The organism is Gemmatimonadaceae bacterium (assembly GCA_030647905.1).
Lineage (GTDB): Bacteria > Gemmatimonadota > Gemmatimonadetes > Gemmatimonadales > Gemmatimonadaceae > UBA4720.
In genome coordinates, this window is record JAUSJA010000033.1 from 230,686 (window position 1) to 333,324 (window position 102,639).

104 protein-coding genes and 2 tRNA genes (1 of these 106 only partly in view) are annotated in these 102,639 nt (G+C 63.0%); 32 read left to right on the forward strand and 74 right to left on the reverse strand.

From position 1 onward, the window contains the following. Both Q7S20_12435 and Q7S20_12440 read right to left on the reverse strand, forming a co-directional pair. Positions 1 to 864: the beginning of a cation:proton antiporter gene (locus tag Q7S20_12435; protein MDO8502642.1), read on the reverse strand. It extends 1,416 nt beyond the left edge of the window; 864 of the gene's 2,280 nt are visible here — the first part of the coding sequence; its start codon is at positions 862 to 864; its stop codon lies beyond the left edge, outside the window. Next, positions 768 to 1,832 carry a patatin-like phospholipase family protein gene (locus tag Q7S20_12440; GenBank protein ID MDO8502643.1) on the reverse strand — a complete coding sequence of 355 codons (1,065 nt, stop codon included), beginning with the start codon at positions 1,830 to 1,832 and terminating at the stop codon, positions 768 to 770. The genes Q7S20_12435 and Q7S20_12440 overlap by 97 nt, the downstream gene beginning before the upstream one ends. A 223-nt stretch (positions 1,833 to 2,055) precedes the next feature. On the opposite strand from Q7S20_12440, the gene Q7S20_12445 reads away from it, so the two are divergent. Together Q7S20_12445 and Q7S20_12450 are read left to right on the forward strand one after the other, a co-directional pair. Beyond that, on the forward strand, positions 2,056 to 2,292 hold the full coding sequence (locus tag Q7S20_12445; protein MDO8502644.1) for a hypothetical protein: 237 nt from the start codon (positions 2,056 to 2,058) through the stop codon (positions 2,290 to 2,292). Positions 2,293 to 3,332: 1,040 nt separating this feature from the next. Continuing rightward, complete coding sequence (locus Q7S20_12450; GenBank protein MDO8502645.1) at positions 3,333 to 3,542, forward strand: hypothetical protein; 210 nt, start codon at positions 3,333 to 3,335, stop codon at positions 3,540 to 3,542. A 99-nt stretch (positions 3,543 to 3,641) separates the two neighbouring features. On the opposite strand, the gene Q7S20_12455 is transcribed toward Q7S20_12450, so the two are convergent. Next, positions 3,642 to 3,714 (reverse strand) — tRNA-Gln (locus tag Q7S20_12455). Positions 3,715 to 3,894: 180 nt separating this feature from the next. Here Q7S20_12455 and Q7S20_12460 point away from each other — a divergent pair. Then, entirely contained in the window at positions 3,895 to 5,232 is a 1,338-nt protein-coding gene (locus tag Q7S20_12460; protein ID MDO8502646.1) for a hypothetical protein, read from the forward strand. Between the two features lie 203 nt (positions 5,233 to 5,435). On the opposite strand, the gene Q7S20_12465 is transcribed toward Q7S20_12460, so the two are convergent. Continuing rightward, positions 5,436 to 5,508 (reverse strand) — tRNA-Ala (locus tag Q7S20_12465). A gap of 261 nt (positions 5,509 to 5,769) precedes the next feature. Further along, a complete protein-coding gene (locus Q7S20_12470) occupies positions 5,770 to 6,309 on the reverse strand; it encodes a DinB family protein (protein MDO8502647.1) in 540 nt (179 codons plus the stop codon). 51 nt (positions 6,310 to 6,360) lie between these two features. On the opposite strand from Q7S20_12470, the gene rnz reads away from it, so the two are divergent. Both rnz and Q7S20_12480 read left to right on the forward strand, forming a co-directional pair. Then, complete coding sequence (gene rnz / locus Q7S20_12475; GenBank protein MDO8502648.1) at positions 6,361 to 7,371, forward strand: ribonuclease Z; 1,011 nt, start codon at positions 6,361 to 6,363, stop codon at positions 7,369 to 7,371. Positions 7,372 to 7,491: 120 nt separating this feature from the next. Beyond that, a complete protein-coding gene (locus Q7S20_12480) occupies positions 7,492 to 9,393 on the forward strand; it encodes a gamma-glutamyltransferase (GenBank protein MDO8502649.1) in 1,902 nt (633 codons plus the stop codon). A 38-nt stretch (positions 9,394 to 9,431) separates the two neighbouring features. Here the strand turns inward: Q7S20_12480 and Q7S20_12485 are convergent, their stop codons facing one another. From Q7S20_12485 to Q7S20_12495, 3 genes are all read right to left on the reverse strand, one after another. Beyond that, the gene (locus Q7S20_12485) at positions 9,432 to 9,734 is read right to left on the reverse strand and encodes a hypothetical protein (protein MDO8502650.1); all 303 of its coding nucleotides are present in this window, start codon (positions 9,732 to 9,734) and stop codon (positions 9,432 to 9,434) included. Further along, a complete protein-coding gene (locus Q7S20_12490) occupies positions 9,735 to 10,139 on the reverse strand; it encodes a DUF2203 domain-containing protein (protein ID MDO8502651.1) in 405 nt (134 codons plus the stop codon). Positions 10,140 to 10,235: 96 nt separating this feature from the next. Next, positions 10,236 to 11,159, reverse strand: a complete 924-nt coding sequence (locus tag Q7S20_12495) for a hypothetical protein (GenBank protein MDO8502652.1) — start codon at positions 11,157 to 11,159, stop codon at positions 10,236 to 10,238. A 57-nt stretch (positions 11,160 to 11,216) separates the two neighbouring features. Between Q7S20_12495 and Q7S20_12500 the strand changes: the two genes are divergently transcribed. The 3 genes from Q7S20_12500 to mgtE are packed head-to-tail and all read left to right on the forward strand — an operon-like array spanning position 11,217 to position 14,182. Further along, positions 11,217 to 12,449 (forward strand): putative glycoside hydrolase, encoded by a 1,233-nt coding sequence (locus Q7S20_12500; protein ID MDO8502653.1) that lies wholly within the window; start codon positions 11,217 to 11,219, stop codon positions 12,447 to 12,449. A 54-nt stretch (positions 12,450 to 12,503) separates the two neighbouring features. Further along, the gene (locus Q7S20_12505; GenBank protein ID MDO8502654.1) at positions 12,504 to 12,734 is read left to right on the forward strand and encodes a cation transporter; all 231 of its coding nucleotides are present in this window, start codon (positions 12,504 to 12,506) and stop codon (positions 12,732 to 12,734) included. Further along, positions 12,734 to 14,182 carry a magnesium transporter gene (gene mgtE / locus Q7S20_12510; protein MDO8502655.1) on the forward strand — a complete coding sequence of 483 codons (1,449 nt, stop codon included), beginning with the start codon at positions 12,734 to 12,736 and terminating at the stop codon, positions 14,180 to 14,182. The genes Q7S20_12505 and mgtE overlap by 1 nt, the downstream gene beginning before the upstream one ends. 39 nt (positions 14,183 to 14,221) lie before the next feature. On the opposite strand, the gene Q7S20_12515 is transcribed toward mgtE, so the two are convergent. From Q7S20_12515 to Q7S20_12525, 3 genes are all read right to left on the reverse strand, one after another. Further along, entirely contained in the window at positions 14,222 to 16,162 is a 1,941-nt protein-coding gene (locus Q7S20_12515) for an acyl-CoA dehydrogenase family protein (GenBank protein ID MDO8502656.1), read from the reverse strand. Beyond that, positions 16,159 to 16,848, reverse strand: coding sequence for an SURF1 family protein (locus Q7S20_12520; GenBank protein ID MDO8502657.1), 690 nt, complete (start codon positions 16,846 to 16,848; stop codon positions 16,159 to 16,161). The genes Q7S20_12515 and Q7S20_12520 overlap by 4 nt, the downstream gene beginning before the upstream one ends. Positions 16,849 to 16,986: 138 nt before the next feature. Beyond that, positions 16,987 to 17,805, reverse strand: coding sequence for a DUF72 domain-containing protein (locus Q7S20_12525; GenBank protein ID MDO8502658.1), 819 nt, complete (start codon positions 17,803 to 17,805; stop codon positions 16,987 to 16,989). Positions 17,806 to 17,906: 101 nt separating this feature from the next. Here Q7S20_12525 and Q7S20_12530 point away from each other — a divergent pair, with 101 nt between their 5' ends. Continuing rightward, a complete protein-coding gene (locus tag Q7S20_12530; GenBank protein MDO8502659.1) occupies positions 17,907 to 18,578 on the forward strand; it encodes a hypothetical protein in 672 nt (223 codons plus the stop codon). Between the two features lie 70 nt (positions 18,579 to 18,648). On the opposite strand, the gene Q7S20_12535 is transcribed toward Q7S20_12530, so the two are convergent. From Q7S20_12535 to Q7S20_12585, 11 genes are all read right to left on the reverse strand, one after another. After that, complete coding sequence (locus tag Q7S20_12535) at positions 18,649 to 20,178, reverse strand: hypothetical protein (protein MDO8502660.1); 1,530 nt, start codon at positions 20,176 to 20,178, stop codon at positions 18,649 to 18,651. Next, entirely contained in the window at positions 20,175 to 20,846 is a 672-nt protein-coding gene (locus Q7S20_12540; GenBank protein MDO8502661.1) for an ABC transporter ATP-binding protein, read from the reverse strand. Before Q7S20_12540 ends, Q7S20_12535 begins: the two co-directional genes overlap by 4 nt. After that, the gene (locus Q7S20_12545; protein ID MDO8502662.1) at positions 20,843 to 22,030 is read right to left on the reverse strand and encodes an FtsX-like permease family protein; all 1,188 of its coding nucleotides are present in this window, start codon (positions 22,028 to 22,030) and stop codon (positions 20,843 to 20,845) included. Before Q7S20_12545 ends, Q7S20_12540 begins: the two co-directional genes overlap by 4 nt. After that, a complete protein-coding gene (locus tag Q7S20_12550; protein MDO8502663.1) occupies positions 22,030 to 22,839 on the reverse strand; it encodes an FtsX-like permease family protein in 810 nt (269 codons plus the stop codon). Before Q7S20_12550 ends, Q7S20_12545 begins: the two co-directional genes overlap by 1 nt. A gap of 70 nt (positions 22,840 to 22,909) precedes the next feature. Beyond that, positions 22,910 to 23,644, reverse strand: coding sequence for a metal-dependent transcriptional regulator (locus Q7S20_12555; GenBank protein ID MDO8502664.1), 735 nt, complete (start codon positions 23,642 to 23,644; stop codon positions 22,910 to 22,912). Beyond that, complete coding sequence (locus Q7S20_12560) at positions 23,641 to 24,093, reverse strand: universal stress protein (protein ID MDO8502665.1); 453 nt, start codon at positions 24,091 to 24,093, stop codon at positions 23,641 to 23,643. Before Q7S20_12560 ends, Q7S20_12555 begins: the two co-directional genes overlap by 4 nt. Before the next feature lie 2 nt (positions 24,094 to 24,095). Further along, a complete protein-coding gene (locus Q7S20_12565; GenBank protein MDO8502666.1) occupies positions 24,096 to 25,454 on the reverse strand; it encodes an Nramp family divalent metal transporter in 1,359 nt (452 codons plus the stop codon). Positions 25,455 to 25,564: 110 nt separating this feature from the next. Then, positions 25,565 to 26,173: a CoA pyrophosphatase gene (locus tag Q7S20_12570; GenBank protein ID MDO8502667.1), complete on the reverse strand. Its 609-nt coding sequence runs from the start codon at positions 26,171 to 26,173 to the stop codon at positions 25,565 to 25,567. A 2-nt stretch (positions 26,174 to 26,175) separates the two neighbouring features. Further along, complete coding sequence (locus tag Q7S20_12575; protein MDO8502668.1) at positions 26,176 to 27,009, reverse strand: alpha/beta fold hydrolase; 834 nt, start codon at positions 27,007 to 27,009, stop codon at positions 26,176 to 26,178. Next, positions 27,006 to 27,362: a rhodanese-like domain-containing protein gene (locus Q7S20_12580; protein ID MDO8502669.1), complete on the reverse strand. Its 357-nt coding sequence runs from the start codon at positions 27,360 to 27,362 to the stop codon at positions 27,006 to 27,008. Before Q7S20_12580 ends, Q7S20_12575 begins: the two co-directional genes overlap by 4 nt. Positions 27,363 to 27,437: 75 nt before the next feature. Next, positions 27,438 to 28,352: an LD-carboxypeptidase gene (locus tag Q7S20_12585; protein MDO8502670.1), complete on the reverse strand. Its 915-nt coding sequence runs from the start codon at positions 28,350 to 28,352 to the stop codon at positions 27,438 to 27,440. Between the two features lie 89 nt (positions 28,353 to 28,441). Between Q7S20_12585 and Q7S20_12590 the strand changes: the two genes are divergently transcribed. The 6 genes from Q7S20_12590 (at position 28,442) to Q7S20_12615 (ending at position 36,802) form a co-directional block, all read left to right on the forward strand. Further along, positions 28,442 to 29,602 carry a glycosyltransferase family 2 protein gene (locus tag Q7S20_12590; protein ID MDO8502671.1) on the forward strand — a complete coding sequence of 387 codons (1,161 nt, stop codon included), beginning with the start codon at positions 28,442 to 28,444 and terminating at the stop codon, positions 29,600 to 29,602. A 20-nt stretch (positions 29,603 to 29,622) separates the two neighbouring features. Further along, complete coding sequence (locus Q7S20_12595) at positions 29,623 to 29,841, forward strand: hypothetical protein (protein MDO8502672.1); 219 nt, start codon at positions 29,623 to 29,625, stop codon at positions 29,839 to 29,841. Between the two features lie 144 nt (positions 29,842 to 29,985). Then, positions 29,986 to 33,150 carry an N-6 DNA methylase gene (locus tag Q7S20_12600; protein MDO8502673.1) on the forward strand — a complete coding sequence of 1,055 codons (3,165 nt, stop codon included), beginning with the start codon at positions 29,986 to 29,988 and terminating at the stop codon, positions 33,148 to 33,150. Further along, complete coding sequence (locus Q7S20_12605; protein MDO8502674.1) at positions 33,138 to 35,417, forward strand: SNF2-related protein; 2,280 nt, start codon at positions 33,138 to 33,140, stop codon at positions 35,415 to 35,417. The genes Q7S20_12600 and Q7S20_12605 overlap by 13 nt, the downstream gene beginning before the upstream one ends. A 79-nt stretch (positions 35,418 to 35,496) precedes the next feature. Further along, the gene (locus Q7S20_12610; protein ID MDO8502675.1) at positions 35,497 to 36,420 is read left to right on the forward strand and encodes a hypothetical protein; all 924 of its coding nucleotides are present in this window, start codon (positions 35,497 to 35,499) and stop codon (positions 36,418 to 36,420) included. Between the two features lie 163 nt (positions 36,421 to 36,583). Then, a complete protein-coding gene (locus tag Q7S20_12615; protein MDO8502676.1) occupies positions 36,584 to 36,802 on the forward strand; it encodes a hypothetical protein in 219 nt (72 codons plus the stop codon). Between the two features lie 13 nt (positions 36,803 to 36,815). Here Q7S20_12615 and mgtA read toward each other — a convergent pair whose 3' ends face one another. Both mgtA and Q7S20_12625 read right to left on the reverse strand, forming a co-directional pair. Then, complete coding sequence (gene mgtA, locus Q7S20_12620) at positions 36,816 to 39,332, reverse strand: magnesium-translocating P-type ATPase (GenBank protein ID MDO8502677.1); 2,517 nt, start codon at positions 39,330 to 39,332, stop codon at positions 36,816 to 36,818. Positions 39,333 to 39,390: 58 nt separating this feature from the next. Continuing rightward, entirely contained in the window at positions 39,391 to 40,539 is a 1,149-nt protein-coding gene (locus tag Q7S20_12625; GenBank protein ID MDO8502678.1) for a serine/threonine-protein kinase, read from the reverse strand. Positions 40,540 to 40,738: 199 nt separating this feature from the next. Here Q7S20_12625 and Q7S20_12630 point away from each other — a divergent pair, with 199 nt between their 5' ends. Then, positions 40,739 to 43,198, forward strand: a complete 2,460-nt coding sequence (locus tag Q7S20_12630; protein MDO8502679.1) for a prolyl oligopeptidase family serine peptidase — start codon at positions 40,739 to 40,741, stop codon at positions 43,196 to 43,198. Here Q7S20_12630 and Q7S20_12635 read toward each other — a convergent pair. The 3 genes from Q7S20_12635 to Q7S20_12645 are packed head-to-tail and all read right to left on the reverse strand — an operon-like array spanning position 43,155 to position 46,266. Further along, positions 43,155 to 44,549, reverse strand: a complete 1,395-nt coding sequence (locus Q7S20_12635) for a tryptophanase (GenBank protein MDO8502680.1) — start codon at positions 44,547 to 44,549, stop codon at positions 43,155 to 43,157. The two genes, Q7S20_12630 and Q7S20_12635, sit on opposite strands and share 44 nt — an antisense overlap. After that, positions 44,546 to 44,929 carry a DUF302 domain-containing protein gene (locus tag Q7S20_12640; GenBank protein MDO8502681.1) on the reverse strand — a complete coding sequence of 128 codons (384 nt, stop codon included), beginning with the start codon at positions 44,927 to 44,929 and terminating at the stop codon, positions 44,546 to 44,548. The genes Q7S20_12635 and Q7S20_12640 overlap by 4 nt, the downstream gene beginning before the upstream one ends. A 59-nt stretch (positions 44,930 to 44,988) precedes the next feature. Beyond that, positions 44,989 to 46,266 carry a cysteine desulfurase-like protein gene (locus Q7S20_12645; protein MDO8502682.1) on the reverse strand — a complete coding sequence of 426 codons (1,278 nt, stop codon included), beginning with the start codon at positions 46,264 to 46,266 and terminating at the stop codon, positions 44,989 to 44,991. A gap of 368 nt (positions 46,267 to 46,634) precedes the next feature. Between Q7S20_12645 and Q7S20_12650 the strand changes: the two genes are divergently transcribed. Beyond that, a complete protein-coding gene (locus Q7S20_12650) occupies positions 46,635 to 48,050 on the forward strand; it encodes a NapC/NirT family cytochrome c (GenBank protein MDO8502683.1) in 1,416 nt (471 codons plus the stop codon). A gap of 52 nt (positions 48,051 to 48,102) precedes the next feature. Then, positions 48,103 to 48,570 (forward strand): hypothetical protein, encoded by a 468-nt coding sequence (locus Q7S20_12655; protein MDO8502684.1) that lies wholly within the window; start codon positions 48,103 to 48,105, stop codon positions 48,568 to 48,570. Between the two features lie 123 nt (positions 48,571 to 48,693). Here Q7S20_12655 and Q7S20_12660 read toward each other — a convergent pair whose 3' ends face one another. Both Q7S20_12660 and Q7S20_12665 read right to left on the reverse strand, forming a co-directional pair. Beyond that, positions 48,694 to 51,030: an MtrB/PioB family outer membrane beta-barrel protein gene (locus Q7S20_12660; protein ID MDO8502685.1), complete on the reverse strand. Its 2,337-nt coding sequence runs from the start codon at positions 51,028 to 51,030 to the stop codon at positions 48,694 to 48,696. Positions 51,031 to 51,046: 16 nt separating this feature from the next. After that, a complete protein-coding gene (locus Q7S20_12665) occupies positions 51,047 to 51,892 on the reverse strand; it encodes a DmsE family decaheme c-type cytochrome (GenBank protein MDO8502686.1) in 846 nt (281 codons plus the stop codon). A 395-nt stretch (positions 51,893 to 52,287) separates the two neighbouring features. Between Q7S20_12665 and Q7S20_12670 the strand changes: the two genes are divergently transcribed. The 6 genes from Q7S20_12670 (at position 52,288) to Q7S20_12695 (ending at position 60,482) form a co-directional block, all read left to right on the forward strand. After that, positions 52,288 to 52,827, forward strand: coding sequence for a multiheme c-type cytochrome (locus Q7S20_12670; protein ID MDO8502687.1), 540 nt, complete (start codon positions 52,288 to 52,290; stop codon positions 52,825 to 52,827). A gap of 33 nt (positions 52,828 to 52,860) precedes the next feature. Continuing rightward, positions 52,861 to 55,032 (forward strand): cytochrome b/b6 domain-containing protein, encoded by a 2,172-nt coding sequence (locus Q7S20_12675; protein MDO8502688.1) that lies wholly within the window; start codon positions 52,861 to 52,863, stop codon positions 55,030 to 55,032. Between the two features lie 33 nt (positions 55,033 to 55,065). After that, the gene (locus Q7S20_12680; GenBank protein ID MDO8502689.1) at positions 55,066 to 57,846 is read left to right on the forward strand and encodes a hypothetical protein; all 2,781 of its coding nucleotides are present in this window, start codon (positions 55,066 to 55,068) and stop codon (positions 57,844 to 57,846) included. Positions 57,847 to 58,082: 236 nt separating this feature from the next. Further along, positions 58,083 to 58,652, forward strand: a complete 570-nt coding sequence (locus Q7S20_12685) for a Rieske 2Fe-2S domain-containing protein (GenBank protein ID MDO8502690.1) — start codon at positions 58,083 to 58,085, stop codon at positions 58,650 to 58,652. Between the two features lie 4 nt (positions 58,653 to 58,656). Next, complete coding sequence (locus tag Q7S20_12690) at positions 58,657 to 60,147, forward strand: cytochrome b N-terminal domain-containing protein (protein MDO8502691.1); 1,491 nt, start codon at positions 58,657 to 58,659, stop codon at positions 60,145 to 60,147. After that, on the forward strand, positions 60,147 to 60,482 hold the full coding sequence (locus Q7S20_12695) for a cytochrome c (protein ID MDO8502692.1): 336 nt from the start codon (positions 60,147 to 60,149) through the stop codon (positions 60,480 to 60,482). Before Q7S20_12690 ends, Q7S20_12695 begins: the two co-directional genes overlap by 1 nt. A 233-nt stretch (positions 60,483 to 60,715) precedes the next feature. On the opposite strand, the gene Q7S20_12700 is transcribed toward Q7S20_12695, so the two are convergent. From Q7S20_12700 to Q7S20_12790, 19 genes are all read right to left on the reverse strand, one after another. Beyond that, on the reverse strand, positions 60,716 to 61,510 hold the full coding sequence (locus Q7S20_12700) for a slipin family protein (GenBank protein ID MDO8502693.1): 795 nt from the start codon (positions 61,508 to 61,510) through the stop codon (positions 60,716 to 60,718). A 34-nt stretch (positions 61,511 to 61,544) separates the two neighbouring features. Continuing rightward, complete coding sequence (gene nrfD / locus Q7S20_12705) at positions 61,545 to 62,783, reverse strand: NrfD/PsrC family molybdoenzyme membrane anchor subunit (GenBank protein MDO8502694.1); 1,239 nt, start codon at positions 62,781 to 62,783, stop codon at positions 61,545 to 61,547. Between the two features lie 2 nt (positions 62,784 to 62,785). Next, positions 62,786 to 63,676, reverse strand: a complete 891-nt coding sequence (locus Q7S20_12710) for a 4Fe-4S dicluster domain-containing protein (protein ID MDO8502695.1) — start codon at positions 63,674 to 63,676, stop codon at positions 62,786 to 62,788. Beyond that, positions 63,673 to 64,191: a hypothetical protein gene (locus Q7S20_12715; GenBank protein MDO8502696.1), complete on the reverse strand. Its 519-nt coding sequence runs from the start codon at positions 64,189 to 64,191 to the stop codon at positions 63,673 to 63,675. Before Q7S20_12715 ends, Q7S20_12710 begins: the two co-directional genes overlap by 4 nt. 39 nt (positions 64,192 to 64,230) lie before the next feature. Next, positions 64,231 to 65,595 carry a sigma-54 dependent transcriptional regulator gene (locus Q7S20_12720; protein MDO8502697.1) on the reverse strand — a complete coding sequence of 455 codons (1,365 nt, stop codon included), beginning with the start codon at positions 65,593 to 65,595 and terminating at the stop codon, positions 64,231 to 64,233. Then, positions 65,592 to 67,442 (reverse strand): ATP-binding protein, encoded by a 1,851-nt coding sequence (locus tag Q7S20_12725; protein MDO8502698.1) that lies wholly within the window; start codon positions 67,440 to 67,442, stop codon positions 65,592 to 65,594. Before Q7S20_12725 ends, Q7S20_12720 begins: the two co-directional genes overlap by 4 nt. 350 nt (positions 67,443 to 67,792) lie before the next feature. After that, on the reverse strand, positions 67,793 to 68,236 hold the full coding sequence (locus tag Q7S20_12730; GenBank protein MDO8502699.1) for a cytochrome c-type biogenesis protein CcmH: 444 nt from the start codon (positions 68,234 to 68,236) through the stop codon (positions 67,793 to 67,795). Further along, the gene (locus Q7S20_12735; protein ID MDO8502700.1) at positions 68,233 to 68,829 is read right to left on the reverse strand and encodes a redoxin family protein; all 597 of its coding nucleotides are present in this window, start codon (positions 68,827 to 68,829) and stop codon (positions 68,233 to 68,235) included. The genes Q7S20_12730 and Q7S20_12735 overlap by 4 nt, the downstream gene beginning before the upstream one ends. Beyond that, positions 68,826 to 70,847: a heme lyase CcmF/NrfE family subunit gene (locus Q7S20_12740; protein MDO8502701.1), complete on the reverse strand. Its 2,022-nt coding sequence runs from the start codon at positions 70,845 to 70,847 to the stop codon at positions 68,826 to 68,828. The genes Q7S20_12735 and Q7S20_12740 overlap by 4 nt, the downstream gene beginning before the upstream one ends. Beyond that, positions 70,844 to 71,287, reverse strand: a complete 444-nt coding sequence (locus tag Q7S20_12745) for a cytochrome c maturation protein CcmE (protein ID MDO8502702.1) — start codon at positions 71,285 to 71,287, stop codon at positions 70,844 to 70,846. The genes Q7S20_12740 and Q7S20_12745 overlap by 4 nt, the downstream gene beginning before the upstream one ends. Next, positions 71,284 to 71,439: a hypothetical protein gene (locus Q7S20_12750; protein MDO8502703.1), complete on the reverse strand. Its 156-nt coding sequence runs from the start codon at positions 71,437 to 71,439 to the stop codon at positions 71,284 to 71,286. The genes Q7S20_12745 and Q7S20_12750 overlap by 4 nt, the downstream gene beginning before the upstream one ends. Beyond that, on the reverse strand, positions 71,436 to 72,143 hold the full coding sequence (ccsA, locus tag Q7S20_12755) for a cytochrome c biogenesis protein CcsA (protein ID MDO8502704.1): 708 nt from the start codon (positions 72,141 to 72,143) through the stop codon (positions 71,436 to 71,438). The genes Q7S20_12750 and ccsA overlap by 4 nt, the downstream gene beginning before the upstream one ends. Before the next feature lie 9 nt (positions 72,144 to 72,152). Continuing rightward, complete coding sequence (locus tag Q7S20_12760; GenBank protein MDO8502705.1) at positions 72,153 to 72,821, reverse strand: heme exporter protein CcmB; 669 nt, start codon at positions 72,819 to 72,821, stop codon at positions 72,153 to 72,155. Between the two features lie 17 nt (positions 72,822 to 72,838). Beyond that, positions 72,839 to 73,558, reverse strand: a complete 720-nt coding sequence (gene ccmA, locus Q7S20_12765) for a heme ABC exporter ATP-binding protein CcmA (GenBank protein MDO8502706.1) — start codon at positions 73,556 to 73,558, stop codon at positions 72,839 to 72,841. Between the two features lie 225 nt (positions 73,559 to 73,783). Then, positions 73,784 to 74,248, reverse strand: coding sequence for a hypothetical protein (locus tag Q7S20_12770; protein ID MDO8502707.1), 465 nt, complete (start codon positions 74,246 to 74,248; stop codon positions 73,784 to 73,786). A gap of 332 nt (positions 74,249 to 74,580) precedes the next feature. Beyond that, positions 74,581 to 75,297, reverse strand: a complete 717-nt coding sequence (locus tag Q7S20_12775; protein MDO8502708.1) for an FAD/NAD(P)-binding oxidoreductase — start codon at positions 75,295 to 75,297, stop codon at positions 74,581 to 74,583. Between the two features lie 2 nt (positions 75,298 to 75,299). Continuing rightward, positions 75,300 to 75,734 carry an FAD/NAD(P)-binding oxidoreductase gene (locus Q7S20_12780; protein MDO8502709.1) on the reverse strand — a complete coding sequence of 145 codons (435 nt, stop codon included), beginning with the start codon at positions 75,732 to 75,734 and terminating at the stop codon, positions 75,300 to 75,302. 9 nt (positions 75,735 to 75,743) lie between these two features. Next, positions 75,744 to 76,094: a DsrE family protein gene (locus tag Q7S20_12785; GenBank protein MDO8502710.1), complete on the reverse strand. Its 351-nt coding sequence runs from the start codon at positions 76,092 to 76,094 to the stop codon at positions 75,744 to 75,746. Next, positions 76,091 to 76,771: a metalloregulator ArsR/SmtB family transcription factor gene (locus Q7S20_12790; protein ID MDO8502711.1), complete on the reverse strand. Its 681-nt coding sequence runs from the start codon at positions 76,769 to 76,771 to the stop codon at positions 76,091 to 76,093. The genes Q7S20_12785 and Q7S20_12790 overlap by 4 nt, the downstream gene beginning before the upstream one ends. A 238-nt stretch (positions 76,772 to 77,009) precedes the next feature. Between Q7S20_12790 and Q7S20_12795 the strand changes: the two genes are divergently transcribed. Beyond that, positions 77,010 to 78,725, forward strand: coding sequence for an aldehyde dehydrogenase family protein (locus tag Q7S20_12795; protein MDO8502712.1), 1,716 nt, complete (start codon positions 77,010 to 77,012; stop codon positions 78,723 to 78,725). Positions 78,726 to 78,743: 18 nt separating this feature from the next. Here Q7S20_12795 and Q7S20_12800 read toward each other — a convergent pair whose 3' ends face one another. The 5 genes from Q7S20_12800 to Q7S20_12820 form a co-directional block, all read right to left on the reverse strand. Then, complete coding sequence (locus Q7S20_12800) at positions 78,744 to 78,923, reverse strand: hypothetical protein (GenBank protein MDO8502713.1); 180 nt, start codon at positions 78,921 to 78,923, stop codon at positions 78,744 to 78,746. A 285-nt stretch (positions 78,924 to 79,208) separates the two neighbouring features. Then, complete coding sequence (locus Q7S20_12805; GenBank protein MDO8502714.1) at positions 79,209 to 80,834, reverse strand: cbb3-type cytochrome c oxidase subunit I; 1,626 nt, start codon at positions 80,832 to 80,834, stop codon at positions 79,209 to 79,211. Continuing rightward, on the reverse strand, positions 80,821 to 81,351 hold the full coding sequence (locus Q7S20_12810; GenBank protein ID MDO8502715.1) for a hypothetical protein: 531 nt from the start codon (positions 81,349 to 81,351) through the stop codon (positions 80,821 to 80,823). Before Q7S20_12810 ends, Q7S20_12805 begins: the two co-directional genes overlap by 14 nt. Beyond that, positions 81,348 to 81,488 carry a hypothetical protein gene (locus Q7S20_12815; GenBank protein MDO8502716.1) on the reverse strand — a complete coding sequence of 47 codons (141 nt, stop codon included), beginning with the start codon at positions 81,486 to 81,488 and terminating at the stop codon, positions 81,348 to 81,350. Before Q7S20_12815 ends, Q7S20_12810 begins: the two co-directional genes overlap by 4 nt. 85 nt (positions 81,489 to 81,573) lie before the next feature. Continuing rightward, positions 81,574 to 81,798: a DUF2892 domain-containing protein gene (locus tag Q7S20_12820; protein ID MDO8502717.1), complete on the reverse strand. Its 225-nt coding sequence runs from the start codon at positions 81,796 to 81,798 to the stop codon at positions 81,574 to 81,576. Between the two features lie 560 nt (positions 81,799 to 82,358). Between Q7S20_12820 and Q7S20_12825 the strand changes: the two genes are divergently transcribed. From Q7S20_12825 to Q7S20_12840, 4 genes are all read left to right on the forward strand, one after another. Beyond that, positions 82,359 to 82,853, forward strand: a complete 495-nt coding sequence (locus Q7S20_12825) for a CBS domain-containing protein (GenBank protein ID MDO8502718.1) — start codon at positions 82,359 to 82,361, stop codon at positions 82,851 to 82,853. A 48-nt stretch (positions 82,854 to 82,901) separates the two neighbouring features. After that, the gene (locus Q7S20_12830) at positions 82,902 to 83,264 is read left to right on the forward strand and encodes a four-helix bundle copper-binding protein (GenBank protein MDO8502719.1); all 363 of its coding nucleotides are present in this window, start codon (positions 82,902 to 82,904) and stop codon (positions 83,262 to 83,264) included. Positions 83,265 to 83,480: 216 nt separating this feature from the next. Then, positions 83,481 to 84,047 carry a heparan-alpha-glucosaminide N-acetyltransferase domain-containing protein gene (locus tag Q7S20_12835; GenBank protein MDO8502720.1) on the forward strand — a complete coding sequence of 189 codons (567 nt, stop codon included), beginning with the start codon at positions 83,481 to 83,483 and terminating at the stop codon, positions 84,045 to 84,047. A 16-nt stretch (positions 84,048 to 84,063) separates the two neighbouring features. Next, complete coding sequence (locus Q7S20_12840; protein ID MDO8502721.1) at positions 84,064 to 84,378, forward strand: DUF418 domain-containing protein; 315 nt, start codon at positions 84,064 to 84,066, stop codon at positions 84,376 to 84,378. A 140-nt stretch (positions 84,379 to 84,518) separates the two neighbouring features. On the opposite strand, the gene Q7S20_12845 is transcribed toward Q7S20_12840, so the two are convergent. From Q7S20_12845 to Q7S20_12870, 6 genes are all read right to left on the reverse strand, one after another. Beyond that, positions 84,519 to 84,731 (reverse strand): hypothetical protein, encoded by a 213-nt coding sequence (locus Q7S20_12845; protein ID MDO8502722.1) that lies wholly within the window; start codon positions 84,729 to 84,731, stop codon positions 84,519 to 84,521. Between the two features lie 170 nt (positions 84,732 to 84,901). Then, entirely contained in the window at positions 84,902 to 85,741 is an 840-nt protein-coding gene (locus Q7S20_12850; protein MDO8502723.1) for a prephenate dehydrogenase, read from the reverse strand. After that, positions 85,741 to 86,040, reverse strand: coding sequence for a chorismate mutase (locus Q7S20_12855; GenBank protein MDO8502724.1), 300 nt, complete (start codon positions 86,038 to 86,040; stop codon positions 85,741 to 85,743). Before Q7S20_12855 ends, Q7S20_12850 begins: the two co-directional genes overlap by 1 nt. Continuing rightward, positions 86,040 to 87,074 (reverse strand): 3-deoxy-7-phosphoheptulonate synthase, encoded by a 1,035-nt coding sequence (gene aroF, locus Q7S20_12860; protein MDO8502725.1) that lies wholly within the window; start codon positions 87,072 to 87,074, stop codon positions 86,040 to 86,042. The genes Q7S20_12855 and aroF overlap by 1 nt, the downstream gene beginning before the upstream one ends. Positions 87,075 to 87,416: 342 nt before the next feature. Then, on the reverse strand, positions 87,417 to 87,662 hold the full coding sequence (locus tag Q7S20_12865) for a hypothetical protein (GenBank protein ID MDO8502726.1): 246 nt from the start codon (positions 87,660 to 87,662) through the stop codon (positions 87,417 to 87,419). A gap of 473 nt (positions 87,663 to 88,135) precedes the next feature. Next, entirely contained in the window at positions 88,136 to 88,534 is a 399-nt protein-coding gene (locus Q7S20_12870; GenBank protein MDO8502727.1) for a hypothetical protein, read from the reverse strand. 188 nt (positions 88,535 to 88,722) lie between these two features. Here Q7S20_12870 and Q7S20_12875 point away from each other — a divergent pair, with 188 nt between their 5' ends. Continuing rightward, positions 88,723 to 88,998: a DUF2442 domain-containing protein gene (locus tag Q7S20_12875; protein ID MDO8502728.1), complete on the forward strand. Its 276-nt coding sequence runs from the start codon at positions 88,723 to 88,725 to the stop codon at positions 88,996 to 88,998. Between the two features lie 91 nt (positions 88,999 to 89,089). On the opposite strand, the gene Q7S20_12880 is transcribed toward Q7S20_12875, so the two are convergent. Further along, positions 89,090 to 90,070: an amidohydrolase family protein gene (locus Q7S20_12880; protein ID MDO8502729.1), complete on the reverse strand. Its 981-nt coding sequence runs from the start codon at positions 90,068 to 90,070 to the stop codon at positions 89,090 to 89,092. A gap of 43 nt (positions 90,071 to 90,113) precedes the next feature. Between Q7S20_12880 and Q7S20_12885 the strand changes: the two genes are divergently transcribed. After that, positions 90,114 to 90,407, forward strand: coding sequence for a helix-turn-helix transcriptional regulator (locus Q7S20_12885; GenBank protein MDO8502730.1), 294 nt, complete (start codon positions 90,114 to 90,116; stop codon positions 90,405 to 90,407). Positions 90,408 to 90,414: 7 nt separating this feature from the next. Here Q7S20_12885 and Q7S20_12890 read toward each other — a convergent pair whose 3' ends face one another. From Q7S20_12890 to Q7S20_12925, 8 genes are all read right to left on the reverse strand, one after another. After that, positions 90,415 to 90,681, reverse strand: coding sequence for a hypothetical protein (locus Q7S20_12890; protein ID MDO8502731.1), 267 nt, complete (start codon positions 90,679 to 90,681; stop codon positions 90,415 to 90,417). Positions 90,682 to 90,926: 245 nt separating this feature from the next. Further along, entirely contained in the window at positions 90,927 to 91,910 is a 984-nt protein-coding gene (locus Q7S20_12895; protein MDO8502732.1) for a hypothetical protein, read from the reverse strand. A gap of 361 nt (positions 91,911 to 92,271) precedes the next feature. Continuing rightward, positions 92,272 to 92,658: a type II toxin-antitoxin system VapC family toxin gene (locus tag Q7S20_12900; GenBank protein ID MDO8502733.1), complete on the reverse strand. Its 387-nt coding sequence runs from the start codon at positions 92,656 to 92,658 to the stop codon at positions 92,272 to 92,274. Beyond that, on the reverse strand, positions 92,655 to 92,894 hold the full coding sequence (locus tag Q7S20_12905; GenBank protein ID MDO8502734.1) for a type II toxin-antitoxin system prevent-host-death family antitoxin: 240 nt from the start codon (positions 92,892 to 92,894) through the stop codon (positions 92,655 to 92,657). The genes Q7S20_12900 and Q7S20_12905 overlap by 4 nt, the downstream gene beginning before the upstream one ends. Positions 92,895 to 93,187: 293 nt before the next feature. Further along, a complete protein-coding gene (locus Q7S20_12910; GenBank protein ID MDO8502735.1) occupies positions 93,188 to 93,448 on the reverse strand; it encodes a hypothetical protein in 261 nt (86 codons plus the stop codon). A gap of 300 nt (positions 93,449 to 93,748) precedes the next feature. Further along, the gene (locus Q7S20_12915) at positions 93,749 to 94,264 is read right to left on the reverse strand and encodes a hypothetical protein (protein MDO8502736.1); all 516 of its coding nucleotides are present in this window, start codon (positions 94,262 to 94,264) and stop codon (positions 93,749 to 93,751) included. A 203-nt stretch (positions 94,265 to 94,467) separates the two neighbouring features. Then, positions 94,468 to 94,776 (reverse strand): plasmid pRiA4b ORF-3 family protein, encoded by a 309-nt coding sequence (locus Q7S20_12920; GenBank protein MDO8502737.1) that lies wholly within the window; start codon positions 94,774 to 94,776, stop codon positions 94,468 to 94,470. 132 nt (positions 94,777 to 94,908) lie between these two features. Further along, a complete protein-coding gene (locus tag Q7S20_12925) occupies positions 94,909 to 95,202 on the reverse strand; it encodes a hypothetical protein (protein ID MDO8502738.1) in 294 nt (97 codons plus the stop codon). A 207-nt stretch (positions 95,203 to 95,409) separates the two neighbouring features. On the opposite strand from Q7S20_12925, the gene Q7S20_12930 reads away from it, so the two are divergent. Beyond that, positions 95,410 to 96,600, forward strand: coding sequence for an ATP-dependent 6-phosphofructokinase (locus tag Q7S20_12930; protein MDO8502739.1), 1,191 nt, complete (start codon positions 95,410 to 95,412; stop codon positions 96,598 to 96,600). 148 nt (positions 96,601 to 96,748) lie between these two features. Here the strand turns inward: Q7S20_12930 and nrfD (Q7S20_12935) are convergent, their stop codons facing one another. The 6 genes from nrfD (Q7S20_12935) to Q7S20_12960 all read right to left on the reverse strand — a co-directional run bounded on the left by nrfD (Q7S20_12935) (position 96,749) and on the right by Q7S20_12960 (position 102,477). Further along, positions 96,749 to 97,978, reverse strand: a complete 1,230-nt coding sequence (gene nrfD / locus Q7S20_12935; GenBank protein MDO8502740.1) for an NrfD/PsrC family molybdoenzyme membrane anchor subunit — start codon at positions 97,976 to 97,978, stop codon at positions 96,749 to 96,751. A gap of 10 nt (positions 97,979 to 97,988) precedes the next feature. Further along, positions 97,989 to 98,903 (reverse strand): 4Fe-4S dicluster domain-containing protein, encoded by a 915-nt coding sequence (locus Q7S20_12940; protein ID MDO8502741.1) that lies wholly within the window; start codon positions 98,901 to 98,903, stop codon positions 97,989 to 97,991. 20 nt (positions 98,904 to 98,923) lie between these two features. Further along, on the reverse strand, positions 98,924 to 99,481 hold the full coding sequence (locus tag Q7S20_12945; protein ID MDO8502742.1) for a hypothetical protein: 558 nt from the start codon (positions 99,479 to 99,481) through the stop codon (positions 98,924 to 98,926). A gap of 439 nt (positions 99,482 to 99,920) precedes the next feature. Continuing rightward, positions 99,921 to 100,445 (reverse strand): hypothetical protein, encoded by a 525-nt coding sequence (locus tag Q7S20_12950; GenBank protein MDO8502743.1) that lies wholly within the window; start codon positions 100,443 to 100,445, stop codon positions 99,921 to 99,923. Between the two features lie 282 nt (positions 100,446 to 100,727). Beyond that, positions 100,728 to 101,804 (reverse strand): TerC family protein, encoded by a 1,077-nt coding sequence (locus Q7S20_12955; GenBank protein ID MDO8502744.1) that lies wholly within the window; start codon positions 101,802 to 101,804, stop codon positions 100,728 to 100,730. A gap of 16 nt (positions 101,805 to 101,820) precedes the next feature. Next, the gene (locus tag Q7S20_12960; GenBank protein MDO8502745.1) at positions 101,821 to 102,477 is read right to left on the reverse strand and encodes a carbonic anhydrase; all 657 of its coding nucleotides are present in this window, start codon (positions 102,475 to 102,477) and stop codon (positions 101,821 to 101,823) included. Positions 102,478 to 102,639: the final 162 nt, after the last annotated feature.

Here is a 102,639-nt window from a genome sequence, read left to right on the forward strand (position 1 = left end):
GGCAGCGGCGAAGCAGACCCCGATCGTGCCGACGAGCGTCGTCTCCGCGCGATTCAGTCTCACGATCCCGCGCACGAATCTCGGAACGATCAGAATGCCGATCCCGACCAGCGCCACGAGAAACGTCACCAGTCTTATCACGGTGATGCCGAGACTCCACGCGGAGAGGCCGGCGCCAGTCGCAGTCGCGGTAAGAAGCGCGATCAGAATGATCGCGATGAGATCCTCGACAATGAGGATCCCGAACACGACCTCGCGAAGCTTGCCCTGAACTCCGTTCTCCTCGAACGCGTGGGCGATGATGGTCGTACTGGAGATCGCCACGATCGCACCAGTGAACACGCTCTCGAGTGGCGTGAATCCGAGGAGAATACCGGTGAGATAGCCAAGCCCGACCATCGTGCTCGTCTCGAGAACGGCGGCGAGTCCCGACGTCACCGCGATCTGACCGACTTTCTTGAGCCGGAATTCCAGACCAAGCGAGAACATCAGCAGGATCACGCCGAGCTCGGACAGCGTCTGCAGCACTTTCTCGTCGGCCGCAAGCGGGATCGGCACATACGGCCCGACCAGCATTCCCGCGAGGAGATATCCGAATACGACCGGTTGGCGAAGTCGCTGGAATACGAACGACGTCACCGCCGCGGTGCACAGGACGAGCGCGAGGTTCTCGAGGAAAGTGTGCGCGTTCTCCACCCGCGCATGATACCAGCCGAGGACTGCCGCGGCCAGAAGGTCACGCGGTGTCCGCGCCGCGGCCGCGAAGCCTACCAGGCCGTGATGCGCTCGGCGATGCGGCCAGTTACCATAAGCTCGCGCAGCTCTTCGCCGAGTCGCTCGCTCGCGTCCACCACGCCCTGCCATCTGCGGATGCGCTCGCCCTCGGTCATCGTGTAGAAGTCGCGACGGTCGGGAATCTTGCCGCCCGGCAGTGACGCAACGAATTCGGCCGACGGCGCAATGAGGAGCGCGCGGTCAAAGTTCACTCCGCTTGCCCTCCGCCATGGGATTCCCTTGTCGAACCATCCCGGCACGATGTGATCGTAGAAGTGCGGGTACAACACGAGCCCGTCTCCCGGCCCGAAGTCGAGATCGAGGTGGTAATCCAGCATGCCACCGTCCCAGTGAGTCTCGCCTTCCCTGCCCGGTATCTCGACTCCCTCAAACACGAGCGGGATGGAGCCCGAAGCGATCAGCACCGCGCGAAGATTCTCCCGCGTGAGCGGAAGATGCACGGTGGGTAGATCCGACAGATGCAGGAAAGGCGTGTCGCTCCCCGCCGAGTGGAACACGTATCGCTTCATCTGGAGCGCGAGAGCGCGGCGGCTGACGAGATTGCCAACCGCCGCGATGGCGAGCGACGTGGCGAGAGCAATGCGCCGCGGACTGGCGGCGAGACCGGATCCCATCGTGGTGATCACGTGCACGCGCGCCCACGGATGGGAGAGAATCTCCTCGACACCGTTCGCGCCGAGCAGATCGTCGAGCAGCCGCGCCAGCACGTCCGTCACCTCGCGCGCCGACGGCTTCGGAGTGTATCTCTGCCCGTAGATGTATCCGTGATGCCCTCTCTCGAGCGCCGCGACCGGATCGCGCTGCGCGAGGCACGCAATGCGCCAGCTCCCGACGGACGATCCGATCAGGTGCATCACGCGCTCACGCGGCTGCTGGAGGAACTCGCCGAAGAGAAAGCGGTCGAGACCGGCGATGGACAGCCACTTCGCGCCACCCGATGCGGCGGGCAGGATGTCCACGTCCTCGGCGCGCAGCCCGCGCTCGCGTACGATCGCGAGAGCCCGGGTGCCAGCGCGGAGGGTGAGCGACGAGGCCATCCCTCCATTTAGCGATGCAGGTTTATCGCTGCAATGGCTGACATTCTCGTTCTGGGCGGTACACGCCGCCCGAGGAGTACCTGATTTGGCTGGTGGAAGATTATCATCGAACCCGTTTCGCCTGCAGTCGGCTGTCCGGGTGTTATCTTTAGGCTGCGTCGGCCCTTCTCGAGAACTTCCCACCTGATCTGCCGGCTCCCCACGGCCAATCCCCGAGCTTTCCATGAGCGCCTACAAGAACCAGCAGCATCGCCTCGTCCGCGGCAGCCACCAGTTCCACTTCGTTTCCTACGATGGCCAGCCGTCGAACCCTCGGCGCGGCGAGCCGGCGACCGTCCCGATGTGGTATCTGATGAGAGCTGGCAAGCGCTGGCCGGTGATGCCGCAGGTACTCGGCGTTCCCGATTCGGAGGTCACCCAGGCGCTGACCGCCTGGCTGGATTCGCAGGGAATCGCGTAGCCGAAATAACTGGAAGCGTTGCTGCACCAGTTGAGGCACCTTCTTTCGACCTGCTTCGGCAGGGGCGTACCGCATTCCGGGTAGTGCGCTACGCACGGCAGCAGCGAACAGCGAGACGCACCGCTGCGATGCAGAGAAAACATGCAGCCGCCGCTGTCGCAACGGTGCGAACGCGAGTTCTTCGGGAATGGTACGACGACATTGCGAGAATCCTCCGCTTGAGCTGGGATGCAGATTCACTGAGAGCTGCGGCAAGGAAAGGACGGCTGGACACTCGCGCCCCAACGTCCAGCAAGAGCGAAGCGTACGCGTGTGAATCCGAGGTGTGGCGCAGAACTCGGCGGTCGCAATCGAGCTCGATGCTCGTTCGAAGTCGGCGCATCAGATACCAGAGCGCAAAGTTCCAGGGGAACGCGACCGTAGCGATCGCCGCTAACCATACCAGCACCGGATCAAAGGCTCGTGCGTGTTCCTGCTCGTGCGTTACGATCAGTGCTTGTTGTTCTGACGGAAGATCGATTACCCATCTCGGCAGAACGACGTCGTAGCCGATGATTCCCGCGAGCGCAGGGCCGACCCGATGGGTCAGCCGGATCGACTGTGGGCAGATACCGGTGAGCCCGGCCTTCCTCACGGTGTCTCACGTAGCCTTTCTCTTCGAGAGTACGAAGAACAGTGAGAACGGTGGTGTAGGCGAGCTCGTCGTGCAGCTCCTTGCGGACTTCTGCTACGGTGACCGAATGAAGCTGCCACAAGACAGTCATGACATCCAGCTCACGATCCGTAAACGCTATCTTCATTGCGAGCCTATCTACTAGAGATGTAGTAGAGAGTAGCGGCTCTAAGTTTTTGAGCCAGGTTTTGGGCTGATCAGAGCTCCATGGGGAAGCAGAGGACAGCTCGATGCGAAGGAGCAAATTCACTCCGGAGCAGGTGGCTCTGACGAATGAAATCCCATTCAGTCCGCCGCGGCCACTGGGCTGGCGATCGGCTCTACATTAGATGGTGTAGGGGATACACCACTTTCACCCAGAGGATCTATGACAGGCCGCGTGATGTCACCCCCCGCTTCCGTGCTCGGCGGAACCACCATTGTCCGGGTGGTCGAGAGAGGGGGCTCGGCGGTTCCCGAAGTCTGGGACGGCTCCGAATGGGCTGACGGCGACAAATCGTTACTGGATGAGTACGTTCGGGAAACGACCAGTCGGCTGTCGGAAGAAGAGCTGGAAGAGCGCGGAATCCCCGACTGAGCGCGTAGCCGCTCGACTCTCGCCCGCTCATTCAGTGAGAGCGGGAAGGCTAGTGTGTCTCACCCGCACGAACACGATGCCGGAGCTCCACGCTTTAAGTTGCCCCTCCTAGGCTCGAACTAGGACTCTCCTGATCCAGAGTCAGGCGTGTTGCCAGTTACACCAAGGGGCAGAACAAGCTGCCTCGCAGACAACCGAGGCAGTCAGTCCAACTTAGTCGGTCACTGGCAGTTGTTCAATTGCCGCCAGCCGGGACGCGTTTCCCCTGAAGAATCCAGCCCAGGACGGGTTCCACCGCGAGCCTTTAGGGTAGAACTTTTAGCCCCGAGAAGATCCACGTGAACTCAAGGCCATGCAGCCTCTGTCTACATCGTACAGTAGCAACCGCTTCCCCGCGTTTCGCCGCGTCGCTGCGCGATGGCGCGCCATCACCACCGTTGCGGGAGTCTCGTGTCTCGCGACCGCGTGCCGTGACGTCGGACCCGCATTCGGGCCGACGATCCCCATCGCCCGCGCGAACGCCGAGAATCTCTTCGGCGGAATCGCTCAGCGCTTCACCAACGTCCAGCGCAACCCGAAGTTCAGTGTAGCCCGCGGCAAGCTCGGCAAGAACGCGCTCACGCCATCGGTCATCTACAACGACAGCTCCGTCTGGACGGCAATGGGCCCGGACAGGACACGCACGGTCACCGTCGAAGGCGAGTTCGGCAACAACCGCTACCTCTTCGCCGCAAGGCCGTCCACGACTCCCGCGGACGCGGCTGGCGACTCCCGCCATCTGATGGTGTTGCGAAGGGTAGATGACGATCAGTTCGAGTGGCTCACCAACGTTGACATCGCCGCCGGATACATCGCCGCCAACGACATGCGTAACGTCGTCGGGGCTCTCATGAAATCGGCCGAGCACCGGACGCCCGCCGCCATCCGCGCCGACTACCGCGAAAGCTTTCCGCGCACCGTCGCCGCGCTCGGCAGGCTTCTCACGCTCGACACGCTTCGCGTCACGAACGACGCCGATGGCGCCACCACAATCGTCCTCGGAATCCGTCTCGATCCCGGGCACATCCAGTCGGCGATGCCGGCGTTCGCCGCATACCTCGACAGATACGCTACCGAATCGAAGTACAAGTCAGTCGTGATGGACAAGCGCGGGGGACGATGGATCGAACTCTCCGGCGCCGACAACTTCATGACTCTCAGGCTTCGCTCGATCAACGGACACTTCGCCCCGCTCTCGGGCGCCATCCGTCCGATTCCCAACGAGCTTCAGCTCGTGTCCGAATTCACGACGAAGATCCTCATCTTTCACGTCGGATTCCGCAAGCTTGTCAGCGATGTCAGCGTGATAGACAGCGAGCATGAGACCGGGTGGTTCCTGCGGTTCACGCGCGAGCCCGACTGGAAACTCCCGCCGACTGTCGGATTCCTCATCAAGACACCGCTTCGCCGGCCCTTCCAGGGCGGTGGCGCAATTTTCCGACTCGCTCTCCTCGACGCACCAGGCAGGCAGAGCGTCATCGGCCGGCGCACATCGGCCACAGTGCAGGAAAGCGCGATCCTCCGCTTTCTCAATCGCCTGAGCGGCACCGCGATGGGCGACTTCGTCGGCAAAGCCGAGACGGAGGAGAACCGCTTCAGCGCCGATGCATTCAACGCAATGCGCCTCGACGCCCGGACGCTGATACAATAGCGGGGCTGAGCGCGAGCCACAAAAACAAGAGAGCCGCGGGATCCTCTGGAGGATTCCGCGGCTGTCATCTGCGGCAATGGGCCGCGAATCGTGCCACGCACGCCGTCATTGGAACTCTACGTCCTACCGATCGGCGGCGGGCAGCTACTCCAAAAGACCTTCCAGACCAGCATTCGCAACGAGTTGCGAATCGAACTTCATAATGGAGCTGAGGGGGATCGAACCCCTGACCTCTGCAGTGCGAGTGCAGCGCTCTCCCAGCTGAGCTACAGCCCCGCGCTTGTGCGCGACAAGCTGTAACGGCCTTCAGAAAAGCAATCAACCCGTCGCACCGGGCCCAAACGTCGAAACCCCGCAAAAGCAGGCGGGGCTTCAGACTCCATCTAAACTACCCCCATCAAGAGCCAATGTCAAGAGAAATATTCTGCCAGGATGCCCCTGCCCGGACCACCTAAGTCCTTGCCCGGAAATACGATACGCCTTCAGGCCCACCCTCCTTTTCACTGGCGCCAGTGGCTCGTTACTGGCGCCTGCATATCACTGCCCCTGCGGCCTCGGCTGGCTCGATGGAGGAACCATTCCCTTGACCCTGAGATACGTCACGATGTTCCCGTAATGCTCCCCGTTATGCGTCGCATTGATCATCAGCGCATACATCCTCGGCCGGTCCTGCCCGAAAACCTTGATCATCGCCGCGCTCGCCGCATCCGACTGCTCATAGGCCTTTACGCAGTACGCGGTTGAAGCCTTGATGGCGGCGACGAGCCCCGCCTTGGTCGTCACGCTCTTCTCGATGTCACCCTCAGCCTTTGGCGCCTCGCCCATGGCGGCCGCACAGAACATGTACTGCGCTCCCGCTACATGCCCTATGAGCTGGCCAAACGTGCGGACCGTCGGAACCGGCCTGAACGAGTAATCCGCCTCCGGCATCTGCTCCGCAGCGGTCACGATGTACCCGGTGATGTCGCCCCACAGAGCCTTCGCGCTGGATACGCCCGGGTTCGCTGTCGCCGCCGCGCTTCCTTGCGCCATCGCGGGAGCGGCGACAAGTGACAGTATCAATGCAATTCGCTTCATGCAGGCACCCTTGAAAGGAAGAACGCAAGAAACTATTCCGATCTTCCAAAGTTGCAACAGCGCCCGCGAATCCGCACGGTCGTCACATCGCCGATGGCGTTCCTGACACCGCCGGGATTCCGATATATTCACCGCATGTCGCTCACCGTGCGCTTCCTCGGCACCTCCGCGTCGCGCCCAACAGTCGAGCGCAACGTCACGTCCCTCGCCATCGTTCGCGAAGGCGAGACTCTGCTCATGGACTGCGGCGAAGGAACTCAGCGGCAGATGATGCGCTACGGCACGAGCTTCGCCTTCGCCGACATCTTCTTTACTCACATGCACGCCGACCACATGCTCGGCGTCATCGGATTGTTTCGCACGCTGGCATTGCAGGGCAGAACGGATCCGATGCGACTGTGGGCGCCGCGGGGCTCCGAAGCACTGCTGCGACAGGCGATCGCTCTCGGAAGCGACAAGCAGCCATTTCCCATCGAGATCAACGACGTCGTTCCCGACACCCCGATCGCGCGCAAGGGTTATTCGATCCTGCCGTACGCCGTTGACCACAAGGACAGGCTCGCGCTCGGTTACGCGCTCGTCGAAGACATCCGGCTCGGACGCTTCAATCCCGACCGCGCGAGAGAGCTGCGAATTCCCGAAGGTCCGGCGTGGGGAAAGCTCCACAAGGGCCAGCCGGTGACGCTCGACGACGGAAGAGTCGTCGAGGCGTCGGAGCTCGTCGGTCCATCGAGACCAGGGCGGCGGGTCGTGTTCAGCGGCGACTCGCGTCCGGCCGAGTCCACGATTGCGATCGCCGAGGGAGCGGATCTGTTGATTCACGAAGCGACGTTCGCGGACGACGAGCTGCCGCGCGCGATCGAAACGGGACACGCAACCGCTCGCGAAGCGGCGGACATCGCGGCGAAAGCCGGAGTGAAGGAGCTGGTGCTGACACACCTCTCCGCGCGCTACTCCGTCAATGCCTCCGAGCTGCTCCAGCAGGCGAAGGAGTTGTTTCCGAACACCGTCATCGCTCGCGACGGAATGGAAATCGAGGTTCCCTTCGCTTCCGAGGAGTGATCAGCGCTGGAAGTCTTCGTCCTCTTCGGTGACCGGATCGTCAGCGATGGCGGGCGACGATGCCCGGCTGCACATTGAACGCGCAAACCAGCGTTGCAACCCAGACATGAGCTCGCCCCCATGAGACTTACCCGCCCCGCAACGATCGCCACGGCCGCATTGTGCGTGCTCGCTTCGCCTCTGACCGCGCAGCGTACGCAGAAACCACCCCTCCACGCCAGACACTGGATCGCAATCACCGGCAAGCCGCTGAGCGCCACTGCCGGCTCGATGATGTTCGAGAGGGGCGGTAACGCCATTGACGCGGCATGCGCGATGCTCGCCGCCGGAACGACGATGTGGGACGTCCTCTCGTGGGGAGGCGAGACGCAAGCGCTGATCTACAATCCGAAGCTGAAGAAAGTGATCGGCATCAACGCCCTCGGCGTCGCACCGTCAGGAGCAACGGCGGCATTCTACAAATCGAAGGGATTCCGGTATCCGCCCGAGTACGGCCCCCTCGCCGCGGTCACGCCGGGGACTCCCGGCGGCCTGATAACGATGCTGGCCGAGTACGGGACGATGTCGCTGAAGGAGGTTCTGGGGCCGGCGATCGAGATGGCCGACGGATATCCGATGGAAGCGCAGACGGCGAACTCGATCGAGCGCCAGAAGGGCGAGATAATGAAGTGGAAGTATTCGCGCGCGCTGTATCTCACTCATCCTGGCCAGCCGCGAGAGGCGCCGGAGGCGGGAGAGATCTTCGTGCAGAAGGATCTCGCCGCCACGCTTCGCAAGCTCGTCGAAGCGGAGCAGCAGGCGCTGCGCGCGGGTAAATCGCGCAAGGAAGCGATCTACGCCGCGTACGACAGGTTCTACAAGGGCGATATCGCGCGCGAGATAGTGCGCGGCGTGCGCGAGGAAGGCGGCCTCTTCACGATGGCCGACCTCGCGAACTGGAAGGTGCGCATCGAGGAGCCGGTGAGCACGTCGTACCGCGGCATCCAGGTCTACAAGCTTCCTTTCTGGCAGCAGGGACCGGCGATGCTGCAAACGCTCAACATCCTCGAGAACGCCGATCTCAAGTCAATGGGATACAACTCGCCGAAGTACATGCACGCCATCTATCAGGCGATGAGCCTCGCGTTCGCCGACCGCGACTTCTACTACGGCGATCCGTACTTCGCTCCCGAGGAGCCGGTGCGCGGTCTCCTGTCCAAGGATTACGCGAAGGCGCGCTACACGCAGATAGACTGGACGCACAATGATACAACGGTGAAGCCCGGCGATCCCTTTGCGTATCAGGGCGGGAAGAACCCGTTCGCCGATCTTCTGTCGAAGTGGACCGTCGTGCCCGCGCCTGACGACAAGCCGAAGAGCGGGCAGCAGGACAAGCAGACTCAGGACAGTGGGTCGGCGCCGCTCGCCAGCGCGGATGATGCATTCCACGACGCGTTCTATCGCGGCACGACATCCATCGAAGCGGCCGACGAAGAAGGATGGGTAGTTTCCATAACACCCAGTGGCGGCTGGGTTCCGGCGGTAATTGCCGGTAATACCGGAGTGGGACTGAGCCAGCGCGCGCAAAGCTTCGTCGCCGACCCCCGTGACGGACCCTTCAACGTGATCGAGCCCGGCAAGCGCCCTCGCGTGACGCTGACGCCGACGCTCGCCCTCAAGGATGGGCTTCCGTATCTGTCGTTCGCCGTGCAGGGTGGAGACTCGCAGGACCAGAATCTGCTGCAGTTCTTCCTGAACGTGGTCGAGTTTGGAATGACGGTTCAGCAGGCGACGGAAGCGCCGAACATCAATAGCTACCAGATGCGCTCGTCGTTCGGCGCCCACGAGTCGCGACCCGGCCGCATGCTCGTGGCGTCATCCACCCCCGACAGCGTGCGCGCAGAGCTTCAGCGCATGGGATACACGCTCGAGTTCGAGGAGAGAACTTCGGGCCCGATCAACGCCATCTTCTTCGACAGAAAGCATGGGTCTTTCTGGGGCGGGTCGAGCAATCACGGCGAGGATTACGGTATCGCGTGGTAAGCGCGGCGAACTAAAGCGTTAACGCTTTTGTCCTTATCTCAGGGGCTGACCCCGACGAGTGGGTTGGCCCCCGCACTTATCGGCATGGACCGCCGGAAAAGCAGATCGATGACGTCCTCGCTGAGCACCTTCATCACCGAGTCGCCGGTGACGCGCGACGTAACGCTCCGCGCCTCCGGTCCGTGCCACTGGTACCACGCATAACGGTCGAGCCCGGACGTCTTCCCGCCGGGATGATGGAACACGACCATCGCGTTGCTCGCCGTCGGCATTTTTACCGCCACGCCCCAGCGCGTACCGTCAGGACCACTGAACACTCGCATCATCTTTCCCATCGCCATTCACTTTCCATGTATCGAGGGCAGCGGCTGCCGTCCGGCAAAGCCCGCGTCTTCCTCGTGCCAGTACTGCACGCTCTCCTCACCCAGCTGCCAGCACAGCAGCACCGGCCGGCCGTCCACCTCTCCCGGAAAATCCACCAGCCCGGTATCGAACCCCTTCATCTGCACGCCGATCTGCCTGATCTCGGTCAGATATCCATCTATGTCGCGCGCGAGCTGCTGCGCTTCACTCTCCAGCCGATCGGCTTCGCCGTTCGGCTCGTCCACGCGCCTGGTGAGCGCGACCTCTTCGAACTCCCGCACCTTTTCCTGCCACCGCCAGTGGTCGCGCACCGCGTCGCTCACTATGCGGCGCACCAGTGGCAGCGTCCTGTTTGCCTCGTCAACGGTGAAGCTCGTGCGCATGCGCGAACTGTGCGCAGGCGCCGCGCCGCGGTCAAGTCTGGCCGAGCGTGGTCTTTTCCGCGGTTCTTTCCTCAAGCCCGGAGCGCGAGCCAGCCTTCACTGGGATACGGAACCGGCTGCCGCTAGCGTCCGGTGGCCGAGGGCGGTCAGACGAGGCGAGTGCTCCCGCGAACCGCCGCGGTGCCTGACCAGTTGCGTCTCCACGTCGTCCGTGCGCGCGTCCTCGAACGCCGTGGCGAGCGCCGTTCGCAGCTTCGGGTCCACGCGCGGCACGTCGAGCCAGAAAATCCTCGGAAGACGCGAGCTCACCTGGCCGAGCGGCCACTCGTGGCCTCTCAGGTCGCGGAGCACGACATCGGTCTCGGACCGGTCGCCGTCCCACCGCGCGACGACGTCGTATCCGCCATGGCGCCAGCGCACGGCATCGCCTTCACGAACGCCTCCGGCGCCGAGTATGGCGGTGTCGCGCACGAGGGAGGCGAGCGAAACCGATTCTCCGGAGCGGACGTCTATCGCACCGCTCGAGGAATCGGACTGCTGGAAATCGTCGCGCTCGAGCGTCACGCGACGGTCGTACAGGACATATGGGCCGGCCACTGCGAGGATGGCCGATTCGCCCGTAGCCGCGACGCTCACGTCCTCGCTCCCGTCCTCGTCCGGATCCAGTAGACGCGCGTCGGGATTGCGTGTGAGGTAGGCCTTCTCCCAAGCGCCGACGCGCGCGTCCTCGTAGAGGAGCCTTTTGCGGCCGCTCAGCAGCTCGCGGCTGTAGATCGGCTCACCCGTGAAGACGGCGTCCTCGTACGAGCGCGTGACTTCGTCCACATACACTTCATAGAAGCGGTCGCCGGCGCTGGTGAGGATCAGCGGGGAATTCCGCGCGCTGATCCCGCGCGGGCCGCTGCGCACCCAATACGTCGAGGCCGCGTCGGCCACGAGGAACTCCGCGGCCGGCGGGTTGGGAGCGGGCAACGAACAGCCCATGAGGGGTAGAATGAACAGCCAGCGGGGGGATCGCATTGCTGGCAAATATAGTGCATCATGCCCGCCCAAACCTCTTCGACAATCGATCACAAGATGCGTTCATTTCTGTTGCTTGCCGTTCTCTCCACCGCCTGCGTAGGAAGCCGCGACGCGGCCGCCAGACGGGCTGAAGTCATCGCTGATTCGGTCGCCGGGTCGGTCGTCGGTGGCCGCAATGCTTCAGCCCAGGCGCCGGTGGCCGCGCCGCCGGTAATGCCCCCCGCCACCGGAAGCCTTTCGGCCGGTCTCGAGAAGCTCAGGACCGACCCGTCTGCGCCGATCCGCGGGCTCTACGTCAATCGCTTCGCCGCCCAGAGCACCAGGAAGATGCACAAGCTCCTGGCCATCGCCGATTCGACCGAGATCAATGCGTTCGTCATTGACGTGAAGGACGAGTTCGGCATGAACTACAACTCCAGCGATCCTCTTCTGCAGAAGAACGCCGGCACCCAGACAAAGATCACGAACATGAAGGCGCTCCTCGACACGATCAACGCGCACGGAGTCCTGCCGATCGCGCGGATCGTCGTCTTCAAGGACTCCGTGACGGCGCGCATGAATCCGCAGCACACCATTCGCAAGGCCGACAGATCACCGTGGCGCGATCACAAGGGCCTCACGTGGGTCAACCCGTACGCCAACGCGATCTGGGAGTACAATTTCCGCATCGCCGAAGAAGCAGTGAAGATGGGGTTCGGTGAAGTTCAGTTCGATTACATCCGCTTCCCCGAGCCGTACAAGAGTCTTCCGCCGCAGGTATTCCCCGAGTCCAACGCCCGCGGCAAGACGGAAGCTCTGGCGGAATTTCTCAAGGCCGCGAAGGCGCGCATTGACAAGCTCGGCGTGCGCACCACGGCGGACGTCTTCGGCCTTACGACAACTGTGGGTGGAACACTCGAGGTCGGACAGAAATGGGAGCCGCTCGTGCAGTCGGTGGATGTCCTTCTGCCGATGGTGTATCCGTCGCACTACCCGCGCGGGGCATTCGGCGTCGCACGTCCGAACACCGCACCATACGAGATTGTCCACACCGCCATCTCCCGCGCGCGCGTGAGAACCGAAGCGCTGGGCCTGAAGGGTCAGCGCGTCCGTCCGTGGCTCCAGGCATTCACGCTCGGTGCGCCCGCGTACGGCCCGGCCGAGATCGAGGCGCAGAAGAAGGCGGTGTACGATTCCGGTTATGACAGCTGGGTGCTTTGGCACCCCGGGTCATCGTACGACATCTTCGTCCCCGCGCTCGAGAAGACGCTGGCTTCGCGAGCGGCGAATCCTCCCGTCACGCCGTAGGAGCTAGCCCTGAAACCGGTGGGCAAACGTCCTATTCTCTACTATAATTGCCGAATGGTCACGACGGCGAAGATAAACGGCATGAGCTGCAGCCACTGCGTGCGGGCGGTATTCACCGCGCTCGGCGGAGTGCCGGGCGTGTCGCGCGCCGACGTGTCCATCGGACAGGCCATCATCGAGCATGACGGGACGGTCAGCCCCGACGCTCTGCGCGAGGCCATCTCCATCGCCGGCTACGACGTCGCGGAGTTCCGCGAAGACCGGCGCACCCTCCCGGTGGTGTGATGAAGGAGCAGCGGCACACTCCCCTGCATACGCCGCCGACAGGCGAACATGAAGTGAGGGGAGTGGCCGCGCTGCTGGCCCCCGATATTCTCGCTCTGCTCGACGACGATCCGTCGAGCGTTGCCGCCGAGACCGAGGAGATTCACCCAGCCGATCTCGCCGACATAGCCGAAGCGCTGCCGCGCGAGCGCGTCGCAGATCTTCTCGCAGCCCTGTCCGACGGCCGCGCCGCCGATGTGCTCGAGTACCTCGACGAGGAGTTGCGCAGCGAAGTTCTCGAGCGCCTCCCCACCCGCAAGGCCGCCGCCCTCGTCACGGAGATGACGCCGGACGATCGCGCCGATGTGCTCGAAGATCTCGAGGAAGAGCGCGCCGACGAGATTCTCGCCAAGATCCCCGCGCCCGAGCGCGAAGAGACCGAGCGGCTCCTTGCCTACGAGCCCGATACCGCCGGCGGATTGATGACGACGGAGTTCGTCTCGGTGTCGGAGGACACGCTGGTCGAGGATGCGCTCGCGGCCGTGCGACGCATCGCTCGCGGCGGCCGCCGGGAGGCGATGCACGCCATCTACGCGGTGGACGCCGGCGGAGTGGTGAAGGGCGTGATGTCGCTGCACGAACTCCTCGCGGCGCCAGACGGAACACTCGTGCGCGACGTCGCATGGGAGGAAGTCGTCACCGTGCCGCCGATGATGGACCGCGAGGAAGTCGCACGGCTCACGTCGAACTACGACCTCGTCGTGCTGCCGGTCGTGGACAGCCACCACCGCATACTCGGCGTGGTCACGGTCGACGATGTGATCGACGCGCTGCAGGAGGAGCACACTGAGGACGTGCAGCGCTTCGGCGGAATGGAAGCGCTCGACGAGCCGTACACACAGATCGGATTCTTCTCGATGATCAGGAAGCGTGGTGGCTGGCTCTCGATCCTGCTCGTGGGAGAGATGGCGACCGCTACGGTGATGAAGCACTTCGAGCTCGAGATCAGCCGCGCGCTGGTGCTGACTCTTTTCATCCCGCTCATCATGAGTTCCGGGGGCAACTCCGGCTCGCAGGCAACATCGCTTATCATCCGCGCCATGGCGCTCGGCGAGGTGAAGCTGCGCGACTGGTGGCGCGTCGCCCTGCGCGAGCTTCCATCCGGCATCGCGCTCGGCATTCTGCTCGGACTGCTCGGCGTCATTCGTGTGCTGGTGTGGCAGTACTTCGCGATCGGCGGAGGATACGGCGATCACTTCGTGCGGATCGCCGCGGTGGTGGGCTTCGCGCTCGTCGGCGTAGTGACATTCGGATCGCTCGCGGGCTCGATGCTGCCGTTCGTATTGAGACGCATCGGTTTCGATCCCGCGAGCGCATCCGCACCGTTCGTTGCCACTCTCGTGGACGTGACGGCGCTCAGCATCTACTTCTACGTCGCTCTGTTCTTCCTGAAGGGGACGCTACTGTAGAACAGGGTCGGTGGCCACGCAAACAGCAGGTAAAAGTTTTCAGCCAGCTCCAGTCATTACCTCCCTCGAAGGGACCCTCGTCGCCACCTCCGGAACTCCGCGCGCCGGAAGTGTTTCGCGCAGCCCCATCTCGTTTTCGGCCGCGATGCCGTGCTCGAGCCACGCGTGCTCTCCCTTGAGAACCGACATCGCGAGCTTGTAGAGATTCTCGTCGTTGGGCCCGAAAAGATTCCGGAAGTGCTCGTCAATCCGGAGCCGCGCCTCGCGGCAGAACGTGTCCGCCAGCGCGATCGCTTCCTTCTGTCCCTTCGCCGCCAGCATCTGCGCGCGACTGCATGACGCCGACATCGCGAACAGCTCCGCCCCGATATCCACCGCCCTGAACAGCACCGCCTGCTTCCGCTCGAGCTTCGGACCGTACCGCACCATCGCGTGGAAGATGGACCGGCCGAGGTGGCGCGTGTTGCGCTCGATGTAGCGCATGTGGGTCGCGAGCTTTCCGAACTCGCCGTAGCTCTTGAGCTGTCCCGCGCCGACCCAACGCGTGGGATACCACGTCAGATAGAACGGCGTGGACTTCGCCATTGCCGAGAGACGCTGCTTCATGGACGACTCGGGGTTCACGATGTTGAACGCGAGCTTGAAGTGATGGTCCACCGCTTCGCGGGCGATGAACAGCCGCATGATCTCCGACGATCCCTCGAAGATCAGGTTGATGCGGTAATCGCGCATCGCGCGCTCGACGGCGATCGGCTCCTCGCCGCGACTCGCCAGCGATTCGGCGGTCTCGTATCCACGCCCGCCGCGGATCTGAAGAGTGTCGTCAATGATTTTCCAGCCCGCTTCCGTGTTGTACAGCTTCGCGAGCGCCGCCTCGAGGCGGATGTCGTACCCGCCCTTCTCATACAGCGCTGTCGCCAGCTCGGCCACCGACTCCATCGCGAAAGTGTTCGCCGCCATCTTCGCGATCTTCTGCGCCACGGCCTCGTGCTTTCCGATCGGCTGCCCCCATTGGACACGCTCGTTCGCCCACTTCCTCACGATGCGAAGCATCACCTTGCCGGCTCCGGCGCATCCCGCCGGAATCGTTAGCCGCCCGGTGTTCAGAGTGACAAGCGCGAGCTTCAGTCCCTTGCCTTCCGCCCACAGGATGTTATCGCGCGGAACCTTCACGTTGGTGAAGCGGATCACTCCGTTCTCGATCGCCTTGAGACCCATGAAACGAAGGCGATGCACCACTTCCACGCCCGGCATGCTCGCGTCCACGATGAACGCGGTGATCTGCTTGACGTTCTTTCCCCTCGATTGCTTGTCCGGCGTTCTCGCCATCACGACGAACAGCTCGGCGCGTGTGCCGTTGGTGCACCAGAGCTTTTCACCGTTGATGACGAAGTGCTCTCCGTCCTCGGTGGGCGTGGCCGTAGTGCGAAGGTTGGCAGGATCGGAGCCGGCGTCCACCTCGGTGAGGGCGAACGCGGAGATCGCACCCTTGGCGAGACGCGGGAAGAATCTCTTCTTCTGATCCTCGGTGCCGAAGAGCTTGAGCGGCTGCGGGACTCCGATGGACTGGCTCGCCGAAAGCAGCGCGACGAGTGATCCGTCTTTCGACGTCACGAGCTCCATCGCCCTGATGTAGCTCATCTGCGACAGGCCGAGGCCGCCGTACTCCTTCGGAATCTTGATGCCGAAGGCGCCCATGTCGCGCAGCTCCTGCACGAGCGACTCGGGGATTTCGCCGGTCCGGTCTATCTCGGCGGAGTCCACGCGATCGAGGAACGCCTTGAGCTTGTCCATGAACGGCTTGGCTCGGGCTTCCTCCGCGTCGTCGTTCGGCGGGTGCGGATATATCAGATCGGGGCGGAACCGTCCAAGGAAAAGCTCCCTCGCGAAACTCGGGTGCTCCCACTCGGTCTCACGCGCCGACTCGGCGACGTCTCGCGCTTCTTTCTCGGTGGCGAGGGCCCGCGGATCTTCCGTCATTTACGCCTCACGAAGAGGAACATGCCAATAATAGAGATGGCCGCAAAGGAAAACCATTGCAGCGCGTAGCTCCTGTGCGAGCCCTCATCGAGCGGCGGAACATCGAGCCGCGGAGGGACGTTCACAGGGGTGCTGCCGCCCCCGATTAGTACTAAATAGTAACCAGCAACGGGATAAGGGAATGCCTGAGATACTGTAGGGCGATCCAGCCATCGGTACGCATTGCGGTGGCGTGCGGAGCGAACCTCGCCCTGGCGGGTCGAGAAGTTCTCGACGAACGCTTCTCCGGACATCGAGGCGGGCTCGCGCCACTTCGAGAGATCCACTGTCATCCCGTCCGGCGCGTACACCCATCCGCGATTGACGAGAACTGCTGAGTCGCTCCCCGGAAGGCGCACCGGCGTGATGATGTTCACCCCCGGCGACCCGTCGCGCGACCGGTTGGTGATGACGATCTCGTGATCGAAATCGTAGGTGCCGGATATCGTGACGCGCCGGTAGTGCGCCGCCGCGGTGTCAGCCGGCAAGTCCCGCACGGCGATCGGCGCCATCGCCGCGCGCGCGCGCAGCTCCGAATTGAGCGCGCGCCGCTCCGACAGCCGCTCGAGCTGCCAGAACCCGAGCCGGATGAAAACCGCGGCGAATGCAGTACCGAGAACAACGAACACGATATCACGGGGCTTCATGCCGTGAATCTAGATCACGGCTTGCATCGAGGCATCGGAGTGGATGGAAGGGGGCAATGTTGGCAGCATCGGTCTCGCAGACAGCACCCGCTGCCACATAGAGTAGCTAGCGGGCGCGCGACGATTTGGCGGCCCGGATCAGAAGAACGACAACTGCTCCCCAAGCGTAGCGGGATCCACGGGCCGCTGGCCGAGCTGGTACTGGATATCGCGCGCGGTGGACGGACTATGGCCGCTGAATGTATTCGCGACGTAGCCGTAGATGTCGGAGAGCCCCGGCGGCATCTGCTTGATCGCCTCGACCCATGCGTCCACTTCACGCGTACGGTCCACTTGCACACGGGAGTAGTCAACGAGGTCACGGTTGGGTCCCATCCAGCGGATGTAGGCGAAATCGGCCGTGGGGCGCTTCGCCAGACCAAGCATGACCTTCCGCGGAATCCACCGCCCGTCCACCAGGGTCAGGCCGATGTTACGGTCGCGCAGCAGCGCGATGACTCCCTCGTTGATCCATCCGCGGTGGCGGAATTCGATCGTGAAGCGCAGATCGGACGGAACCCTGCTCACGAAGTCCACCAGCGCGGGAAGCTCGGCCGGATCGAAGTCGGGGCTGAGCTGCACGAGGATCGGCCCGAGCTTGTGTCGCAGCTCGCGCGCTCTCTCATAGAACACTTCACCGACGCCGAGCGAGTCGCGGAGACGCTGTTCGTGGGTGATCTCCTGCGGCAGCTTGAGCGTGAAGACGAAGTCGTGCGGCGTGCGGTCGTACCAGCCCTTGAATGTTGCCGGCGAGGGCACGCCGTAGAAAGTCGAGTCCACTTCTACCGAGCCGAACGCGCGCGAGTACACGGAGAGGAAATCGGCCGGCCGCGTGTTGACGGGAAAGAACGGACCAACCCAGGCGTCGTAGTTCCACCCCTGGGTGCCGATGTGAATCGCTGGCTTTCTGTCCGTCACTGTGCGCGGCGCATTTTGTTCCGGCTCGTGAGATCTGGTCTCAAAATTGCCCTTTTAAGGCTGAAAGCAACACACCCGCGAATTTGATTCCAGGAGGAACGATGGATCGCAACGATCAGAACGGGCATCAGCACGGCGGCGTTCTGCGCCATGACGACAATCCGAGCATAAGCGAAGAAGTTGGCCATGCGGTGGGAGGAGTTTCGGGCGTCGTGATGGGAGCCGCGGTCGGCTCGGCCGGCGGCCCCATCGGCACGATCATCGGCGGAATCGCCGGCGCGGTAGGCGGATGGTGGGCGGGACGCACAGTCGCCGAAGCCGCCTCGAAGTTCAATGACCACGTCGACAACAACTACCGCCAGACGTACGAATCGCGCCCGGACCGCCTCGCCGACAGAACGTACGAGGATGTGCGCCCCGCATATCAGCTCGGCCACCTCGCCAGCGAGAACCCCGACTACAACGGCAAGAGCTTCGAGACAATCGAGTCGGACCTGCAACGCGGCTGGGGCAACGACCTCCGCGCGCGTCACGGCGATTGGGCCGCAGTGCGCCCGTACGCCGAGGAAGCGTACACGAGCCGCAGATCCGTCTCGATGCGCGAAGCGACCAACCGCATCCAGAACAGCGGCGAGAATCTCGCTGACCGGGCATCGGATACGACCCGCAACCTCGCCAACAGGGCGATTGATGCGGTGGACAACATCGAGGCTCGCGTTGATGGCAGTCCGGCGTCGGTGCCGGGACCCGATCCAACGGATCGCCGAATGTAAAAAGGGAGAAAGCAGGAAGAACGAGGAGGCCGCGACACGCGACACACCGCGACACGCGGCCTCTTTCGTTTCAGCGATACGTTTCGAAGAATCCAGTGCCCGACCCACTCACGAGCTCGCCTCCAAGCCTGCCGGAGATTCTCGCGACGCCCTTCATCTGAATGAAATATGGATGCGCGAAGCCGGCATCACGCTGTGGATCGCCCCGTTCACCGCCTGGCTCGCGATTGGCAAACGGGCTCTGATCGCGCGACTGGCGGCGTGTGTCGGTCGCGATCGCGTCCTCGATGTCGAGCTCGACTCGCAGCGTGTCGGCGCCGCGGACGTCGGCGAACGATGCGCGAGCCGGCACTCTGACGGTCCTGCCGTCCACCAGAGCGGACCGGCCATCCTCATAAGTGATTCGTGCCGGGCGCATCACGGCGCGGAATCCGAGCGAGTCCACGAGGTACACGAAGAGCGGCGTCTCCCGTCCCTGTTGTTCGGGTCCCCGAACGCGGCCATATAGAATGGTATAAGCTCCTGCCCGCGCCGCGCCCCAGTCCCACGTCACGCCGCGCCAAACGCCCCAGTTGTGATCGTGATAGGATTGCGCGGCAGCGTACTGCTCGCACTTCGCGCCGACGCACACCTTGCCGGTCGCGCTCGCTCGCAATGCGGGCACGGCGTAACCGGAAACGAACTCCTCGGAGCCCAGCGAAGCGCCCGGGAAATAGGCGCGCGGCGCCGGAGCGACGACGAGATCCACGCCGATTGGTTCTCCGCCATCCCGGGCCTCGGCGACAGCATGGACCTTGTAGCTCCCGTCCGATTGAACCTCGACCGTCGAGCCGCCGAGCGTCAGGTTCGCGGACGTCGTCGAGAATCTCACCGCCTGGCGCGGCACGAACGATTCGAATTTCCGCGATTCCCTGCCTTCCTCGCGCAGGGTAATCGCGACACTGCCGCCCCAGCGCTCGGTGCGCACGTCCCCGGCGACGATGAACGAGATGAACGCCCACCGCTTTCGATCGGGCGAGAGAACGTTGAAGTAATGCCACTCCGCCCAGCTCGCACGGTTGGCAGCGCTGTCCGGCGGGAGATGGAAATGATCTGTCTCGTGCCGAAGCTCCTCGAGGGACGGTGCGATCCATCTCCTGTCGCCATCGTCGTCGCGCCAGATGCCCGCACTTATCGAAACCGGGCCGCGAACAGCCATCGTTCGGCTCGGTATCTCACCACTCGCGCGCACCGGATACTCCACGCCATTCACCGTGCGCAGATAAACGAGCCGATCGTCAATCTGCGGAGCTACCGCGCTCACCGACGACGCGAGTCGCGGGGATGCGAGCAGCTGGTCGTACACGAATCGGCCGTGGTCTATCGAGAAAAAGAGCCCGCCGACGCCTCCCGTCTTCATCACCTCCACGTCGAGACCCTGTGGAAGCACCGTGATCGAGCCGCCGCCCACGAGCTTCTCGTCGCGCGCCTGCGTCAGCAGCGCTTCGCCGACCGAGAGCAGCACGATCATCACGCCGACGCCAATGCCGAACCCGAAGAAGAGAAGCGCCGACCGCCACGGACGGTAGACGATGTTCCTGAAGGCGAGAAGCGTGATCATCCGTCCACGATGCTGCCGTCGCGCATGTGGATCTTCCGATGCGCCGTGGCCGCCAGCTCTTCGTCGTGCGTGACGACGATGATCGTCGTACCATCCGCGTTCAGCCGCTCGAACAGCGCGATTATCTCGGCACCCGTCTTCGCGTCGAGCTCACCCGTCGGCTCATCGGCGAGAAGGATCGCCGGCTTGTTCGCGAGCGCACGCGCGACCGCTACGCGTTGCTGCTCTCCGCCCGACAGCTCCGACGGTCTGTGCCTCTCGCGATGCCCGAGCCCGACGTATCGCAGCAGCTCCCTCGCGCGCCCGGCGCGCTCCTCCTTCCCCAGCCCCGCTTCCGCCATCGGCAGCTCTACGTTCTCGCGCGCGGAGAGCGTCGGCATCAGATAGAACCGCTGAAACACGAAGCCGATGTTCCGTAGGCGGAATTCAGTCGCTTCGCGATCGCGCATGCCCCCCAACGCGTGCCCGCGAATCCGCACGCTCCCGCGCGTCGGCTGATCAATCGCGCCAAGCAGGTTGAGAAGCGTTGATTTGCCGCAGCCCGATGGCCCCACGATCGCCACGTACTCACCGTCGGAGATGTCGAAGCTCACTCCGCGCAGCGCGTGCACGTGCTCCGCGCCGAACCGATAGTCCCTCGCCAGATCGCGCGCTTCCACGACCGTCACGCGATCGCCTCCTGCCTGAGCGTCGTCGCTATCGGAAGCGACGCGGCGCGGAATGACGGATACACCCCCGCCGCTATCCCGGAGAGCGTCAGCAGACCCAGCGCCGTCCACGCCGCGCGCGGCTGAAACAGAAAGAAGTCAATCGCCACCGGGAGTCCCGGGAAGCTTGAAAGAATTCCATTGAGATAACGCGCGGTTACGAGACCAAGACCAAGTCCGCCGATGGCGCCGGCGATCGTGATGGCGATCCCTTCCAGCACGACCTGTTGCACGACGTGGGTACGCGACACGCCAAGCGCGCGCATGACGGCGATTTCACCGATTCTCTCGTTCACCGACACGGTCATCAGAGTCGTCACGAGGAGAAATCCGACGAACAGACTGACCGTGCCAAGGATGATGGCGAGCTGGCGGAAGTAGCTGAGCCGCTGGTCAACCTGCGCCAGCGCCGTCGCGGTAGAGATCGCGCTCACTCCGGGAATCGCACGCTCGATCCACGCCCGCGTGCTCTCGACCTCCGAATCGTTCCGAACCTTGATCATGAACAGCGATGCGTCGTCGGCGCGCGACGGCCCGCCCATCTCCTGAAGCGTGGCGAGGCGCATCACCGTCGCAAGCTGGTTCGCCGCCCCGTACAGGAATCGAACGCGGCCGGTAATCACCAGCCTCCGCGATCCCGAGTATGTCCGAAGCTGCGGGTCATATCCGGTCGCGACGTCGAGCGTGTCGCCGATCTTCGCGCCCGTCGCTCTCAGGAAATCGTCGTTCACCGCGAGCGCGTCCGCAGCGGTGGGATCGCGACCGGAGAGCAGCTCGTAATCGCCCTGCACCGCCGGATTCACGCCCAGCGCCGCGCTGGTGACGACCCTGCCGCCGATCGGAATGTGAATCGTACCACCAAGCACCGGGCTGATCGTCACGATCGCCGGATTGTGACGAAGAAGGGACGTGATCCCGCTCGCGTTCTCGATGGTCGCGTCGGTATCGAACGGAAGCGTTCCCTTGGGCGCGAGTCTCAACTGGAATCCGCGCGACAGCAGCAGCTCGCGGAACGACTCGCGCATCCCGGTGGACATCATCACCATGTCCAGCAGCATCGCCGCCGCAACCGCAACTCCGAGAATCGCCAGCAGCGTGCGCGTCGAATGCCGTTTGAGCGAAGCCCACGCCAGCGCGAGTCGCATCAGCGCCCGAACAGCGTCAAAGGTGGCGTGCGCACCAGCCGCAGCGATGCGAGCAGCCCCGCACCGATCCCGAGCACGAGTGACAATCCAATGGCAAGGGTCACGATGGATGGCGTGATCAACGAGAAATACAGCGGCGTCCGGTACACGCCCTGGTAGTACCAGTTGATGAACTGCGACGAGACCCAGCCCACCCCCACGCCCAGCGCACATCCGACGAGCGCCAGCACCGCCGCCTCGGCGACGATTCCCTTCACCACGGTCGCGCGAGAGATCCCCATCAATCGCAACGCGGCGACGTCGCGGCGTCGCTCCTCCACCTTGAGGAGCATGACGCAGAGGAGAAAGATCGCGCTGGCGACGATGGTGATCACGCCGATCGCCTTGTGGAAGCGGCTCACGACCTGGAAAGTCCGCGAGGTTTCCACCGCGATGTCGCGCGAGCGGTGCGCCTGGAATCCGAACGCCGCCGCGTTGATGTCGGCGAGCGCGCGCTCGGTCGCCGCGGGACCACGCGTCGCGACGGCGAAGCGATCCACCCGGTCGCCATATCCCGCAACTTTCTGAAGCTGGTCGAGGTGCATCCGCACGCGGTACTCGCTGCGTACGATCTCCGCCGGATCGGCGCCGGGCTTCACGATCGCCGAGACGATCACGGTATCTCCCGACGCGGCGCCGGGTCGCACCGAGACGACGAGCCGGTCGCCAATCGAGATGCCGGCGTCGGCGGCGAGGCGCTCGTCTATCGCGATGGTGCGCGTGGATGGCTGCTGCAGCAACAACAGCGCGGCAAGGAAGTGTGCGATCACTTCCTGAAGTTAGCGTCCAACCGGTTCGTGAGAGTGCACGTGGTGATACGCCGTCCGGCGCCCCCCGGATCTAGTGCGCCGGGGCGTCCATGTCGGTGAGCGGCGCGACCAGCACCTGCGACGCAAGCGCTGGTCCGATCGAAAGAACCGATCCGGCCACCCGGAGAGAAATCGGCCCCTCGTACGGCGCCTTCGAGATGACCACGAGCTCGGCGCCCGGCGTGATCTCGAGCTCGCCAAGGTAGCGAAGCATCTCAGGGTCGTCGTCGCTCACACGCACGACGCGCGCGCCGTACCCCGCGCCAAGCTCGGCCAACGAGAAGTACTCCGTCTCGTCCACTTGCCCTTCGCGCGACGGAATCGGCGCACCGTGCGGATCCACGACCGGCTCGCCTATGGCGGCTGCCATTCTGTCCACGAGCTCGTCCGACGCCGCGTGCTCCAGACGTTCGGCCTCGTCATCCACGCGATCCCATGGGTAGTGCAGCGCGCCGGAGAGATACGCTTCGATCACGCGGTGGCGGCGGAGCGTCCTGAGTGCGGCTCGGCGGCCGGACTCGGTGAGTGTCACTCCGCGATACGGCTCGTACGAAACGAGACCCTGATCGGCGAGACGGCGCACCATTCCGCTCACCGACGCCGGGGTCAGGCTCAGCCGCTGCGCGATGTCATTGGTGGCGACGGAGACGCTCCCCCGCCCCACCTCATAGATCGCCTTGAGATAGTCCTCGACCGGACCGGTTAGCGCCTCCTCAGGCGAGGGAGAATTCTCCAGTCGCAGGTGCGCGCGCTTCCCCCCTTTCATTTCGCCTCTCCGCTCCGTCCGTGAGAGCTTCCGCGCACGAGAAGCACCGGCACGGTAGACGCGTGGCGCACGGTGTTCGAGACGCTGCCATGAATCATGTCGCCGATGAACTTGTGGCCATGCGTGGACATCGCGATCAGATCGCACCCCTCGCGCACAGCCGCCTGCGCGATCTCCTGCGCCGGATCGCCGGACGCCAGCACCGCCTCGGCGTCGACCCCTTCGTCCTCGAGCTCCGTCGCCAACCGCTCGATGTATTCCCGATCCTTCTTCATCTCCTCGCTCTCACGCAGCTCGAGCTGGGAGATGTTTCGCGCCGCCCATCCATCGGCGACGTGAATCAGCACGACGGAAGACTTTCCACAGACACGCGCCAGCTCGCGCACGTGATCTATGATCGCGTCGTCATACGGTGAGTTCTCCACCGGTACCAGAATCTTCCGATACATGATCAGGCCCCCGCGAAGAACTGTACGAGCAGCCAAATGTTGAGCCCCGCGATTACGGCCGCAACCAGATACGCCAGCGCCTTGAGCCATACCGGATTCACGAACTGTCCCATCTTCACCTTGTCCGACGTGAATCTCACGAGCGGAACGACGGCGAACGAAAGCTGCATGCTGAGAATCACCTGGCTCAGGATCAGGAGCCGCGCTGTCCCGCTCTCGCCGTACATGATGGCGACGATCGCTGCCGGAATGATCGCGATCGAACGAGTGATCAGCCGCCGCATCCACGGCCGCAGGCGGATGTTGAGGAATCCCTCCATCACTATCTGGCCGGCGAGCGTTCCCGTCAACGTCGAGTTCTGTCCCGACGCGAGCAGCGCGAGCGCGAACATCGTACTCGCCCCGGCGCCGAGCAGCGGCGTGAGAAGCTTGTACGCGTCCTGGATCTCGGCGACGTCGTTGTGACCGCTCTTGTGGAAGGTCGCCGCCGCCACGATCAGGATCGCGGCGTTGATGAACAACGCGAACGACAGCGCAATCGTCGAATCAATGAACGCGAACTTGACCGCTTCCTTCTTCCCTTCCGCCGTCTCCTCGTATCTCCTCGTCTGAACGATGGAGGAGTGCAAATAGAGGTTGTGCGGCATCACCGTAGCGCCGAGTATGCCGACCGCCACGTACAGCATCGCCGGATTCGTCACCACCTGCGCGGATGGGATGAACCCGCGCAACACTCCGCCGAGCGGCGGGCCAGAGAGAACGATCTCGAAGAGGAAGCAGATGCCGACGGTCGCCACCAGCGTGATCACCAGCGCCTCGAGAAGACGGAATCCCTTGTTCTGCAGGTACAGAACGACCATCACGTCAAGCGCGGTAAGCATGATTCCGAGCGTAAGCGGAATCCCGAAGAGCAGGTTGAGCGCGATGGCAGATCCGATCACCTCTGCCAGATCGCAGGCGGCGATGGCGAGTTCGCAGATGACCCACAGGAACCACGCGACCGGCGTCGGATAATGGTCGCGGCACGCCTGGGCGAGATCGCGGCCGGTCACGATGCCGAGCTTGGATGACAGACCCTGGAGAAGGATCGCCATCATGTTCGACATCAGAATCACCGTCAGCAGCGTGTAGCCGAACTGGGATCCGCCGGCGAGGTCGGTCGCCCAGTTTCCGGGGTCCATGTAACCGACCGCGACCAGGTATCCGGGCCCGGCGAACGCCAGAATCTTCCTCCACCACGGCCCGGAGGTCACGGGAACACTCCGGTACACCTCGGCCAGTGACGGCGTTATGCGAGCCCGCCTCCATCCCGCGCCTGGATGCGGTAATTCCCTCTTTGGAGGAGCAAATCGAGTGGCCACAGTGAGTCTATTTGGTTGACACGAAGTACATTATATGGGATACCATCAATTGCATATTAGGATATCCTAACTTTTGGCGCAATAGTACTCCCCGGGCACGACTGCCCGGCCTAGTCAGATTCGTCGTCGAAGAATGCCAGCAGCCCCGAGAGAATCCTCTCGGTCATCCCCCAGACGACGTAGCCCCGATGATGGAAAGCGAACCGGCTCATCTCGATGCCTCGGGCCGTGACTGTCGTATCCCGCCAGACCGAGCGGTCGAGGAGAACGGAAAGGGGAACCCAGAAGGAATCCGCCACTTCCGGGCTCAGCACTGGCGGGGGCGGTTCGGAGATCAGAAACACGAACGGCCTTACGAGAACGTCGGGCAGATGGACGGTCCAGGGCCTGAGATCGTTCAGAACGCCGAGGGGATACGCGTGATTGCGGAGATCCATCTGCGTCTCCTCGAACGTCTCCCGCATCACCGTCTCGAGCAGCGAGGTGTCCGACGGTTCCTCGCGCCCGCCGGGAAACGCAACCTGCCCGCTCCAGGGATCGCCGTCGTACACGGCTCGCTGAATGAAAAAAACCTCGGGCTCACTTTCGGCCCCCAACCGGATCAGGATCGCCACCGCCGCACGCCAGGCGACGGGATCATGGACCTCGACAGGATTGTGCGACGATAGCGCGGCCTCGAGCCGCACGATCCGCGGGTCACTGCGCAGCGGATCCACCACGCTCACATCAAATGCTTCGTAAAAAAGTCCACGGTCTCGCGCGTCACCAATTCCAGTGTCGGCGTCACCACTCCGAGCGGGTGCTTCCCGCCGAAGGAATGGTTGACGCCATCGAGCACCCTGAGCTTGCTGACCCCGTCGGAGAGCGCGGACAGGCGCTCGCCCTCGGTGACAGGCACGGTCTCGTCATCGGATCCGTGCAGAATCAGCCACGGCACGCGAATTCGCGAAGCGGCGAACGCGATGTTGAGACGGGTCTCGCCCAGTTGCTCGACCTCGTGCAGCAGCTCGATGCTGAGCGGGATCACGTCGCCGGTGCGCGAATTGGCGATGTCTATGTACCCGCGCTGTCTCCAGTCGGCGACGATCTCCGGCGGCCACCGATTGGTGCTCGAGATCGCCGCCCACGTCACCAGCGCTTTCACATCCGGATCGCGCGAGGCACGAAGAATCGCCACCCCTCCGCCGCGTGAATGCCCGAATAGCCCGTATCCGCCCTCGATCCAGTCGCGCACGCGTGCTTCCTCTACCACGGCCTCCAGATCGTCGAGCTCCTGGAGATACGTGTTGTGCGTGAACACGTCGCGATTGGTGAAGCTCTCGCGGTCCTCGCCCACGCCACTGCCGGAGAAATCGAACGTGATGGCGCGAAGCCCCGCCTCCGCCAGCTCCTCGGCCACATGCGGAAAGAACGAGAAGTGGGCGAATCCCTTGAATCCGTGGCAGATGACGACAGTGCCGGCCGGCTTGTCGGGCAGGCGCGCCTCGCCGCGGATGATGAGAGGTGCTTCGTCACCCCGCTCCCGCCATAGCTCGAATTGCTCGAGCTCGATCATGACTCGACTTCCCCTCCCGCGTCCACCCATCCGCGGATCCCGCCGACCATCGAGGCCACGTCGGTGTATCCCATCTGCTGCATCGTGTCGGCGGCGAACGCTGACCTGTTGCCGCTCGCGCAGTAGATCACAACCGACTTGTCGCGAGGAATCGCGGCCTCGATCTTCGTCTCGAGGTTGCCGCGCGGAATGAACACCGCGCCCGGAATATGGCCGAGGTTCCACTCCTGCGGCTCGCGGCAATCGAGATACACGAGGTTCGGATTGTCGTCCGCCATCGCCTCGGCCGCAGTCACCTGGCGGATGCGCGACTTGGCTTCGTCAATAAGCTCGGTGGCTGTCTTTTGCGGCATGACGTTCTCCTGAAGTTTCGCGTGCCGCTCGCTGTCGCCGGACGCTCCTAATCATACAGAATCAGCGCCCGCTCATTAGCCGCTCACGACGTGGAGCGACAGGTCACTCGTGTCCACCTCGGCGATTGCGCCGAGTGGAATCGTCCATTGGTCGTGGATGTGTCCGAACGGCGCGCCGGCGAGGCACGGAATCCCCGCCGCGTCGGCCGCTTCGGCGATGACATCGTCCACCGCCCGGTTGTCCGCCGCCATTGCCACCGATAGCGGCTTGAAATCGCCGGCGACGACCGCCACGCACCGCTGGAGCGCGCCCGCGAGGAGAAGCTGCCGCATCATCCGGTCCACTCGGTACACGGCTTCGTCTACGTCCTCGAGAACGAGAATCGCCCCCTCGAAATCCACCGACCATGGGGTGCCCATGAGGGACGAGATGAGCGCGAGGTTGCCCCCGGCGAGGCGCCCCCGGGCGCGTCCCCCGCGCAGCACGCGGCCGTGTGAAGCGACGCCGCAGGAGTCGGTCTGGTCAACGACCGCGCGGACGAGCGAGTCGCGGGAGAAATCGCTCAGCTCTACTCGCGCGGTGGGACCGTGGAACGACACAAGCCCGCACTCGCGGTGGATCGCCGCGTGAAACGCGGTGATGTCGGAGAAGCCGATGAGGGGGCGGGGATGTGCGCGAAGCGATGCGTAATCGAGATCGGGCAGGAGCCGCATGGCGCCGTAGCCGCCGCGGATGCACCAGATCGCATCTATGGTTTCGTCGGCCAGCGCGCGATTGAGGTCGGCGAGGCGCTCGGTGTCGCTGCCGGCGAGGTAGCCATGGAGCGAAGCGACGTTCGCTCCGGTCACCGGAGTCCAGCCGAGCGAGCGCGCGTTCTCCTCAGCGCGCCGGATGTGAGTGGGGTCCGGGAGAATTCCGGCTGGCGCGATGAGCGCGACTCGCGCGCCGGGCCCCAGAGGCGTTAGAGCGCCGAAGAGATTCGTTTTCATGTGTGGGTCGCAAACGTAGAAAGCGCGGGGGCGACCGTCAACGCGCCAAGGGAAAGTCAGCGTGGGCTCCGCCGGCGTAGGTTTGTGGCGTGAACGGAACTTTCATCGCCGTCCTCGCCGCCATCCCGTGGGGATTGAGCGCGCTCGTCACGGGCATCCGCTTCAGGAATTCCAGGTCGCTCGGCGAAGAGAGTCCCGAGCCGCCGGCTGACGCGCCTCTGGTGAGCGTGGTGATTCCGGCGCGGAACGAGGCGCGGAACATCGAGCGCTGCGCGCGGTCGGTGCTGACGGCGACCTGGCCGAATCTCGAGGTGATCGTGGTGGACGACCAGTCCACTGACGGCACCGGCGACATCGCGCGGGCAATCGCGAAGGACGACGCGAGATTGCGCGTAATCGGGAACGATCCGCTCCCCGCGGGCTGGTTCGGCAAGCAGTGGGCGTGCACCACCGGCGCGCGCGCGTCGAGCGGCGCAATCATCCTCTTCGCCGACGCCGACACCACGCACTCGAGCGATCTCGTCACACGCTCGGTGAACGCGATGATTCGGCGGAAGGCCGATCTGTTCTCGGTGGCCGGCACGCAGGAGCTGGGCAGCTTCTGGGAGAAGCTGGTGCAGCCGCAGGTATTCGGGCTGCTCGCGGTGCGCTACGGCGGGACGGAGAGCGTGACGCAATCGAGACATGCAACGAACAAGATCGCCAACGGGCAGTGCCTGTTCGTGAGGCGCGCGGCATACGAAGAGCTTGGCGGCCACGAGCTCGTGAAGTCGCACGTGGCCGAAGACATGATGATGGCGCAGCGTTTTTTTGCCCGTGGAAAGAACGTCGTTCTCGCCGAGGGGCTGGAGCAGCTCTCGACGCGCATGTATACGTCGCTTGGCGAGCTGATCGCCGGGTGGGGGAAGAACGTCTTTGCCGGCGGGCGGGATGCGATTCCACTCGGCTGGTTCGGCCGGCTTCTCTATCCGTTCATTCTGCTGAGCGCGCCGCTCTCGGGTCTAGTGCCCGCTCTCGTTCTGGTTGCGAGCGTAGTCGCTCCGGTGCCGGGTGCATTGATTCTCTGGGCGGCGCTCACGCAGGGGATTCTTCTGGTCTGGTGGGCTTACGCGTACTGGATCATAGGCCAGTCGCCACTCTATGCGCTTCTCTCCCCGCTCGGCGCGGCGATGGTGTTCTGGATTTTTCTCCGCGCGATTCTCAGGGGGCGGCGAGTGATGTGGAAGGGCCGAGAGTACGTCTCGGGCTAGAGGGCGTTTCGGGTTCAATCATGACCTTACGTGGCGGTAACGTCGATCGCGAGTTCGTGGTAGGGACGGGGGGCCGGGCGCTTTACACGCTGGGCACTCTACGGGCGAACAGCCAGGTCTTCAACTCGGCGACTTACGGCGTGCTCAAGCTCACGCTCTCGGCGAGCTCTTACTCCTGGCAGTTCGTTCCGATCGCCGGCCAGTCATTCACGGATGCAGGATCCGGAAGCTGCCACTAGCGGTGTGACAGCGCCGGGGGGTTACTGCCTCCCGGCCGCCCTGTCCTCCACCATGTCGCGCGGCGAGTGACGCGGTGAAAGGAATGTCTGCCACGCGACGCCGAATGATGTCCTCCTGCGCGCCCCGGGGTCTAGCCTCGGAAGGTGCGTTCTCTCGCTTCAGCGGCGCGGCTTCTCGACAGGTGCGTAAGCGCGCTGGCGGCCAGTCCATTGCTTGCCGAGCTCGGCTTCGCCGCGCCCATCCCGATCAACGCGGAGATGACCGCATCGCTTGGCGTGGCCGGCATCGCCGGGCGCGCGATGGTGGCGCGGGGTGCCGGATCGTCTAGAGCTCTCGTTTTCGAGATCCTCCCATCGGCCGATCTGCGCCATGAGATGGGACGCATCGCGTCACGGCTTTCGTCGCGAGCCCCGCATCTGCTGTGGATCCTCGTCGGCATTGACTCACATGGCGATGAAGTCGGAGTCGCCTCGTTCGACGTCAGCCGGCCGCGTCCGCGTGTCGTCGCGCTCATCGCGCGGCGCGGACACATCGTGGACAGCGACTCCGAGACCGTGTGCGCCCTGGCCGCGGCGATCGGCGAATCGGACGTCCACACGCACTGCCGCTGGCTCGAGATACTCGGCAGGGAGTCGGTCGGCCGACGGTTCTTCCGCGCGCTCGAGCAATCCGTCAGGCACCTGGCGGACAGTCTTGCGCCACCAATCAACCGCGCAGATGCATCGGAGTTGTCACTCCTGTATGTATCGCGACTGCTCTTTCTTTCCTTTCTGGAGACGAAGGGATGGCTCGACTGCGATCACGGCTTCCTTGGGAACCGCTATGCCGGCTGCATGGTGCAGGGCGGCGGATATCATCGCCGCGTGCTCGCCCCGCTGTTCTTCGGCACGCTCAACACGCATCCGCGAAACCGCGCTGCGCGCGCCCGCGCATTCGGTCGAATCCCTTTTCTCAACGGCGGCCTCTTCGCGCGCTCGCCGCTCGAGACGCGCACCGCCGGGGCGACATTCACCGACGAAGCGCTTGGCGATGTCTTCGCCAATCTCCTGACCCGCTACAGATTCACCGCGCGGGAGGACAGCAGCACGTGGTCCGAAGCCGCGATAGACCCGGAGATGCTCGGCAAGGCGTTCGAGTCGCTCATGTCGTCATCGAACCGAAAGACGACGGGTGCGTTCTACACGCCGCAGTCGCTGGTTTCCGACGTCTCACGCAGCGCGCTCGCGGACGGCCTCGAGTGTCGCACTGTCGGATTCGCGTGCGTGACAGAGGCGCTCTCCGGCGGAATTCCCCGCCCCCACCAGCGCTCGGCGCTGCTCGCAGGAATATCCGCGCTGCGCGTGCTCGACCCCGCGTGCGGCTCAGGATCATTCCTCGTCCACATCCTCGAGCAGCTGTCATCACTCCGCACGCGGCTCGGCGATCTACGCCCTCTTCACGTGATCCGCAGGGAGATTCTGACCACGTCCATCTTCGGGGTGGATATCAGTCCGACCGCCGTGTGGCTCTGCGAGCTCCGGCTCTGGCTGTCCATGGCGATCGAGGATCCGGAGTCCGATCCGGTGAAGGTGACGCCTCTTCCGAATCTCGACCGTAACATCCGTGTCGGCGATTCGCTGGGCGGGGAGGCATTCGTCGAGACCGCGTTCAGGAGCGGCGGACGAAAGCTCGCCGCCGTGAGATCCCGCTACACGCGCGCGACCGGCCCGAAGAAGCGCTCGCTCGCCCGGATGCTCGACAGGATGGAGCGCGAGCTCGCACTCTCGGCGTTCACCGCAACCACGGTCCGGTTAAGGGGCGAGCGATCGGAGTTGCTCGCCGCCCTGCGGTCACGCGACCTGTTCGGGGAGCGGCTCGCGCCGAACGCGGAGACAAGGACGCGGCTCGCGCGACTGCGCGACGAGCTGCGCGCGTCGGCGAAGGAATCGCGACGCCTGAACGGTGGAGGCGCGCTGCCATTCTCCTTCGCGACGCAATTCGCGGACGTCGCTGCCGCCGGAGGATTCGACGTGATCGCGGGAAATCCACCGTGGGTTCGAACGCATAACTTCGACCCCCGGTCGCGACTGAGGTTGAAGCAGTCGTTCGCGGTATATCGGAATTCCGCCTGGAAGGCGGGGAGCGACGCGGCCGCTGCGGGCCGTGGGTTCGGATCGCAGGTGGATGTCTCCGCTCTCTTCATCGAGCGCAGTGTAGAGCTGCTGCGTCCTGGGGGCACGATGGCCCTTCTCGTCCCGGCCAAGCTCTGGCGTTCGCTCGCCGGCGGAGGCGTGCGCTCGTTTCTCCTCGAGAATACGGATCTGAGAAAGATCCGGGACCTCGGCAGCTCGACGAATGTGTTCGACGCCGCGGTGTATCCGTCTATCGTGGTCGCGAACCGCCGCGCTCACACGTTGAATGACGATCGGCGCGACCGTCCGCCTGTCGCGGTGTGTGTCGGCGAAGAAGCAAGTCGGAACAACGAATGGATGATGTGCGCCGACAGGCTTCCGCTGGACGCTTCACGCGGAGCGCCGTGGCTGCTCCTTCCCGCTGAAGTCCGCGCCGCATTCGACCGCGTGCGCGGGGCTGGTGACCCGATGGCGGAGAGTATCTTTGGCCGCCCGTTGCTGGGAGTGAAGACCGGCTGCAACGACGCGTTTTTCGTTTCAGGATTCGAAGGAAGCATCGAGCGCACGATGCTGCGCGCGCTTGTGCGCGGCGATCGCGTGATGAAATGGGCTCTGGGACCATGCGACGCATCCATCATCTGGACGCACGATTCAGCGGGAGCACCACTGCGATCACTTCCTCCGGCGGCAATGCGATGGCTGTCTGGATGGCGGCGCGATCTCGAGGCGCGCAGCGACGCCCGCGGGCGCGCGCGATGGTGGATGCTCTTTCGCACCGAAGCCGCCGACGCGTCCCTTCCCCGCGTCGTCTGGTCCGATATCGGCCGATCTCCCAGGGCAGCGGTCATCCTTCAAGGCGATACCGCGGTGCCGATCAACAGCTGCTACGTCGCTCGCTGTCCGACGCTGACGGACGCACACGCATTGACGGCGTTGCTCAACTCGCCTCTGATCGCCGCATGGCTTGGTGTCGTCGCGGAGCCGGCGCGGGGCGGATACCGGCGCTATCTGGGGTGGACCATGTCACTGCTTCCCATTCCCCACAATTGGGAGAGGGCGCGGGCGATCCTCGCGCCGATCGGACTTGCGGCATTCGGCGGCGACGAGCCGAGTGATTCCGACCTGTTGCAGTCGGCTCTCGACGCATACGGCCTCAATGAATCAACGGTGGCGGCCCTCCTCCAGTGGACCGCCTGAGCACTCTCGAGGCTCCGCTCAGCATCGTTCACCTTGATAAAGCGCGGCACGCAATCGCCGCAGCGCTTCTCGGCGACGAAGCGGATCGGGATCCGCATGCCACCGCTGGCTCGCTTGGACGCATACGGCTGCGACCCCATCAGATCGAAGCGATTGGCCGGCTCCGGCAGGCGATTGAAGAATTCGGCGGCGCTTTGCTGGGCGATCCTGTCGGAACGGGTAAGACTTTCGTCGCACTCGCGCTGGCATCGAGTACCGAGCGAATTCTCGTCGTCGCGCCGGCGGTGCTGCGGACGATGTGGACGCAGGCCGCGCTCGCCGCGGGCCGCACCATCCGACTCACGTCGTTCGAATCACTGAGTCGGGGAAACAACGATGTCGCAGCGCACGATCTCCTGATCGTGGACGAAGCACATCACGCGCGGAATCCACGTACTCGCCGTTACGCGGCGCTGGCGCGGCTCGCCTCGCGGGGACGCGTACTCCTCCTCTCAGCGACGCCGATCCATAACCGCCGCCACGAGTTGACGAGGCTGCTTTCCCTCTTTCTCGGCGAGCGGGCGACATCGCTCACGGACGCGGAGCTGGGCCGGTGTGTAGTGCGCCGAGCGCACGTGGTTGGCGCTGCAGATGAGGCAATGCCGCGAATCGAGCCATTGCGCTGGTGCGACCAGCCCGACGACGACTCGGTTCCGCGCATACTGCTGGCTCTTCCGCCGCCGCTTCCGCCCCGTGAGGGCGGCGACGGCGGCGCGCTCGTTGCGCATTCGCTGATCAGGCAATGGGCATCGAGCAACGCGGCTCTCGAGGGCGGTCTCACGAGGCGTTTGCACAGAGCGATTGCGCTCACCGCCGCTCTCGAGGACGGAACGTATCCGTCGCGCACGGAGCTGGCGGCATGGAGCAGCGCCGAGGATTCCGTGCAGCTCGCGTTCTCGTCGCTCCTCGCGCCGGCTGAGTCGGGGACGGCGCAGCTGCTGCCGGTGATCCGCAAACATCGTCACGCCGTGGCATCGCTCCTCGATCGCATTCGTCTTGACAGGCGCCGCGATGACGAGCTCGCCGCAACGATACGCCAGCTGCGCCAATCGCATCACGGCGTACCCATAGTCGCGTTCTCGCAATACGAGGATACGATTCAAGCGCTGTTCGGCCGTCTCGCGAACGATGGCGAGGTAGCGGCTCTGAGCGGTTCCGGCGCACGTGTCGCGGGTGGAAGCATTTCCCGCGGTGACGCCATCAGCCGGTTCGCACCGGTCGCTTCGGGGTGCCCTGCTCCGCCCCGATCGGAGAGAGTCTCGCTTCTGCTCACGACTGATCTGCTGAGCGAAGGAGTCAATCTTCAGGACGCCGGCGTGATCGTGCATCTGGATCTTCCATGGACGCCCGCGCGCATGGAGCAGCGCCTTGGCAGAATTGCGCGGATCGGCTCGCCGTATTGTCGCGTGTTCGCGTACGCAATGCGGCCACCGGCGAACGCCGACGCGATCGTGCGCATCGAGAGGATCCTGCACGAGAAGATGAAGGCTGCGGCCACGGTGATCGAATCGTTCCCTTCCCTGATGACTGTGGCGACGGACTTCGCGGATACATCCACGAACGGGCCGCGGATGATCGAGTCCGCCCGCCGGCTCATCTCCGAATGGTTGAATGATGCGTCCATCGGATTGACCGGCGCGCCGCTTGTCGCGGCAGCAGTCGCACCGATCGACGGCTTTCTCGCGGCGTGCAGAATCAACGGCCAGGTCTTTCTCTTCGGCTGTCTCGACGGTCGCATCACTGACGAGCCGGAGATGATCCTTCGCTGCGCTCGATACTGTCGGGGCAGGCCGACGCGAATCTGCGAAACGGAGGCATCCGTGTGTCTGGATTTACTCAGCGCGCATGTCGAAGCGGCGCACCTGCTTCGCGGCGTGAAGCCCGCCGCGGCTGCGACCAATCACGTGCGCCGCAGTGCGCTCCGGCACATTGCCGTCGCCGCGGCTCGGTCGCGCCCTCACATGCGCGCGCGTGTTTCCGTGCTCGCGAAAAGCGCTCGAAACGTGGTGACAGGCAATTTTGGCAGCCACGCCGAGCTCGAGCTTGCGACGCTCGATTCCCTGGACCTGAGCGATGAAAAGTGGCTCGAGCGCGTGATCGAGTTCGGATCGAGATTCGGCGCCGCAACCTCGCCTCGCGCCGAAGATGCCGGCGTCGTGGTCATCGCGATGATCGTCTTTCGCTGTCGTCGTGACGCGATTGTGTTGTCGTCCGCAACGGAACGCTGACGGCCGTTGGCGGCGTCGCGTTTAGGGTTCGCATCCGGACGGGATGTGCTCGTCCGACTCCCCATGAAAGGAGGCAAGAATGCGAACGCGATTCACGTACGTCGCACTTCTGCTGGCCATCGCGGCTGGTACGACGCTCACCATCGTGAGCTGCGCACCAGACTCGACTGCGCCCGGCGTTGTGGCCGGCGCCCCCGATCCCCTCATCACGCGTCAGAAGGTCGAAGACCTCCGCGAGAAATACGGCTGGATCGGCAAGTACCATACGGACGGGCTCGAGTACATCTATTCCCAGCTCGTCAGGAACAGCAGCAGGCTGACGAGCAAGGCGGAGGTCTGCAAAGTCGCGGCGAAGGCGCTCAAGGAGTTCCATCGGACCGCGCGGCACGGCGATCTCCCGGCAGGCCTCGTGGATCCATCGCTTTCCGCCGAGGTTTGCGCGGCGTCGCAGGATCCCAGTCCGATCAAGCGATCGCTGTTCGCGAACGTGTCTCCCGGATCTGTACGCGCCGACCTGTCGGCGACGGCCGTGGGGTACATGAGCCAGATCGCATACCTGTCTGAGAACGCAACTTCGAGAACCGGACTGTTGAACGACATTTATAGTGTCGAGTCACAGTCTGCAGCAGTGCTCCCGGAAGCAGAGGCGGGAGCCGTGACCGCGGTTGCGTCCATCGCCGTCAGCTCGATTTACTACTGGGAACCCAACCTCAGCTCGTGGACTTCGGTGTCCGTCGGCACCGAGACAGCGTACTCGCGCGCCTCTGAATTCGGATCACCAGCCACGTCGAGCTCGGTGGGAGCACTCCCCGACAAGGTGAGCGCCACGGACTGGTGGTCGAATCCCTACATTCGCGGATTCGGCAAAGTTCTCGGCGCCGACGCGCTCGCGGGAGGGAGGACGATCTATACGACGTGGGCACTCGGGCCCATCGGCTGGGACGCGGCCGCCGCGAGCGCCGTGTGGGGTTCAGCAACCACCGCGTTGGCACTCATTTTCTGAGGATCCGGTTCCGGAACATTCGCGGAATTCGTTCGACGCCGTCTGGCGATGCGTCAGACGGCGTCGAGATCATGCGGGAAAATGATCTGGGTTGCGGACTCCACAGTCTCTGGCAGTTTTCGTTTCTGGGTTTTTGGATCGGCACCTTTTCGCAGGAGCATAGATGCGGGAGAAGCTGCGCAATTTGTCACCGGAAGCATTCACTCTCTTCAGCGCACTCGTCGGAATCGCTCTGGCGGCAGCTTTGGCGCTGACGCGCGTTGTGGCTTTCGGCTCGTTCCGAATGATGGTCGCTGTCTTCCTGGTCACCGACCTCGCGCTGTACGTCATGATGAAGGCCGGAATCATCAAGTCGCCGCGCGACCGGCGGGCGAACACCTAGGCCGCCGTCGCCACTACAGCGACACATGCCTCAGCAGCGCGCGCTTGCTGACTTCGGACCCGATGACATACAGCGCCACGATTCCGATGACGATGCCAACGACACTCGGCGGCAGAGGCGCGAATCCGAGCACCTCGCTCAACGGAGTGTACGGTAGCACAATCGCCGAGGCGCCCACGGCAACGCTCGTCCAGAAGAGCACCGGTCCCACGCGACTGTGGAAGAACGCACGTCGCGTGCGGATCACGAGGAGGATGAAGATCTCCGACAACACCGACTCCATGAACCACGCCGTGCGGAATACCGGTGGCGATACGTGCATCGCGAGCAGCGTGCCGAACGTCAGAAAGTCGAACAGCGAGCTCACGAGACCGAACGCCAGCATGAACCTTCGGATGTTCCGGTTGTCCCAACGGCGCGGCTTCTCCACGAGCTCCGGATCGAGGCGATCGGCGGCGAGCGACATCGCGGGCAGATCAGTGAGCACGTTGATGAGCAGGATCTGTTTCGGCAGCAGAGGAAGAAAGGACGCGAACAGCGAAGCGCCCGCCATGCTGAACATGTTGCCGAAGCTCGCGCTCGTCGTGATGAACACATACTTGAGTGTGTTCGCGAATGCCGCGCGCCCCTCGCGCACGCCGGCCGCAAGCACTCGCAGATCCTTGTCCAGCAGCACGATGTCGGCGGCTTGCTTCGTCACGTCCGTGGCGGAGTCAACGCTGATGCCTACATCGGCGGCGTGGAGGGCGGTGGCATCGTTGATCCCATCGCCGATATAGCCGACGGCGATACCTGTCTTCTTGAGCGCCAGGATGATGCGCTCCTTCTGGTTCGGTTCGATCTCGGCGAACACGCCCACCTTCGGTGCGGCAGCGACGAGCGCATCTTCGGTCATCGCGCGGAGGTCACTGCCCGACAACACAGTTGACGTATCGAATCCGGCTTGCGCCGCTATGTGCGCGGCGACGTGCCGATTGTCGCCGGTGATGAGCTTGACCCGAATGCCGAGCGTTCCCAGCTCCTCCAGAATCTGCCTGGCGTGTGACTTGAGCGGGTCGGCCAGACTCAGGATGCCAAGGAAGATCAGCCCGCGCTCCGTATCGCGGTCAATAGGTCCTGTGCCGATCTCGCGATATGCGACGCCGAGGCACCGAAAGCCGTCGCGGCTCAGCGCTTCGTAACGTGCGGTGATCGCGACGCGCACCTGCTCCACCGGCACCACTTGCCCATTGGCGTATTCCGCGCGATCACACACGTCGAGCACCGCCGTGAGCGCGCCCTTCGTCAGCAGCAGTTGTTTGTCGCCGGCGTTCACGGCCACGCTCAGTCGCCTACGGATGAAATCGTACGGGACCTCGTCGCGCTTCGTGTATCGCGCAGCATCCGGCGGAGGAAGTGCCCGCAGCGCATCGTCAATGGGGTTCGCCATACCCGTCTCGAATGCCGCATTGAGGTAGCAGAACAGCCGCACTCGCTCGCTCGCCGCTCCGGTCCAGTCTTCAGCGGCATTGACGGCGACGACTCCCTCGGTGATCGTCCCCGTCTTGTCCATGCAGAGGATCTCCATCCCGCCAAGGTCTTCGATGCTCGCCAGGCGCCGGACGATGACACGCTGCTTGGACATCCGTCGAGCACCGTGCGCCAGCGTCACGCTGACGATGGCAGGCAGCAGTTGCGGCGTCAGCCCGACGGAGAGCGCAAGGGTAAAGAGCAGCGCTTCGAGCACGGGCCGATGCAGGGCGACGTTCACGGAGAAGATGCCGATCGCGAATACGGTGGTGATCTGCAGCAGCAGATATCCGAAGTGGCGAACGCCGATCTCGAATTCCGTCTCCGCCGGATGCTGTTCCAGCCGCCGGGCGATCTCACCAAACATCGTGGCGGGACCGGTGCGCATCACGAGCGCTGTGGCGGTGCCGCTGATCACGTGCGTGCCGAGATACAGGGCGTTGGTGCGGTCGGCGAGCTCGGCGCTGGCGGGAGCGACGACGGTGGATTTCTCCGCGGGGTAACTCTCTCCCGTCAGCGCCGCCTGATCCACGAACAGATCGTTGACCTCCAGCAGCACGGCATCTCCGGGTACATTGGAGCCGGCGCTCAGTTGAACGATATCGCCCGGCACGATCTCGGCGAGCGGCACCTCGCGAGGCTTTCCATCGCGCACCGCCGTGGCCGTCGTGCGGATGAGCGACAAGAGCTCTTCGACGGCGTTGGCGGCCCGATGTTCCTGCCAGAACGCGAGGGCCCCGCTCGCGACGAGGATCGCGAGAATAATCGATCCATCCACCCCTTCCCCGACGACGATCGAGAGCACCGCTGCGATGAACAGCAGGATCGTGATCGGGTTGCCGAGCTGGGAGCCGACCTGTTGCCAGATTCCCGCGTGCCGCTGGGGCGCTGCGACGTTCGGACCGTACGTCGCCAATCGCCGCGTTGCCTCCGCACTGCTCAGCCCGACGCGTGAAGAGTGTACGCTATCGAAGAGGCGGTCAGGCGGTAACGACCAGAACTCGGCGGGATCCGGATTCATTCTTCAATACGCTACGGCGGCAGCGAGGACGGCCGAAGGCGCACGGCTCTCCGCCACGTTATCGTCTCGTGCTCCCGGCGAGTCGCTGCTCGAGCTCCGGTAGCCAATTGGGCACGACGATCAACTGATAATCGTCCTTGTTGGAAACGAGCCCGAGGAATCGGCCGTCCTTCGCGACGTCGTAATTGCTGACCGGGCCCCCGGTCGCCATCGAGCCGGCCTGCGTCACTGCCGTGTCGCGAGAGAGCACACGCAGGCTGGGCGTGGTGGCCAGCTTCGCCGACATGATGACATCTCCGAACCGATAGAAAATCCGAGTGCCGTCTGCGGACCACGCCGGTTCACCGCCGCCGCCAGCGGAGAACAATCCCGCTGTGCCAAGTGCGCCGCGGCCCAGCAACGCTTCGGCGAATTCGTGTGCGGTCGAGAACCGATCGGCGGGAAGCTTTTCCAGCGCATGTTGTACAGCTGCCTCGACGTGCTCCGGAATTGCGGGGCGCGTGCTACGCATCGAGCGCGGCTTGTCTATCAGCACACGGGCGATGATCGCTTGCGCCGTGGTCCCCGTGTGCGGCGCCTCGCCGGTGAGCATCTCGTAGGTCACAGCGCCGAGAGAGTAGATATCGCTGCGGCCGTCGATCACGCGGTCACCCGTGGCTTGCTCGGGGCTCATGTACTGCGGCGTGCCCAGCGAAAGGCCGGTTTGCGTGATGCGATTGCCGCCCGCCTTGCTGACTGCGAGGGCGATACCGAAATCGGCGATCACGGGCTGTCCCGCCTGAAGGAGAATGTTCTCCGGTTTGAGATCACGGTGGATGACGCCGTGCGAGTGCGCGTAATCGAGCGCGTTGGCGATGGCGACTGCGATTCTCACCGCCTCATCAATCGGGAGCTGCTTCTCACGCGTGAGCCGGGCACGCAGGGACTCGCCCTCGACAAACGGCATGACGTAGAACAGCAGCCCATCCGCCGTGCCCGAATCGAAGAGCGGAAGGAGATTGGGATGCTGGAGATTCGCCGTAACCTTTATCTCGGCGAGGAATCGTTCTACGCCGAGCACCGCGCCGAGCTCGGGGTTGAGCAGCTTGAGGGCGACGTGTCGGTCGTGGCGAAGGTCACGCGCGAGGTAGACGGTGGCCATCCCGCCGGCCCCAATCTCACGCTCGATGTCGTAGCGTTCGGAAAGCGAAGCTTTGAGCTGCGCCAATGCGTCCACAGTTCCTCGGAAGAAGCGGACGCGAGAATATGTGGCCGGCGGCAGCTATCCCGAAAGCAGCCGGAGGGAGTGCGAGGCGGTAGGGGTCGGGGCTGCGGCCAACTGGACACGACGCTCGCAACGCATAACGTTGAAGAACTGGACCTTCACGGGCTCCGCACCACATACCCTCTCCGCTCGAGCGCATCCCATGCTCATGTTTGACACTCGTCCGGCTCGTCCCATCTGGGCACCTGTCACCATCGCGCTCATGGTTCTCTGCGCGACCGTTGCTTCGCGCTCACTCGCTCAGATGCCGAATACCACAGCCGTCGCCAGGCGGCCGTGGACGTTCCTGGATCAACAGCAGCTTCGGCTAATCGGCTCGCCGACACCCACCCTCGATGGGAAGTGGATGCTCTACACGATCTCGGTGATGGATTGGAAGGAGGCGCGACGGCAGACCGACATCTACCTCGTTTCCACCGACAAGGGTTTCAAGTCGGCGAAGCAGCTGACGTTCACACGAGAGAAGAACGAGGTGCAGCCGACCTGGTCGCGCGACGGCTCGTTCTTCGTCTTCGCCTCCAATCGCGATGCCCAAGCCGGCGTGGCCGCTGGCGGAGGAACCGGCGGAGGCACGGGCGGCGTGACCGGCGGTGCCGGAGGTTCGCAGAATCAGCTCTACCTCATGCGCCCGGACGGTGGCGAGGCACGAAAGATCACAGACGCAAAAGAGGGCGTGTCGAACTTCGCGTTCAGCAAGGACGGAAAATGGCTCGCGTATCGCAGCGGCAAGGCTGGCGAGGAGCAGCTTTATCGAATGCCAGTCGCCGGTATCGACTCGGCGAAGGCGGAGCAGCTCACGAAGCAGCCAGCGGGAGTCGGCATCTGGCAATGGGCTCCCAGCAGCCGGCGAATCTATCTCGCCACCGCCGACACCGCTGACCAGGACGAAAAGCTGCGCCGTGAGAAGAAGTTCACGGTCAGCATTCGAAATGCCGAGCTGCCGACCTCCAGCCTCTGGGCGCTCGATCTGGATCCCGTGAAGACCACACGCCTGACGCGCGACACTACCATCACCGTCAACAGCTTCACGATCTCCGACGACGGGGAATGGGTCGGTTTCCGTGCCATCTCGTCCAACCGCTACAAGAGGAATGTCACCGAACAGAACATCAACGGCGATCTTTTTCTTCTCGATGTGGCAAGCGGACACATCGAGCGTCTCACGAACAACAACGAAGTTCCCGAAGACAGCCCGAGCTTCTCACCGGACGGTCAGTGGATCGCCTTCTCCGCTCCCGACGATCTCACGCAGTACAGCATGACCAACAAGCGCGTTTATCTCCGTCGCACGAGCGACCGCGGCGGGCAGTGGCGCAAACTCGGCAGTGATTTCGACGGCGATGTCTCGGTTGGCTTCTGGTCGTCCGACGGCAAGACCATCTACTTCAATGAAGGAATCCGCGCCACTCGCCAGGTCCTCGCGCTGGACGTCACGAAGGGAACGGTGCGCCAGATCACGAGCGAGAAGGCATCGTTGAGCGTCGACCGCGACGACGACTCGAAGCGCATCATCATCTCGTACAGCGACCCCACCGCGCCCAGCACGCTGTACACCGTCGCATCAGTCGATCAGATGGCGAACCGCGCGGCGTGGCGGCAGCTGACCGATGCGAACCCGCAGGTTCGCACCTTCGCTCTCGGCGAGGAAGAGGAGATCAGCTGGACGTCGAAGGACGGATGGAAGGTCGGCGGAATTCTTCTCAAGCCAATCGGCTATCAAAAGGGAACGCGCTACCCGCTCATCGTCGCCATCCATGGCGGGCCCGCTGGTGCGGATGTGCTCGGCTTCAACGGCGGTTACGGATCGCAGGCTTATGCCAGCGCCGGCTACGCGGTTCTGATGCCCAACTATCGCGGCTCGACCAACTACGGTTTCACGCACAAGACCGGCATCGTCGGCAACTATTTCGATCCTGGCTACCAGGACATCATGACCGGTGTCGACTATCTGATCGCACAGGGAATCGCCGACAGCACGAAGATGGGCGTGCTTGGCTGGAGCGCCGGCGGGCACTGGTCGAACTGGATCCTTACCCACACCAATCGCTTCAAGGCGATCAGCACGGGAGCGGGAACGACGAACTGGATCTCGATGTACGCCGAGAGCGATGTGCAGCGGAACCGCCAATTCTACCTCGGCAACAAGCTTCCGTACGAGGACTTCGACGCTTACTGGAACCAGTCGCCGATCAAGTACATCAAAAATGCCAAGACGCCGACGATGATTCACGTCGTGGAGGGTGATCCGCGCGTGCCGCGGCCGCAGTCGGAGGAGCTGCACATGGCGCTCAAGCAGCTCGGCGTACCGACGGAGTTCTACGTCTACCCCGGCTCGACTCACGGCATTCCCGATCCGCGCAACCAGTTCCTCAAGTCGACCGCAGAGATGGCGTGGATGGACTACTGGGTACGCGGCATGGGGAAAAAGTTCGCCTGGCGCGACGTACTGAAGACGCTCGAGGACGAGGCGGAGCAACAGAAAGCGGGAGAGGCAAAGAAGCTGCCGGGCAGCATACCGGACGGCTCGGCGCCGACGGCTCGAGGAAGGGTGATGGCCTTCACACCACGAGCCGCCCATGCGCGGGAGCCATGTGCGCGCTGAAGTGGCGAAGAACGGGCGGAGCTTCCACGATTCGCACTCCACGGATGCGCGCCGCCAGACCATTGACGTGCTGCACCACCTCGGCTACGTAATCCACGTGACTCTGGGTGTACACGCGCCGCGGAAACGCGAGACGCACAAGCTCGAGATCCGCCGGACGCTCGCTCCCATCGGGCCTGCGGCCGAACATCACCGATCCTATCTCGGCGGCGCGAATTCCTCCCTCAATGTAGAGCACGAGCGACAGCGCCCACGCCGGATATTCGCTCTGAGGTATGTGCGGCAGCATCCGCTTCGCGTCGAGATAAATCGCATGCCCGCCGGTCGGCGTTACTATCGGCACGCCGGCGGCCAGCAGTTTCTCGCCGAGGTATTCGATGGAGCGAATGCGATACCGGAGATAGTCCTCGTCGAGCGCCTCGTTGAGTCCCACGGCGATCGCCTCGAGATCGTAGCCCGCGAGACCGCCGTAGGTGGGGAACCCCTCCGTCAGAATGAGACGCGTGCGGCACTTGAGCGCGAGCGACCCGTCGTTCATCGCGAGGAAGCCGCCGATGTTCGCCATTCCGTCCTTCTTCGCGCTCATCGTGCATCCGTCCGCGAGACTGAACATCTCCTGAGCGATCGACCGCGCTGAGCGATCCGATACCGACGCCTCGCGGGTCTTGATGAACCACGAATTCTCGGCGAATCGGCACGCGTCTATGAAGAGCGGAACTCCGTAGCGTCTGCAGAGCGCGCTCACTTCGCGGACGTTTGCGAGACTCACCGGCTGTCCGCCCTCGGAGTTGTTCGTGACCGTCAGCATCACCACCGGAACCTTGTCGCCGTGCCGCTCGAGCGTCTCTTCCAGCGCAGCTACGTCCATGTTCCCCTTGAACGGATGCGTCGACTCGGCCTGCCTTCCCTCCTCAATCGGCAGGTCGAGGGCGATTCCCCCCACGTCCTCGACGTTGGCGCGCGTCGTGTCGAAGTGGGTGTTGTTGGGGACGATGTCTCCCGGCCGGACGAGTGCGCGGAAGAGAATGTGCTCCGCCGCCCGCCCCTGGTGCGTCGGCATCACATGAGTGAATCCCGTTATGTCGCGCACCGATTTCTCGAACACGTCGAACGACCGCGCGCCGGCGTACGATTCGTCTCCCTTCATCATTCCGGACCATTGGAAGACGGACATCGCGCCCGTTCCGGAGTCGGTGAGCAGATCTATCAGCACGTCGCGGGACTTCAGTAGAAAGACGTTGTTGTGCGCGGCCTCGATGGCGGCCCGCCGCTCATCCTCCGTCGTCTGTCTTATCGGCTCGACGGTCTTGATTCGAAACGGCTCGATGATGGTCTGGAACTTCATGCTCATTTCGCCTCGTCAACCATCTGGATAGTCTTGTCCTCAACCTCCTCGGCAACCCGAGCCAAGGATGCATCCTGAGATAGCGCCGAAAGCATTTGCGTTGGCTTGATCAGGCCGATCTTCGTCTTGCCTTTCTCCGTAAACACCGAGATGCGGCACGGTAACGCCATGTTCAGGCGCATATCGATGGACAAGACCTTTGCAGCCTGCCCCGGATTGCAGACTTCAAAAACCTTGCACTCCTCATCAAAGGCAATGCCTTTATTGCGAAGGGTGGCCCCCAGGTCGTGGACATATAGAACCCCGAAGCCGTGGCGCATGACCGCTGATTCAAGGTCTGCGGACGCCTGGGTGAATGATTTGTTCGTTTCAATCAGGTAATACATGACATCACCTCGATGTTTGTGGTTGGCGCATTATGCCGTCGCAGCGCGAGAGGAGATCATCAAGTTGCAGGCCGAGACGCTGCCGCCGAATGGCTGATCGACCGAACGCCCTCGACGAGGCACAAGACTTCCTCTGTCGTCGTGTAGATCGCGCAGCCTGCACGCACCAGTCCCGCTTCGGAAAACCCCAGTCGCTCGACAACAGTACTCGCATAGAAGTCACCGTGTGAGACGAACACACCGCGATCTGCCAGCAGGCGCGCCACCTCGCGGGAATTCATCCCATCGATGGTGAATGCGATTGTCGGCGTGCGCGGCAGCCCCGGTGGTGAACCGTAGAGACTCACGCCATCGATGGCGGAGAGCTTTTCCCAGAGTGTCCTGATCAGGATGGCGCCGCGTGCGTGAACTTCATCGAACGTCGCTTTCAGACGCTGGCGTCTCGTCTCGCCGGAGTTGTTCAAGGATGCGAAGAAGTCCACCGCCGCGGCGGCGCCTACGATCCCCTCATGGTTGAGCGTCCCTGTTTCTCCCCTCTCCGGGGCAGTGTCATGCGCGGGCCGCAGCCTGGGGAAGTCGAGCGACTGAAGCAGATCATGTCTGCCGTATAGGATACCGACGTGCGGCCCGTTGAATTTGTATGCCGAGCAGGCGAGGAAATCGCAGTCAAACGCGCGAACGTCGGGAAGCGAGTGTGGAGCGTAGTGAACCGCATCCACGAAAATCAACGCGCCAGCCCGATGCGCCATCTCCGCGGCGGCGCGCACATCGCTGATAGTGCCGAGCGCGTTCGAAGCCGCGCCCACGGCGACCAGCTTTGTCCTGCCGTTGATGCGGCGGTTGAAATCATCCCAGTCGAGCTGGCCGGTCTCTGGTATCATCCTCACCGTGCGCAAGCGAAGGTCACGGTCCCGGGCCAGCTCTCGCCACGGGTCAATGTTCGCATGGTGGTCGAGTTCGGTGACGATGATTTCATCCCCTGGGGAGAGTCCGCGACCGAGCGCTCTCGAGAGATGAAAGGTGAGCGTTGTCATGTTCGCGCCGAAGACGATTTCGTCAGGCGACGCGTTCACAAAATCAGCGAAAGCCTGGCGGGCAGACGTCAGCGCCGCGTCTGTTTCGGCGCTCGTCGGGTACGCCCAGTCGGTGTTGGCGTTGTGGTGATAGAGGTAATCCACCATCGCTTCGCCGACACATCGAGGCACCTGAGTACCGCCGGGCCCATCGAAATAGGCGACAGGCTGACCCTTGTGCGCGCGCTCAAGCGCGGGGAAATGGGCTCGGATCTCGGCGGTGGTCGCAACGCGTGCGCAATCTTGATGGTGCGTGTCAGTCATCCTCTCTCTGGATCAAACATGATTCATCAATTTGCAGACGCCGCTTCGGTTCTGCACCACCGGCAACGCGCAACCAAGTGTCATGCATGACGACTGTCAGCAGCCGTAGGGGCAAAACCTGCGGAGAGCAGGCAGATGTCCGACAAGAAGCCCGGCCCCTGGATTTCATTTTGCTCTCAGGCAAGCCCCTGTCCAGACGATTGACCTATTGCCAGCCTGGTTGTGACCAAGTACCGTCCAATCCCGGAACGACGTTTTGGTTAGGGGCTCTTGTGCCGGTCCGCCATCGCAATGACCCAGTTATCTTGTCGCGGCGGATTGCCCTAAGCTGATCTGTGTTGAAACACGAACCTATGGAGGTTTCCTTGATGAAGAACCTGTTTGCGAAGATCTCGCGGAATCCCATCAGCCTGGCGGGCGTGGTGGTCACCACCATCAGCGCGATCATCTTCCTGACGCTGTTCGCCATCGAGTTGGTGGGCTTCAGCGGCGGGCCCTACGTCGGTATCATGGCCTTCCTGATCGTCCCCGCCTTCTTTGTGGGCGGCCTGCTCCTCATCCCCTTCGGGATCTGGCGCGCCGGGCGAAAGGCCAAGCTCGCGGCCGAGAAGGGTGAAGAGCCAGCGCCCGAAAACTTCCCGGTCATCGACCTGAACGTGGTCCGGGTTCGCAAGACCGTGCTTTTTTTTGCGGCGCTCACGGTCATCAACGTGGTCATCATCGCCACCGCCACCTACAAGGGCGTAGAAGTGATGGGATCCACGAAATTCTGCGGCGCCGCCTGCCATAGCGTGATGACGCCGGAGTACACCAGCTACCAGCGCTCCCCGCACGCCCGCGTGAAGTGCGTGGAATGCCACATCGGGTCGGGCGCGAGCTGGTTCGTGAAGTCGAAACTCTCCGGCTCCTGGCAGCTGGTGTCGGTCGTGTTCAAGCTCTACGAACGACCCATTCCTACTCCCGTCCACGATCTGCGCCCGGCGCGGGAGACCTGCGAACAGTGCCACTGGCCCACCAAGTTCGTCGGCGACCGCCTGAAGGTCATCACCAAATTCGACGAGGACGAGCAGAACACCGAGAAGAAGACTGCCCTCCTGGTCCACGTGGGCGGAACCATGGGGTCCACCTCCCGGGGCATTCACTGGCACGTCGACCCCGGTGTCCGCGTGAGCTATGTGTCCGACGAGAAGCGCGAAACCATCGGCGATGTGGACCTGATCCTGCCCGACGGCACCCACCGGGTCTACAAGGCTTCCACTGCGCTCGCAACGCCTGCGAAAGCCGTGCGGAACATGGAATGTGTCGATTGCCACAACCGACCCTCGCACATCTACCGACTGCCGGATGAGGAGGTCAACGCCGCCCTCCTTGATGGCCGCATCGACCGCACCCTGCCCTTCATTCGCCGCGAGGCAGTGAAGGCACTCGAGGCCACCTACGCTACCCGGGAAGAGGCCAGCGAGAAAATCCGCCAAGCTGTTCAGGGCTTCTACTCGGCCTCATATCCCGACTTGGCTAAGACGAAGGCCCAGTCCATCGCCGCGACGGTGAAGAGCGCGCAGGGCATCTACAATTCCAATGTCTGGCCCAGCATGAGGATCGCGTGGGGCGCCTACCCGAGCTTCCTCGGCCACACCGCGGCGACCGGCTGCTTCAGGTGTCACGACGACGAGCACAAGACCTCCGATGGCCGCGCGATCTCCCAGGACTGCGCGCTCTGCCATTCGGTGCTGGCAGAGGATGAGGCCGACCCGAAGATTCTGAAGGACATGATCCAGCACTGAACCGAGCCATCCTCGAGCACCACACCACACACGTAATTATGGAGACTTCAGTATGAGGAGTTTTGCAGTGTCACGCCTCGGCTTCTGCTTCGCCGCCGCGGTCACGATCTGGGGCTGTAGCGGGAGCAATGGCGAGCCGCCGAAAACACCACTCGGTCAGGCACAACCCGGGAGCATGGGCGCGAGCGACGCGGCCACCCCAGGGGCGATGGGGGACGAGGCAAAGACGGCCCTCGATAGCGGCAACATCCTGTTCAGGGCGAAGGCTTATGACCGAGCGCTCGTGCAATACCGCCGCTCAGCGCAGCTGGCCCCGACCGAGCCGGCACCGCTCCTCGGCATTCTCATGGTCGCCGACGTGACAAAGAACGCGAAGCTTGCCGACAGCACGCTCGCGCGCATACGCGCGCTGAATCCGGGGGCGGCGGATTCTTCGGCCGCCATGTCGCAGGCCGAGATCCTCGACATTCATTCCGGCGCCAGGAAGGCCCCACCTCCGCCACCCGCGAAAAAGCAGTGACACAGGGGCGCGAGTTGTATATACCGACTCGCGTACCCCCGACACCACACGGCGCCAGAGGGGAAACCACCCCGCTGGCGCCGCATATTCCACCGAGTCAACCGCTATTGCGGGAAACTCACGCTAGAACATGAAGATCAACCGCACCGTGCCGGTCTGGCCTTTATACGGGCGGTTGCCGTAGCCCGTCGTGATCGCGCCGAGCGGATCAATGCGCGGCGTGCCATCCGCCAGGTCCCTCGTGGCGAAGTCGGTGATATCGAATTTCTCGTACCAATAGCCCACGCCCACGCCCACCTTCGGTCGGAACATGCGCTTCACATCCACCTTCATCTGATGCCACGTGTTGGTCACATGCGGCAGCGCTTCGAAGCAGGACGTGAGACCCGCCGCGCATGGCTTGCTGTCGCCGGCCGTGAGCGCCGTGTTGGTCGACAGGGCCTGGATGCGCGGCCCGCTGTGGATGAACGCGTTGTCCGAGTCGCTGTAGTCGTAGCTGAATCGGATGTCGGTGTTCGGCATCGCCTTGATCAGGTCGAGATAGAGGCCGGCGTTTTTGACCTTCTCGTCGTTGTCGAGGTTCCAGTCGCGGTTCGGATCCAGCCAGCTCTCATACCTTCCCGCCACGCCCGAGAACGGGTTGGCGTTGCGCGCCTTTTGCATCGAGCTGAACTTCTCGTAGCCGAAGTTGCCGCCGATGTTGATCGCGTCGGTGGGATAGAACGCGAGCGTGACGCTGTACGCCGAGTTGGTGTTGTCCAGCAGGCCGAAGTCGTGGCCTTCGCCCTTGTAGACATCCTTGCCGGCCGCCAGCGAGAAGCCGAGTTCCATCTTTTCGTTCGGCGTCACGGACAGAATCAGTGTGCCCTTGTTGCGGTCGCTATCGGCCTCGTCGTAGAAGCGGAGGCCCGGTTGCGCGCCGCCCTCTTCGATCCTCTCTTCGGAGAACCCGTTGCCGACGCGGCGGGTGTTCTCGTAGAGGCCGCGGAGCATCGCGTACTGATTCCCATAGGTGTCCACTGACACGCGGAACGTGTAGTCGGTCATGTCGCTGAACGCCCGGCCGTCGCGCTTCACGTCGTCGAGAATGTAGCCCAGCTTGATCGCCGCGTTACGCAGCATCGTGAACGTGGCGCCCGTCTCGAACGTGTTCCGGCGGATGTTGAAGTGCTCCGTCTCGGTGCCCGTTTCCTCCGGGACCGCGTCGAAGCGCACGTACTCCACCGCGTCGAAGTGCGGCGTCAGGTTCTGGTGATCGTTGTAGCGATACCGCATGTCGAACGCGAAGTAATCGTTCGGCCGCGTGGTGTAGTTGAGCAGGGCGTTAATGCCGCGGACTTCCGCTTCCGCGGTCGAGCGCTCCAGCGACTTGAGGGCCGGGAACACCGCGTACACCGCGGCGTTCGCGATCATGGGGTTCGTCGTCCACGGAATCAGCTCCTCGTTCTGCTTCATCGTCGTCAGCGACAGCTGCCCGTTGAGGGTGCTGTGGCCCGGCATCTTGAAGAGGCCGATGGCGCTCAATGTGTTGAGGCTGTTGCTCGGCGGCAGCGCCAGCCGGCCGAAAGCCGGGCCGTTGCCGTTACTGTAGCCACTCGGGTCGTACGGACCGAGTGGGGGCAGCTTACCGTTGGTGAAGTTGGTGGCCCGCAGCGGGTTGTCCCACGTGAGTGACTGGAACTGGTTCTTGAACCAGGAGCCATCCCACGCCACGCGGAGCATGCCGGTGCTGGCCCTGGCCCATTCGAACCCGGCCGTCAGGTCGTTCGTCCGGTTGTCGAGCGTCATCGGCAGTTCGTTGCCGTCGTTGAATGCGAACGACGCGCCGTAGGGCTGGTTGCCGCTCTTCTTCGTGGAGCTGAACGCCAGGTTCAGGCCCGCCACATCGGTCAGCCGGTACTTCATCCCGATGCTCATGACGTCGCGACGCGACTGCATCGGGAACACGGTGGCGAGGCCGCGGTAGATCGAGGCCTGGTTGTAGGCCGCCGCGTTGGTGCCGATGCCGAGCACGCCGGCCGCCTTGTTCTGCACCTGAGTGCGCGCCGCCGCGTCCAACGTCCAGACGTTGCCGCCCTGGTCCTTCCACGGCGTCAGCGTGTTGTAGCCGTAGTTCAGTGGAGTCGAATTCCACATCGCCGTCACCTTCAACTTGCCGTAGTTGTTGTAGTCGGCCACGTATTGCTGATCGTGGTAGCCGATGTTCGCGGCGCTGAACCGGAGCGCGGACTTCTCGTTCTCCTTGCCGGCATCCATTCTAGTCAGGAGGCCGTCCCGCAAATCGCGGTAACGCTCCCATCGAGCTTTGTCGCCGTCAACGGACGAGCCGCGATACCCGAGATCGAACCATCCGGAGATCGCCGGAGCCGTGTCCGGAGCTGCGGCGGTTTGCTGTGCGCGCGCCACGCCTGTGAAGGCGAGCACGAGCGCCGCGGTCGAAAGCATTAGTCTGTTGCCCATCGTAGTCTCCCTCCAGTTAGCGTAGTAAAGCCTTGCCATTGGGCGAATTGGATCCATGGATCTGCGAGTGGCAGATCACGCATCCACGGCCCGTGATCTTGTTGGCGTTCGACGAGGTCTTGATGACGAACCCGTCGTACACCGTTGGTGGGTGTCGCGAGGTGACGTGGCAACGCTGGCAGAGGAAGGGCACTTTCGACACGAGCATGCGTTCGTTGCTCGATCCGTGCGGATCGTGGCAGGTCACGCAGGAGTTGCTGACCGGCGCGTGTTCCCAGAGGGTCGGTCCGCGCTTTTCGGTGTGACAGCTCGCGCAGGCCTGATCAATCGTGGTGCCGGTCTTCAGCATCTTCACGTTGGCCGAGCCGTGCGTGTTGTGGCACGACGAGCACACCAGCTTGTCTTCGCGAACCGGCATGTGGTTGAACCGGTTCAGCTTGCTGACGATGTTCTGGTGGCAGGTTGCGCAAAGCTTCGGCTGCGTCTCCGTCTTCATCAGCTTCGCGCCCTTCGAGTTGTGCACGCTATGGCACGCCGTGCAGGACACGCGGCGGGCTTCGTGCTTGCTGCCCGCCCAGAGGGCGTGCTCGCCTGACGCGTGACAGGTCGTGCACACCGCCGACGCCTCGTCGGCGCTGATCTTGTTGAACTGGCGCGGCTTGAACTTCTCCGGATCATCGGCGTGTTTGCTGCCCGGGCCGTGACAGGACTCGCAGCCCTGCCCCGCGGCCGGTGTCCTGGGGTCGGCGGCCTTGCTATGAAGGGTCTTGCGGAAGCTTGCCATCTTGTCATCGTGACACTCCAGGCAGGCTTCCGTGCCGACAATCGTCGCGCCGGCTGCCGAAGCCGGAGGCTCAGGCACCTGCGCTCCCGCCCGTGCGAACGCCACCGCCCACATCAGCACGCTGCATACGAGCCAAAACGTTGGCCCCATTGAGCGAATTCCACTACTCCGACCCGTACTAAATGTCATGGCACCCTCCTGAGATGCGCCAACCAGAATGAGCCGCTACATCAACCCGCCCGCGAATCCTCACGCCGCCGTGACACAACGGCACCACTAATAATGGTAGTCGTAGGTATTCGCCGCCTGTCGGGCATTCTGATCGCCGTTTGTCAGGCATTCTGGTCGCCGTTTGTCAGGCATTCACGGACAGCGGGTCCCCCGCACGCACACGTAGATTAAGACAGGCGAAACTCATCTTCGGCGTGAGTTCAATTTCACCTTCACCACAAGGCCGACAAGGGGAGCAATTCATGAAGCGCACACTTTCACTTCTCGCGCTGGCGGCGAGTGTGGTCTCCACGGCGAACATGGCCGGAGCACAGGCGGGGGGCCACACATATGTTGGCGCCAAAGCATGCGGCCTGTGCCACAAGGCCGAAAAGAAGGGGAACCAGCTCGGCGTCTGGCAAAAGTCGAAGCACGCGAAAGCATATACGACGCTGACGACGGAGGCGGCGAACGACATCGCCAAGGCAAAAGGGATCACGACGCCCGCCGCTGAAGCACCAGCGTGCCTCAAGTGCCACGCCATCGTCGGCGATGCCAAGGCGGACATCAAGGACGGCGTGCAGTGCGAAACGTGCCACGGTCCCGGTTCGGATTACAAGAGCCTGACTGTGATGAAGGCCAAGGGCAAGGCCGTCGCGGCCGGGATGAAGGAGTACAAGGACAAAGCGGCGATCGAAAAGCAGTGCCGCACATGTCACAACGAGAAGAGCCCGACGGCGAAGGAGTTCAAATTCGAAGAGCGCTGGGCGAAGATCAAGCATCCTGTACTGACGAGTCCGTAAGGTCCACCGCTCAGTTGAGAGAGCAGCCTGCATATGAAGCAACGCGTATTTGTTCTTGCGTTGTTCGCTGGAGGCCTCTTTCAACTGAGTGCAACGTCGGCTCTCGCACAGACGAGAGCCGATTGCCTCACCTGTCACAGCGATTCAGCCCTTTCCAAAGAAGGCCCCGGCAAGAAGACGATCTCGCTTCATACCGACGAAGCGGTTCTCAACAAGTCGACGCACGCGCGCCTCGCGTGCGTCGCTTGTCATACGGGGTTCAACCCGGACGACCTGCCGCACAAAGCCAGGATTGAGCCGGTCGCGTGCGTGCGTTGCCACGCCGGCGCGGTGTCCAGGCATCCGTTTCACCCGGAGCTCGCGAAGGCCGTCAGCAGCCACCAGGAACCGGGCGTGGCGTGCAAGGATTGCCACGGCACGCACGACGTCGAGTCACTCAAGATGGCCGGCTCGAAGTTCTCCGCGGGGCGTCTCACCGAATCGTGCGGATCGTGCCACGAGCTCGAAGCGCAGCACTTTCCAGTATCCGCGCACGGCAAGGCGCTCGCGGCAAGTGTCAAAGGCGCGCCAAACTGCCTGACGTGCCATCGCGGCGCGATCGCCTTCGTCGCTGGCACGGCCGATTCGCTCTCGGTCAAACGGGCCCAGGAGCAGCTCTGCCTGTCGTGTCATCTCGACAATCCCGATGTGCGGGCGCGGACATCGCCGACGGCGGGGTTCATTGGCGCCTACGACAACAGCGTGCATGGCGCCGCGCTGCAAAAAGGCAATGCCAGGGCCGCGAACTGCGTGAGCTGCCACGGCAGCCACGACATGAAGAAGGGCACCGACCCCGGCTCGTTCGTCAACCGAGCCAACATTCCGGCGACGTGCGCGCAGTGCCACGCCGACATCGCGAAAACGTTCGGGCAGAGCGTCCACGGCGTGGCGGTGGCGAAGGGCAATTCCGACGCCCCCGTCTGTACGACGTGCCACGGCGAGCACACGATTCTTGGCCCGTCCGATCCCCGGTCCCGCGTCGCGGCGAAAAATGTCTCCGCGCAGGTCTGCTCGCCCTGTCATGCGTCGGTCCTGCTGTCGGCCAAGTACGGGCTCAATAGCGACCGGTTTCGTACGTTCACCGACAGCTATCACGGGCTGGCGAGCCGCGGTGGGTCCGTCGCGGTCGCCAACTGTGCCAGCTGCCACAGCGCCCACGACATCAAGCCGTCGAGCGATCCGACGTCGAGCGTCAACAAGGCGAATCTCGCCGTCACGTGCGGCAGGTGCCACCCGGGTGCCAACGAGCGATTCGCGATTGGCTCCGTGCACATCTCGCTGACCGCGCAAAAGGAGCCGCTTCTCTACTGGGTCGCGACGGCATACATCATTCTCATCGTCGTGATCGTCGGCGGCATGCTCGTGCACAACGCCCTCGACTTTGTCAAGAAGTCAAAGCGACTACTGATGGTGCGCCGCGGCCTGGCCGAAGAGGAGCGCGTGGGACATGCGCTGTATCTCCGCATGTCACTCGGCGAACGACTACAACACGGGATACTGCTGGTGAGTTTCATCACGCTCGTCATCACGGGGTTCGCGTTGAAGTTCCCCGAGGCATGGTGGGTGGCGCCGCTGCAGCGCGTCAGCCCGTCGATATTCTCCGTCCGGAGCATCGTGCATCGCATCGCCGGCGTGGTGATGGTCCTCGTGAGCATCTATCACTGCTACTATCTGTTCTTCGTCCCGCGCGGAAAGCAGCTGCTGCGCGACCTGCTGCCGACGCGCCAGGATTTCCGCGACGCGTTCACCGTGATGCGTTTCAACCTTGGCATGTCGACGGTCCGAGCGCGATTCGGGCGCTTCAGCTACATCGAAAAGACCGAGTACTGGGCTCTCGTGTGGGGCACCATTCTCATGGGAGCCACCGGGGCGATCCTCTGGTTCGACAACACCTTCATCGGCTTGCTCACGAAGCTTGGATGGGACGTCGCGCGCACAATCCACTACTACGAGGCCTGGCTCGCGACGCTCGCGATCATCGTGTGGCACATGTACTTCGTGGTTTTCAACCCCGATGTGTACCCGATGAACCTGGCGTGGTGGAAGGGAACGCTGACGGAACGGGAGATGCACGAGGAACATCCGCTCGAACTGGAGCGGCTGAAAGAAAACGATGCTGCGCGCGCGAACGCCGGGGATGACGATCCGGACGATCGTTCGGCGTGACCGTTCAGCCACGTGTCAATCTGGAACCGTGACATGACAACGCTGAAGTTGGTCATTCCCGCCTTCGCGCTGGCGCTCCTGCTTGGTCACCCCGGGAGCGCCGCCGCGCAGGCGAATGATGACTGCTTCACGTGCCATACCGACAAGGCTCTCACCAAGAAGCGTGGCGGCAGGACGGTTTCGTTGTACGTGGACCAGGCCAGGTTCGAAGCTACGATCCATGGGAAGAAATCCTGCATCGACTGCCACGCGGACCTGAAGGGCAAGGAACTCCCGCACGACGAGACGCTCAAGCCGGCCGCATGCGGCAGCTGCCACGCGGACGAGCAACGGCAGCACACCGCGTCGCTCCATGGCAGGGCGATCGCCCGCGGCGACCAGTTGGCGCCGCATTGCATCGACTGCCACGGCAGCCACCAGATCGTAGCGGGAAAAGATCCGCGCTCTCCGGTGCAACCCGCCCGCATTCCGTATCTGTGCGGCAAGTGCCACTCCGAAGGCACGCCGGTTCAGAAGCAGCGCGAGATCCACCAGTCCAACATCGTGAGCAACTATTCGGAGAGCATGCACGGCGATGCACTCATGAATAAGGGGCTGGTGGTGGCGGCGACGTGCGTGTCCTGCCACACCGCGCACTCGATACTCCCGCACACCGACCCCAGGTCGTCGATCGCGCGCGCGAACATCGCGGCGACTTGCTCGCAGTGCCACGCGCAAATCGAGGCGGTCCACCGCAAAGTCATCCAGGGCCAGCTGTGGGAAAAGGAGGCGCACGTCCTCCCCGCCTGCGTCGACTGCCACGAACCACACAAGGTCCGCAAGGTCTTCTACGACCAGGGAATGGCGGATCGCGATTGCCTGCGCTGCCACGAACGACGTGACATCAAGGCGTCCAGGGACGGACGGTCGCTCTACGTCGATAGCATTGCAATGGCCGGCTCGATCCACGTCAAGCAAGCCTGCAGCCAGTGCCACACCGGCGTCACCCCCTCGCGCATGCGCCCGTGTGAGACGCTGACACAGAAAGTGAATTGTGCATCGTGTCACGCCGAGATCGGAACGCAGTACCAGAAGAGCACGCACGGCCAGCTGGAGGCGAAGCGCGACAACAACGCACCGACCTGCAAGCAGTGCCACGGCACGCACGGAGTGCTCGGCAAACGCGATCCGAGGTCGGCGTCGTTCCCGACACGTGTCCCCACGTTGTGCGCACAGTGCCACCGCACCGGGCAAAAGGCCGCCCTTCGCTACACCGGCACCGAAACCGAGATCGTGGAGCGGTACACCGAGAGCATCCACGGCAAGGGACTAATCGAGAGCGGGCTCGTCGTCACCGCCACGTGCACGAGTTGCCACACCGCGCACAGCGTGCTCCCGCGCGATAGCACGCAGTCGAGCGTCAACCGCAAGAACCTCCCCGCGACGTGCGGAGCCTGTCACGCCGGCATTGAAAAGCAGTTCGAGCGCAGTGTGCACTCGGCGAGCGTCACGAAGACCGGCCAGAAGCTGCCCGTGTGCGATGACTGCCACACCGCCCACACCATCAGCCGCACCGACGCGGCGGGCTTCAAGCTCCGCATCATGAATCAGTGCGGCAACTGCCACGAAGCGATTGCCAAAACGTATTTCGAGACCTATCACGGCAAGGTCTCGCGTCTCGGGTACACCAAGACGGCGCAGTGTTACGACTGCCACGGTTCGCACGACATCCTGCCGGTCACCGATGCGCGATCTCACCTGAGTCGCGGCAACGTGGTGGCCACGTGCAAGAAGTGCCATGCGGGCGCCACGCGGCGCTTCGCGGGGTACCTGACGCACGCGACCCACCACGACCCCGGCAAGTACCCCGTGCTCTTCTGGGTCTTCTGGGCAATGACCAGCCTGCTGGTCGTGACCTTCACCGTTGCCGGAGCACATACGCTGCTCTGGCTGCCGCGTGCGCTGAAGATGCGCCGCGAGTTCGGCAGGCATCCGGCCGCGGTCGAGGGGGAACTCGAGTACGAAAGGTTCTCGCGGCTGAATCGCGCGCTGCACGTGACCATGATCGTCAGCTTCATCAGCCTCGCCCTCACCGGAATGACGCTGAAGTTCGCGTACACCAAGTGGGCGTCGGTGCTCTCACACCTGCTCGGTGGATTCGAGACGGCCGGCTACATCCACCGCACGGCGGCGGTGGCGATGGTCGGTGTGTTCATCGCGCACATCGTCGATGTGATACGCGGCAAACGCCGCGAAAAAACCCCGTGGAAGGATCTGCTCTTCGGGCCGAAGTCGATGATGTTCGGGCCCAAAGACCTCGCGGACTTCGTGGGGTCCATCAAGTGGTTCCTCGGACTCGGCAAGCGTCCGCACTATGGCCGCTGGACCTACTGGGAAAAATTCGACTACTTCGCGGTGTTCTGGGGCATCGCGGTGATCGGCACGACCGGATTGTCGCTGTGGTTCCCGACGTTCTTCGCGTGGTTCCTGCCCGGCTGGTTCGTCAACGTGGCGACCATCATCCACAGCGACGAGGCGTTGCTCGCGACCGGGTTCATTTTCACGATTCACTTCTTCAACACGCACCTGCGTCCTGAGAAGTTCCCGATGGACATCGTGGTCTTCACCGGTCGCATGACCGTTGAAGAGCTGATGCACGACAAGCCCGCCGAGTACGAGGAACTGGTCGCGAATGGCGAACTGGAGAAACACCTCGTCGTACCCTATCAGCCGATCGTGATCAGGACGATTCGCGCATTCGCGTGGACGGCGCTCGCCGTCGGATTCATGATGGTGCTGTGGATTGTCTATGCGATGCTGTTCTCGTACGCATGATGCGTTCACGGTTAGAGACGCGCCCCTCCTGCGGTCACGGTGATTTGCCCCACTACCCAGGTATGTTCGAATGCGCGTGTGGGTGATTTCACCCACACGCGTATCGAATCATGGACGGAAGACGCGATCTAACATATTCACCAGCAATGTGTTGGACGTTTCGATGAGGAGTGGAACGGCCCTTGCCAACTATGTATATATTTATGGGTTCACGATCAGCAACGGGGTGCGCACGGTTGGCGAACATCGACTCACAGCACGGCACGGGAAGCCCTGATCAAGGGCCGATGGATGCGCCGCAGGTTGGGCGGCGCAGATTCCTTCATATAGTCAGCGGCATCGGCGCGGCGCTCTCCGCCGTCGTCGTCGGGTTTCCCGTCGTTCGGGCCTTTGTCTCGCCGACGCTTCCGTCGCCGCCGAAGGACGACTGGATCAAAGTGGCCGAAGACACGGCACTGCTCGACGTGGGCGTCCCCATCCAGCTGAACTTCGTCGTGTCAGAACAGGATGCGTGGATCGAGAGCCGGACGGTCAAAAACGTGTGGCTGTTCAGCGAGGACGGGGAGAAGTTCAAGGCGTATAACGGTCGTTGCACGCACCTCGGGTGCGGCTTCGTCTGGGACAAGGACGCAAACAACTTCCTCTGTCCCTGCCACCGCGGGCGATTCGACCTCAGGACCGGCGCGGTGCTCAGCGGACCTCCTCCCCGTCCGCTCGACGAGCTCGAGGTGGAGATCCGCGACAGCGTCGTCTTCGTGAAGTACAAGGAGTTCCGGTTGGGCATTCCCGCACGCATCGAAGCCTGAGGCCGTGAACCCGATCTTCCGCTGGCTCGACGAGCGCGTTGACCTTCGCGCCATCAAGGAGCAGTTGCTCGACCGCAAGATGCCGGGCAACCTCACGTGGGCGCACACGCTCGGAAGTGCGACGCTCGCAGTCTTCCTCGTTCAGGTCGTTACCGGCGTAGTGCTCGCGATGTACTACGCGCCATCGCCGGACCACGCGTACGACAGCATCCGCTACTTGCAGGAACACGTGCTGAGCGGCTCTCTCCTGCGCGGCATCCACCATTGGGCCGCTTCGGCGATGGTCGTGCTCGTGCTCGCCCACATGATCCGCGTGTTCTCGACGGGTGCGTACAAATACCCGCGTGAGATCAACTGGCTGCTCGGCGTCGTGCTCCTGTTCCTGGTGCTCGGCTTCAGCTTCACCGGCTACCTGCTGCCGTGGGACCAGAAGGCCTATTGGGCGACGCAAGTGGGCACCAACATTGCCGGCACGACGCCAGTTGTCGGCGGGATGTTGGTGAAGCTGCTTCGTGGTGGCTCGCAGCTTGGCGCGGCCACACTGTCGCGCTTCTTCGCGCTGCACGTATTGCTGATGCCGCTGTTGCTCGCAGTGGTGGTCTTTCTGCACCTCGCGATCGTCGTTCGCCAGGGCATCGCGGCGCGAACGGGAGCACTCGAAGAGGGAGCGCCGCCGCGCACCAGTGATCCGGAGTACCCCGCGTACTACAAACAGGCGTACGAAAGGAGCAAGGGCGCCGGCGTCCGCTTCTATCCTGACCTCACCACGAAGGACATCGTGGTGGCGACGGCGATCATCCTGGTCCTCGTGCTGCTTGGTAGCTTCGTTGGAGCCGGACTCGAACCGCCGGCGGACCCGACGGATAACACCTATGTCCCGCGCCCGGAATGGTATTTCCTGCCGTTCTTCCAGCTGCTGAAACTGGTCCCCGGGTCGATGGAAGGCGTAGTTGCGGTCGGCATTCCGGCCGCGCTGGTGATCATGCTGGTGGCGCTGCCATTCTTCGACCGCGGCAGCGCGCGCGCATTCTCCAAGCGCCCGATCGCCCGTTTCTCGCTGTTCTTCCTGCTTGGCAGCTCCGCCCTCTTGCTGGGAGCATCGTTCACCGGTGAGCAGCCGGGGGCCGTTGTGGCTGAAGCCGGGCGACCACTCTCGAACATCGAGCGCTCGGGCAAGGCGATGTTTGGCGCTCAGCAATGCGGGAGCTGTCATGCCGTCACGGGCAAGGGAGGCGGGAGCAAGGAAAACGCGCCCAACCTCTCGATGATCGGCCTGAAGCATTCCGGCGCGTGGATTCACAGCTTCATCGAGAATCCACTCCGGTTCCACCCCCACTCGACGATGCCAAGTTACGGCCCGCCGACGATTTCCCACCAGGACATCGAAGAGCTCACGCGCTACCTCATGACGCTGCGCGGCCCCAATGGCGAACTCACGAAGCCCGAGTTCGTTGACACGTTCCCTGAGTTCCCCAAATCCAAGGAGAAGTTGTGATGAAACGCGTTATCCTCGCAGGCCTGGCGTTCGCGGCCTCTGGCGCCATATCGAACGCCAGCGCCCAGGCAGTGGACGCAAAGGCCGTCTACGATGCGAACTGCAAGAAATGCCACGGGGTGGTGGGCAAACCACCGAAGGCGATGGCGACGAAGTTCCCCAAGATCGCCGCGTTTGACGCCGCGTTTTTCGCGAAGCGATCCGACGATTCAGTTGTCAAGGTCCTCACGAAGGGAAAGAGCGCGGGTATGAAGTCGTTCAAGGACAAGATGACACCGGCGGAGATGGCCGCCGTCGCCAGGTACGTGCGCGCGTTTGCAACGAAGGCGAAGTAAGCACCAACACTGGAGACTGGGGTGCATCACGGCCGTGTGAACCCCGTGTAGTGCGTCTCTGAAGCCGTGCGGCGGAACTGCGCGTCGCCACAGGCACAACACCGCAACACAAAGGGCTCCGGGAGTCGAACCCCGGGGCCTTTTGCGGTTTTCGTTTGTTGTGCACCTGCCTGGTGGCCCGCTCCCTTGTCAGCTGCTGGTTGGGGCGGGCCACGACGTTCGCGGTGGTGCGCTCAGCTGCCCGCGTCTGCGGGCAGGACCTCGGCCTCGCGCGGCGCGCGGGTCAGCGCACTCCTCAGGCCGTCCATCATGTCCATCGGCAACGGAATGATCGTGCTGTTCCCTTCGCCAGCGATTTCCACGAGCGTCTGGAGATACCGCAACTGCAACGCCGGCGGCTCGTTCCGAATGATGTGCGCGGCCTTGGCGAGTGTCGTCGCCGCGAGGAATTCGCCGTCGGCGCGAATGATCTTCGCGCGTTTCTCGCGCTCCGCCTCAGCCTGCGCCGCCATCGAGCGCTGCATCCCTTCCGGCAACAGAACATCTTTCACTTCGACGACCGAGACCTTCACGCCCCACGGTTCGGTCTGCCCGTCAATGATCTGCTGCAGCGTGTGATTGATCTTCTCGCGGTGGGCGAGCAGTTCGTCGAGCTCTGACTGGCCCAGTACGCTACGGAGCGTCGTCAGAGCGATCTGCGATGTCGCCCTGGCGAAATCCACTACCTGCAGGAGCGCTTTCGCTGGATCGATCACGGCGAAATACACCACCGCGTCCACCTTGATCGTCACGTTGTCCCGCGTGATGATCTCCTGGGGCTCGACCGTGAGGGTCACGGTTCGCGTGTCGATCTTGTACAGGCGGTCGACCAGCGGAATGATCAGATTGAAGCCCGGCGATCGGATGCCGGTCAACCGACCGAGGCGCAGCAGCACTCCGCGTTCATACTGCTGCACGATCTTCACGCCAAACCTGAGGGCAACGACGACGATTGCTGCGACGATCCACGGCACATAGGTGCTACTCATCTCAGTGTCTCCTTATGGTGGCGGTATGAAAAAATCACTTGAACTTCGTGAGATTCTTCAGTGGCACGTACTCGGGCGGCTTGTCTCTCAGCCACCGCGTTGGAAAGGTCGAGATGGGTCCCCAGAGCGGCAGGACCCGCGAGAAGACCAGCATTGCAACAAATGGAAGCGTGAAAAGGAAGAGCACGGCGAGCAGGCCTTCGCGCCCATAGATGTCGATCTGAAAATCCAGAAATCCGCGGAAGCTCTTTGAGAACATCTGCCCGCCCATGACCACGTTCCAGCGCATGGCAAGCACCTGCACCAGGAGCAGGATACCCGACACGAAGCCCATCACGTTGCGCACGCCGGCGGGGATCCTGTTCCTGAACACCACGGCCGCACCCAACAGAAGGAATGGAACGACCGATCCGATCAGGAACTGCACCACGAAAAGGCTCACCAGGAGCTTGTCGAGGATCAGGTGTTTCATGATGTCCCAGTCGTGGTTGGCCATATACGCGTGGTTCAGCAGCTCCAGCCCTTCGAGCGCGACGTCGACCATCACGAAGTACCAGGCCGATTCCATCATCGACTGCGTGCACTCCGAGTCGACGGGCCTTTTGTTGAACCACTGCACGATGAGGTAACACACCATCACCATCGCGATGCCGGAGACGATCGCGCTGAGGAGGAAGATCACCGGCATCAGTGGGCTTGCCCACCAGGGGTTCGCCTTGATCGCGCCGAACAGAAACCCCACATATCCGTGCAGGAAGCACGCCGCCGGAACGCCGATGGCGGCGAGGAACAGCATCACCTTGCGGTCGAGCGCCTTGGCTTCTTCCGAGATGTCGGTCACGCCGAGCGCCAGAATCCAGTACAGGCGGCGCATCATTTCAGACTTGGCGTTGCTCGCCAGGAAGACGATGTCGACCCGGTACAACAACCAGATCTCGACCACGAGAATGAGCAGGTAAATGGTGTAGATGAATCCGAATCCCGCCATCGCCGACGTCACGTTGGGCGTGAACATGATGTTCAGGGCTCGCTCCGGATGCCCGAGGTGCGCCAGCAACGGGAGAGGGGCACAGAGCAGAAAGGCCAGCGCCATCAGCATCGCGAAGCGGCTGACCGGCTTCAGCTCATCCCTGTCAAAGACGTGGTGGAGCGACGAGATGATGAATGCGCCGGCGACGATGCCGGTGATGTATGGATACAGGACGATCATCATCGTCCAGTAGATGTGCGCCTGGTTCGGCAGGACGTAACCTTGGGTGACGTAATGATGCATGCTTACATGACCTCCGAATCGAGCCCGATGTAGCGGGTTCTCGGATTCGTTCCGAGGTATGACTTCAGGACCTGCACGCGGTTGTTTGCCAGGATCTGGCTGATCTCGCTGTTCGGGTCGCTGACGCTGCCGAAGATCCTCGCTTTGGCCGGGCACGCCTGCACACACGCCGGCACCATCCCCTTTGTGATCCGGTGGTAGCACCACGTGCACTTGTCAGCGGTGTTCGTTTGGGGATTGATGTACCGTGAGCCGAAGGGGCAGGCCTGCACGCAGTAGCCGCATCCGATGCAGCGCTCTTGATCGATCAGCACGACGCCTTCCCTGGTCACATAGGACGCGCCGACCGGGCAAACCTGAATGCAGGGGGTGTTGATGCAGTGGTTGCACAGCTTGGGAACGAAGAAGCCACGCACCGGGAGCTGACCAAGTTCCTCGGGCATGTTGCGGCTTGGAAGATCCTCGCCGAAGCCGTCTGCCCCGCCACTTGGCGAATTGACGATGACCTCGCCGTTCGGGAAGAACGTGTACTGTTCGACCCACGTCCGACAGAAACCGTCGGGTACGTTGTTTTCGTCACGGCAGGCGCGGACGCACGACCCGCATCCAATGCATTTCATCGTGTCGACCACGAATCCGTAGATCGGGCCCTTCGCGGCCTCCTTCGGCGCTCCTTCCGCGCGCGCGCGTACGTCCCCAAGTCCGGTATCGTGCAATCGGCTTTCCACGGCTCCTTCCGCGCGCGCGCGTACGTCCTCCGGGTCCTGCGCCAGAAGCAGATTGGCGGTGGTGACCACGAGCCCGCCGAAGACGAAGGTTTTCGCGCCGGCCTCGGCGCACTTCTCGAAGAATTCACGCCGGCTGATCTCGGGTTTGTTCCAGAGGGTCGTCATTTGACCGCGGTCGTGTGAGGGTTGTGGCAGTCGGTGCACTTCGACGCGGGAGTGAACGTTCCTCCCGTCGCCGTGATGTGCTCGCCGACGGACTTGATGGACTTGAGGGTGCTGGGACGTTCGAATGTCTTCAGGTGGCACCACTCGCACTCCCGAATGCCGGTCGTCGGCCGGAGCGCGTTCTTGTTCTGTTTGATCGGGTCGGGGTACGCGTCCACCGAATCCTCGCTCACAACTTTCACGTGCAGCATGCCCGGGCCGTGGCAGTTCTCACACTGGGGGACGGAGTGCTTTCCCTTCGACCAGGGATCGCTGATTTCGGAGTGACATTCGGCGCACGTCACGCTGCCGAGGTGTCGCGGTTCGCGCGCCGCAGCGTCAGTGATTGCCGACGCTCTGAAGTGTCCGAGCTTGCCGAAATCCGCAGGCACAACCATCGACCTGGCTTTGAAAAAGGCAGCAGCTGCGATAGCGAGCAGCGCCAGCAGTCTGATGAAGTGCCTGGCCGAGTTCATGGGTTGGACCACCGTGCTGACGTGGTCGGACTATGTGCTCTAGTGAATTCCATATTTCTCCAACCGGTATCGCAGAGTGTCACGTGAAAGTCCGAGCAGCCGCGCCGCTCCGGTCTTGTTTCCCTCGGCGCGGGCGAACGCCTGGCAGATCAGATCGCGCTCGAGTTCTTCGAGATCGAGCCCGTTCGCGGGGAGTACCATGCCCTTGGGATTCCGCGTCCCCGTTCCGCGAATCTCCGCCGGTAAATGATCCGCCTGAATGGCGTCAGAATCCTCGAGCAGGAGCACGCGTTCGATGACGTTGCGCAATTCGCGAGCATTGCCGGGCCAGGAGTACGCCTCGAGCGTGCGGAGCGCCTCCTTCGTCACCTCCCGCACGGGCTGTCGCAGATCGTGGCACAACAATTCGACAAAGTGCACGGCCAGCGGCGCGATGTCTTCGGGGCGCTCGCGCAGGGACGGAATGACGATCGGCACGACATTGAGCCGATAGAAGAGATCCTCACGGAAGTCGCCGACGGCCACCGCCGCCTCGAGGTTGCGGTTCGTGGCCGTGATGACATGCACGTCGACCTCGATGCTGCGCACGCCCCCGACTCTGCGGAACTCGTACGTCTCCAGGAAGTGCAGCAACTTGGCTTGCATCGGCTTCGGCACGTCTCCGATTTCGTCGAGGAACACGGTGCCGTGGTGCGCGATCTCGAAGAGGCCGGGTTTCGCTTCGCGCGCGTCGGTATACGCGCCCGCTTCATGGCCAAACAGCTCGCTTTCGACCAGTTGCTCCGGGAGCGAGGTGCAATTGACGCTGACGAACGGCTGTGTGCGACGAGGTCCGCGCGCGTGGATCGCTCGTGCGACAACGTCCTTGCCGGTGCCGCTTTCCCCTCGCAGGAGCACGTTCATGGTGCTTCCCTTCTCACCGAGTCGGGTGATCAGCTCGGCGATCTTCCGCATCGCGGGCGAACGTCCCACGAGGGAGACGTCGGCGAACTGCCACCGGTAGCCATCGCGGAATCGCTCGACCTCGCTTCGGAGTTCCCGGGCTTCGAGCGCTTGCTCGATCAAGAGCAGCAGCTCGGGAAGATTGATCGGCTTCTCGAGGAAATGGTGCGCCCCGGCTCGCACGGCGGCCACGGCCGTTTCGACTTCCCCGTATGCCGTCATCATGATCACCGGGAGCGTCGCGTCGAGCGCCTTGATGCGCGGCAGCAGTTCGAGTCCGGTAGCGTCGGGGAGTCGCAGGTCGAGGAGCACGAGATCCGCGGGTTCGCGCGCGAGCGCCGCAAGCAGGCTCTCGCCGTCGGCGACCTCCTCGGTGACAAGGCCAGCCTCGTTGAGCCGCTCCGCCAGCCAGAGACGAATGAGCATCTCGTCGTCACAGATCACGACGCGGGCTTTTTTCATTCTGCAACCTCTTGTGACGCGGCGGCAGCGCCGCTTGCGTGTGCGGGCAGCCGAATCGTCACCGTCGTTCCTTCGCCGAGCCGGCTGCGCAGCGCGACGGTGCCGCCGTGACGCTGAATAATCTCGCGGGTGATTGGGAGCCCAAGCCCCGTGCCGGTGTGGCGTGTGGTGAAGAACGGTTTGAAGACCGACTCGAGGTGTTCCGGTGCGATGCCGCGCCCCGTGTCAGTGATTTCGATCTCGATCCAGTCCCCTGACGTTCGCGTGTACACGTCGACGCGGCCGCCGTGCGGCGTCGCCTCGATGGCGTTCATGAGAAGGTTGATGAACGCCTGGTGGATCATTTCGGCGTCCGCGAGGACGCTCGCGTGCGAGGGATCGAGACGGATCTCAATGCGCACGCCGCCCTTGTCGGCGGTGGGCTGCACGAGACGGATTGCCCGTTCCGCGAGATCGTTTGCGCTCACGGGAGCGAGCGCCGGTGTCGCCGGCCGCGCGAAGGTCAGCAATTCCTGGATCGCGTCCTGCACGCGCCGCATCTGCCGCTCCATCTCGTCGATGATGGGCAGCAGCGTCGCATCGTTGCCCGCGCGGCGACGCACAATGTCGAGACCGTTGGCGACGCCGACCACCGGATTCTTGATCTCGTGCGCGATTCCACTCGCCAACTCGCCAACCGTGGCGAGCTGCGAGGCACGCTCGATCTCTCGCTGGTGCAGCTCGCGCACGTCACTGGTCGTCTCGGCGAGCGCGGTGGTCATCTCGTTGAACGCGCGACCGAGCTCTCCGATCTCGTCGCCGGCGTCGTCATTCACGCGAACGCTGAGATCGCCTCGCGCGACGCGCCGGCTCGCATGCACGAGGCGGCTCAAGGGCGCGACGACGCTGCGGGACACAACGACCGCCGTTCCGATGAGTACGGCCACAAGCAGCAACTCGAGCAGCAGCGACAGGCTGCCGAGACGCCGTAGCGCCCCAAACGCCTCATCGGCCGGTACCTCTGCAATCAACCGCCACTCATAGTCTGGCAGCGCCACAATCGTGCCGAGCACGCGTGCGCCGTCGCCGGCGCGATACTGCTCGTGAGCGCCGCCAGGCAGCGCGAGTAGTGGTGTGACGAGGGGTACGGCGTAGTCCACACTGTCGTGCGGATGCGATACAAACAGCGGCCGCCCGCCAGCGTCAACGATGAAACTCTCGACGTGTCCGGCGATCTGGTCGGGGATCTGCAGCATGTCGCTGAACCCGTCGAGGCTCAGGGTCCCTGCGAGAAACGCTACGGGTACGCTTTCACGCCCATGAACCGGGACTACGAGGCGGAATATCGGTCGCACGCCGCGCGGTGTGGACAGCAGCATCGCCGAGAGCGAACCGGTCGCTTCGTGCGCGGGAAGGGCGGTACTGAGGTTTTCGCGGAGGCCGACTGACGCGGCGATCCCCCCGTCGGGGGTGAACAGATACAGCGCGTCAAACAGTTTGAGCTCGTCGAGCTTGCGGCGTAACAGGCGTTCCATTTCGGTGCGACTTGCGGCCTCGCCCATCACGCCCGCTGGAAGTCCCTGTGATCGCTGAGCCCCCGCCGCGAGAAACTCGTTGCCGGTAGCGACCGCCTGCAGGAGGAGCAGCGCACGGTCAGTCCGATCCCGGACGTGCTGCGCCTGGACCTGCGCAATCGCGCTGAGGTACCGCTCGATCAGCTGAGTGATGATCCCTTCGCTCCGGCGATAGCCGATGGCGTTGGTGACCAGGAGCGGGAGGAGCGAGAAAACCAGGAACCAGGCGAGCAGCCGACGGCTGAGACGGCCGCGCCGTCCAATCTCCGTCCTCGTCGGTTTCGGCGGCGTCATTGAGTACCCTCGCTCGGTTGACCTTGCAAACAGGATCTCTGATCGCTACGTCGGTCCGCATATGCAAGATGAACGCCGCCCGAGCCAGCTATATAAGAGCAAGCACTGCAACGAGTTACGCGAATAGCGCAGATATGGAATGGGGCATATACCCCATAATCGCCAAACCTGTCGGCTGATGATAGGGTGATTTCCCCTACTCTCTGTCAGGCATGCACAACCTCTTGTGAATCGCAGGCTTGCGCGACGGGCGAGGTTCGCAGGAATGCAAACGGTGGCGACGTGAAAACGCGCGTCGCCACCGTCGGTCACCAGTTCAGGCCGGTTTTCGCCGACCCGGCTTCATGGGGTCAGGTCGACGGGGTTTCCGGGGGTTTGGTCCAACGCCGCATCGCTACGACTATCACGGCGAGTCCGCCAAGGACCGCCAGCACTGGGAGCGCATAGACCAGGAGGTTGAACCCTGACGCGCGTGGCTGGAGGAGAATCCACTCGCCGTACTTGGACACGAAGTAGGCCTTGACCTCGTCGGGACTCTTGCCGGTGCGGAGCTGCTCCCGAACCAAGCCGCGCATCTGCTGGGCGAGTTCGGCCGGCGAATCCTGGATGGAGACTCCCTGGCAAACCGGGCAACGCAACTGCGCAGCCACCGCGTTTGTCCTGGCCTCGAGGACGGGGTCGGCCGCCGCCTGCTGAGCGACCGGGGCTGCGCTTGCTCCGGCGGCTTGTGCGCTGGCGCGACCGGAAATCGCCGCGAGCAGCGCCGCGGATATGAGCAACGTGTTGCGCTTCACGATCCACTCTTCGTTGCGGGGGCTGCCGGCTTCGGGGGGAGCGCCGCGATCAGCGAATCCACGAGGTGTGCGAGACGCACTTCAGTCACGGGGCCGAGTTGTTTGTAGGCCACGCGGCCGCTGCCGTCGATGAAAAAAGTCTCTGGTACGCCGTAGAGGCCGTAGTCGATTGCCGTGCGCGCGCCAGGGTCTTGCACCGAGGGATAGCTCTGTCCCCCCATTTCTGCGATCCATGCCTCTCCCGCCGCCGCGCTATCGTTGTACAACACGCCGAGAAAATGCACCGGGCGTCCCGCGTACAGGCGAGCAGTCGCTGAGAGCACCGCGTGTTCGTCGCGGCAGGCCAGGCACCACGAAGCCCAGAAGTTGAGCACGACGACCTGTCCGCGAAGGTCAGCCAAGCGAACAGTGTCTCCGACGGGGCGACTCAGCGGCGGTTGTCCCGGCGCGAACACGTCGAGCGCAAACTGTGGCGCAGGGTGTCCGGGCAGGGGTGACGGAATCTCCCCAGGGTCACGCGTGAATCCCCACGCGAACAGCAGGATCACTGGAACCGCCGCGAACGCGGCGATGAGGGAGCGTTTCCAGTTCACGGGCCGGCTTCCGCAGCGATCGCCCCTGGGACGACAGGCGCGACGTTCGCGTCGGCCAGTGAGCCGTCGGTTCGGCGGCGCGGGGGCAACATGCCAATGATCGCGCCGAGTACGATAATGCCCCCTCCGATCCAAATCCACGACACAAGCGGCTGCACGATCGCTCTGATGGTTGCGTGCGCTCCGTTCGGATCGAACGCCATCAGCGTCAGATACAGGTCGCCGCCGATGGTGCTGCGTACGTGCGGTGTGGGGACAGGCTGATCCGACGTCGGGTAGTAGTTCATGCGCGGTTCAATCACGCCCACGACTCGCCCGTTCTTCAGTACCTCGAGGGTCGCGCCGATCACCGAGCGCTGTACCTCCTCTCGTCCCCACACCCCCTTCAGGCGAATGGTCTGTCCGGCGACGGTCAGTGTGTCGCCTGGCTTCATTGTCATTTCGCGATCGCTGCGGAACAACGACGAACCGGCGATTCCGAGCGCCACGAGCAGGAGGCCAAGATGAGCCAGATAGCCACCGTATCGACGCGGGTTGCCTCGTATGAGGCGATAGAGCGTCGTGGCCCAGCCTTCCCCGTGCGCGTTGCGGCGAGCGCGCATCCCGATCCAGTACTCGCGAAGGTTCGCCATCGCTGCATAGCCGATGAAGCTGAACGCCACAACGCCGTAGAAACTTCGCGTCCCTGCCACGAGCGCTCCTACGCAAAACAGCAACGCGCCAACCAGGGGCGGTAGCAGCTTCGAACGCATCTCCGCCGCCGTCGCGCTCCGCCAGGGGAGCGCAGGTCCGACGCCCATCAGGAAGAGCAGCATCACAATCATCGGGAGCGTCATTCGATTGAAGAACGGTGCCCCGACGCTGACCTTCACCCCGCGGATCGCTTCGGCGATCAACGGGAACAGCGTGCCAATCAGCACCGTGAACATGAATGCTGTCAGGAACAAGTTGTTGAGCAGGAAAACGCTTTCGCGTGACGCCACCGAGTCCATTCTGCCCGACGTGCGAAGCCGGTCGGAATTTCCCGCGACCATCACCAGCGCACCAATGAGCACGAGCGCGATGAAGGCGAGGAAATAGTAGCCGATCACACCGACTGTGAACGCGTGCACCGACGAGATGATACCCGAGCGTGTGAGGAACGTCCCGAGCACCGTGAGGACGAACGTCCCGACGACGAGGTTGATGTTCCAGAGCCGGAGCATGCCGCGCCGCTCCTGCAGGATCATCGAATGCAGGTACGCCGTGGCCGTGAGCCACGGGAGAAACGATGCGTTCTCAACCGGATCCCACGCCCAGTAGCCGCCCCAGCCGAGCACCTCGTACGACCACCACATTCCGGCGACGATCGCGGCAGTAAGGAAGCCCCACGACAAAAGGGTCCAGCGATGACTCAGCTTGATCCAGGCATCGCCGGTAACTTCGCCGGACAGCATCGCCCCAACAGCGAATGCGAACGGCACCGTCATCCCGACGTACCCGAGATAGAGGAGGGGAGGGTGCACTCCCATCAGGATGTGGTTCTGCAGCAGCGGATTCGGGCCCGGTCCGTCAGCAGGGACGGGAAAGACCTGGTGAAACGGATTGGCTGGCCCAACGAGCAGAATGCCGAAGAACAGCGAGACTGCGAGAAGCGCCAACGCGGTGTACGGGATGAGGTTGCCTGGCCGGTTGCGATTCAGCCGCACGACCACGGTGCCGTAGAGCGCGAGGACCCACGCCCAAAACAGAATCGATCCTTCGAGCGCGCCCCACAGGGAAATCACGGTGTAAAAGAGGGGCGTGGCACGGCTGCCGACCTGCGCAACGTACGACACGGAGAAGTCGTGCGTGACGAGGGCGACGACCATCGCGACCGTCGCAATGGTCACGAGCAGAAAATTCGTGTAGAGCGCACTATACACGATTGGAATCCACTCGCGGCGGCCTGTACGAACGGCGACTGGTGCCAGCACGATGCCCAACACCATGATGGGCAGCGCGACGAGCAACGCGTCATGCCCGAGAAGGCCAATCACGAGCCCGTTCCTTTCATGAGGGACTTGTACATGTTCTGGGGTTTTTGGCCAGCCTTTGGCGGACGGTATTCGTTCGAGTGCTTGACCAGCAGGTTCGTCGCCTGGAAGAGGCCACTGCGCTCATAGCGCCCCTCGACAACGACGCCCATTCCATCGCGAAACATCTGCGGCGGCGCGCCTTTCGAGCGAGTCGCAATCTCGCCCGTGCCGTCGGTTATCACGAATCGAAGGTCGAGCGTTTTCGCGTCCCATTGCACCGATCCTGGCTTTACCTGCCCACCAAGCCGAACCGGGACTTCATACCCGTCGACGCCCTTGGCGAGCAATTCCTGCGGCGTCAGGAAGAAGACGATGTTCTTGTCGAGATTCCCGTACAGGAGCCATGCGAATGCGCCGAGCGCCACGATGACCGCCACGAGGGCTGATTGGCGGCGGGTCATCGGGCGCGCTCCATTTCCTTTGACGCGCTCTCGAACTCCGCGCGGGCCTGTCCGAGGGCGCGATGCACGCGGAACCAGTAGCCCAGGAACACGCCCCAGGTTATTGCGTACGCCGCGCCGATGAATGCCCAGTTCTGGTCTTGCATTTTCACGTACCCCCGAGTGCAGCCGCGTCGGCCAGGAGCTCGGTCGCCCGGCGAAGGCGCGCAAGCTCGTACCGGCGGCGGATGAAGTAGATCATGATGAGCAGAAACGCTATCGCATTCGTTCTGAGCCCCAGCACGTACGTGGAATCCAGCGTGGAGGGGCTCGATTGTATCTGGTGAATGGTGCGCCACCACCGCACCGACATGTAAACGATTGGGACATTGATGGCACCAAACACACCGACTGCGGCACTCCACTGCGCCCGTCGCTCTGGGTCGTCGACGAACGATCGCAACGCAAGGTAGCCGACGAAGATCATGAACAGGACGAGGGTCGAGGTGAGGCGGGCGTCCCACACCCACCACGCGCCCCACGTCGGTTTCCCCCAAATCATGCCCAGCACCAACGTCAGTCCGTTGAAGGTAGCCCCGACCTCGGCGGCGGCAGCCGCCAGAAGATCGTCCTTCTCCCGCCCGTACAGCATGTAAAGAATGCTGTACACCAGAACCACCGCAAAGGCCAGGAACGTGATCCACGCAGCGGGCACGTGCACGTACAGGATTTTTTGCAGGTGCCCCATGTTTTCATCCGCCAGCGAGTTCCTCACCGCGTACGCCTGCGCCGCGATCAGGGCGACGAACGCGAAGACGCCAAAGAGCGACCAGGCGCGCGATCGAGGAACGTTCATGGTGTCAGCGGATTCATTCATGCGAGACCCTCAGGCTTCAATGACGTGCTCGAACGCGAGCAATGTGGCGGCGACGAAGATAACGTCGTACGCAATGAGCAACCGAATCCACGCACCGGCCTCATGCATCAGGTCGCCGGTCAGGAGCGCTTTCGACCCAGAGATCGCCGCGAGCAGCACCGGGACCAGCATTGGAAAGAGGAGCAAGGGGAGGAGCACTTCGCGCGCGCGAGTCCGGCTCGACATCGCGGCGTAAAATGTGCCGAGTACCACGAGACCAACCGCACCGAGCGCGAACAGGCCGAGCAGGGACGGCCACGCCCTGGGAATCGTCACCTGAAAGAGCGTCACACCCACGATGATGACGATGGCGAGCATGAGCCCCACGAACAGCGCATTCGCCAGGAGCTTACCGGCGAGGATTGTCCAGCGCGAACCGGGATACAGCAACAGCGGCTCGATGGCGCCGCTTTCGAGCTCGACCTGAAACGAACGATTGAACGCAAGGACTCCGGCAAAGAGGGCGGCGAGCCACACCGCCCCGGCCGCGGCATCGCGCAACGCTTGTGCCTCTGGTCCAAGCGCAAAGCCAAAGAGAACGAGTATCGTCACCGCCAGCGCCACTACGCTGTTGAAACCGGCTTTCGAGCGACGCTCCGTGGTGATGTCTTTCCACGCGATCACACGGACGCGACGCAAGTCCTCTCGCCAAGCCATCAGCGTGCTCCAGCGGCCGACGCGAGCGCCGGCGCAGTCGCTGCCGGAGCGTTCGCGACCGATCCATCTCCCTCGGCGGCGATGCGACCATCGACGAGCGTTAGTACGCGATCGAGCATGCCCGCCGCCGGAGCGAGTTCGTGAAGGACGAGGAGCGCCGCGCCGCCGCCATTCCGCACCTCGGTGATGACCGCGTTCATGATGTCAATGCCGGCGGCATCGAGGTTGGCGTATGGTTCGTCGAGGAGGAGCAACCGCGGGCGCACGAGCATCAGGCGCGCGAGCGCCAACCGGCGCTGCATGCCGGCGGAAAAGCCACGCACCCGATCGTTTGCGACGCGGGCGAGACCGACGCGATCGAGCGACGCCTCAAGACCCTCGGGCGATCGACCCAACATCTCCGCGGCGAACCGCAGATTCTCGAGCGCCGTCAGGTCTTCGTACAACCCGGCCGTGTGCGCGAGAAAACCCACGTGCCGGCGCACGTCATCCGCGGCCCGCGTGACGTCGTGTCCATAAACCCAGGCCGCACCAGCGTTTGGCTTGAGCAGGGTTGAGAGGACACGCAGGAACGTGGTCTTGCCGCTCCCATTGGCACCCGCCAACCCGACGACCTCGCCGGGCCGGACCTGAAGTGACACTCCACGCAGACACCAGCGGGCGCCGAACCGACGCGCAATTCCCTGGGCGTCTACCGCGAGCGATGACTCTGCATTCATTAGTCCGTCGGGTGCGTCTGGGTACGATTGGATGAGAAGCGTCCATTGGTTGCCGGATCGGCGCCGCGCGAGCCGACGGCTCGCCGTGCTGCTGCTCAGGAGCCTGGGCCTGATGCGGCTGACGTGCCGTCAGAGGCTGCAAACAATGTAGTCCTTTCGCTGGCAAGCGGGAGTGGCCTGGCGACCGGGTTGCCGCGTCGCACGGGACCACCTTTTTCGAAGCGGTTACTGCCGCGTGCCTTCGGTGCGAAGCATAACCAGCGAATCGGCACCCTTCGTGTTGTAGTGAGCGATCGTCTTCCCTACGAGCTTGCCGCCGTCCATGTGCATCGAGCTATGCGTGGTCACCATCACGTTCTTCCGCAGAGCGCTCGCGTATGGGCCGTTGTCGACGACGATGCTGTCGTTGTCCATGGAGACGACGCGGAGTTCCATCGGTTCGCGATTCGGCAGGGACATCTTCCAGCCCGTCATCTCGTTCGTTGCATCGAGCATGTAGGTCAGGAGCGTGGTGTCCTTCCCTTCGGGCATGACCGTGACGGTCCACTTGCCGGCGACATTCATCGGGGCCGGGGCGGCGGGCTCCGGAGCGGCGGCCATTGCCGCCGACGTGTCGGCGGGCGGCACATCCTTCTTCGAACAGGCAAGCATTACCGGTAGAACCAAGAGCAGTGCAGCGCGCGACATCATCGTGCCTCCTGAGTTAGTGACTCTGTCCTGCATGCGGCCAAGGGCCGCTAACGTACGGAGGACGAAGGCAATCTGCAACATCGCCCGAACCGCACGCGTGGTCGCTCTGGTGAAGCGGCGAACTTATTTGGCAGGCGCCGCCGCCGAAGCAGCCGTCGCGAGCAAGAGGATTTTTCTTAACATGTGCCGCTCCCTGTTTGGTCGTTTTTGTGTCGGCCGCGGTGCTGGCGGTGGCAACTCGCAGAAGAACCTACCTCGCCGCGGCGGATGCGCTAGGACCAACGCCGGTTACTCTGCGGGGTCGAGTTCGGTGAAGGAGCCGGTAGCTCCGTTCAGAACCACTGCCTGAGCCAGCGCTTCTCGAGGAGAACCTTCACAAGGTGCCAGCGGCGCCCAGGTGGGCGGATCTTTACCTGTGGTACTGGCTCCGCGTAGAAGTTGCCCTTCCCCAAGCCCGCCTTGCCATCCCCCGTCTCGATGAAGCACGCACCCTCTCCCTCGAAGGATGCCCGCTCTCCCTTCCCGGTGATGCTGCGCACGATGTTGCGCGCAACGATCTCGGCTTCGGCGTGGGCGAACACGCCTGCCTTAGGCAGCGGCTTGCCGAGCTTCAAGGGAATGGCAACGACATCGCCGAGAGCGTAGACGCCGTCGTACTGCGTCTCGAGCGTGTGACGATCGACCGAAACCCAGCCGCTCTCGCCAACGAGGCCTGACTCGCGCACGACCTTCGGGGCTCTGTGCGGCGGGACATAGGCGAGAAGGTCGAAGAACGCCTCCGAACCATTCGTGAACTTGAGTCGCTGGCCGCTGTCGTCCACTTCCTTGATCTGGTGCTCGGGGTGGTAGGCGATACCCTTTGCCTCGACCATCCCGCGAACAGCCTTGGAAACCTCGGGGCCAGCCACCCCCATTGGACCCGGCTCGGCCGCGTAGAGGTCGATCTGCGTCCTGTCACGAATCCTTCGCTTTCGGCATGCGTACTCGAGCAGCATCGCGGCCTCGTACGGTGCTGCGGGGCACTTATAGGCCGGAGCGGCCGTCAGCACGATCAGCTTCCCGCCGGTGAACCCGGCAAAGGCATCCCGCAGCGCCTCGGCGCCGGCGAGCGTGTAGAAGTTGTGACCCGCTTCCCTCGGCCCGGTACGGCCTCCGTTGCGAGTTCCGCCCCGAGGGCGATGATGAGGTAGTCGCCGGTCAGAGTGCGACCCGAGACGACGATCTCTCGCTTCCCGGGTTCGATGCGCTCGATCTCACCTCGCACGACTTCGACACCGTGTTTCTCGAGTCGGGTCATGGGGCGTGAGATCTGCTCGGCGGTGCGACTCCCCGTTATCAGCCAGAGCAAGGAAGGAGCAAACACGAAGGACGATTCGCGCTCGACGAGCACCACTCGGTGCCGCGGCGGCAGGGCCTTGCGGAGTTCGGTCGCCGCCGCCAGTCCACCGACCCCTCCACCAAGTATGAGTACCGTCTTTGATGTCATCACGTGTCCTCAGAAGATCAGGGTCTTGTCGGCTTCGATCGTCCAGGCCGTCCACTCGTCGAGGGAACTCCGATGTGTGCCCTCAGCGAGCTCCGCTTCGGTGATTCCACGCGCGTCCATGCAGGTGCCGCAGACACCGACCCTGCCCCCGCGACGCGTCACCGCGGCGAGCATGGTCTGGACGTTGTAGTAGCCTTGCGGCACTTTCTGGCCGCTCTTGGCACAGCTGGCGGCATCGCCGGCGAGGAAGACTTTCACTTCGATACCGTCCTGCTTCGCGAGCGAGGCCGCGAGGCGGAGCCCGTTGTAGGAGCGCTCAGAGCCATAGGGAGGGTCGTTTAAGATGACCAGTGCTTTCATGCTGCTTCCTCCGTCGTGGATACTTCGATGGGGAGTCCGGCGGCCCGCCACTCGGGGAAACCATCCATGAGCCGCCTGGCGTAATGACCGCGCGCCCGAAGAATCTCGACCGCGCGGAAGGCAAGGACGCAATACGGCCCCCGGCAGTAGGCCACAACCTCCTTCCCAGTGGGCAGCTCGCTGATGCGATTCTCGAGTTCCTCGACGGGAACCGACACGGCACCCGGAATGTGGCCGGCCCGGTACTCGTCTGAAGGGCGCACATCGAGCACGAGGACGGCGCCCGCGCGCGCTCTCTCAAGGAGGTCTTCTCGTGCAACCGGCTCAAGTTGATCTCGCGCGGTGAGAAAGGTTTCGACGATCCTGCTCACCTCGGCCAGGTGGCGCTCGGCGATTTCGCGAATCAGCCGCGACAAGTCGTAAATGTTGGGGTCAGTGAGCCGGTAGAACACATAGAGGCCAGCCTTTCGGGAATCGACCAATTGTGCCTGCCGAAGCACGTGCAGGTGATGCGAGGCGTTGGCGACCGAAAGACCCGTCTCCCGGGCGAGTTTCTCTACCGTTCGCTCACCCTGGGCGAGGATTTCAAGCAACTCCAGGCGGCGACCGCTTCCGACAGCCTTTCCGATTCTGGCAAGTTGGTCGTACAGACGGTCCTTCAGTCTTCGGCGGGACACGGCAGAGACCCCATTAGAGTATTCCAATGGTTACTTGAATACTCTGCCCTGTCAAGTGCCAGACAGAACTGGATCCTCGGCGAACCGGTAGAGACTGACGCGCATGATGGTGCTCGTGGACTTGATCCCTGAATCCTGCAACCTGCTGCCAAGCTGCGACCCAATCGTTATTCTGCAAGCGCATACTCGCTCTCAACAAGGCCGCTACCAGAAGTTGATAGCTGCAGGAGATGATTGGATGAACCCGTCCGAAATTGACAACACGGTCGCGACGCTGGCTCGCCACAAGGACGAATGGGCGACGTTGCCCATTCGCCGGAAAACAGCCCATCTCAAAGAGCTCCGGACAAAGGCGGACGAAATCGCCGAGCGCTGGGTGAACGCGGCGGTCGAGGCGAAGCGCATTCCGAGGGATTCGCCACTCGTCGGCGAGGAATGGATCTCGGGACCCTGGGCATTGTTGAGAGGGTTGAACGTCCTGATCGGAACGCTCGAGAAGCTCGATAAAGGCGAGGCGCCTTTTTCGGACGGAGCCGTGCACACGCGACTGGACGGCCAGGTTGTCGTGGATGTCTTTCCAGGGAGCCTCTTCGACCGCCTGCTGCTCAGCGGAACTTCGGCGCAGGTCTGGATGCAGCCGGGTGTGACCGCGGAAAATCTCGCTGACCATACAGCGTCGTTCTATCGGCAGCCGTCGCCTCAGGGAAAAGTGGCGCTCGTTCTGGGTGCAGGGAACATCGCCAGCATCGCCCCGCTTGACATGCTTTACAAGATGTTCGCCGAAGGGATGGTGTGCATGCTCAAGATGAATCCGGTGAACGATTACCTCGGTCCGTTCTTCGAGGAGATTTTTTCATCCCTCGTCGCTGGCGGTTTCGTCGGCTTTGCCTATGGCGGTGCGGATGTCGGCGCGTATCTGGTCGCCCACCAAGGAGTGGACGAAGTCCACATCACGGGAGATTATCGAACGTACAATGCGATCGTATTCGGTGGCGGTGAGGAAGGAGAGAAGCGGCGCCGTCGCGACGAGCCCGTGGTCAGCAAGCGCGTGACCGCCGAGCTGGGAAACGTGTCGGCGACGATCGTGGTGCCGGGTCCGTGGAGCGATGCGGACCTCGCGTACCAGGCCGAGCATGTGGTGGCGCAGAAGTCACACAACGGCGGATTCAATTGCGTTGCCGCGCAGGTTCTGGTACTGCCGGAGGAGTGGAACCGCTCGAATGATTTCATCGCGTCCGTGCGCAGGACGATGCAGAGCATTCCGGCGCGCGAGTCGTACTATCCGGGCGCAGCGCAGCGACAGGGCGCGGCGGTGGCGGCACATCCAGAGGCCGAGCTGCTCGACGAGCCATCCGCGATCGATGCGCCGCGAGCACTCATTACAGGGCTCGATGCGGCGAAGAAAGACGAGTACTGCTTCACGCATGAATTCTTTTCCAACGTTCTTTCGGTAACCAGTCTCCCTGGAAAGAGCGCCGCCGAATTTCTTCGGGCGGCAGTGAGTTTCGCCAACGAGAATCTGTGGGGGACGCTCGGTGTCAACCTCATCGTTCATCCACGGACGATGAAAGAGCTGGGCCCGGCGTTGGACGAGGCGATCGCCGAGCTGCGCTACGGATGCATCGGGATCAACGCGTGGATCGGCGTCGGCTTTCTCCTGGCAGAGACACCATGGGGCGCGTTCCCGGGACACGCGCGGAACGACATCCAGAGCGGCACCGGCGTGGTGCACAACTCGCTGCTGTTCGACAAACCGCAGAAAGCCGTGGTTCGACAGCCGTTCTTTCCGTTCCCCAGGAATCTGCTGCACGGCGAGATGCACGTGTCGCCCAAGCCACCGTGGTTCGTGACGAACAAGCAGGCGCACACCGTGGGACGGCGCATTGCCCGCTTCGAGGCTCGCCCAGGCTGGAGACGCCTGCCCGGAATCTTTCTCGCGGCGCTGAGGGGGTAATCGACGGCGGTCGGTTGGCTAGTTGAATTCAAGTGGCGTCAGCACCCCATCCTTCTTCACCCCGAGCCGAATCGGCCGTGGCGCACCGCGGCGGGGGATCGTGACCTCGACCCATAGCTCTTCCCTGGCGGCGCGGCGCGATGGGTCGGTCACGTGCTCGGGAATGAAGTACGCGAGCGGCTGCTCGAGCACTGCCACGCGCTGGTCGCGCTGGGACGCCCGCGCGTATAGGCCGCTTGAGCGAGGCGAAGGCAGGGCAACGAGTTGATGATCCCGTACGGACAGTGCAATCGGGATTGGCTGCGGTGGAGGAGTCCGGGTGCTGCCGTTGGGATTGACTATGGTGTGTGAGACTGGAAGATCGAGGTCTTGGCCAACGGCGGCCTCAATCCGAAGGCTGACGTATCGCCCGCGGATCGGCAGGTTCGGATCCACCGGCGCCGCTGCTCGACGCGATCGTCGCGGCCCGATCTCGCCAGGCCGTCAGAAGGGCTTGAAGCCGGGACTGCCGTACCGCGTCAGATGCATGAGGTCGTAAACCGGCACCGCGTACGCCAGAATCACCAGCACCACCGCCACTACAAACCAGAGTTCGAGTCGGTCCCAGATGCCTTTCCTGAAACCACCCGCTGGCGGGGATAGCGGCTCGGCCCATTCGATCGGCACGACGGCGGTGCGCTTGCCGGTCAGCAGCGTGGCGATCATCACGACCACGAAGCATCCCGCACTGGCAAAGAGCACGATGCCTCCCAGGGCTGAGACGCTGGTGAGTGTGTGCCACATCTCCGCCTGGGGCGCACCGGCGTAGTCGGTGGCGAAGACGCGTCGGGGCAGTCCCATGAGACCGGCGATGTGCCCGGTGAACGAGAAAAGGACCATCCCCAGGAACCAGAGGAACGGCTGCACCTTGGCCAGCAGGCCAAGCTCGAGCTCCCGCCCGGCGATCCGCGGAACCAGGTAGTAGCATGCCCCCATGAAGGTCAGCGCCGCGGCGCTGCCGACGGTCAAATGGAAGTGCGCCGGAATCCACGCCGTGTTATGAACCACCGAATTGAGTACGTACGCCGCGTTGATCGCCCCGCCAAAGCCGCCCACCATGAAGAGCAGTCCCGCGAACAGCACCGAGGACACCACCGGGTTCCCCCAAGGCAGCGCGCGAATCCAGCCGAATAGACCCTTGCCACCCCGCAACCGGCCCGCCACCTCGAGCGAAGCGACCACCGTGAAGGCGGTCACCAGGCTCGGGAAGGAGATCGCCATCGTATTGAAGGTGTGGAACAGCTTCCACGCGGCGGGGATGCCCGGATCCTGGTACTGATGGTGGAATCCCACCGGTGTGGAGAGAATCAGGAACAGGGAAAAGGTGACCCGGGCCAGCGGTTCCGAAAACAGTTTGCCCCCTGCTTCCCTGGGCACCAGCGCATACCAGATCACATAGGCGGGAAGGAGCCAGAAATACACCAGCGGGTGACCGAAGAACCAGAACAGTGTTCGTGCCAGGAGCGGATCCACCGTCTTCACCCACCCGAGCGACCACGGGATGAGCTGGAACAGCATCTCCGACGCCACTCCAATCGTCGCCAGCAGCCATAGCATTGCATTGGCGGTCGTCCCATGCATCGCGAGACTGACCGGTGACTCACCTCGCCGGCGGCGCGATTCCCGCCAGGACGCGATGATGCTCGCGCACCATCCCCACGACGCCACCACCACGAGCGTCAGACCGATGTAAAACGCCGGATGGGCCTGGAGCGGGGGGTAGAATGTGTACAGCACGCTCGCCCGGAAGGTGAGGATCGCCCAGGCGGCCATCACGGTGCCGGTGACGGCAATCCCATACATGATCCACCCGAACCGCAGCCACCTGATCTCGCCATTCTCGCGCTGGGCGACGGCATAGCCCAGCGCCATGATGAAGAAGGTGGTGAAGACCAGCGCCATCAGCACGCCGTGGGCCGTCACCGACATGTAATACATCCGCGCCGACCGGTAGGGCACTTCGAGGTTCGCGCGGGAGAGCGCCTGCATGACCGCCATCGCTGCGGCGACGCCGAACGCGAGCACCGCAACCCAGATGTGGGCCAGGATGAGCCGGTTAGCGCGCGGCATCAGCGACTCCCGCCGTCGAGGTCAGCGCGCCGGGCTGCTGCCAGCTGCCCTTCGGCACCACCTTGAGTTTGCTCGCCATGGTGTGGTGGCCCACCCCGCAATACTCGTTGCACGCGATCAGGTAGTCACCCGGCTTGAACGAGGTGGTGAACTGGCTCACATAGCCCGGGATGACCATTGACTGGCCGTTGGTGCGCACAATCTGAAAGCCGTGGATTACATCCACGGTCGTCATGTGGAACGTGACGGGGGTCTCCGCGGGGAGCACCATCTCACCAGGCAGCCAGGCGAACATCATCCCGACAACCGACACGTGAACCGCACCACCGGCATCGACCGTGACGCCCTGGCGGCTGAACAGAGGATTCTGAAACACCTTTTTCGGGTCAATCGTCTCGACGTGGGACGGGGGGTGGAACCCGTGCCGGATGGAGGCGTTGGCGAGCGAGCCGAAAAACAGCGCCAGCATCACCCCGACCCCCCACATCCACACCCGCTCGTACAGATCGATCTTCACTGGGTCACCGCTCCCCGGCCGAGATAGAGCCAGATGTACACCGCAAACCAGCCGGCTACGAACAGCACCACGTACAAACCGACAAAGGCGAATGTACCAATGGGATGTTTCGGCAAGCCTTCCGGCATTTCGGACATGGGTCGGCTCCTTGGGCGACGTAGTTCCGGACTTCGCGGGCTGGTCAGGCGGCTGACCAGATCGCGTTGGACAGCCTATCTCTGCTCAAACACCGGAGGAGGAACCGGGAGGCTCCTTACGAGTCGAAAGCCCGAGCGGGACGTAGACTGGGCAGTGGGCTACGAAGCTGGTGAGCAGAAAAGCGACCGCAACAACGCCGAGAATGATGGCGAGCGTGCCGCTGATGCGACCGGTGAAGTAGAGGACGGCGATGCCGATCGCGATGAGCGTCCGGATCAGACGATCCGCGGTACCCATGTTCTTCTTCATCTGTCCCTCCGTAGAAGTGGACTGGCAGGCGATCAGCTTTCAAGAAGGCGCTCTGCCACCAGCACGATGACAGTGATCACCGAGAAACAAAGGAGACAAGCCTGGTGCCTCGCGAACATACGGGGGATGAAGGCAATCTGCAACAACGCCGGAATCGATCTCGATCTTCACGCGACCTTTCTCATTCTCCTCGCGTGGATCGCGCTCGCCGAGTATCAACGCCTTGGTACGGCATCGGCGGCCGTAGAAGGCGTGGTCCTCACACTCGGCGTTTTCCCGTCGGTCGTGCTGCACGAGCTGGGACACGCCCTCACCGCCCGACGCTACGGAATAAAGACTGCCGGGATCACGCTCCTGCCAATCGGCGGCGTCGCGCGCTTGGAGCGCATGCCGGACCGCCCAGCGCAGGAGCTGGCGATCGCGATCGCCGGCCCTGCGGTCACCGTGGCGATCGTCACTGTCCTCTATCTCGCGCTTCGCATCACGGGAATACCGACGTGGCCGCCCGCAACCATCTCTGAATCGGAAAGGCCTTCGCCCTGCTCTTTGGGATTCTGGGATTGTTCGTCCTGGCGAACCCGTTTCTTGCCCTCATCGCGCTATTCGTCTGGATCAGTGCCGGCGGCGAAGCCATGGCGGCGCAACTCAAGACGGTCATCGCGGACGTACCCGTCTCGCGGGTCATGGCGACTGACATTCGCACGCTCTCTCCGACCGACCCGCTCTCTGTCGCAATCGGGCAGATACGGGCGGGCTTTCAGCACGACTTTCCGGTGACGCACGATCATGAGGTTACCGGGATACTGACGCGCGAAGCGCTGCTGAAAACGCTCACGGAGGGACGTCGTGACATGCTCGTGAGCGACGTCATGCAGCGTAGCTTCATCACGGCGGAGGCCGATGAGCCGTTGGAGAAAGCGATGGCGCGACTGCAAGCGTGCCATTGCCGGACGCTCCCCGTGATCCGCGGCCGTGAGCTGGCGGGCCTGCTGACGATGGAGAAGATTGGCGAGTTCGTGGCAATCGAATCCGCTTCGCGCGCGAAGAAAGCCTAGTCAGGCGGGCGCGGATCGTGCTGAGTTGAATCGAGGAGGAGGATAGCCATGCCAAGAACTGCAATGAACCTGATCGACCCCGCAGTGCGCAGTTGCATTGATGAGTGCGTGCGCTGTAACGAGGTCTGCCTGTCGACGGTGCCGTATTGTCTGGAGCAGGCCGGCCGACATGCCGAGGAAGCCCACATCACGCTGCTTCTGGATTGCGCGAAGATCTGTCAGACTGCGGTGGACTTCATGCTCCGCGGCTCCGATGAACACGGCCGCATCTGCGCGGCGTGCGCGGCGCTGTGTCAGCGCTGCGCTGAAGACTGCGACCAGTTCGCCGGCGACGACGTCATGCACGCCTGCGCTGAAGTCTGTCGGCAATGCGCGGATTCGTGCGAGCGGATGTCAAGGACAAGCGTATAGGACACCGCTCCCCCAGTCTCAGGTTAGCGAGGGAGAAAGCGACCTACTGCTCATCGGCGCTTACGCGCGCGCCGAGCGGAGTCTCATACCAACGCCGCGTCAGTTCGCCACATGAAGGACTCCGCAATAGGCTCCTGAAGTTGACGCTCATGTTGGAACATTGCATGGCTATCGGGCTCTTTTTCAATCCGAACTGCCGCCGAGCGAATCGAGGTACTGGATCTCCTCCGGGGTATCGCGATTTTCGGAATGATCCTGGTCCATTTTTTCGATCGCGCGTGGGAAACGAGTCGGTTCGACGCAGCATCGAGGACTGCAGTGGCCATGTTTCTCGAGAACAAGGCCGCGACGACGTTTGCGATTCTGTTCGGCGTGGGATGCGCCATACAGCTCGTCCGCGCGCAGCGCAGGCACGACATCGGTTACGTCTGGCGCTACGTCCGCCGCATGCTGCTCATCGCCGCGTTTGGCTACCTCGCAATGCTCGGCATCGGCTACAACGTTCTTTTCGGATATGCGGAATGGGGGCTCCTGTTATGGGTCGTACGGCGGTGGTCGGTGCGGTCGCTCGCTTCGCTCGTACTCGCATGGAGCTATCTGGCAGTGATCGGCCAGCATCTCTGGCACACGACCTGGCTATCCTCGCTTCCCGCGACGTTCATGCCTTCAAACACCTTTACCATGCTGTTGATCGGCGTGCTGGCTTACCGGGTCGGAGTGTTCGACCGACCGCGTGAGCACACTCGCCTTCTCGCAGCAGCGATGGTCTTCGGCGTGTTCTGATGGTGGCTCAGATGGTTTGTCCTTCCGTTCCCAGGCGGGCCTGCGGCCGTTCAGCCTGGTCGGCCGGATGGCGCTTACGAACTACCTCCTGCAGATCGCCGTTCTCGACGTGCTCTTTTCCAGGCACGGCCTCGGTCTGGCGATGAGACCGGCCTATGCTCTTCCGAGCGCGATTGTCGTCTTCGCGTGCATGGCCGTTACGAGCGGGTGGTGGTTCGCCCGCTATCGGTGGGGGCCGCTGGAGTGGCTGTTGCGGACGGGGATGTACGGAAAGCTTCAGCCGATCCGCCGAACGCCGGCCAAGGGCGACATCATGGGGTTAGTTGGCTGATTGGTTGGCCTTCTCAACAGCTCGTCTTCTTCAGTGCCCGGATGGCGTGGATCCCCGCGGCATCCCCAGGCAGTCGAGTCGTGGTCACGCTACATCCGACATCGGAGAGATCGCATTTGGGCGGCTGGCTAACTCCCTGGTCAGGTCGCGCGGTCAGACGCGCCCATTATGGCGCGAGCGGAGCGAAGACCCCACAGCGCCAGACTGCCCACTATAAGAAACGCGATTGCAGAGATCCAAACCGGGATTTCCACGCCGGCTACGAGGACCGGCCATCCGCGAACGAAGCGGACCAGCTGCACCAGCGCAAGGAGACTCAGAAAGAGTCCCGAGACGAGTTCATAGCGTCGCATGAGGCATTCTCCGGAGAAAAGTGACATGGCAGAACAAGGCTGGCGTCCGGCAGCGTTCTAGCTCTGCTGCGCTGACATAGGATCGCCTTTACCTAATGCTTGGACGAGACGGTTGTGAGCGCAATACCTTCGACCAGAAGCACCGCGGCAGCACAAGTAAACGCTGCGTCTCAGCCGGACCCTTCCGCAAACCATTCGCGTCCCGCCGCGAAGCTGGCCTTGAACGAGGCTGGGTTGGCAGCGACCACTGCAGTCTTCAGCTCCTCGAGATGCTGCTCAAAACTGGAGATAGCCGCCGCGATCGCAAACCCGTTTTCCAGCGCGATCGCGCTCCACATCTCGGGCGAGCTGCCGGCAAGTCGAGTCAGATCACGCCCGCCTCGGCCAAGCTCCGAACGTGTCAAACCAGCGTCCCGCAAAGTGAGAGCGAGTGCTGTCGAGAGAACGTGCGGGAGATGACTCAGCCATGCCATTCGGGTATCGTGCGATAGCGCATCCATCGTGGTCGGAATAGCGCCAAGTGAAATCCAGAAATCTTCCGCGGCCTGAATCGCTTCGCGACGAGTGGTCGATGCCGGACAGAGAAAAACCCGCTCGCCCTGGAACATGTCAGCCCGCGAAGACTGCCATGCCGAGCGATGATCGCCGGCCAGCGGATGAGAGCCGACGAAACGCGGTCCCATCCCCGCCGCTTCGGCGGCTTGCACCACGAGTTGCTTGGCGCTGCCGACATCGGTGACCAGTGTCGCATGGGTGGAAAGTCGCGCCAGCCGCGGAATGATCTCCCGCGCCGCGTCTCCCGGCAGGGCGAGGACGATGATGTCTGCGCTTGCTATACCGTTCAGCTCGTCGTCCAGCTCGGATTCGATGCCGTGCTCGGACATCGCCGCATCCACCGAAGCGCGGTTGCGGTCGAACCCGACGACTCGCACGCCCCGCGCAGAAAGTGCACGCGCCACCGATCCACCGATGAGCCCGAGACCGATCACAGCGACAGTTGGCGACGCCATCAATCGGCTTCCTCCTGCACGCGCCGCGACAGGCCGACGATGTGCCAGAAGATTTCCCGCACCGGCTCCTCGGGAACCCCGAGCTTCCGCGCATGCGATACCGCACCCCGAATGACTGTAGCTTCGCGCTGAGGATCCAGAATCGGCAGGCCCGAAGCGCGCTTCAGTCCCGCTGTGCGACGCGCGATCGTCAGGCGTCGCGCGAGCAGATTCACCAGCTCCTGATCCAGCCTTTCGAGATCCTGCCGGCACGCGTGAAGCTCCGCCAGTGTCTCCGACTCTTCGCTGTGTTCGGTCATCAGACGGGAACTGGAACGCGGAGCGAGCGGCCTGCTGCCACCGCGAATGGCTCGAGTCGCTGCATGAAAGTGGCGAACGCGGCGAGAGGGAGGGACTGGTCACCGTCCGAAAGAGCGTGTTCCGGATCTGGATGAACTTCGACGATCAGACCATCCGCGCCGGCCGCGATTGCCGCAAACGAAAGCGGCGCCACCAGGTCTGCATCTCCACCGGCATGGCTTGGATCAACGATGACCGGCAGATGCGTCTCCCGCTTCAGGACGGGAATGGCCGAGATGTCGAGAGTGTTGCGAGTGGACGACTCGAACGTGCGTATGCCCCTCTCGCACAGCACCACGTTGGGATTTCCGTGCGACATGATGTATTCGGCCGCCATCAGCAGCTCGGTCACCGTTGCGGACATGCCGCGCTTGAGTAGAACCGGACGTTGAACTCTGCCGAGCTCCGAAAGCAGGGCAAAGTTTTGCATGTTGCGTGCTCCGACCTGCAGCATGTCGGCGTGTGCGGCGACGAGATCAACGTGACGAGTGTCGAGCACCTCGGTGACTACGGGCAAGCCGACTTCCGTGCGAACGTCAGCCAGCATGCGCAGCGCTTCGAGACCAAGACCCTGAAAGCTGTACGGTGACGACCTCGGCTTGAATGCCCCGCCTCTCAGCATGCAGGCCCCCGCGGATCGAACGTATCGGCTCGTTTCTTCGAGCATCTGACGGTTCTCGACCGAGCACGGACCGGCTATTACCGCGATATCCTCGCCCCCGAAGATCGCTCCGAATCCCGCTTGAACGATCGTTCGGCCGGCCGCAAAATCCCGCGAAGCAAGCTTGTAGGGCTTGAGCACCGGCATCACCGACTCCACGCCGGGGAGCGTGCGGAGCGGAATGCTCTCCAGCAGCGCTTCGTCGCCGATGCAGCCGATGATCGTTCGGTGCTCTCCGCGCGAGAGGTGAGTGCGCAATCCAAGCCCTTCGATGCGCTCTCGGATATGATCGAGCTCCGCTTCCGAGATGTTGGACCGGGTGATGATGATCATGGTGGCCTGCTTTGCTGAGGATGCGTTCGGCTTCGGTATGAGCGACAAAAAAGGCCCGTGGATTCACGGGCCATCGAGATGCGCGAGACAGTTTGCTGAATGCCTGCTCTAATCGCGCGTACACTCCCGATAGCGGCCCGTGATATGGGTCGGACAGGAATACGCGTAATAGCTCTGGCGGATCTGCATGGTGCGAGGATAGTGGTTTGCCAGAACCGTTGTCAAGAGAACATTGTCCTGCAAGTCAGGCGGCGGGTGCGTGAGTCCGACGTTTTGCACCAGCCCGAAGGAGTTGTGCGGCGATGCCGGCAATTGCAGCGCAGGCCGCGCAGCTTTGGTGCGTCATAAGACGGTGTCGTCCCCGGGCACTAAAACCTCACGCGCGTCGTCGACCATGGGACTCGGAACGAGCACGGTGAATCCGTGAGCGCTCGCGCCCTCGAACCCCGGCCCAAAGATCCCGACGATGTCATTCCCGCGCCGTATGGCGTGGATCCCTGCGGCATCGAGGCGCACGATGGCCAGATCGGCCTCATACCCCGCGGCATACGTGGCAACTGGCACCCAAGTACTGTTGGAACTTGTCACGCGCCTGCCTCCTGATGAGGAGCGCTGTGCATCCGTCCAGGTGCGGCAAGCACCAGTTGTCTCCGCATCATCTCAGTCTCTCCTCGTCTTTGTGACATTGAAGTCATTCTGATACTCGATCAAAACCACAGCTGTTGTCTTCGGATCCATGTGAGATTCCTCCTGACCAGAGTTTTCCTGGCTGAGTTATAGTACTACGCCGACGTGGGCACGGGAGCATCCGCCGGGTAAACCGCGGACTATCTTCCGCCAGCCGAACTCGCTGCTGTCCCGTCCCTTGCCCCGATACCGCACTCATGAAGCTCTGGCTCGACGCGGACGCAACGCCACGCGAGGTGAAAGAGGTCTGCTACCGCGCCTCCGATCGTCTTCAGATAGACACAGTTCTCGTAGCGAACCAGCGGCTCCAGCTTCCCGTGGGATATGCGCGACTGTCGCTGACTGCGTCCATGGACAGCAGTGGCGGCAGCCTTCTATTCCCCCGCGTCGTCTCTCTCCCGCAAGCGCGCAGCAAGGATCTGTACGCGCTCGTTGAGGCGCGGATGCGTCACCAGATCAAAGTTGCTGAGAACCGCATCGTCCGTGATGTCACGATCGGCTGTCAGGTCCGCCGCGACGACGCGGGCGAGGCGGGGCCACTCGGCGAGTCCGATCGGGCCCGGTGGCCAGCCGTGGTTCCGCGCATGCACCCAGCCGTCCCAGAAGGTGAGCGCGATGTGCAGGCGTCCCAGCTCCGGCGCGGTCCCCCGAGGGAACCGGTGCTCGAGCCAGTCGAAGCGCCGGCCCACCGCATCGTACTGCCCGGCCTCATGGGCATCAGCATCCAGGCGCAGATGCGACACGAGCGCGTCCCGGGCCTCCGCATAGATCATCACGCGACACCTGCCACCGAAAGGATTATTGCTGACATCGAAATATTATAGCGCACACGCGAGGTCTGCTACACTCGGCTAATCATGCCGACGATAAAGGGCATTCCCCGACGGCCTCACCTCCCGGGAACTCTTGGCCATTCGACGTATTATCTTGGAATATCGGCACCATATTCTGGAGGCTTGGCGTGAACACTGCGGCGCATCCGAATAGCGACCCGCGCGTGCGGACAGTAGAGGTCACCGATGACCTCATCACCGTGCATCTGGCGGACGGACGCACGATCAGTGTGCCGCTCGTCTGGTCCTGGCGCCTGTCGGAGGCAACACCCGAACACCGGGCTCGCTACGAGATTGTGGGCGACGGTTCAGGCATTCGCTGGCCTGATGTGGACGAAGACATCAGCGTCCGAGGCATGCTCGAGGGTATCCCCGCCCTACGCCCGCCAACCGATAATCGATAACCGATCAGAATGAAATTCAGAAGGCCATGCTTCGCCATCCAGTCCGTGATGCGTTCGTCGAGGACATCGAAGCGAGTTGCGATAGTGCTCATTATCGGGGCGTTGCTTGTGGAAGGCCTCGAGTGATCTTCAGCGCATTCTGGTAATAGACCTTTTTCAGAACGCTATCCGGAAGGTCGATTCCGTACAGCTTCCAGAAAGCGTGATAGTGACGGTAGTAGTCGAAGTATTCGTCGCGCGTCTCGAAGACACGCCAGTAGTACGGGTATTCCTCCGGCTGGAACGAGTCCTTGCCGAACAGGATGCGGTCCTGATACTTGACGAAGAAATCGTGCGCGGCGTGAGGCTGCCGACCGATGTCGTAGAGCACGGCGCCGACTTCTGTGTACACGTTCGGAAATTCATCGAGAAGTTTTCCGAGCCGGCCGAGGTCGTTGGCGTGCCAGCCCATGTGCGCCGCGACGAACGTCGTCTTCGGATGCTTGCGGAAGAGATTGTCTCTCTCCGTCATCAGCTCGTCGAAGCTCGGGAACTGGTCCTGTGGATACCGGCGGCCGGGGAACAGCGACAGCTCGAGCCAGCGCTCATTGGTGTAGTCCACCATCGGCCGGAAGAATTCCTGCGGGTCGGCCGTGTGAATGAACACCGGAATTCCAAGTCGTGCGCATGCGTCCCAGACTGGATCGAGCTCCGGATCGTTGATGCGCAGACGCGAGCCGTCTGGCTTTTTTATCGAGAGGCCGAGGCTCTTGGAGATCTCTCCGACTCCAACAGCGCCCGCGGCGATGTCAGTCTCCAGTTGCTTGATCGCCTTGTCCGCCCACCCTGCTCCCACATTTCGAAAGTTGATTCCCGCGAGAACGCGCACGCGATCCTTCATCTTCGGCGATGCGTTGATTGCAGTGAGAGCTCGTTGCAGCCGTTCGCCTGAGAGATTGTCGGCCGCGACCATCAGACGGACGTTGATGCTGTCGAGTGCAGCGCCGAGCTGCGCCAGACCCTCGGCGGATTCGATCAGGTCTCGAGGGTGGCCGTGGTAGTCGATCGCGGGATACTTCGCCGCTCGCACCATGTGCGCAGACGTGACGAGCGTGGATCGTGGCCGGTAGTCGAGAATGCTCGGCGCCGGCGATTCTGGTGCTCTGCAGATCTGTGGACGGATTTCGGTTGTGCCCGGCGGGCAGGATTCACCAGCGCCGATCCTGAACTTGCGCGTTCTCCGCGCGGAGCACGACTGGACTCAGGCCGACGTCGCTAAACGGCTGGGCGTGTCTCGGCAGGCCATCAACGCCGTGGAGAACGGGAAGTACGATCCCGGCGTGTCGCTGGCGCTCGGATTAGCGCGACTCTTCGGCGTGACCGTCGAACAGGTCTTCAAACTGGAAACGAACGATGCGGTTGACGCCTAGCGTCCTGTCATTCGCGGTCAGGGATGTTGTTACCACGCGGTGTGGTGGCAATCGGCAGCACCAGTCCCACAATGACGAGAAGCAGTGGGACGCAGAGCGACAGAAGCACGCCGAAGAAGAATTGAGCCTCACTCAGGTCGAGCCGCGTCAGCTTCCACAAGCTTACGACGACCATAACCACACCCGCGACAAAGCAAACGACTTGTCCGAGCCTCCTGTCAAACGCGTCACTGCTGATTGTGTGGCCGAAGAATCGCGTAATCGTGTCGTTCATAATTCGCTCCTCTCTTTTTGGTTATGGGATTGGCAGCGGTTGTAGGCGGGGTTAGCGGGCTCGACATCGCACCATGTCCTCCTCGGAGCGTACGCGTCGGCGGCTACCTTGCTCGTCAGACGGCATGGTCAGCGGGGCTTCGGTCGGCGACTCGACCCCGCGCGGAGATCGAGCGCTTCGCAGAGACTCTCTCCGACGATCTGCAGGGTGGTTCCCACGACGGCGTAGTTGCCCGTTGCGCAACGCTACCAGCGCCGCAGCGCGACCAGCATGTTGTCCGCGCGGTTGTCCCGGTTCACATCCACGAATTCAGCGACCGGCAGTGTTCCGGAATTCACCAATAGCAGCTGTGGTCCCCTCGGCTCGGCGTACCACGTTCCCGTCAGCGGCTCGACCAGACCCAGAGTGACTGCGTGAAGTGCGAGCCGGTTGAACGCTGTCGTGCCGAGCACGCTCGCGAGAGCGCTGCCGACGAGACTGTTCCCGAATCCGCCTCGTGAGAAGACGATGTCGCCGAGGTCTGTGGTGCGTCCCCAGCTGAAATCCTGATACGAGCCGAGTCCGAATCCTTTGTCCAGGCACCACTGCCGTCCCCACACCGGGTGACCCGCACCGGAGCGGCAGAAGCTGGGCGCGCCTTCGCGCAGGTCTTCGTCGATCACGCCGACTCTCCAACGCCCAAGGTTTCGGGCGCTCTCGTCGTCGAGAAACACCAAGGGGTCTCCTCTTCGGTTCGCTAGTCGCATTCCATTTCCAACCGGCTCAATTCGAACGTCGTCACCGCGGCCGCGGGCGAACGCGTGCGAAACTGCCGCGGCCAGGATGACGTCCTGAGGCCGACGGCTTGTGGCGAAGTGGCGGACTGACTGGGGCATCGTACCGGGTGAAACAAGGCGCACGAATTCGCTTCGCGCGCTTCTGCCTGTTGCCCGCCCAGCCGGCGCATCGGCCTTTCCAACTCCCTTACCAGCCGTGCGCGAAGCTCCAGCGGCGCCCGAGCGTCCGGGCTGAGTGATCTGCTTCTGGCCCTGGCCCTTGGTCGCGCCTTTGGCTTTGCTCTGCCCCTGGCCCTTAGCCTGTCCAACGTTACCGCGGCCTTTGCCCTGAACCTCGCCACCGCCGCCCTGGCCTTTCCCACCACCTTTTTCCTGCCCCGTCGCAACCTGCGGAGCCTGGCTCAGCCCCAAAGCTACTCCCACCAGGAAAATCGATCCCTTTAGTCTCATCATTCTGACACCCTCCTGTTTAACCGCCGGGACAAAATCACTATACCGATTGGGCTTCGCTCAGCGCGGCAATCAGCTCGCGACTGGAGTCGGGGATGTCCTCGACGACGCGCCCCCAGACCTGATTGCCGTCGCGGAATGCCGGCGAGTCTCATGGCGTGCTGACGTTGCATAGTTCAGGCCGTTCACTACCAGGCGCGGACGGAGGCGCGGAATCCCCGCTGTCGCGGACGGACTGACGTAGTGTTCATGCCGTGCGAAGGTGGGCAGCGTCTTGCACCACGCGCATCCACAATACGATCTGGTGTTCATAGACGCTGATCTGGATCCGGATAGCGCTGCTGTGCTGTGCTTCCACCGCCCGCTACACCTTGCGCACCGGCCCGCGATATCTGGCCAGTTGCGCATCGCTCGTGAGCAGGGTGATGCCCTCGGTGAGAGCTTGCGCCAACAGCAGGCGGTCGAAGGGATCTTTGTGCAGTGGGGGCAAGCCGTCGATGTTCACCGCGTGCTGGCTGGTGACGGGCAGCTCGGTGTAGCCGTTGTCGAGCAGGCCCCGGCGCAGCAAGCGAGGCTCGACGCGGAAGTCTTCACGCCCGAGGAAGTTCTTGATGGCGATCTCCCAGAGGCTGGCGGCGCTGAAGAGGAGTTCGTTCTTCGGGTTGTTGAGTTGCTTGCGCGCGGCGGCCGAGAGCCGTTCGGGCTGACCGGCCGCCCAGAGCAGGAGCTGGGTGTCGAGCAGGAGCTTCACGCCTTGGCACCGAACAGGGCCGCGATCTTACGCTCGCCCATGCGATCGAAGTCGTCGGGCACGGCGATCTCGCCCGCCAGGAAGCCCAGCCGTTGCGGCGTTGCGGGGGCAGCCAGCGCTGCCACCTTAACCAACGGCTTGCCTGCCTTGGCGATTACGAACGCTTCGCCCTTGACGGCCTGATCAACCAGCTTCGAGAGCTGGGTCTTTGCTTCGTGAATGTTGACGGTGACCAAACCTACCTCATCGGACTAAGTTGAGAGGACTAAGTCTATCCAGTCGCCCTCCCACCGTCAACTGGCAGCGGAGAAAAACAATTGCTGCGACGCTTCTGCAGGCTAGCATAGCGGAAGCTTTTGGGAGAGGAGAGCATGCATAGGGAAAGCTCTCCTTTGATTCGTGGAATTGCCGTCTAACCGCCGAAGCTCTGCTGCAAGCGAATCAATGAAATGCGAGCGCAGCGAGCTACCAAAGATCGCTTGACTGCAGCAGCGTACGTCATACGCCTCGGGCGCCAATGGCGCGCGCCTCAACGGTCGATCAGTCCCGGCAGTCGGTCCAGCGCCGCCGCGTACCCTGCGCGATCAAACGGTCGATTGTCGCGAATCATTATGCTCATTTCCTGAAGCATAACAGCCGAAAGCCAACGCCACGCTTCGTCGTCAGACATACCTTCGCCCAGTAGGCGAGCCAATGTAAGACGCGCTTCTGGCGGATCGCCGGCGTCGATTTGTCTCTGCAGAACCTCTTTGAGTGCCGCCATCACGGCCGGCGTAGCGCGTTCAGACATTCACAGATTCATGTAGTGCATATAACGCCCAAGTTCAGTTGCAAGGGAATGAATCGGGATAGGAAGTAGGAGAGGATAGCTCTCCTACTGCCCTCCCACACCACCGGACATGCGGGTCCGCATCCGGCGGTTCAGAAAGTTGAGGTTCATCAGGGACCCAAGCAGCTCATGCTCGTAGCAGGTCATGTAGACTCCCCGGCAATGTAGCGAATGGTTGTCGTCGTCGGTCTAACGGCTTCGGCATCAGCTGCGGCACGCAGCGCCGGCAGCTGCATGCCGTTGTTAGGCTGACGTGCGCGTTCATCGTACGAGCTTCATGGGTGGAGCCAGGCCAAGGGACTGCAGAACAATGGTCCCGGCGACACACGCGATCACCGCGCCCATCACGATAGCCCAGATCCGTTTCAGCGGCACGCCGTTCGCGGCCGCCCCAAGCACCGCGCCTGCAAGTCCCAGCTCGAGCGCCTGACCGATCCACCAGCCAGCCAGGAGCGGCATTGTCACAGTGCTGATGGAATAGAGTCCGGCCGCGAAGGCACCCCACACTACCGCGCCACTCGCTGCTCCATGTCGGAATCCCGCGATCGCTCCACGAACGCCAAGTCGGCGGAGCAGCCAGTACAAGGTCAGCGTGAGAACCAGGAATGCCAGATAGCCAAGCGGGATTCGCCGGAAGGCATCTTCGGGCCCGAGAAGGAACGCACTCGGCTCAACATAGAGCCTCGCGAGCAGTCCTCCATGCAGAAACAGATCGAACCCCAACGACAGCATCCATGCCGCTGCGACCGATAGCATCATCCGGGAAATCGTTGGCATCTCAGCAATGGCTTGCGCCGATTGATGACTCTCGTGTACGTGCATTGTCACCTCCCCGCAGTGAGCGGGGTGCTGTCGTGGTTCAGCCTGACTCTTATTAGATCACACCCCACGCCGTGGCTAGCATGAGCGCATGATTGCCTGCACGCCGATCGAATAGTTCCGGATCGAAGTCCGGACCGAGCCACACCACAAGATCCTCATCATCGCCGTCGGCTTGACTGGCGAACGCCCCGCACGGTGATGTCGTGCTCCCAGTAGTCCCCCATATCATAGAGGTAGAGGAACGACGAGCGTGAGTTGAGCTCCAAATCTCGCAACCGTACGCTCGCGGCGTTCTCCCCCTCCGCCTCCGGATCGGCACCTTCAAAGCGGCGGTCGCTGATCTGGAACTCGAAGAGATGATAGTCGAGCCATCCGAACACCAATTGAATGCAGCGATGCAGCTGAAACAGCGAAAACACGTCTGGGACGCTGATCTCTCGCCAAATGGGCGGCTCGACATGTCGCAATGTGACGCGGAATAGTAGCCGCCGCGAACCCGACGGTCTGGCGCTCAACCGAATGGCAGCAACCGAAGCGCCGGCCGCTGCAACTCCTCGTCAGACCGCATGGCGCTTGTGCGTAGGAGGCGACATCTCGGCCTAAAGGTGGAGAAAGAAAACCGGTGCAAGTGCTGCGAGACCTGCGCCGGCTTGCAGCGCCAGTACCTGCAGAGCCTGCTTTGGAGTCCGCGGTAGCCACTTGATCGCGAAGAACGCCACGATCGGTACCTGTCCAGCAATGAGTAGCTGAAAGATATGGGCGGCGGTCCCCTCATCGACCTCGCGAACAACGCCGAACATGGCAACGTGACCAAGCACCGTCGCGAGTGCGGCGAACGACATTGCCACCGGAAGAAAGGCGCTCGGCAGCTTCATCACCGTTAACAAATTCATATGGCAGCCTGCAGAACGGGTTTCGAGTCAACGACGTACGAAAAGCCGCACTGAGGCCAATGTAAAGTACTTTGTAGTGGAAAGCACTTCCCGGTTGAAAATCACCATCGGGTCGCGCAGCGCACCACCGAAAAGTGCTTGTCAGCTGCAACCTTCGTTAGGAAGCCTCTCTGATGAACGACCTGCCTCCGCGATAGCTTTGGACACATGGCGAGCAACCAACGAACAATTGCGATCCTCACCGGCGGCGGCGACGTCCCCGGTCTCAATCCGGCGATCAGGGCGATCACGATCCGCGCGCTGCGCGAAGGCTACCGCGTTATGGGCATTCGGCGCGGTTGGGCGGGAGTCGTCGACTACAACCGGGAGGATGGCGCCGACAACTCCGAAAACGTGCAGGAGCTCTCGGAGGCCATCGTGAATCGCGCCGGCCGCACCGGCGGCACTTTCCTCCACACCTCTCGAACGCGGCCAAGCCACCTGCCGCGCGCGCGCGTGCCGGCGCATCTCACCGGCTACGACTTGGCCGTCAACGACGTCACGAAGGACGTGCTCCAGAACCTCGAGCACATCGGAGTCGACGTACTGATTCCGATCGGAGGCGACGACACGCTCAGCTACGGCAAACGCCTGCATGATGAAGGGGTACACGTCGTCGCCATCCCGAAGACGATGGACAACGACGTGTACGGCACCGATTACTGCATCGGCTTCAGTACCTGCGTCACGCGCACGATCGAGCTCACGCACCGCCTGCGCACCTCGGCCGGATCACACGAGCGTTTTCTCGTCATCGAGGTCTTCGGCAGATACGCCGGCTTCACGGCGCTCCTGCCGACGATGGCCGGTGCCGCCGACCGCTGCCTCATCCCCGAGTATCCGGCCGACGTCGAGCATCTGACCGAGCTGATGACCTACGACCACAACAGGAATCCCAGCAAGTACTCAGTGGCGCTCGTATCGGAGGGAGCACACCTCAAGACGCAGGAAGGAATGAGCTTCGAGAGCGAAGAGACGGACATGTTCGGACACCGCAAGCTCGGCGGCATCGGTGACAAGGTCGCTGCCGCGGTCAGGGAGTACTCACCCAGGTACAACAACGGCCGACGGATTGACGTCATCAGCCAGCGGCTCGGCTATCTCGTTCGCTCGGGCGATCCGGATGCACTCGACTCGATCGTGCCGATGGCGTTCGGCAATCTCGCGCTCGACCTGATCCTGAAGAAGCAATTCGGCCGTCTCGTGAGCGTCCACCGCGGCTTTTACGACAGCGTTCCGATCACGAGCGTAACGTCGGAGAAGAAGGTCGTCGACGTCAAGAAGTACTACAACACGGAGCGGTTGCGGCCGATCTACGAGTTCGACGGCGCACCTCTGTTCATCATGACGAGTGATTGATGACCGTGAGGCGAGGAGTGGGAGGTCTCACTTGCCATCGACGGCGACCGAGCGGATGCCCGAGTCGCGGCGCTCGCGTTCCTGGTTGATCAGGCCGCAGGCGACGTTGTTCAGGCCGGCGCAGCCGTATTCCTCTCCGTGAACCCCGTCACGCGTGAACGGTTTGGTTGCCCCGCTCGAAGAGGATGGAGACAGAAACCTTGACCATCAGCGTAAAGAGCAGGAAGCCGACGCCAAACACACCGGCGGCGACGCGCAGTTCGATGGCGCTGGGCACGTACTGATACACCTGCCCGAGCGTGTCGGGCGTGAAGCCGGGGATGATGAGGGCGATGCCCTTCTCGATGTACACCGAGAGGTAGATCATCACGGCGCCGATGTTCATCGTCAGCGGCATCCGGCGCGTCTTCGGGATGAGGAAGAGGAAGAAGGAGATGATGGAGAACGCGATCGACGTCCAGGCATAGAGTGCGATGGGCGACGCCGTGCCGTGCAGGCCGCGGAACAGGTACTGGTAGTACACCAGGTGGTGCGTGTTGGAGTAGTACTCCTTGAAGATCTCGGCGCCGAAGAGGAACAGGTTGAAACCCATGGCGTAGGCCATGAGCTCCGCTATCTTGTGGATCGCTTCGTCCTTGATCTCGAAGGCGGACACCTTCCGCAGGATCTGGAAGAGGATCAGGAGCAGCGCAGGCCCGGAGCAAAACGCCGAGAAGATGAACCGCGGGGCCAGGATGGCGCTGTTCCAGTACGGACGGCTCGCCATGCCATTGTACAGGAATGCCGTCACCGTATGGATGCTGATGGCCATCGGAATGGAGAGGATGACCAGCGGCACGACGATCCGCCGATCGTACTGGATCCGGTAATAGGCGCAGTAGACCAGATAGCTCGCCACCGACAGGTTGATGACGAGGTAGATGTTCAGCACCACCGAGTCCCAGGCCATGATCGAGCTCGGCAGGTGCATGTGCCCGATGCCGGGAATCAGGTGCCAGAAGCGGTCCGGGCGTCCCATGTCCACCAGGACGAAGAGCAGGCACATCACGATCGCGGCAACGGCGAGCATTTCGCCGAACAGCACGACCTCCTTGATCGGTTTCCAGTTGTAGACGTAGGCCGGAATCACCAGCAGGACCGCGGCCGCAGCAACGCCGACCAGGAACGTGAAGTTGCCGATGTAGAAGCCCCACGACACCGAATCGCGCATGTTGGTGCTGATCAGGCCGCGCTCGAACTGGTGCGCGTACGCGAAGAGCGCCTGCGTGATGCAGACGGCCAGCAGGAGCAGCCACGCGTAGTACACCCTGTTCCCGCCCAAGAACGCCATGCGCGCGGTGCCCGTCACGAAGTTGCCGGCTTTCCGGACGAAGCTCATGGCGTCGGCCTCACAGTCCGTAGTAGTAGAAGAACTTCGGCTGTGTATTCAGTTCATCCTTCAGGATGAACACGCGCTTGTTCTCGATGATGTAGCGGATCTCGCTGTCCGGGTCGAGGAGATTGCCGAACTTGCGCGCGCCGACCGGGCAGACTTCCACGCACTTCGGATACAGCCCCTTCCGGGTCCGCTGCAGGCAGAACGAGCACTTCTCGACGACACCGCGCTGGCGCGGGCGGTTGCCGAGGTATTCCGTGTTCGGGTTGAGCTCGTCCGGCGGGATGCTGGGCTTGCCCCAGTTGAAGCGCCGCGCGCCGTAGGGACAGGCCGCGAGGCAGCGCCGGCATCCGATGCCCCAGTCGTCGTCGATCACCACGATGCCGTCCGGCTCCTTCCAGGTTGCCTGGACGGGGCAGACCTTCACGCACGGCGGGTTCTCGCAGTGCTGGCAGGCGACAGGCATGTAGAACTTGCCCGGATGGGGGACGGTTTCGTGGTCGTAGTATGCGTCGGCATGCCGCAGGTCCACGCCCGTTTCCTTGTCCATCTCGAGCACGGTGATCCAGTGCGTCTGCGGGTCGCGCGACAGGTTGTTCTCCTCCACGCAGCCATAGACGCAACGCCGGCAGCCGATGCACCGCGACAAGTCGAGCGCATACCCGAACAGTACCCCGGGGAGAGGCGGCGTGGCGCTGACCTTCACACTCTTGCCGTACTCCTCCGAATACCGCTTTTCCATCTGCGCGAGCCGGTCCTTCAACTCATCGCCGGAGAGGTCCTTGAAGTGCTTCTGCACGAACTCGTCGAGGGCCAGCTTGTCGGTCGCGCACCCGGTGGACATCGCCGCGGCGGCCAAGGCAAAGAAGCCGAGGACAACCGAGTCGCGCCGCGTGTATCCGTTCGCCGGCGGCTCCGGCGCGGGCATGGGGACGGCGGGATGGTCGCTCATCGTATGGCCTCCTGCCTCAGCGGGGGTTGCCGCGGCTTGAGCGGCTTGAAGCGCGGCGAATGGGGGCTATGGCAGTTCGCGCACAGCAGGTACTGCTTCGCGCCCGACCACGAACCCGTCCGCTTGCCGTGCTCGCCCGCCTTCCAGTTTCGCAGGGTCGGCCCGTGACACTGCCCGCACAACAGGTAAGACTCGGTGAAATCGATCAGCCGGCCGTCGGCAAGGTGGAGCTTGTCGCGGTTGACGGCGTCGTGGCAGTCGAGGCACCAGCGATTCTTCTCGTCGTGATGCAGCACAATGTCATCGTGGAACTCGACCGCGTGGGGAGTGCGGTTCACCTTGTCTGTGGGAAAATGGCATTCGGAGCAGGGGAAGATGCCTTCCGAAAACGGCGGCGGCGCCACCGCGAACAGAGCCACGGTTGTCTTGGCGGCGCCTTCAACATCCTTGCCGAAACGAGGACTCGACTCCTCCACGGGGCGACAGGCCACCGTCAGCAGCAGCGCCGCCGATGCACCAGCTACTGCCAGACGGACAAATCTCACCCGCGTCATGCATCCCCACGGTGGATCGGTTTCGCGCCGTGGACATGGCGCACTGGGAAATAAGGGGGCCACGAGAGCCCGACGATGCCTGCAAGAGTATGTCGCCAAACGCGGAAGGGTGCAACCCGCACGTGAGCAGGCAGCCAATGGAAGGCTACTTGTCGACGATCTTCAAGGGAACGCTCACGAGCGCCGTCGTGAATCGGCGCATCAGGAGTCACCTCTCGGACCACGTTCACTTGCCGAACCCGATCGCCTGCCCTGAATGAGCGCACGGCGAACACACCGAGGCCATCGATCCCAGACGGTCTTGCTTCCACGTCGCCCACCGAGCACGCCGTCGCAATTCAGGGCGACGTAGACCTCGCCACGGATGAGCCAGCGCGCCCCGCGCTTTACCCACTGCGCGGGATGCAGCACACGAAAGCGCTTCGCCCTCGCCGGATGGTCATTTCCGCACCGCGTACCTGATGTTCGCGATGGGCGCCCAGCTACCGTCAGTACCGGCTTCTACCATCAAGGTTCGGGCACCTTGAAGTGACGGGGCGAATGTGTAGCGCAGCCGCGACCCGTCAGGCGCCGGGTCGGTCACCCAAATCCAGCGATTACCCTCGATTTGGCCGACCGCATGTAGGTTGCCGCCTGGGTTTTCTGTGCCGTGGACGTGGTACCGCTTGGCCGTAGCGTCGTAACTGAGGATGTACACCCCTTCCCACCCCCCGCCTTGGCCAGAGGTCTTCTCCTGGCACAGCACAGCGTATCCTCCAGCGGCCCAGCTGCAGGTTTCGCCGCCTGCGATCGGCTTGAATGGTTTCGCCGGGTCGTCGCGCATCTGACCTGCCTCGCTCCAGCTGCCGACGTAGAAACTGAGCCGCTGGAGCTCGGCCGGTCTCAACGCCTCTTGTGCAAGGGCTATCGTCGGCAGAAAGCCGCTTAGCGCGGCCCAAGCGACCGCAAGTCGGATCGTCCGCATTACGCACACTCCAATAAAGAAGGTCGGTGGATGAAAGGTCCAGAGCGAGGCATGGTAACGGTGCTCTCTGGGGTCGCCTAACGCGCCGATAAGCTGCGGGCGCCGTAGGCGACCGTCAGCTTCATCGGCTTGTTGAAGGTGTAGAATAAGTCGTCGAGACGTCGTGGTCGCCTTTTTTGGCGGTCCTCCGATCATTCCCGACGTGGTGATCGTCGATTGTGAGGGCTCTGGCGAGGTCGAGTTTTCAACAATCCGATCGCGCAAATGCTCGAGGGACTTATTCTACATCCTCGTTAGGCGGCTCCCACTCCGGCGTTCAGCTAACAGCGAACCAGCGACTCCGGCCACCAAGATTACGAGCACCACCAATAGCAAGTACAGGTTGAAGTGCTTCCCGAGGGCGATCTTCAGCCATTCGGCAATCAGCATCTTGACGCCCACGACCATCAGGACCAGGGCGAGCGAGACCTTCAGGTAACGGAACTTCTTCACCATCCCCGCCAGCGCGAAATAGAGCGACCGGAGACCGAGGATCGCAAAGACGTTGCTGGTGAAAACCAAGAATGCGTCGCCCGTGATGGCAAAGATCGCCGGGATTGAGTCGACGGCAAAGATCAGATCGGTCGTCTCGACCATGACCAGGGCCAGCGCCAAAGGCGTGAGCAGCAGCGTTCCCGGCCGAGCCTTCTCCACGACCTCGTCCGGCATCGCGGGCGCACCGGGGACCTCGCTCTCATGCGACGCGGGCGCGCCGGCGCGAACGATGAAGTGCTGGCCGTGAAACCTGGCGGTGACCGGGAACAAGCGGCGCGTCAACCGGACCACGAAGTTCTTGTTAGGATCGGTGTGTTCCGTCTTGAGGAAGAGCATCTTGATCGCAGTCAGGATCAGAAAGGCTGCAAACAGGTACAGAACCCAGTGGAACTCAGCGATCAGCTTCGCCCCGAGACCGATCATCGCGCCGCGCAAGAGTAGAGCGCCCAGGATTCCCCAGAACAGCACGCGGTGCTGGTAGAGCGGCGGCACCGCGAAGAAGCTGAAGAGCATGGCGATCACGAAGATGTTGTCGACGCTGAGCGATTTCTCGACGACATAGCCGGTCAGGTACTTCTCCGTTGCGGTCGCGCCGTCGTTCGCCAGTCCATCGACGGCGTCCGCCACGGTGCCAAGGCCAAACCACTGGCCGTCGTAGGCGAAGTACACGAACACGGCAAACATCAACCCCATGGCGAGCCAGACGGCCGACCAGGCGAGGGCCTCCTTGACGCTGACGACGTGGGCTTTGCGATGAAATACGCCCAGGTCCAATGCCAACATCAGTAGGACAAACGCGATGAATGCTATCCAGATCCAGATCATTCGACGAGTTGCTCCGTCATGGACTTGAGCCGCCAATCGCGGATTTGCCAGCCTCCGGCACACTATCGAAGAAATCAACGACTCCAGTCTCCAGCGAATACTCGGCACCTACGACGAGGAGTCCACTATTCTGGACCAGCTGCTCGAGGACTTCCGATCCGTGTCGCAGATGGTTCGCTGAGGCGCGAATGTTGGCCCGAACGGCCTCCCGCACCAGAGCGTCCGGGTCGTGCCTGAGCTCTGTCGCGAGCAACGTTTCCACGGATGGCCGAATGCGGTCGACGATCGAACGCAGGTGCCGCGACTGGAAATCCGTCGGCTGCTGAAGTTTTTCCAGGGTTGCCAGGATAGCCCCGCACTGGGAGTGCCCCAGAACCACCACCAGCCGGGTACCGAACCGCGCCGCGGCGAACTCGACGCTGCCAACTTGAGAAGAAGCGACGATGTTGCCGGCCACGCGGATGACAAACAGGTCGCCCAGGCCTTGGTCGAAGACGATCTCTGCTGGGACCCGCGAGTCGGAACACCCGAGGATGATGGCGAACGGCTCCTGACCTGCCGCCAACTCGTTGCGGCGCGTCTGGCTCGTGAGTATGTCGCTGCTTCGAACGCCAGACACGAAGCGACAGTTTCCCTCTCGCAGGCGTTCGAGTGCTTCTCGCGCTGAGATCATCGACGCTTCATCCTTGTCCGCCTAGAAATTATGACTGGGCTGGCCCTCCGACGTTCACGTGGATTAGCTCCTTCGTGTTCACCGGAGTCGCCAGAGCCACATGCGACTCATGCAACCGTCGCAGTCATTCGTGGAGGACCAACCCATGTCACGCTCTATCAT

Excerpts from the sequence above, each read along its gene's own strand:
- Q7S20_12440 (MDO8502643.1), bottom strand. The coding sequence starts at position 1,832 with ATGGCCTCGTCGCTCACCCTCCGCGCTGGCACCCGGGCTCTCGCGATC.
- Q7S20_12445 (MDO8502644.1), top strand. The coding sequence starts at position 2,056 with ATGAGCGCCTACAAGAACCAGCAGCATCGCCTCGTCCGCGGCAGCCAC.
- Q7S20_12450 (MDO8502645.1), top strand. The coding sequence starts at position 3,333 with ATGACAGGCCGCGTGATGTCACCCCCCGCTTCCGTGCTCGGCGGAACC.
- Q7S20_12460 (MDO8502646.1), top strand. The coding sequence starts at position 3,895 with ATGCAGCCTCTGTCTACATCGTACAGTAGCAACCGCTTCCCCGCGTTT.
- Q7S20_12470 (MDO8502647.1), bottom strand. The coding sequence starts at position 6,309 with ATGAAGCGAATTGCATTGATACTGTCACTTGTCGCCGCTCCCGCGATG.
- Q7S20_12480 (MDO8502649.1), top strand. The coding sequence starts at position 7,492 with ATGAGACTTACCCGCCCCGCAACGATCGCCACGGCCGCATTGTGCGTG.
- Q7S20_12485 (MDO8502650.1), bottom strand. The coding sequence starts at position 9,734 with ATGGCGATGGGAAAGATGATGCGAGTGTTCAGTGGTCCTGACGGTACG.
- Q7S20_12490 (MDO8502651.1), bottom strand. The coding sequence starts at position 10,139 with ATGCGCACGAGCTTCACCGTTGACGAGGCAAACAGGACGCTGCCACTG.
- Q7S20_12495 (MDO8502652.1), bottom strand. The coding sequence starts at position 11,159 with ATGCGATCCCCCCGCTGGCTGTTCATTCTACCCCTCATGGGCTGTTCG.
- Q7S20_12500 (MDO8502653.1), top strand. The coding sequence starts at position 11,217 with ATGCGTTCATTTCTGTTGCTTGCCGTTCTCTCCACCGCCTGCGTAGGA.
- Q7S20_12505 (MDO8502654.1), top strand. The coding sequence starts at position 12,504 with ATGGTCACGACGGCGAAGATAAACGGCATGAGCTGCAGCCACTGCGTG.
- mgtE (MDO8502655.1), top strand. The coding sequence starts at position 12,734 with ATGAAGGAGCAGCGGCACACTCCCCTGCATACGCCGCCGACAGGCGAA.
- Q7S20_12515 (MDO8502656.1), bottom strand. The coding sequence starts at position 16,162 with ATGACGGAAGATCCGCGGGCCCTCGCCACCGAGAAAGAAGCGCGAGAC.
- Q7S20_12520 (MDO8502657.1), bottom strand. The coding sequence starts at position 16,848 with ATGAAGCCCCGTGATATCGTGTTCGTTGTTCTCGGTACTGCATTCGCC.
- Q7S20_12530 (MDO8502659.1), top strand. The coding sequence starts at position 17,907 with ATGGATCGCAACGATCAGAACGGGCATCAGCACGGCGGCGTTCTGCGC.
- Q7S20_12535 (MDO8502660.1), bottom strand. The coding sequence starts at position 20,178 with ATGATCACGCTTCTCGCCTTCAGGAACATCGTCTACCGTCCGTGGCGG.
- Q7S20_12545 (MDO8502662.1), bottom strand. The coding sequence starts at position 22,030 with ATGCGACTCGCGCTGGCGTGGGCTTCGCTCAAACGGCATTCGACGCGC.
- Q7S20_12555 (MDO8502664.1), bottom strand. The coding sequence starts at position 23,644 with ATGAAAGGGGGGAAGCGCGCGCACCTGCGACTGGAGAATTCTCCCTCG.
- Q7S20_12560 (MDO8502665.1), bottom strand. The coding sequence starts at position 24,093 with ATGTATCGGAAGATTCTGGTACCGGTGGAGAACTCACCGTATGACGAC.
- Q7S20_12575 (MDO8502668.1), bottom strand. The coding sequence starts at position 27,009 with ATGATCGAGCTCGAGCAATTCGAGCTATGGCGGGAGCGGGGTGACGAA.
- Q7S20_12580 (MDO8502669.1), bottom strand. The coding sequence starts at position 27,362 with ATGCCGCAAAAGACAGCCACCGAGCTTATTGACGAAGCCAAGTCGCGC.
- Q7S20_12585 (MDO8502670.1), bottom strand. The coding sequence starts at position 28,352 with ATGAAAACGAATCTCTTCGGCGCTCTAACGCCTCTGGGGCCCGGCGCG.
- Q7S20_12595 (MDO8502672.1), top strand. The coding sequence starts at position 29,623 with ATGACCTTACGTGGCGGTAACGTCGATCGCGAGTTCGTGGTAGGGACG.
- Q7S20_12610 (MDO8502675.1), top strand. The coding sequence starts at position 35,497 with ATGCGAACGCGATTCACGTACGTCGCACTTCTGCTGGCCATCGCGGCT.
- Q7S20_12615 (MDO8502676.1), top strand. The coding sequence starts at position 36,584 with ATGCGGGAGAAGCTGCGCAATTTGTCACCGGAAGCATTCACTCTCTTC.
- mgtA (MDO8502677.1), bottom strand. The coding sequence starts at position 39,332 with ATGAATCCGGATCCCGCCGAGTTCTGGTCGTTACCGCCTGACCGCCTC.
- Q7S20_12630 (MDO8502679.1), top strand. The coding sequence starts at position 40,739 with ATGCTCATGTTTGACACTCGTCCGGCTCGTCCCATCTGGGCACCTGTC.
- Q7S20_12635 (MDO8502680.1), bottom strand. The coding sequence starts at position 44,549 with ATGAGCATGAAGTTCCAGACCATCATCGAGCCGTTTCGAATCAAGACC.
- Q7S20_12640 (MDO8502681.1), bottom strand. The coding sequence starts at position 44,929 with ATGTATTACCTGATTGAAACGAACAAATCATTCACCCAGGCGTCCGCA.
- Q7S20_12645 (MDO8502682.1), bottom strand. The coding sequence starts at position 46,266 with ATGACTGACACGCACCATCAAGATTGCGCACGCGTTGCGACCACCGCC.
- Q7S20_12650 (MDO8502683.1), top strand. The coding sequence starts at position 46,635 with ATGAAGAACCTGTTTGCGAAGATCTCGCGGAATCCCATCAGCCTGGCG.
- Q7S20_12655 (MDO8502684.1), top strand. The coding sequence starts at position 48,103 with ATGAGGAGTTTTGCAGTGTCACGCCTCGGCTTCTGCTTCGCCGCCGCG.
- Q7S20_12660 (MDO8502685.1), bottom strand. The coding sequence starts at position 51,030 with ATGGGCAACAGACTAATGCTTTCGACCGCGGCGCTCGTGCTCGCCTTC.
- Q7S20_12670 (MDO8502687.1), top strand. The coding sequence starts at position 52,288 with ATGAAGCGCACACTTTCACTTCTCGCGCTGGCGGCGAGTGTGGTCTCC.
- Q7S20_12675 (MDO8502688.1), top strand. The coding sequence starts at position 52,861 with ATGAAGCAACGCGTATTTGTTCTTGCGTTGTTCGCTGGAGGCCTCTTT.
- Q7S20_12680 (MDO8502689.1), top strand. The coding sequence starts at position 55,066 with ATGACAACGCTGAAGTTGGTCATTCCCGCCTTCGCGCTGGCGCTCCTG.
- Q7S20_12695 (MDO8502692.1), top strand. The coding sequence starts at position 60,147 with ATGAAACGCGTTATCCTCGCAGGCCTGGCGTTCGCGGCCTCTGGCGCC.
- Q7S20_12700 (MDO8502693.1), bottom strand. The coding sequence starts at position 61,510 with ATGAGTAGCACCTATGTGCCGTGGATCGTCGCAGCAATCGTCGTCGTT.
- nrfD (MDO8502694.1), bottom strand. The coding sequence starts at position 62,783 with ATGCATCATTACGTCACCCAAGGTTACGTCCTGCCGAACCAGGCGCAC.
- Q7S20_12710 (MDO8502695.1), bottom strand. The coding sequence starts at position 63,676 with ATGACGACCCTCTGGAACAAACCCGAGATCAGCCGGCGTGAATTCTTC.
- Q7S20_12715 (MDO8502696.1), bottom strand. The coding sequence starts at position 64,191 with ATGAACTCGGCCAGGCACTTCATCAGACTGCTGGCGCTGCTCGCTATC.
- Q7S20_12720 (MDO8502697.1), bottom strand. The coding sequence starts at position 65,595 with ATGAAAAAAGCCCGCGTCGTGATCTGTGACGACGAGATGCTCATTCGT.
- Q7S20_12725 (MDO8502698.1), bottom strand. The coding sequence starts at position 67,442 with ATGACGCCGCCGAAACCGACGAGGACGGAGATTGGACGGCGCGGCCGT.
- Q7S20_12745 (MDO8502702.1), bottom strand. The coding sequence starts at position 71,287 with ATGACCCGCCGCCAATCAGCCCTCGTGGCGGTCATCGTGGCGCTCGGC.
- ccsA (MDO8502704.1), bottom strand. The coding sequence starts at position 72,143 with ATGAATGAATCCGCTGACACCATGAACGTTCCTCGATCGCGCGCCTGG.
- ccmA (MDO8502706.1), bottom strand. The coding sequence starts at position 73,558 with ATGAATGCAGAGTCATCGCTCGCGGTAGACGCCCAGGGAATTGCGCGT.
- Q7S20_12770 (MDO8502707.1), bottom strand. The coding sequence starts at position 74,248 with ATGATGTCGCGCGCTGCACTGCTCTTGGTTCTACCGGTAATGCTTGCC.
- Q7S20_12780 (MDO8502709.1), bottom strand. The coding sequence starts at position 75,734 with ATGACATCAAAGACGGTACTCATACTTGGTGGAGGGGTCGGTGGACTG.
- Q7S20_12785 (MDO8502710.1), bottom strand. The coding sequence starts at position 76,094 with ATGAAAGCACTGGTCATCTTAAACGACCCTCCCTATGGCTCTGAGCGC.
- Q7S20_12795 (MDO8502712.1), top strand. The coding sequence starts at position 77,010 with ATGAACCCGTCCGAAATTGACAACACGGTCGCGACGCTGGCTCGCCAC.
- Q7S20_12805 (MDO8502714.1), bottom strand. The coding sequence starts at position 80,834 with ATGCCGCGCGCTAACCGGCTCATCCTGGCCCACATCTGGGTTGCGGTG.
- Q7S20_12815 (MDO8502716.1), bottom strand. The coding sequence starts at position 81,488 with ATGTCCGAAATGCCGGAAGGCTTGCCGAAACATCCCATTGGTACATTC.
- Q7S20_12820 (MDO8502717.1), bottom strand. The coding sequence starts at position 81,798 with ATGAAGAAGAACATGGGTACCGCGGATCGTCTGATCCGGACGCTCATC.
- Q7S20_12830 (MDO8502719.1), top strand. The coding sequence starts at position 82,902 with ATGCCAAGAACTGCAATGAACCTGATCGACCCCGCAGTGCGCAGTTGC.
- Q7S20_12845 (MDO8502722.1), bottom strand. The coding sequence starts at position 84,731 with ATGCGACGCTATGAACTCGTCTCGGGACTCTTTCTGAGTCTCCTTGCG.
- Q7S20_12850 (MDO8502723.1), bottom strand. The coding sequence starts at position 85,741 with ATGGCGTCGCCAACTGTCGCTGTGATCGGTCTCGGGCTCATCGGTGGA.
- Q7S20_12855 (MDO8502724.1), bottom strand. The coding sequence starts at position 86,040 with ATGACCGAACACAGCGAAGAGTCGGAGACACTGGCGGAGCTTCACGCG.
- aroF (MDO8502725.1), bottom strand. The coding sequence starts at position 87,074 with ATGATCATCATCACCCGGTCCAACATCTCGGAAGCGGAGCTCGATCAT.
- Q7S20_12870 (MDO8502727.1), bottom strand. The coding sequence starts at position 88,534 with ATGATCTATGCGGAGGCCCGGGACGCGCTCGTGTCGCATCTGCGCCTG.
- Q7S20_12880 (MDO8502729.1), bottom strand. The coding sequence starts at position 90,070 with ATGGTGCGAGCGGCGAAGTATCCCGCGATCGACTACCACGGCCACCCT.
- Q7S20_12885 (MDO8502730.1), top strand. The coding sequence starts at position 90,114 with ATGCTCGGCGCCGGCGATTCTGGTGCTCTGCAGATCTGTGGACGGATT.
- Q7S20_12890 (MDO8502731.1), bottom strand. The coding sequence starts at position 90,681 with ATGAACGACACGATTACGCGATTCTTCGGCCACACAATCAGCAGTGAC.
- Q7S20_12895 (MDO8502732.1), bottom strand. The coding sequence starts at position 91,910 with ATGATGAGACTAAAGGGATCGATTTTCCTGGTGGGAGTAGCTTTGGGG.
- Q7S20_12910 (MDO8502735.1), bottom strand. The coding sequence starts at position 93,448 with ATGTCTGAACGCGCTACGCCGGCCGTGATGGCGGCACTCAAAGAGGTT.
- Q7S20_12915 (MDO8502736.1), bottom strand. The coding sequence starts at position 94,264 with ATGCCAACGATTTCCCGGATGATGCTATCGGTCGCAGCGGCATGGATG.
- Q7S20_12925 (MDO8502738.1), bottom strand. The coding sequence starts at position 95,202 with ATGAATTTGTTAACGGTGATGAAGCTGCCGAGCGCCTTTCTTCCGGTG.
- Q7S20_12930 (MDO8502739.1), top strand. The coding sequence starts at position 95,410 with ATGGCGAGCAACCAACGAACAATTGCGATCCTCACCGGCGGCGGCGAC.
- nrfD (MDO8502740.1), bottom strand. The coding sequence starts at position 97,978 with ATGAGCTTCGTCCGGAAAGCCGGCAACTTCGTGACGGGCACCGCGCGC.
- Q7S20_12940 (MDO8502741.1), bottom strand. The coding sequence starts at position 98,903 with ATGCCCGCGCCGGAGCCGCCGGCGAACGGATACACGCGGCGCGACTCG.
- Q7S20_12945 (MDO8502742.1), bottom strand. The coding sequence starts at position 99,481 with ATGACGCGGGTGAGATTTGTCCGTCTGGCAGTAGCTGGTGCATCGGCG.
- Q7S20_12950 (MDO8502743.1), bottom strand. The coding sequence starts at position 100,445 with ATGCGGACGATCCGACTTGCGGTCGCTTGGGCCGCGCTAAGCGGCTTT.
- Q7S20_12955 (MDO8502744.1), bottom strand. The coding sequence starts at position 101,804 with ATGATCTGGATCTGGATAGCATTCATCGCGTTTGTCCTACTGATGTTG.
- Q7S20_12960 (MDO8502745.1), bottom strand. The coding sequence starts at position 102,477 with ATGATCTCAGCGCGAGAAGCACTCGAACGCCTGCGAGAGGGAAACTGT.